The organism is Pseudomonas sp. NPDC087804, assembly GCF_044742965.1.
In the GTDB taxonomy this organism is placed as follows: domain Bacteria; phylum Pseudomonadota; class Gammaproteobacteria; order Pseudomonadales; family Pseudomonadaceae; genus Aquipseudomonas; species Aquipseudomonas rustica.
Genome location: NZ_JBIUVN010000012.1, coordinates 1 through 115,343, shown reverse-complemented (window position 1 = coordinate 115,343; position 115,343 = coordinate 1). Strand labels below are relative to the sequence as shown.

67 protein-coding genes, 5 tRNA genes and 2 pseudogenes (1 of these 74 running past the window's edge) are annotated in these 115,343 nt (G+C 60.0%); 33 read left to right on the top strand and 41 right to left on the bottom strand.

Annotated elements, in window-relative coordinates; all coding sequences use genetic code 11:
• Together ACIOMO_RS16895 and ACIOMO_RS16890 are read left to right on the top strand one after the other, a co-directional pair.
• Positions 1 to 2,120, top strand: the 3' portion of a protein-coding gene (locus ACIOMO_RS16895) for a PAS domain S-box protein (protein WP_401242216.1). Its footprint begins 1,159 nt before the window's first position; 2,120 of the gene's 3,279 nt are visible here — the last part of the coding sequence; the start codon falls outside the window, past its left edge; the stop codon is at positions 2,118 to 2,120.
• Between the two features lie 93 nt (positions 2,121 to 2,213).
• A complete protein-coding gene (locus ACIOMO_RS16890; RefSeq protein ID WP_401242214.1) occupies positions 2,214 to 3,905 on the top strand; it encodes an Hsp70 family protein in 1,692 nt (563 codons plus the stop codon).
• On the opposite strand, the gene ACIOMO_RS16885 is transcribed toward ACIOMO_RS16890, so the two are convergent.
• The 12 genes from ACIOMO_RS16885 to gltX form a co-directional block, all read right to left on the bottom strand.
• Complete coding sequence (locus ACIOMO_RS16885; protein WP_401242211.1) at positions 3,902 to 6,574, bottom strand: DUF805 domain-containing protein; 2,673 nt, start codon at positions 6,572 to 6,574, stop codon at positions 3,902 to 3,904. The genes ACIOMO_RS16890 and ACIOMO_RS16885 overlap by 4 nt on opposite strands.
• Entirely contained in the window at positions 6,571 to 7,266 is a 696-nt protein-coding gene (locus ACIOMO_RS16880; RefSeq protein WP_053118916.1) for a DUF1266 domain-containing protein, read from the bottom strand. The genes ACIOMO_RS16885 and ACIOMO_RS16880 overlap by 4 nt, the downstream gene beginning before the upstream one ends.
• 188 nt (positions 7,267 to 7,454) lie before the next feature.
• Positions 7,455 to 7,901 carry an Hsp20 family protein gene (locus tag ACIOMO_RS16875; RefSeq protein WP_401242208.1) on the bottom strand — a complete coding sequence of 149 codons (447 nt, stop codon included), beginning with the start codon at positions 7,899 to 7,901 and terminating at the stop codon, positions 7,455 to 7,457.
• Positions 7,902 to 8,022: 121 nt separating this feature from the next.
• Positions 8,023 to 8,982 (bottom strand): tRNA-dihydrouridine synthase, encoded by a 960-nt coding sequence (locus ACIOMO_RS16870; RefSeq protein WP_116031011.1) that lies wholly within the window; start codon positions 8,980 to 8,982, stop codon positions 8,023 to 8,025.
• A 164-nt stretch (positions 8,983 to 9,146) separates the two neighbouring features.
• Positions 9,147 to 9,584, bottom strand: coding sequence for a thioesterase family protein (locus ACIOMO_RS16865; RefSeq protein WP_053118910.1), 438 nt, complete (start codon positions 9,582 to 9,584; stop codon positions 9,147 to 9,149).
• Positions 9,585 to 9,629: 45 nt separating this feature from the next.
• The gene (locus tag ACIOMO_RS16860) at positions 9,630 to 10,463 is read right to left on the bottom strand and encodes an alpha/beta fold hydrolase (protein ID WP_212544403.1); all 834 of its coding nucleotides are present in this window, start codon (positions 10,461 to 10,463) and stop codon (positions 9,630 to 9,632) included.
• 30 nt (positions 10,464 to 10,493) lie between these two features.
• A complete protein-coding gene (locus ACIOMO_RS16855; RefSeq protein ID WP_053118906.1) occupies positions 10,494 to 11,033 on the bottom strand; it encodes a TetR/AcrR family transcriptional regulator in 540 nt (179 codons plus the stop codon).
• A gap of 181 nt (positions 11,034 to 11,214) precedes the next feature.
• Positions 11,215 to 11,290 (bottom strand) — tRNA-Glu (locus tag ACIOMO_RS16850).
• Positions 11,291 to 11,369: 79 nt separating this feature from the next.
• Positions 11,370 to 11,445 (bottom strand) — tRNA-Ala (locus tag ACIOMO_RS16845).
• A 52-nt stretch (positions 11,446 to 11,497) separates the two neighbouring features.
• Positions 11,498 to 11,573: transfer RNA gene (locus ACIOMO_RS16840), tRNA-Glu, on the bottom strand.
• 80 nt (positions 11,574 to 11,653) lie between these two features.
• Positions 11,654 to 11,729, bottom strand: a tRNA-Ala gene (locus tag ACIOMO_RS16835).
• A 256-nt stretch (positions 11,730 to 11,985) separates the two neighbouring features.
• Complete coding sequence (gene gltX, locus ACIOMO_RS16830; RefSeq protein WP_401242204.1) at positions 11,986 to 13,467, bottom strand: glutamate--tRNA ligase; 1,482 nt, start codon at positions 13,465 to 13,467, stop codon at positions 11,986 to 11,988.
• A gap of 229 nt (positions 13,468 to 13,696) precedes the next feature.
• On the opposite strand from gltX, the gene ACIOMO_RS16825 reads away from it, so the two are divergent.
• Positions 13,697 to 14,746 carry an HlyD family secretion protein gene (locus ACIOMO_RS16825; protein ID WP_159812937.1) on the top strand — a complete coding sequence of 350 codons (1,050 nt, stop codon included), beginning with the start codon at positions 13,697 to 13,699 and terminating at the stop codon, positions 14,744 to 14,746.
• 49 nt (positions 14,747 to 14,795) lie between these two features.
• Entirely contained in the window at positions 14,796 to 16,286 is a 1,491-nt protein-coding gene (locus ACIOMO_RS16820; protein ID WP_401242243.1) for an MDR family MFS transporter, read from the top strand.
• Between the two features lie 110 nt (positions 16,287 to 16,396).
• On the opposite strand, the gene uvrB is transcribed toward ACIOMO_RS16820, so the two are convergent.
• Complete coding sequence (uvrB, locus tag ACIOMO_RS16815; RefSeq protein ID WP_008083013.1) at positions 16,397 to 18,412, bottom strand: excinuclease ABC subunit UvrB; 2,016 nt, start codon at positions 18,410 to 18,412, stop codon at positions 16,397 to 16,399.
• Between the two features lie 337 nt (positions 18,413 to 18,749).
• Here uvrB and ACIOMO_RS16810 point away from each other — a divergent pair, with 337 nt between their 5' ends.
• Together ACIOMO_RS16810 and ACIOMO_RS16805 are read left to right on the top strand one after the other, a co-directional pair.
• The gene (locus ACIOMO_RS16810; RefSeq protein ID WP_007913409.1) at positions 18,750 to 19,946 is read left to right on the top strand and encodes an amino acid aminotransferase; all 1,197 of its coding nucleotides are present in this window, start codon (positions 18,750 to 18,752) and stop codon (positions 19,944 to 19,946) included.
• A 228-nt stretch (positions 19,947 to 20,174) separates the two neighbouring features.
• A complete protein-coding gene (locus tag ACIOMO_RS16805) occupies positions 20,175 to 20,375 on the top strand; it encodes a hypothetical protein (protein ID WP_159812934.1) in 201 nt (66 codons plus the stop codon).
• Here ACIOMO_RS16805 and ACIOMO_RS16800 read toward each other — a convergent pair.
• Positions 20,372 to 20,602 carry a hypothetical protein gene (locus tag ACIOMO_RS16800; RefSeq protein ID WP_053118896.1) on the bottom strand — a complete coding sequence of 77 codons (231 nt, stop codon included), beginning with the start codon at positions 20,600 to 20,602 and terminating at the stop codon, positions 20,372 to 20,374. The two genes, ACIOMO_RS16805 and ACIOMO_RS16800, sit on opposite strands and share 4 nt — an antisense overlap.
• The gene (locus ACIOMO_RS16795; RefSeq protein ID WP_212544444.1) at positions 20,599 to 20,820 is read right to left on the bottom strand and encodes a hypothetical protein; all 222 of its coding nucleotides are present in this window, start codon (positions 20,818 to 20,820) and stop codon (positions 20,599 to 20,601) included. The genes ACIOMO_RS16800 and ACIOMO_RS16795 overlap by 4 nt, the downstream gene beginning before the upstream one ends.
• 10 nt (positions 20,821 to 20,830) lie before the next feature.
• On the opposite strand from ACIOMO_RS16795, the gene ACIOMO_RS16790 reads away from it, so the two are divergent.
• Positions 20,831 to 20,906, top strand: a tRNA-Asn gene (locus ACIOMO_RS16790).
• A gap of 209 nt (positions 20,907 to 21,115) precedes the next feature.
• On the opposite strand, the gene ACIOMO_RS16785 is transcribed toward ACIOMO_RS16790, so the two are convergent.
• Complete coding sequence (locus tag ACIOMO_RS16785) at positions 21,116 to 22,639, bottom strand: nucleobase:cation symporter-2 family protein (RefSeq protein ID WP_053118894.1); 1,524 nt, start codon at positions 22,637 to 22,639, stop codon at positions 21,116 to 21,118.
• 254 nt (positions 22,640 to 22,893) lie between these two features.
• Between ACIOMO_RS16785 and ACIOMO_RS16780 the strand changes: the two genes are divergently transcribed.
• Positions 22,894 to 23,178: a BrnT family toxin gene (locus ACIOMO_RS16780; RefSeq protein WP_401242198.1), complete on the top strand. Its 285-nt coding sequence runs from the start codon at positions 22,894 to 22,896 to the stop codon at positions 23,176 to 23,178.
• Positions 23,179 to 23,181: 3 nt separating this feature from the next.
• Positions 23,182 to 23,502 (top strand): BrnA antitoxin family protein, encoded by a 321-nt coding sequence (locus tag ACIOMO_RS16775; RefSeq protein ID WP_401242195.1) that lies wholly within the window; start codon positions 23,182 to 23,184, stop codon positions 23,500 to 23,502.
• Here ACIOMO_RS16775 and ACIOMO_RS16770 read toward each other — a convergent pair.
• The 3 genes from ACIOMO_RS16770 to xth form a co-directional block, all read right to left on the bottom strand.
• Entirely contained in the window at positions 23,499 to 24,332 is an 834-nt protein-coding gene (locus tag ACIOMO_RS16770) for an arylamine N-acetyltransferase (protein WP_401242193.1), read from the bottom strand. The genes ACIOMO_RS16775 and ACIOMO_RS16770 overlap by 4 nt on opposite strands.
• Before the next feature lie 188 nt (positions 24,333 to 24,520).
• The gene (locus ACIOMO_RS16765) at positions 24,521 to 26,179 is read right to left on the bottom strand and encodes a hypothetical protein (protein ID WP_401242190.1); all 1,659 of its coding nucleotides are present in this window, start codon (positions 26,177 to 26,179) and stop codon (positions 24,521 to 24,523) included.
• Positions 26,180 to 26,314: 135 nt separating this feature from the next.
• Positions 26,315 to 27,106, bottom strand: a complete 792-nt coding sequence (xth, locus tag ACIOMO_RS16760) for an exodeoxyribonuclease III (protein WP_401242187.1) — start codon at positions 27,104 to 27,106, stop codon at positions 26,315 to 26,317.
• A 129-nt stretch (positions 27,107 to 27,235) separates the two neighbouring features.
• Between xth and ACIOMO_RS16755 the strand changes: the two genes are divergently transcribed.
• Positions 27,236 to 27,817: a GNAT family N-acetyltransferase gene (locus tag ACIOMO_RS16755; protein WP_053118887.1), complete on the top strand. Its 582-nt coding sequence runs from the start codon at positions 27,236 to 27,238 to the stop codon at positions 27,815 to 27,817.
• A 5-nt stretch (positions 27,818 to 27,822) separates the two neighbouring features.
• Here the strand turns inward: ACIOMO_RS16755 and ACIOMO_RS16750 are convergent, their stop codons facing one another.
• From ACIOMO_RS16750 to ACIOMO_RS16735, 4 genes are all read right to left on the bottom strand, one after another.
• Positions 27,823 to 29,265, bottom strand: a complete 1,443-nt coding sequence (locus ACIOMO_RS16750; protein ID WP_159812929.1) for a mechanosensitive ion channel family protein — start codon at positions 29,263 to 29,265, stop codon at positions 27,823 to 27,825.
• A gap of 210 nt (positions 29,266 to 29,475) precedes the next feature.
• Entirely contained in the window at positions 29,476 to 30,102 is a 627-nt protein-coding gene (ycaC, locus tag ACIOMO_RS16745; RefSeq protein WP_053118885.1) for an isochorismate family cysteine hydrolase YcaC, read from the bottom strand.
• 56 nt (positions 30,103 to 30,158) lie between these two features.
• Positions 30,159 to 30,842, bottom strand: a complete 684-nt coding sequence (locus ACIOMO_RS16740) for an isochorismatase family protein (RefSeq protein ID WP_008084027.1) — start codon at positions 30,840 to 30,842, stop codon at positions 30,159 to 30,161.
• Between the two features lie 86 nt (positions 30,843 to 30,928).
• The gene (locus tag ACIOMO_RS16735; protein WP_401242181.1) at positions 30,929 to 31,795 is read right to left on the bottom strand and encodes a pirin family protein; all 867 of its coding nucleotides are present in this window, start codon (positions 31,793 to 31,795) and stop codon (positions 30,929 to 30,931) included.
• Between the two features lie 105 nt (positions 31,796 to 31,900).
• Here ACIOMO_RS16735 and ACIOMO_RS16730 point away from each other — a divergent pair, with 105 nt between their 5' ends.
• Together ACIOMO_RS16730 and dkgB are read left to right on the top strand one after the other, a co-directional pair.
• Positions 31,901 to 32,809, top strand: a complete 909-nt coding sequence (locus ACIOMO_RS16730; RefSeq protein WP_159812926.1) for a LysR substrate-binding domain-containing protein — start codon at positions 31,901 to 31,903, stop codon at positions 32,807 to 32,809.
• A gap of 157 nt (positions 32,810 to 32,966) precedes the next feature.
• Entirely contained in the window at positions 32,967 to 33,770 is an 804-nt protein-coding gene (gene dkgB, locus ACIOMO_RS16725; protein ID WP_401242178.1) for a 2,5-didehydrogluconate reductase DkgB, read from the top strand.
• 4 nt (positions 33,771 to 33,774) lie between these two features.
• On the opposite strand, the pseudogene ACIOMO_RS16720 reads toward dkgB, so the two are convergent.
• The 7 genes and pseudogenes from ACIOMO_RS16720 to ACIOMO_RS16690 form a co-directional block, all read right to left on the bottom strand.
• A pseudogene (locus ACIOMO_RS16720) lies at positions 33,775 to 36,992 on the bottom strand (ATP-binding protein).
• Positions 36,993 to 37,002: 10 nt separating this feature from the next.
• Positions 37,003 to 37,629, bottom strand: coding sequence for a response regulator transcription factor (locus ACIOMO_RS16715; protein ID WP_053118873.1), 627 nt, complete (start codon positions 37,627 to 37,629; stop codon positions 37,003 to 37,005).
• Positions 37,630 to 37,770: 141 nt separating this feature from the next.
• Positions 37,771 to 38,205, bottom strand: a complete 435-nt coding sequence (locus ACIOMO_RS16710; RefSeq protein ID WP_401242175.1) for a chemotaxis protein CheY — start codon at positions 38,203 to 38,205, stop codon at positions 37,771 to 37,773.
• A gap of 148 nt (positions 38,206 to 38,353) precedes the next feature.
• Positions 38,354 to 39,070, bottom strand: a complete 717-nt coding sequence (locus ACIOMO_RS16705; RefSeq protein ID WP_007913384.1) for an MgtC/SapB family protein — start codon at positions 39,068 to 39,070, stop codon at positions 38,354 to 38,356.
• 161 nt (positions 39,071 to 39,231) lie between these two features.
• Positions 39,232 to 41,931: a magnesium-translocating P-type ATPase gene (mgtA, locus tag ACIOMO_RS16700; RefSeq protein ID WP_401242172.1), complete on the bottom strand. Its 2,700-nt coding sequence runs from the start codon at positions 41,929 to 41,931 to the stop codon at positions 39,232 to 39,234.
• 704 nt (positions 41,932 to 42,635) lie between these two features.
• The gene (locus tag ACIOMO_RS16695) at positions 42,636 to 43,970 is read right to left on the bottom strand and encodes a lysine N(6)-hydroxylase/L-ornithine N(5)-oxygenase family protein (RefSeq protein ID WP_401242169.1); all 1,335 of its coding nucleotides are present in this window, start codon (positions 43,968 to 43,970) and stop codon (positions 42,636 to 42,638) included.
• Positions 43,971 to 44,104: 134 nt separating this feature from the next.
• Positions 44,105 to 44,587: a sigma-70 family RNA polymerase sigma factor gene (locus ACIOMO_RS16690; RefSeq protein ID WP_053118866.1), complete on the bottom strand. Its 483-nt coding sequence runs from the start codon at positions 44,585 to 44,587 to the stop codon at positions 44,105 to 44,107.
• Between the two features lie 323 nt (positions 44,588 to 44,910).
• On the opposite strand from ACIOMO_RS16690, the gene ACIOMO_RS16685 reads away from it, so the two are divergent.
• Genes ACIOMO_RS16685 through ACIOMO_RS16675 form a run of 3 tightly spaced genes read left to right on the top strand, consistent with a single transcriptional unit; the run spans position 44,911 to position 49,459 of the window.
• Positions 44,911 to 46,083: an efflux RND transporter periplasmic adaptor subunit gene (locus ACIOMO_RS16685; RefSeq protein WP_401242166.1), complete on the top strand. Its 1,173-nt coding sequence runs from the start codon at positions 44,911 to 44,913 to the stop codon at positions 46,081 to 46,083.
• Positions 46,084 to 48,057 (top strand): MacB family efflux pump subunit, encoded by a 1,974-nt coding sequence (locus tag ACIOMO_RS16680; RefSeq protein WP_401242163.1) that lies wholly within the window; start codon positions 46,084 to 46,086, stop codon positions 48,055 to 48,057.
• 7 nt (positions 48,058 to 48,064) lie between these two features.
• The gene (locus ACIOMO_RS16675) at positions 48,065 to 49,459 is read left to right on the top strand and encodes an efflux transporter outer membrane subunit (RefSeq protein WP_401242160.1); all 1,395 of its coding nucleotides are present in this window, start codon (positions 48,065 to 48,067) and stop codon (positions 49,457 to 49,459) included.
• A 77-nt stretch (positions 49,460 to 49,536) separates the two neighbouring features.
• Here the strand turns inward: ACIOMO_RS16675 and ACIOMO_RS16670 are convergent, their stop codons facing one another.
• Complete coding sequence (locus tag ACIOMO_RS16670; protein WP_401242157.1) at positions 49,537 to 51,147, bottom strand: PvdJ/PvdD/PvdP-like protein; 1,611 nt, start codon at positions 51,145 to 51,147, stop codon at positions 49,537 to 49,539.
• Positions 51,148 to 51,399: 252 nt separating this feature from the next.
• Here ACIOMO_RS16670 and pvdM point away from each other — a divergent pair, with 252 nt between their 5' ends.
• The 5 genes from pvdM (at position 51,400) to ACIOMO_RS16645 (ending at position 59,346) form a co-directional block, all read left to right on the top strand.
• Entirely contained in the window at positions 51,400 to 52,770 is a 1,371-nt protein-coding gene (gene pvdM, locus ACIOMO_RS16665; protein ID WP_212550435.1) for a pyoverdine-tailoring dipeptidase-like protein PvdM, read from the top strand.
• The gene (locus tag ACIOMO_RS16660; RefSeq protein WP_401242153.1) at positions 52,767 to 54,047 is read left to right on the top strand and encodes an aminotransferase class V-fold PLP-dependent enzyme; all 1,281 of its coding nucleotides are present in this window, start codon (positions 52,767 to 52,769) and stop codon (positions 54,045 to 54,047) included. The genes pvdM and ACIOMO_RS16660 overlap by 4 nt, the downstream gene beginning before the upstream one ends.
• Before the next feature lie 35 nt (positions 54,048 to 54,082).
• Positions 54,083 to 54,991 carry a formylglycine-generating enzyme family protein gene (locus ACIOMO_RS16655; RefSeq protein WP_401242150.1) on the top strand — a complete coding sequence of 303 codons (909 nt, stop codon included), beginning with the start codon at positions 54,083 to 54,085 and terminating at the stop codon, positions 54,989 to 54,991.
• A gap of 144 nt (positions 54,992 to 55,135) precedes the next feature.
• On the top strand, positions 55,136 to 56,785 hold the full coding sequence (locus tag ACIOMO_RS16650) for a cyclic peptide export ABC transporter (protein ID WP_401242147.1): 1,650 nt from the start codon (positions 55,136 to 55,138) through the stop codon (positions 56,783 to 56,785).
• Between the two features lie 98 nt (positions 56,786 to 56,883).
• Positions 56,884 to 59,346 (top strand): TonB-dependent siderophore receptor, encoded by a 2,463-nt coding sequence (locus tag ACIOMO_RS16645; protein WP_401242144.1) that lies wholly within the window; start codon positions 56,884 to 56,886, stop codon positions 59,344 to 59,346.
• A 147-nt stretch (positions 59,347 to 59,493) separates the two neighbouring features.
• Here ACIOMO_RS16645 and ACIOMO_RS16640 read toward each other — a convergent pair whose 3' ends face one another.
• From ACIOMO_RS16640 to ACIOMO_RS16620, 5 genes and pseudogenes are all read right to left on the bottom strand, one after another.
• A complete protein-coding gene (locus tag ACIOMO_RS16640) occupies positions 59,494 to 60,456 on the bottom strand; it encodes an alpha/beta hydrolase (protein ID WP_401242141.1) in 963 nt (320 codons plus the stop codon).
• A gap of 84 nt (positions 60,457 to 60,540) precedes the next feature.
• Positions 60,541 to 69,609: an amino acid adenylation domain-containing protein gene (locus tag ACIOMO_RS16635; protein ID WP_401242240.1), complete on the bottom strand. Its 9,069-nt coding sequence runs from the start codon at positions 69,607 to 69,609 to the stop codon at positions 60,541 to 60,543.
• A 12-nt stretch (positions 69,610 to 69,621) separates the two neighbouring features.
• Positions 69,622 to 83,942: pseudogene (locus tag ACIOMO_RS16630) on the bottom strand (non-ribosomal peptide synthase/polyketide synthase); the annotation flags it as partial.
• Positions 83,943 to 83,944: 2 nt separating this feature from the next.
• The gene (locus ACIOMO_RS16625) at positions 83,945 to 96,394 is read right to left on the bottom strand and encodes a non-ribosomal peptide synthase/polyketide synthase (protein WP_401242138.1); all 12,450 of its coding nucleotides are present in this window, start codon (positions 96,392 to 96,394) and stop codon (positions 83,945 to 83,947) included.
• Between the two features lie 219 nt (positions 96,395 to 96,613).
• The gene (locus tag ACIOMO_RS16620) at positions 96,614 to 97,351 is read right to left on the bottom strand and encodes a thioesterase II family protein (protein ID WP_401242136.1); all 738 of its coding nucleotides are present in this window, start codon (positions 97,349 to 97,351) and stop codon (positions 96,614 to 96,616) included.
• Positions 97,352 to 97,480: 129 nt separating this feature from the next.
• Here ACIOMO_RS16620 and ACIOMO_RS16615 point away from each other — a divergent pair, with 129 nt between their 5' ends.
• Positions 97,481 to 98,617, top strand: coding sequence for a cupin-like domain-containing protein (locus ACIOMO_RS16615; protein WP_053118834.1), 1,137 nt, complete (start codon positions 97,481 to 97,483; stop codon positions 98,615 to 98,617).
• A 93-nt stretch (positions 98,618 to 98,710) separates the two neighbouring features.
• On the opposite strand, the gene ACIOMO_RS16610 is transcribed toward ACIOMO_RS16615, so the two are convergent.
• Positions 98,711 to 99,883 (bottom strand): MFS transporter, encoded by a 1,173-nt coding sequence (locus ACIOMO_RS16610; protein WP_401242133.1) that lies wholly within the window; start codon positions 99,881 to 99,883, stop codon positions 98,711 to 98,713.
• Between the two features lie 243 nt (positions 99,884 to 100,126).
• Here ACIOMO_RS16610 and ACIOMO_RS16605 point away from each other — a divergent pair, with 243 nt between their 5' ends.
• From ACIOMO_RS16605 to ACIOMO_RS16580, 6 genes are all read left to right on the top strand, one after another.
• Positions 100,127 to 101,137, top strand: coding sequence for a hypothetical protein (locus ACIOMO_RS16605; RefSeq protein ID WP_401242131.1), 1,011 nt, complete (start codon positions 100,127 to 100,129; stop codon positions 101,135 to 101,137).
• 118 nt (positions 101,138 to 101,255) lie between these two features.
• Complete coding sequence (gene fabG, locus ACIOMO_RS16600) at positions 101,256 to 102,056, top strand: 3-oxoacyl-ACP reductase FabG (RefSeq protein WP_401242129.1); 801 nt, start codon at positions 101,256 to 101,258, stop codon at positions 102,054 to 102,056.
• On the top strand, positions 102,049 to 103,875 hold the full coding sequence (locus ACIOMO_RS16595; RefSeq protein ID WP_401242126.1) for a glycoside hydrolase family 15 protein: 1,827 nt from the start codon (positions 102,049 to 102,051) through the stop codon (positions 103,873 to 103,875). The genes fabG and ACIOMO_RS16595 overlap by 8 nt, the downstream gene beginning before the upstream one ends.
• A gap of 393 nt (positions 103,876 to 104,268) precedes the next feature.
• The gene (locus ACIOMO_RS16590; RefSeq protein ID WP_401242123.1) at positions 104,269 to 104,658 is read left to right on the top strand and encodes a hypothetical protein; all 390 of its coding nucleotides are present in this window, start codon (positions 104,269 to 104,271) and stop codon (positions 104,656 to 104,658) included.
• A 12-nt stretch (positions 104,659 to 104,670) separates the two neighbouring features.
• Positions 104,671 to 105,303 (top strand): BRCT domain-containing protein, encoded by a 633-nt coding sequence (locus ACIOMO_RS16585; RefSeq protein ID WP_401242120.1) that lies wholly within the window; start codon positions 104,671 to 104,673, stop codon positions 105,301 to 105,303.
• A gap of 12 nt (positions 105,304 to 105,315) precedes the next feature.
• Positions 105,316 to 106,215 (top strand): alpha/beta fold hydrolase, encoded by a 900-nt coding sequence (locus tag ACIOMO_RS16580; protein WP_159813766.1) that lies wholly within the window; start codon positions 105,316 to 105,318, stop codon positions 106,213 to 106,215.
• Here ACIOMO_RS16580 and ACIOMO_RS16575 read toward each other — a convergent pair.
• A complete protein-coding gene (locus tag ACIOMO_RS16575) occupies positions 106,184 to 107,167 on the bottom strand; it encodes a GlxA family transcriptional regulator (protein ID WP_401242116.1) in 984 nt (327 codons plus the stop codon). The two genes, ACIOMO_RS16580 and ACIOMO_RS16575, sit on opposite strands and share 32 nt — an antisense overlap.
• A gap of 89 nt (positions 107,168 to 107,256) precedes the next feature.
• Here ACIOMO_RS16575 and inhA point away from each other — a divergent pair, with 89 nt between their 5' ends.
• The 3 genes from inhA (at position 107,257) to ACIOMO_RS16560 (ending at position 110,619) form a co-directional block, all read left to right on the top strand.
• The gene (inhA, locus tag ACIOMO_RS16570) at positions 107,257 to 107,943 is read left to right on the top strand and encodes an isonitrile hydratase (protein ID WP_401242113.1); all 687 of its coding nucleotides are present in this window, start codon (positions 107,257 to 107,259) and stop codon (positions 107,941 to 107,943) included.
• Positions 107,944 to 108,159: 216 nt separating this feature from the next.
• Complete coding sequence (locus ACIOMO_RS16565; protein WP_401242110.1) at positions 108,160 to 108,951, top strand: lysostaphin resistance A-like protein; 792 nt, start codon at positions 108,160 to 108,162, stop codon at positions 108,949 to 108,951.
• A 102-nt stretch (positions 108,952 to 109,053) separates the two neighbouring features.
• Complete coding sequence (locus tag ACIOMO_RS16560) at positions 109,054 to 110,619, top strand: PAS domain-containing methyl-accepting chemotaxis protein (RefSeq protein WP_053118810.1); 1,566 nt, start codon at positions 109,054 to 109,056, stop codon at positions 110,617 to 110,619.
• A gap of 177 nt (positions 110,620 to 110,796) precedes the next feature.
• Here ACIOMO_RS16560 and ACIOMO_RS16555 read toward each other — a convergent pair whose 3' ends face one another.
• Positions 110,797 to 111,153: a DUF6124 family protein gene (locus ACIOMO_RS16555; protein WP_401242107.1), complete on the bottom strand. Its 357-nt coding sequence runs from the start codon at positions 111,151 to 111,153 to the stop codon at positions 110,797 to 110,799.
• A 149-nt stretch (positions 111,154 to 111,302) separates the two neighbouring features.
• Positions 111,303 to 111,668, bottom strand: coding sequence for a DUF6124 family protein (locus ACIOMO_RS16550; protein ID WP_401242104.1), 366 nt, complete (start codon positions 111,666 to 111,668; stop codon positions 111,303 to 111,305).
• Between the two features lie 624 nt (positions 111,669 to 112,292).
• Between ACIOMO_RS16550 and ACIOMO_RS16545 the strand changes: the two genes are divergently transcribed.
• Both ACIOMO_RS16545 and ACIOMO_RS16540 read left to right on the top strand, forming a co-directional pair.
• Positions 112,293 to 112,439, top strand: a complete 147-nt coding sequence (locus ACIOMO_RS16545; protein WP_172680093.1) for a hypothetical protein — start codon at positions 112,293 to 112,295, stop codon at positions 112,437 to 112,439.
• Between the two features lie 6 nt (positions 112,440 to 112,445).
• Entirely contained in the window at positions 112,446 to 112,865 is a 420-nt protein-coding gene (locus ACIOMO_RS16540) for a type II toxin-antitoxin system YafO family toxin (RefSeq protein ID WP_401242101.1), read from the top strand.
• Positions 112,866 to 114,019: 1,154 nt separating this feature from the next.
• Here the strand turns inward: ACIOMO_RS16540 and ACIOMO_RS16535 are convergent.
• Entirely contained in the window at positions 114,020 to 114,700 is a 681-nt protein-coding gene (locus ACIOMO_RS16535; RefSeq protein WP_401242099.1) for an alpha/beta family hydrolase, read from the bottom strand.
• A 95-nt stretch (positions 114,701 to 114,795) separates the two neighbouring features.
• Here ACIOMO_RS16535 and ACIOMO_RS16530 point away from each other — a divergent pair.
• On the top strand, positions 114,796 to 115,343 hold a 548-nt coding region (locus ACIOMO_RS16530; protein ID WP_401242097.1), incomplete at its 3' end, for a cbb3-type cytochrome c oxidase subunit I.

Sequence of the window (115,343 nt, the reverse complement as noted above, 5' to 3'; positions counted from 1 at the left end):
CGCTGCGCATGGCCGGCACGTTGCTGGACATCACCGATCAAGTCGAACGCGAACAGCGCCTGGTCGCCTCAGAAGAAAAATTCGCCACGCTGTTCCAGGTCAGCCCCGACCCGATCTGCGTCACGCGCCAGGACAGCGGCGAATTCATCGAGATCAACAACAGCTTTACCCAGACTTTCGGCTGGAGTGCCGGCGACGTGATTGGCCACACCGCCGAAGAAATCGGCCTGTGGGACGCTTCGGCAAAAAGTCTGCAACGCATTGAGCGGGTGATCCGCGAACAGGGCCTGAGCAACGTCGCGATCATCGTTCAGCACAAGGACGGCCAGTCGCTGACCTGTGTGATTTCCAGCCGGCAGATTAGCGTCGGCGATCAAGCGTGCATCGTCACCACCCTGCGCGACATTACTCAGCAGCAACGCTCGGAAGCCGCACTGAAGGCCAGCGAAGAGAAATTCGCCAAGGCGTTTCACTCAAGCCCCGACGCGATCACCATCACCGAACGTGATTCCGGGCGCTATCTGGAAGTTAACGACGGTTTCTGCCGCCTCACCGGTTATCGCGCTGAAGAGGTCGTCGGTAAAACCGTGTATCAGGTCGGCATCTGGGCCGAGGAGAAACAGCGCTCGGCGCTACTCGCCGAGTTACAAATCAAGGGCCGCGTGCACCATCAGGAAATGCTTGGGCGCAACAAGCGCGGGGAAATGCTCACGGTCGAAGTCTCGGTCGAGCCGATCACCCTCAACGAAACCGCGTGCCTGCTGCTGACCGCCCGCGACGTCAGTCTGCTGAAAAATGCCGAAGCACAAATTCGCCATCTGGCTTATCACGATCCACTGACCAACCTGCCCAACCGCGCCTTGCTGATGGATCGCCTGAGCCAGCAGATCGCCCTGCTCAAGCGCCACAACCTGCGCGGTGCGCTGCTGTTTCTCGACCTCGATCACTTTAAGCACATCAACGATTCCCTCGGCCATCCGGTCGGCGACACGGTGTTGAAGATCATCACCGCTCGGCTTGAGGCCAGCGTACGCATGGAAGACACGGTCGCGCGCCTCGGTGGCGATGAGTTTGTGGTGCTGCTCAGCGGTCTGGAAGGTTCGCGCAACGAAGTCAGTGCGCAAGTGCGCGAGCTGGCCGACACAATTCGCGAATTGCTTTCGGAACCGATGTTCCTCGATGGCCAGCGACTGCAAGTGACGCCGAGCATCGGCGTGGCGCTGATTCCCGATCACGGTTCAACCCCGACCGACCTGCTCAAACGCGCCGACATCGCGCTGTACCGGGCCAAGGATTCCGGGCGCAACACCACGCAGATGTACCACAACACCATGCAGAAAGCCGCCAGCGAGCGGCTGCGCATGGAGACCGATTTGCGTCTGGCGCTGTCGCGCGGTGAATTCAACGTGCACTTCCAGCCGCAGATCGATGCCCGCAACAACCAGATCATCGGCGCCGAAGCGCTGGTGCGCTGGAACCACCCGGAACTCGGCGCGCAATCGCCCACCGAATTCATCAAGGTTCTGGAAGACAGCGGCCTGATTCTCGAAGTCGGCACGTGGATCCTCGACGAAGCCTGCGACGCCTTCAAACAGCTGATCGGACTGAAACTGGTCGACCCGCTCAACTTCAGCCTGTGCGTGAACATCAGCCCGCGCCAGTTCCGCCAGAACGACTTCGTCGAACGCATCGAACACAGCATGATCAGCCACGGCTTGCCCTGCTCGCTGCTGAAACTGGAAATCACCGAAGGCATCGTCATCCAGAACCTGGAAGACACCATCAGCAAAATGCGTCGCCTGAAAAAACTCGGCGTGAGCTTCGCCATGGACGATTTCGGCACAGGGTATTCGTCGCTGACGTACCTCAAGCGCTTGCCGGTGGACACGCTGAAGATCGATCAGTCGTTTATCCGTGATGCGACAACGGATCCGAACGATGCCGAGATCATCCGCGCAATCGTCGCAATGGCGCGCAGCCTGGAACTGGAGGTGATCGCCGAAGGGGTGGAGACGCCGGAGCAGTTGGCGTTTTTGCAGGGATTAGGTTGCCATTTGTATCAGGGTTATCTGCACAGCCGGCCGGTGGCGCTGGATGATTTGAAGGTGTTGCTGGAATAACACGCATGACAGCGCCGGATGCAACTGTCAGGCAATTGCCATGGTTTGCGCCAACCTGTAGGGTCGCGTTTTTGCGCCGTTTCGAGATCTTTCATGCAGGATGCATCCCTCCCCCGCCCGGCTTTGCTGGGCATCGACCTTGGCACCACCAACAGCCTGATCGCTGTTTGGCAGGACGGTCAGGCCCGACTGATCCCCAACGCCCTTGGCGATGTGCTCACGCCCTCGGTGATCAGCCTCGATGAAGACGACACGGTTCTGGTCGGCAAAGCCGCCCGCGCCCGTCTGACCACCCACCCGGAGCGCAGTGCTGCGGCGTTCAAGCGTTTCATGGGCAGCGATAAAAAGGTCGAACTCGGCACCCGCGCTTTCAGTCCGGAAGAGTTGTCGGCGCTGGTGCTCAGCTCACTCAAACAGGACGCCGAAGCGTTTCTCGGCCATCCGGTCACAGAAGCGGTGATTTCGGTGCCGGCGTACTTCAGTGACGAACAACGCAAACGCACGCTGTTTGCCGCTGAACTGGCCGGGCTCGCAGTGACACGCCTGATCAACGAGCCAACTGCCGCGGCCATGGCGTACGGGCTGCATGAGCAGAAGTTCGAGCGCACGTTGATCTTCGATCTGGGCGGCGGCACCTTCGATGTCACCGTGCTGGAATATGCGTTACCACTGATCGAAGTACACGCGTCGACCGGTGACAACTTTCTCGGCGGCGAAGACTTCACCGCCGCGCTGCTGCAGGCCTGCCTGAAACACTGGCAACTGACCCCAACCATGGTCGATGCGCAAAGCATGGCCAGCCTCGGTGATGCGCTGGAGCAGCTCAAATGCAAACTCGGTGAAGGTATTCAACAACTGAGCTGGCGCCATGGCGACAAGGCGTTCGAGTGGTCGCTGGACGAAGCGGCTGCGGTAAAGATCTGGGAACCGCTGCTGGCCCGTTTGCGTGCGCCGATCGAACAGGCGCTGCGCGATGCCCGCCTCAAGCCGCGCGACCTCGACAGCCTGGTGCTGGTCGGCGGTGCCACGCGCATGCCGGCGGTGCAGCAAATGGTTGCCACGCTGTTCGGGCGCCTGCCTTATCGGCATCTTGATCCGGATACCATTGTGGCGCTCGGCGCGGCGACGCAAGCGGCGTGCAAGGCGCGTGACGGTGCAGTAGAAGAGTTGATCCTGACCGATGTCTGCCCCTACACGCTGGGCATTTCGACCATGCGTGGAGAAGGCATCAAAGGCGCGTTTTCGCCCATTATCGAGCGCAACACCATCATCCCGACCTCAAGGGTGGAGCGTTACCACACAACCTCTCCTCGACAGGAAGTGATCCGTATTGCGGTCTATCAGGGCGAACGTCCGTGGGTGCGCGACAACATCTTTATCGATGCTTTCGATGTCACGCTGACGCCCAGGGATGATATCCAGGCGCTGGATGTGCGCTTCAGTTATGACATCAACGGTTTGCTCGAAGTTGACATCACCCTGCCTGAGACGGGCGAACGCCACAGCCACAGCATTGACCGCAGCCCGACCGGACTCGATGCGCAATCGCGGCAAACCAGTCATGAACGCTTGAGTACGCTGAAAATTCACCCCCGCGACACTTTGGCCAACCGAACCCTGCTGGCTCGACTGGAACGGGCGTGGACGCAAAGTCTGGGCGAAGAGCGCCAGCGGATTGCCGGCTGGCTGGACAGTTTCAATACGGTGCTGGGCGGCCAGCGATCGGAAGAAATCGCCAGCCACCGCTCACAACTCAACAAGACACTGGATGAGTTGCGCCTCTAGCCGATGAGTCGCCGCAAGGTCGCCTGCAAACCACCGGACAGGGTGTCTTCACCGCCACTGTCCGGCGGCACGCCATAACGATTGGGCAGCGTCTCTCCGGGAAAACCGAACAGTATCAGCGGCAGGAATGGCAATACCGGCGACAGGATTACCAAAATCAGCAACATCGGAATGCCCCGCCCCATGTCATGCAAACGGCGCAGGATCGCACCTAGCAGAAACGCCAGGCCCAGCAGCAACACGACGATGCCGGACACAGGCGTACCGCTGAGCAACGCCGCCACGGGCGTTACCAGCAACGCGCCAATCACTTGCCAGATAAACGCCCCGCGTCCCAGCCGGGTGCCCAGGCGCCAGAACGCACTGGCGGGAGTTGGACGGGTCTCTGCCTTGGCTAGCAGCAAACGCTCCGACCACGACAGCAATGCGCTGAATGCGAAGCGCAGACCGAGTCCGATTTCCGGGTCATCCTTGGCCCGCTGCATGCGTAACAGGATTTTCTGTCTTGGCACGCCCAGATTGCCAAAACGCACGAGATCCTTCAGCACATCCAGTGCCAGGTAAAAGGCGTCGCTGATACCCTCCTCCGTGAGAGCCTCACGGGGCGGGTGAACAGGCTCACCCTTGATCAGACTGTGACGGAAGCCGTCGAACCAGTCTTGAGGATTGACCACCTCAGTGATACTTCCCAGCAGGTATTTGCGCTGTTGCGCAGTGAGCAACGGATCGTGGTAAAGGACGCCGCCCAAGAGCATGCGCCCGAGCAAATCCTCGTTGAAGCTGGCGATGTCGCTGCGCATGCACTCGAACAGACGGTCATTTCCCAACAGTCGGGTGCTGTCGAGCGCCTCATGCACACTGAACAACTTACGCGCGAGCAGCGAGTGCACCGGATCAACCGCTTGCAGCCAGCCGAGCAGGCCACTGGCACTGCCCTGCTCGCGATTCAGGCGACAGAGCAGCGGCTGCAAACGGGCCAACGGGTGTTCGCGCGCAATGTTCATGGTGTCGACGCAGTGTGCCGATTGCGCGTCCAGCCAACGCGTCGGATCGTCGAGGGTGGCCAGCAGGTAAATCGCCTGACGATGCCATTCCCAGACATCAGAATGGCTATCAATGGCCGGCAGCAGCATGCCGTGCGCGGCCAGTTGCACTTGCAACTTAAGCCCCGCGAGCCGTTCATCACGTTTGTCCAGACTGAACGCTTCGGCAAGCCGCGCCAGCGATAGGGCGTCGTAAGCGCGTAAACGGCGCATCCACAGCAGACTGAGCTCAAGCGGTTCGCCCTTTTCCAGCCCCGGCGGGGGTGTCGATGCCGAGTCGCTAGCCAGAAACGCTTCCAGGGCCTGAGGAATCGGTGCCTGGGTCAACCAGCAGATCTGCTGCCCGGCCTGATACTGCAAGCCCTCCAGCACCAGTTGATCGAGCACATCCGCCGGCACAGGTGCCTCCATGATGCGTTGCAGCAATGGCACATCACCACGGTGCAAAGCCCAGGCATGCTGGTAGAGCGTTTGCAGCGCCCGGTCATCATTGTCAATGATCAGCGTCGCCAACAACGGCAGCTCGTCACCACTGATACGCCATTCGACAAATGCACCGGCAATGTCCTGCAACTCGAGCTGCCTGGCCCGGAACCAACGCCCGAGTGTTTCCGGACGCTGCGATGGACTGCTGTATTCTTGGGTGACATCGCTGAGATCCTCGGACCAGTCACGGAAGTTTTCCAGACGATCAAAAGCCTGAATCAGCAGCGGCAATCGCTGAGGCTGGTGGCGCGCACACAATGCCAGTAACCACGTAGCCGCTTTTGGATGCTGATGTTCGCGCCAGAGCCGCACCCACGCCTGCAGTGCCAACTCTTCCATTCCCAGCGCACTGCGCTGACAGGCCAACAGATACAGCCAGTCAACATCTTCAGGCGCAAGCCGATGCTGCTCGCTGATAATGTCGAGAAAGTCTTTGTTGGCGATATCAGCCTGACTGAACTGTATGGCCAGGCGTTGCAACAACCCGTCATCAACAGGCAGCGGGATGCAGGTGTGCAGGCCGGCGAAATGACGGTAGTCGTCGAGCGATGCTTCGCGGTGCAGGTGATTCAGGGTGCGCACGTACCAGAGTGTTTCCAACTGCGCGACAGCGGGCCAATGGCTCATCAACGAGGTGTCGAACGGATCCGCCGCGCTGATCCGCTGCAAAAACTCGTCGACATGCCGCGCGTTGTCGAAATCCAGATCCAGCATGCGGCTTGCCCAGCCCAGGCGCTGGGCCAACAAACGGGCGCAAACATGGGAAATCGGGCCGGCGTCGAGCAACTCGCGCAGCAATGACCAGCAAACGTCGTCCAGCACCTCCAGCGGCAGACGGTCCAGTTCAAGGTTGAATGCCTGCCAGGCCGCCGGGTGGAAGCGACGTGCTGGATCAAGCAGCAATGCTTCAAAGTCGGCCATCGTCTGATCGGCAGGACTGACCTCATCGGCAACCGGTTGATCCGGCTCGGCGACTTCCTCGCGGGCAAAGCGCAATGCCAGTTCATAGGCCTCACGCAGCGCCTGAATACCTTCCGGATCGGTTTCCGGGTGGTGCTGCGGCAAACGCGCGCGATAGGCGCCGCGAATCACGTCGTTGTCTTTGGTGGGCTCGATACCCAAGCGAATCCAGCAGCTCATGACCAGTCGAACTCCCCTAGCGAATCAGGCCGCTCAGGTAGATGCAGGGGCATATCCCACGGCAATTGCGCGAACAGCGCGCGCGCATCACGATCAAGCTTTCTGATGACCACGGTGGTGCCTATGTAATCGCCTTGCCGGTCATATTCGTGCTCTAGCTCTTCATCCTTGTTGCCTAGGCAATGCCAGAAGGCTTTGCCGAAGACAAAGCCGTTCAGGTAGCTCGTCCAACTGTCGTAGTAGTAGCGCGCGCGTGCTGCCATGCGACCGTGCAGCCAAAGGCTTTCGGTGAGATCGATCCAGCCGTGCAGCACCGCAGAGCGCAGCAGAAAACCCATGCGGCCAAGGTCCCAGGCACGGATGCCACCTGAGCCACACTCGCCAAATGTGCGACTGGCGAATTCGTAGAAAGCTCGCTGGCGGGTGTCGAGTGTTGCGAGCAAGGCCTGCCATTCGGACGGCAGACACCGCTCCCACTGCCGATAGGCTTCGTTCAACTGCGTAGCGTGGCCGTCATCGGCAGTACGCAGCATGTCCAACAGTTGTTCGCGCGTAGTGATGCCCCAACCGCCTTCGACATCGACATGTTTGAGGTCGAAACAATAGGTGGGTGCGGTGTAATCGGCGTCGGGATTGAGGGCGACCAAAGGCGCAGAAAGCGCATATAGCCAGCGCTGTTCCATTTCGTCCATGAACAAAGGCTCCGGGGCCAGCGGGAATTAGGGAGTGCCGGCCTTGTTGGCGCGGATTGTAAAGAGCCGCAACAGCAGCAGCAAACGTTGCGTCGGGTTTCTTTCGCCCACAAAAAAGGCCCCGACGTATCGGGGCCTTCATTCAGCGGCTCATCGTCCGTTCAGACGATTGTGTTGCAGCACATGACTCAGTGCTGCAACGCCGGCTTCTGCCCCCCATTGATCGGGATGCGTTTGGCTTTCGCTTCTTCCGGAATCACGCGCAGCAGGTCGATGCTCAGCAGGCCGTTACTCAGATCCGCTGCCTTGATCTCGATGTGATCGGCGAGGCGGAAGGACAGCTTGAAAGCACGCTGGGCAATGCCCTGATGCAGGAAGGTCACGCCTTCGTTGGCATCACGCTTGCCGCCACTGATGGCCAGCACACCTTTCTCGACTTGCAGTTCCAGGTCTTCTTCCTGGAAACCGGCTGCCGCTACAACGATGCGGTATTGGTCGTCACCGTGTTTTTCCACGTTGTAAGGTGGGTAGCTGCTGCCTGGCTCATTGCGCAGGGCGGTTTCGAACAGGTCGTTGAAACGGTCGAAGCCCACCGAGGAACGGAACAGTGGCGCAAGGGAAAATGCAGTACTCATGGTTCAAATCTCCTGAAAACAATCAGCAAGTTTTTTTGACTCCGCGACCCGAATTCGGCATCGCGTAACCCCTAGATAGGGACCGCTGATTTGTTTTCAAGAGACTATTTGCAGATTTTTTTCAGGCGGCTTCTGCTACCGGCAAACCGAGCAAACGCGAAACGTGATCCGGCTCAGTCTCACGGCGCAGCACGGTAAACAGTTCGGTCGCCTCAGGATAATTGCGCGTCAGCATCGCCAGCCATTGCTTCAAACGGCCCGGCGATTGGCGAGCGGTCATCTGTGCTTTGGCTTGCAACCAGAAGTCCTGAATCAGCGGCATCAGTTCCGCCCAAGTCATCTCGACGACTTCTTCACCGGCACGGGCAGCGGCGATTTGTTTGGCCAGATCCGGGCGCGACACCAGACCGCGACCGAGCATGATGTCTTCGACGCCACTGATTTCGCGGCAACGGCGCCAGTCTTCGACGCTCCAGATATCGCCATTGGCGAACACCGGCACCTTGACCACGTCCTGCACGCGCGGGATCCACTCCCAGTGCGCCGGCGGTTTGTAGCCGTCCATTTTGGTTCGCGCGTGAACCACGATGTGCTCGGCGCCGCCCTCAGCCAATGCGGTGGCGCAGACCAGCGAGCCGTCGGGGCTGTCGAAGCCGAGGCGCATTTTCGCGGTCACCGGAATGTGCGCAGGCACGGCACGACGGACGTGCTCGACGATCTGGTTGAGCAACTCGGGCTCTTTCAGCAGCACGGCGCCACCACGGGATTTGTTCACGGTTTTGGCCGGGCAGCCGAAGTTGAGGTCGATCACTTCGGAGCCGAGTTCGCAGGCCAGCGCAGCGTTTTCCGCCAGGCACACCGGGTCGGAACCGAGCAATTGCACGCGCAGCGGCACGCCGGAAGCGGTGCGGGCGCCGTTGAGCAGCTCGGGGCCGAACTTGTGGAAGTACGCCGGGGTGAGCAACTGGTCGTTGACCCGAATGAATTCGGTCACGCACCAGTCGATGCCGCCAACGCGGGTCAGCACGTCGCGGAGGATGTCGTCGACCAACCCCTCCATGGGCGCCAGAGCAATTTGCATGGGGAAAACACTACTTAAGGAAAAAACGTGCGGCAGTTTACTGGATATCGCGGGAAACCGCAGATCCCTTGTAGGAGCTGCCGAAGGCTGCGATCTTTTGATGTTGTTTTTTATAGGTCAAGATCAAAAGATCGCAGCCTGCGGCAGCTCCTACAGGGATTGTGTCAGGCCGGGGTCAAGATCGCAGGGCCATAGCCTTCGATAAACTCGGCCGGCATGCGTTTGGGCTTGCCGGTGGACAGTTCGATGCAGACAAACGTGGTTTGCGCGCGCAGCAGCGTGGTGTTGTCGCTCGGGCGAATCAGTTGGAAGTGACGGGTCATTTTCAAGCGTTGATCCCAATCGACGATCCACGTCGCCAATTGCAACTCGTCGCCTTCATACGCCGCTGCCAGATAATCGATCTCGTGGCGCACCACGGCCATCGCCCGATCCAGTCGCCGATATTCAACCAGATCCAGCCCCAGACGCTGCGAGTGGCGCCAGGCGCAGCGTTCGAGCCACGTTACGTAGACCGCGTTGTTCGCGTGGCCCAGCCCGTCGATGTCTTCGGCGCCTACTTGCAGATCAATGGTAAACGGCGTTGCCCGATCCCAGCCCATGCCCCACTCCCGGTCAGTTATTCAACCGGGGCAGTGTAACGGAGCTCACGCCGATTGGCGCGCCTGAAGGCTACGGCCGGCGAGCAGTGATAACACCCCATCAATCACGCGCGGGTCGGCGAGCACGCGCTGATGACCGCCGCCCTCAAGGCGCAGCAGACGGCTGTCGAACCAGGATTCGTGGATCAGCTGCGACTCTTTGACCGAGACGAAATTGTCGTCCTCGGCGTGCACGATCAGGCCGGGCATGTCCAGTTGATAGTGGGCAACGTCAAGGGTCGCGGCGCGCATGCCGACGTCCTGCTCGACCTGACGGATGAAGGCCGAACGCGCTCGCGGTGGCATGCCCATGTAGCGAGCGAATCCGCGCAACACACCAAGAATGCGCGCCGGCGCGGCGATGCTGACAAGGGTTTCGGTGCGCAAGCCCAATTGCACGGCGAGCATCGCGCTGGCGCCGCCCATCGAGTGACCGATGACCGCTTGCAGCGGCGGTAGCTCGGCAGCGGCCTCAAGCATGGCGCGGGCGAACAGGACGACGTTGGCTTCACGCCCCGGTGAGCGACCGTGTGCCGGGCCGTCGAGTGCTACGACGGTGTAACCGGCATCGACGAGCGCCGTTATCAGCGCGGCGAACTGGGTGGGCCGCCCTTCCCAGCCGTGCATCAGCAGCACCGCAGGGCCTTGGCCCCAACGCAATGCCGAGAGGCCGAAACGCAAAGTGATGCGCTCAGCACTGGCGAGCATCGGCAATTCCCAATCGCGCAATGGCAGCGCGCGCGGCGTCATGAACGCCAGGCGCATTTTGCTCGCCACTAATTTCGGTGCAAACCAGCCTAAGGTGCCATTAACGCCACGAACCCATTTCAACGTGCTCATCGCTCTCTCCTCAGGCGTGTTGCCTTCAGGTCAACGCACCGCCGACTTGGCAGCGCGCAGCAATCGATCGGATAAATCTCCAGGGCCGAGCGCTCTTGCGAGAGCCAGACCACCCACCATCAAGGCCACATCAGCCAGGGCTTTGTCGGTGTCCTCAGGGCTGGACGCCAACTGCGCAATCATCAATTCCAGGTGTTCGTTCAGCGCGATGCGGAACGATTCCGGCAGACGCCCCAACTCACCGATCGACGCCGGAATCGGGCAGGCCGCTTCGCTGGAATCACGGTGCTTGCGCGACAGGTAGAACGCAGCCACCAGCGCGCGGCGTTCTTCACCGGTCAGTTCGGCGTCCATGTCGGCAATCAGGTCGCGGCGGCGGCCAAGCAGCTGTTTGAACGCTTCAAGCATCATCGCGTCCTTGCTTTCGAAGTGCGCGTAGAAGCCGCCAACCGTCAGGCCGGCTGCGCCCATCACTTCGCCCACGCTAGGGTCTGCCGGGCCGCGCTGAATCAGTGCAGCGCTGGCAGCCTTGAGGATGCGTTCGCGGGTTTGAGCTTTTTTATCGTTCATCGTTGCCTCCGAATATTACGACTAGAATATTATTCGCATAATAATAATCTGCAAGTCAAGAATGTGACCGCTGGTCTGAAGCACAGTTTAGGAAATAGGAGAATTGGCCAAACGCCAGACAAACAAAAGGGCCATTCAATAATTGAATGACCCTTATAAAATCCCGCAGAGCGGGTAATCGTGGCGTCCCCTAGGGGACTCGAACCCCTGTTACCGCCGTGAAAGGGCGGTGTCCTAGGCCACTAGACGAAGGGGACACAAACCTTCTATACAACTGATCAGTGCTGAGTGCTGATCGATTCAAGGCCGGTGTGGCCAGACCTTGAACTGTAAAATTGGTGGAGCTTAGCGGGATCGAACCGCTGACCTCCTGCATGCCATGCAGGCGCTCTCCCAGCTGAGCTAAAGCCCCGATTTATCGCCTCGCGGCGGAGTGACATTTTGCAACATCACTTCTGTAAAACTGGCGTCCCCTAGGGGACTCGAACCCCTGTTACCGCCGTGAAAGGGCGGTGTCCTAGGCCACTAGACGAAGGGGACGCAAACCCTTCTATACAACAGACCAACACTGAGTGTTGATCGCTTCAAGGCCGGTGTGGCCAGACCTCGAAGTGTAAAATTGGTGGAGCTAAACGGGATCGAACCGTTGACCTCCTGCATGCCATGCAGGCGCTCTCCCAGCTGAGCTATAGCCCCTCATCGTTGATGTCATCGCTGAGGACGGGGCGAATCTTAAGGGCGTATCGAAAGCCTGTCAAACTTATTTTTGAAAAATTTCAAAGTTTTTCGTCGGCATAACAATCACTTACCGCCCTCCCCCCGTAAATTCGGGACTCGGGATGTCACACAGACCTGTAGGAGCTGCCGCAGGCTGCGATCTTTTGACTTTATCTTTTGAAAACAAGATCAAGAGATCGCAGCCTTCGGTAGCTCCTACAGGAAGGCAAAGCGTTTAGGCGATAGCGGCCAGGAGCTTTTCCCACTCTTTGTTTTCTTTCTTCGACACACCGCCCAGAAGGTCAATCGCCTGACGCAGACGGAAGCGGGTCAGATCCGGGCCAATGATTTCCATCGCATCGAGCACCGACACCGAGCTCGCCTGACCAGTGATCGCCGCAAACATCAGCGGCATCGCATCACGCAGTTTCAATTCCAGCGATTCAACCACTGCCTGAATCGTTGCGGTGATGTTGTCTTTCTCCCACTGACGCAGGCTTTCCAGCTTCCACAGGATCAACTGCATCAACTGACGAACCTGATCGCCCGAGAGCTTTTTCGATTCGAACAGTTTGGCATCCGGATTGACGCCACCAGCGAAGAAGAATCCGCCCAGCGGTGCAACCTGGCTGAAGGTTTCAACGCGACCCTGCACCAGCGGCGCGATCTTCATCATGTATTCCGGGTTCAACGCCCAGGTCTGCAAGCGGCCGGCGAACTCTTCCACCGGCAGATCACGCAGCCACTGGCCGTTGAGCCACGACAGCTTCTCGATGTCGAAGATCGGCCCGCCCAGCGAGACACGCTTGAGGTCGAAGTTATCGACCATTTCCTGCAGCGAGAACTTCTCGCGCTCGTCCGGCATCGACCAGCCCATGCGACCGAGGTAGTTAAGCATCGCTTCCGGCATGAAGCCCATGCGCTCGTAGAACGTCACCGAGGTCGGGTTCTTGCGCTTGGACAGCTTGCTCTTGTCCGGGTTACGCAGCAGCGGCATGTAGCACAGCTCTGGTTGCTCCCAGCCGAAGTACTCATACAGCAGAATCAGTTTTGGTGCCGATGGCAGCCATTCTTCGCCGCGCAGCACGTGGGTGATGCCCATCAGGTGATCGTCGACCACGTTGGCGAGGAAGTACGTCGGCAGGCCGTCAGTCTTCATCAGCACTTGCATGTCCATGCGATCCCACGGGATCTCGACGTCGCCACGGAGCATGTCCGGCACCACGCAAACGCCTTCGCTCGGCACTTTCATGCGGATCACGTGGGGTTCGCCAGCGGCCAGACGGGCCGCGACTTCTTCTTTCGACAGCAGCAGCGCGCGGCCGTCGTAGCGTGGCGTTTCGCCGCGAGCCATTTGCTCGGCGCGCATCTGATCGAGTTCTTCAGCGGTGCAGAAGCATGGGAACGCATGACCCATGTCGACCAGTTGCTGGCAGTACTTCTGATAGATGTCGCCGCGCTCGCTCTGGCGATACGGGCCGTGCGGGCCGCCAACGTCCGGGCCTTCGCTCCAGTCGATGCCCAACCAGCGCAGGGCGTCGAAGATCTGCTGTTCGGACTCGCGGGTCGAACGCAACTGGTCGGTGTCTTCGATCCGCAGGATGAACTCACCGCCGTGCTGCTTGGCAAAGCAGTAGTTGAACAATGCGATGTAAGCGGTACCTACGTGGGGATCCCCGGTAGGCGATGGCGCGATGCGAGTGCGGACGGTGGTCATGGCATGTCTCGAAAATAATGAAAAGCAAAACAATCAAGCGGCGAATGGTAACAGGCGACACCCGCCCCGCTCCAGCGGGCAGGGCATTTAAGCCAAGTTTGCGTCTGTAAGGCCCGTAAGCCGTGATGAATAGCGGAATATCAGCAGATGGCATTTACCGTTTATCGGCTGTATGCCAAATTTGCCTGCTGATAACTTTCCTTACAATTCCTCGACTACAGTTTGCCCCATGCCTGCCCAACTCAAGCGTCGCCTGTTTATTTTCCTGCTGCTCGTCCTGCTGATTGCCGGGGGCTTCTTCGCCCACTGGTTCTTCAAGGGACGCTTTTATGAAAGCACCGACAACGCCTATGTCCAGGGCGAGATCACTCGTGTCTCGAGCCAATTGGGCGCGCGCATCGATGAAGTGCTGGTGCAGGACAATCAGCACGTGGAAAAAGGCCAGTTGCTGGTACGCCTCGAACCGAATGATTTCCGCCTCGCGGTAGACCGCGCCAATGCCGCCCTCGCCACCCGCGAAGCCGAACGCCTGCAAGCGCAAAGCAAACTGACCCAACAATCGAGCCTGATCGCCGCCAGCGATGCGCAAGTGGCGACCACCCAAGCCACGCTTGGCCGCTCGCAGATGGATTTGTCGCGCGCCGAAACCCTGCGCAAACCCGGTTACGTTTCCGAAGAACGCGTGACCACCCTCTCCGCCGACGCCCACATTGCTCGTTCGCAAGTGGCCAAGGCGCAGGCTGACGCGCAAGGTCAGCGCCAACAGGTCAACGCCCTGAACGCTGAAATCAAACGCCTCGACGCACAGATCGCCAACGCCCACGCCGATATTGCGCAAGCCGAACTCAACCTGACCCGCAGCGAAATCCACGCACCGATCAGCGGCCTCGTCGGTCAACGCGCCGCGCGCAATGGTCAAGTGGTGCAGGCCGGCGCCTATTTGCTGTCGATCGTTCCGGACGAAGACATCTGGGTACAGGCCAACTTCAAGGAAACCCAGATAGGCCACATGCAGCCGGGACAAAAAGCCGAGCTGACCTTCGATGCATATGGCGACACGCCGATCGAAGCGCGGGTCGAGAGCCTGTTCGCCGCATCTGGCGCGCAGTTCAGCCTGTTGCCACCGGACAACGCCACCGGCAACTTCACCAAAGTCGTGCAACGGATTCCGGTGAAACTGACCTTCAAAGCCGATAACCCGCTGCACGGCAAAATCCGTCCGGGCATGTCAGTCACCGCGACTGTGAACATCAAAGACGCCCCTGAAGATGGCCGGTGATTCGCTGATCCGCCCGGTCGGCGAACCGACCCGGCGCGATTGGATCGCGGTGATGAGCGTGATGCTCGGCGCTTTTATGGCCGTGCTCGACATCCAGATCACCAACTCTTCGCTGAAAGACATTCAGGGCGCGCTGTCGGCGACGCTGGAAGAAGGTTCGTGGATTTCCACCTCCTATCTGGTCGCGGAAATCATCATGATTCCGCTGACCGCGTGGCTGGTGCAGTTGCTGTCGGCGCGACGACTGGCGGTTTGGGTGTCGCTGGGCTTTCTGGTTTCATCGCTGCTGTGCTCGATGGCCTGGAGCCTGGAGAGCATGATCGTCTTTCGCGCCATGCAAGGCTTCACCGGCGGCGCACTGATCCCGCTGGCGTTCACCCTGACCCTGATCAAACTCCCCGAACACCACCGCGCCAAAGGCATGGCGATGTTCGCCATGACCGCGACGTTTGCGCCGTCAATCGGCCCAACGCTGGGCGGCTGGCTCACGGAAAATTGGGGCTGGGAATACATCTTCTATATCAACATCCCGCCCGGCCTGATCATGATCGCCGGATTGCTGTATGGGCTGGAAAAGAAAGAAGCGCACTGGGAATTGCTCAAAAGCACCGATTACACCGGCATCCTCACGCTGGGCATCGGCCTCGGCTGCTTGCAGGTTTTTCTCGAGGAAGGCCATCGCAAGGACTGGCTGGAATCGAGCCTGATCGTGACGCTGGGCAGCATTGCGTTGGTGAGTCTGATCACCTTTGTCATCGTGCAGATTTCCAAACCCAATCCGCTGATCAACCTTGGCATTCTGCGTAATCGCAATTTCGGTTTATCGAGTATTTCCAGCCTGGGCATGGGTGTCGGGTTGTACGGCTCAATTTATCTGTTGCCGTTGTACCTGGCGCAGATCCAGAACTACAACGCCCTGCAGATCGGCGAAGTGATCATGTGGATGGGCGTGCCGCAGCTGTTTCTGATTCCGCTGGTGCCGAAGCTGATGAAGATCATTTCGCCAAAATGGCTGTGCACGCTGGGGTTTGGACTGTTTGGTCTGGCGAGTTTTTCATCGGGGGTACTTAACCCGGATTTTGCCGGGCCGCAGTTCAATCAGATTCAGATTGTCCGGGCGCTGGGGCAGCCGTTGATCATGGTGACCATTTCCCTGATCGCCACGGCGTACATCCTGCCGCAGGACGCGGGGTCGGCGTCGAGCCTGTTCAACATCTTGCGTAACCTCGGCGGTGCGATCGGCATTGCCTTGCTGGCGACGCTTTTGGATGCGCGCACCAAGACCTACTTCGATTATTTGCGTGAAGCAGTGGTGCCGACCAATCCGCAGGTGGCCGAGCGGTTGGCGTCGATGACGGATCGGTTTGGCAGTGACACGGCGGCGTTGGGCAAGTTGAGTGAGATCGTCCATCAGCAGGCGGCGATCATGGCTTACAACGATGCGTTTCACTTTGTCGGGATTGCGCTGGGGATCAGTATGTTGGCGATTCTACTGACCAAAAAATTGCCGGAGGGGTTGAAGGCCGGGGAGTCTCATTAAGACCGCGTCGCCTCAATCGCGAGCAGGCTCACTCCTACAGGTCTTGTGAACGCCACAGAACCCTGTAGGAGTGAGCCTGCTCGCGATGAGGCCCGACCAGACAGCACAAATCAAACAGCCAAAAGGCGTTCACGCAGTTTGGCAATCTCATCGCGCATCTGCGCCGCCGCTTCAAACTCCAGATCCCGCGCCAGCTGATACATCTTCTCTTCCAGCGCGCGAATGCGTTTGGTGATCTCGCTCGGCGAGCGCAATTCGGCTTCGTACTTGGCGTTCTCTTCGGCAGCCTTGGCCATGCCTTTGCGCTTCTTGCTGCGCGAGCCCGGCACGGTGGCGCCTTCCATGATGTCGGCGACGTCCTTGAATACGCCTTTCGGGGTGATGCCGTTTTCCAGGTTGAACGCGATCTGCTTGTCGCGACGACGTTCGGTCTCGCCAATCGCGCGCTCCATCGAACCGGTCATGCGGTCGGCATAGAGAATCGCCCGGCCATTGAGGTTCCGCGCCGCGCGGCCAATGGTCTGGATCAACGAACGTTCGGAGCGCAGGAAACCTTCCTTGTCCGCATCAAGAATCGCCACCAGCGACACTTCCGGCATGTCCAGACCTTCACGCAGAAGGTTGATGCCGACCAGCACATCGAACGTACCAAGGCGCAGGTCGCGAATGATTTCGACGCGCTCAACGGTGTCGATATCCGAGTGCAAATAGCGCACGCGCACGCCGTGGTCGGCGAGGTAATCGGTGAGGTCTTCGGCCATGCGTTTGGTCAGCGTAGTGACCAGCACTCGCTCTTCGATCGCTACGCGCTTGGAGATTTCCGACAGCAGATCGTCGACCTGCGTCAGCGCCGGACGCACTTCAATCTGCGGATCGACCAGCCCGGTCGGACGCACCAGCTGCTCGACCACGCGCCCGGCGTGCTCGGCTTCGTAGTTGCCCGGCGTCGCCGAAACGAAAATGGTCTGCGGGCTCACCCCTTCCCACTCATCGAAACGCATCGGCCGGTTATCCAGTGCGGACGGTAGGCGGAAACCATATTCGACTAGGGTTTCCTTACGCGAACGGTCGCCCTTATACATCGCGCCAACCTGCGGCACGCTGACGTGGGATTCGTCGATCACCAGCAAGGCATCCGCCGGCAGATAATCGTAAAGGGTTGGCGGCGCGGCACCGGCCGGACGTCCGGACAGATAGCGCGAGTAGTTTTCGATGCCGTTGCAGTAACCCAGTTCGAGGATCATCTCCAGGTCGAAACGAGTGCGCTGCTCAAGGCGCTGGGCCTCGACCAATTTGTTGTTGCTGCGCAGGTATTCAAGGCGCTCCTGCAATTCGACTTTGATGTGTTCGATGGCGTCGAGCAGGGTTTCCCGTGGCGTCACATAGTGGCTCTTCGGGTAGAACGTGAAGCGCGGCATCTTGCGGATGACTTCGCCGGTCAGCGGATCGAACGCGGAAATGCTTTCGACTTCGTCATCAAACAACTCGATGCGGATCGCTTCCAGATCGGATTCCGCCGGGTAGATGTCGATCACGTCGCCGCGCACACGGAAGGTCGCGCGGGCGAAATCCATGTCGTTGCGGGTGTATTGCAGGTCGGCCAAACGGCGCAGCAATGCGCGCTGATCGAGTTTGTCACCGCGATCGACGTGCAAGACCATTTTCAAATAGGTTTCCGGGCTACCGAGACCGTAGATGCACGACACCGTGGTGACGATGATCGCGTCTTTTCGCTCCAGCAACGCTTTGGTCGCGGACAGGCGCATCTGCTCGATGTGGTCGTTGATCGACGCATCCTTCTCGATGAAGGTGTCGGACGACGGCACATAGGCTTCGGGCTGGTAGTAGTCGTAGTAGGAAACGAAGTATTCAACGGCGTTGTTTGGGAAGAACGCCTTGAACTCGCCGTATAACTGCGCAGCGAGGGTTTTGTTCGGCGCCAGCACCAGCGTCGGGCGCTGAATCTGCGAGATGACATTGGCGATGCTGAAGGTCTTGCCCGAGCCGGTCACACCGAGCAGCGTCTGGTGCGCCAGCCCGGCTTCGATGCCCTCGACCAATTGGCGGATGGCTTCCGGCTGATCTCCGGCGGGCTCAAAGCGAGTGACGAGCTGGAATTCGGACATATACACCTCTGGGATCGCAGCGTTCCGCGCAAAGCGGAGCACCACGGGGACAACCGCAAACGACCGTTGTCGCGCAAGAAAAAACCTGGATTGTGCTCAATGTGGTGGCGATTGCCTCTGCTTTCAAGGCAAACGTCCTACATCCGGTAAAGTCTCTGACACGGCCAATCGACTAACGGTCAAGAAATAATCGCAAAAACTTACCTGAAAAGCCGAATCGCCTGTCGCCATTGCTCGCAGATGGCCTCTATACTAGCTCCCCGTTTGTGCACCGCTCTAGTGCATTCGGCTGGAGCGCCACACGTCCCTCCACTATCCATTCAGAGCCGCCGTAATAATGAGCCTGTTCTCCGCTGTCGAAATGGCACCCCGCGATCCAATCCTGGGCCTCAACGAAGCATTCAACGCCGATACCCGGACCACCAAGGTCAACCTGGGCGTTGGCGTTTACTGCAACGAAGAGGGGCGAATTCCACTTCTGCGCGCCGTTATTGAAGCCGAGACGATTCGCGTCGCTCAACACGCTTCGCGCGGTTACCTGCCGATCGATGGCATCGCCGCCTACGACCAGGCCGTGCAGAAACTGCTGTTCGGCAATGACTCGCCGCTGATCAGCGCCGGTCGCGTCATCACCACTCAGGCCGTCGGCGGTACTGGCGCCCTGAAAATCGGTGCTGACTTCCTCAAGCAACTGCTGCCGAACGCCGTCGTGGCGATCAGCGACCCGAGCTGGGAAAACCACCGCGCGCTGTTCGAAACCGCCGGTTTCCCAGTGCAGAACTACCGTTACTACGACGCTGCCACCCACGACGTTAACCGTGCCGGCATGCTCGAAGACCTCAACGCTCTGCCGAACGGCTCGATCGTTATCCTCCACGCTTGCTGCCACAACCCGACCGGCGTCGACCTGACCCCGGCGGACTGGAACAACGTGCTGGACGTTGTTAAAGCCAAAGGTCACGTGCCGTTCCTCGACATGGCGTACCAGGGTTTTGGCGACGGTATCGACGAAGACGCCGCCGCTGTGCGCCTGTTCGCTGAATCCGGCCTGACTTTCTTCGTCTCGAGCTCGTTCTCCAAGTCGTTCTCGCTGTACGGCGAGCGCGTTGGCGCCCTGTCGATCATCAGCGAATCGAAAGAAGAAAGCGCGCGCGTGCTGTCGCAAGTCAAACGCGTAATCCGCACCAACTACTCCAACCCGCCGACTCACGGTGCAAGCATCGTCGCCGCCGTGTTGAACAGCCCGGAACTGCGTGCACAGTGGGAAGCGGAACTGGCTGAAATGCGTCTGCGCATTCGCGGCATGCGTGAGCAGATGGTTGCCCTGCTGGCCGAGAAAGCCCCGGGCCGCGACTTCAGCTTTGTGGGTCGTCAGCGCGGCATGTTCTCCTACTCGGGCCTGACCACTGAACAAGTGCATCGCCTGCGTAACGAGTTCGGCATTTACGCACTGGATACCGGTCGCATCTGCGTGGCAGCGCTGAATCAGAGCAACATCAAGGCTGTGACGGACGCGATCGTTCAGGTCATCTGATAACGCTGCGTGATGAAAAACGGGAAGCCTTGGGGCTTCCCGTTTTTTATTTGTCCGAAGGAATGCAACATTCCCTCTAAACTGCACACAAATCCAAATTGTAGGAGCAAAGCTTGCTCGCGATAGCGGTGGTTCAGCCAGTGATGATGGCGACTGACCAGACGCCTTCGCGAGCAAGCTCTGCTCCTACAGGTTATGAGTCAACCTGCGAATTCTGTGAGAAACCCAATGAAAAACGACAACCTGCGCGCCGACCGTGACGATCTGGATGATTTCATCCCCCGCGCCTCGGCCAAACGCGAAAAAAGCCTGGTGCTGCAAGTAGCGACCGGGGTGTTTCTTGGCGGTCTGGTGCTGTGGCTGGTGCAACTGGCAGCCACGGCGGCTTACGCCAAACTGATGCTCGGCACCATTACCTTCGGCAGTTAAGCCAATTCGGTGGCGCGCTGACTGGCGGCATCGTCATAAACGACGTACAGCGATTCGGCGATCTGGCTCTTGATCGCCTTGGCGCTTTCCAGACCGAGGACAAAACCTTCAGCCTTGCCGCCAGCGCGATTCAGTTCTTCAGCGGTGCCGGCCTGAGTGATCGCATCGAGGAGTTTTTCGGCGTGAGGGCCGACGCCTTTGGGCAGGCTGATTTGCGCGATGCTCATGCGAACACCTCGCTGTTGCGGGACTGACAGATCATGTGATGCATGGCGCGTACCTTTTCGGCGGATGGCCGGTAGCGCGTGTTACCACTTCCGGGCGGCCATGGTAGACCTCTGGCGAGAATCTGGTAACCGCCAATCGCTGACAAACCACCATTCATCCCGGCAAATCGTTCAATTTCACAATCGGCGCTTGACTTCTCTTTTTGAATCAGTAACATACGCACCAATTCCGCAATAGCTCAGTTGGTAGAGCAAATGACTGTTAATCATTGGGTCCCTGGTTCGAGTCCAGGTTGTGGAGCCAAATAGCAAAGCCCCTGAATCGAAAGATTCAGGGGCTTTTTTGTGGGCGCTCGAAAAGATCAAAAGATCAAAAGATCGCAGCCTTCGGCAGCTCCTACAGGGGATAGGTGTTTTCATGTAGGAGCTGCCGAAGGCTGCGATCTTTTGATCTTCAAACAAAAAGGGCCGATCTGATTAACAGATCGGCCCTTTTCCATTCAGCTACAGCCGTCAGACATGCTCGCTGCTTTTCACCTGCACTTTCGGCGCGCCATGGCCATGGTCGTGATCATCCGGCTCGATCACCGGCACTTCATTGCCGTCGCAGTCATGCAGTTTGCCGTCACTGAAGTAATCGCCTTCGCGCAGCGCATCCAGATCGCGATAACGCAGAGTTCGCTCTTCCGCCGCCGCAAACACCGACTGTTGATCGGAGTTGCCGGTGGTGAAATGGTTGAACGCCAGGTTCAGCAGGATCGCCATGATCGCCGACGAGCTGATGCCCGAGTGGAAAATGGTCGCAAACCAGCTTGGGAACTGATCGTAGAAGTTCGGCGCGGCAATCGGGATCATGCCGAAACCGATCGAGGTGGCGACGATGATCAGGTTGACGTTGTTGCGATAATCAACCTTCGACAGCGTACGAATACCACTCGCTGCCACAGTGCCGAACAGCACGATACCGGCGCCGCCGAGTACCGAAGTCGGCACCGCTGCGATAACCCGACCCATGAACGGCAGCAGGCCAAGGATCACCAGGAATACGCCGCCGGTGGCCACCACATAACGGCTCTTGATCCCGGTCACCGCCACCAGACCAACGTTCTGGGCGAAAGCGCTCTGGGTGAACGAACCGAAGATCGGCGCAAACATACTCGACAGCATGTCCGCACGCAGACCGTTGCCCAGACGCTTGGAGTCGACCTTGGTGCCGATGATTTCACCGACCGCCAGAATGTCCGCCGAGGTTTCCACCAGCGTCACCATGACCACGATGCACATCGACAGAATCGCGGCGAAATGGAAGGTCGGCATGCCAAAGTGGAACGGCGTCGGGAAGCCGAACATCGGCCCGGTGGTGACGTTGGAGAAATCCGCCATACCGAGGAACACCGCCAGTATCGTACCGATCACCATGGCCAACAGGATCGACAGACGCGAGATGGTTGAGCTGCCCACCTTGCTCAGCAGCAACACCAGCACCAGCGTCACCGCCGCCAGACCGATGTTTTGCATGCTGCCGAAGTCCGGCGCGTGGCTGTTGCCGCCCATCGCCCAGCGTGCGGCCACCGGCATCAGCGTCAAGCCGATGGTGGTGATCACGATACCGGTGACCAATGGCGGGAAGAACTTGGTGATGCGCGAGAACACCGGTGTGATCAGCAAGCCGATCAGCGATGCCGCAATGACGGCGCCAAGCACCGATTGGAAGCCGCCCTCCCCGCCACTGCTGACGATCGCGACCATGGTCGCCACGCCGGAGAACGACACGCCCTGTACCAGCGGCAACTGACAGCCAAAAAACGGTAGACCCAGGGTTTGCAGCAGCGTCGCCAGCCCCCCCGCAAACAATGAAGCAGCAATCAACAAACCAATGTCTGCCGGCGACAGGCCGGCCGCCTGGCCGATGATCAGTGGCACCGCAACGATACCGCCGTACATGGTCAGAACATGTTGCAGGCCGTAAGCCATATTCGCGCCGACCCCGAGATTTTCGTCCTCGGGCCGTTGGTGTGAAACATGGGGCGTTTTCATGGTGGGGGGTTCCCTGGTTTTTGTTATGCGCACACTGTATTCAATACTCAGGACAAATGTCCATAGAGTTGTATACAACTTGTCAGTCACAAAATGGATAGGTAGCCATCCAAGCTTCTAGTCCGCGCCTCGCAACGCCCACAAATCCGGCAACACATCCCCACCTGCATCTGCGCCAACGCCCACTAGGCTGAAGTGTTCATGGCGACCGACGGTGCGGTCGCAGTCTTTTTTATACATATAAAGTATGCATAATGCAGTTAATCGATATTCAGTTCGACAAAAGCAAGAACGCAGCCAACAAACTCAAGCACAGGGGCATCAGCCTCGCCGAGACCGAAGCGGTCTTTTACGACGAACGAGCAATAACTGTTGAAGACAACGATCACGACGAACAACGCTGGATCACGATCGGTCTCGACGCCAAGGGACGCTTGCTGGTCGTCGCATACAGTTATCGCGAGCCGAATGTCGTTCGAATCATTTCTGCACGTGTCGCCACACCGAGCGAGCGTTGCGCCTATTTTCTGGAGGCTTGACCGATGAAAGACGAATATGACTTCTCCCAAGGCAAACGCGGCGCTGTGGCGTCCGCCAAGGGCAAAACCCGGATCACCATCATGCTCGACGATGCCGTGATCGACGCCGCGCGCACGGTGGCGGAGAACGAGGGGTTTGGTTATCAGACGGTGATCAACAACACGCTGCGCCATGCCTTGCTCGATGCTGAAAAGCACGACCAGGTCGATCCGCTGCAATTCAGCAAAGGCATCACCGCCGCCGACCTCAAGAGTCTTGAGAAAAAATTGTCGGCAGCGGCCGGGGAAATTCGCCGGGTGCTGGAACCGGATGCCAAGCCTTAGGCTTTGGCCGGTACGATCATTCGTTCAAGAGAATGCCGTGTATGCGGCACGTCCGGCAGGTGAATGTCGAATTCCTGCTCCAGCAGTTCGAACAATGCCGCCACCTCGGTGATTTCGCGCCGCTCGCTGCTCGCGCCCATGCGATGAAGGGCGAAACTGCCGTTGTTCAATGTTTTGCGCCAGCCATCACCGGTACGCGCCGCCATCAGGCGCTGAGTAAACGGAGAGTCGGGATGGGCCGAGACGTACCAGTTGCCGATGGTGAAATCGATGTCTTCCTGGCGTTGCAGGTCGAACAGGTACATCGATCGCCACTCGCCGGCGACGTTGGCTTGCAGCATGTAGCCATCGGCTTGTTTGTCGATGCGATAGGGTTCGTGCGGGGTGATTTGTTCTGCCTCGGTATCGAGAAGCAGCGGCGCGGTCGGCACCATGCCACCGAAGCCGACGTCGGTGATGTAGCGCACGCCGTCGAGGGTGACCAGACTCAAGCGGTGCGTGCGCGCCGTCCAGCTGCCTTCCGGCTGATTCATCACCACGCGGCCGCTGATGGCGCGAGCGTCGAAGCCCAGCTCAAGCAGCAGGGTGAAGAACAGATTATTCAGCTCATAGCAGTAGCCACCGCGACCGCCGAGCAGGATTTTCTCTTCGATGGACGGCAAATCGATCAGCACCGGTGCGCCAGTAATCGTCGCCAGATTCTCGAAAGGAAAGACCCCGGTGTGGCGCCATTGCAGCAGCCGCAAGTTTTCCAGCGTCGGCGCTGGCGGTGCATCAAAACCCAAACGTTGCAGGTACAGCTTCAGGTTCGTCAGGCGTGGCTCGCTCATTGCTCAATCCTTTTGCATGGGGCCGCAGTTCACTGCGTTGATGGTCGCCATGTATACGGGATAGGGCAGCTGTTTCGATAATTGATTTCGCCAATCGAATCAATCGCCGCCCGCACAAACCGATGCGATACGATTGCAGTTGCATGAGGGGGTTGGCCTCCATGCAAGCAATAAGAGGCCCAACCAAATCAGTCATCAAGCGCCAACGCATTCAGCTCATCTTTATAGGGAAGCCGAGGAGAGTATAAATTATGAAAAGCGCGTCCAACAGCACCAGAAAATATTATAAGCTGTGGGTTATTAGTTCCACCCATCAAAATATGAGTCACAGCTATACCTGGATACGGATCAATGTAATAAATCTCCTTAATACCTAGCTGATATGCTTTTTTTGAACACAACTCACAAGGACTAGCCGTTGTAAAAAGCTTACCACCCTCAATAGGTCTTCCACCATACTTAGATATTTGCAAAAAAGCATTCTCTTCTGCATGCAGAGATCTAGTATGCACCTGATTCTTCTCTTTCTTCAGACTATTGTATTCACTCTTAAAGCAATAGGAAATATTTCTTCCCGTACTCGCAATCTTAAGATACTTAGAGTTCTCCCCACTGAATCTCTCGATATAACCAACATCAGTTTTCTCATACTCTGAATAAGCATCTTGATCATAACCGCTAACCAAATCAAATCTGTTACGCAAACTACAAGGCACTTGCCCATACGGTGTATCATTCCACCCTACAGATTGAACTGAAAAATTTAGATCCGTAACGACTGCCCCCACCTGCCTGGAAATACAGCCAGAATTTAATTTTGCGGTATAGGCCATTTGCATGCAGCGTTCTAAAGGTGTGGGTGTTACAAGCCCAGGCCTTGTCATTAACGATACGAAAGTAATCAGTTGATTTGCCAAACTGGAGAAATCCGAGACAGCATTTTCCGAGTCTGGATTACTTATATAGAGCTCCGAGCGCTCTAAACAAGCTTGTATATCTTGTTTTATATACGTTGACTGTTGAGCAAGGCTTCGAGAACTATATTCTTCCCCATCAATTTTACCGACTTGTTCATCAGTATATCCTAATAGCCTCAATCGTCTCTTACGCTGTTCGTCTTCACATGAAACGGCCATAAGATAAAATGATGAGTAACGATCTTGAAAATATGTCGCCTCAAAAGGATTTCGAATAGCATCGATAACAATGAAAGTTTTCTTCCCTTTGCCTCTCGCAGCACGTATTAATTTTATGATTACATTTATTTTGTCCGCTAAGGAGTAAAAGCTGCCGCTTTTACGCTCTTCGGAAGTAGGGCTTCCTGAATTTCTTAAATTATTCCCGACCTGCTGAAACAGCTTGACATATCCTGACCCACCAATAATTCGCTTAAGCTTTTCATTTTGCCCAGGTAGAAATTCTGCGTAGTAACGGCGCAAACTTCTTACATCTTCCTCGACCACAGGTTCATTTTTTATTTCTTGTAAAACATCTATAATTTCCCGCTTAACCTGTTCACTTATACCATCAACTCCACCCAAAAAAACAGATGACTCAGCAATATCCAACTCCGACAACATAAGCGTCAGAACCGAACTTGCTTGAATAGTAACAAATGGTTCCCAAGTCTTTTCGAAATTCTTAAGAACGATTTTCTGTTTTCTTTGAGGATTTGAATCAGGATTATTACCGGAATAAAGTGAGTGCTTTATTTCTGCTTGAGGTTTAGAAAGTATTTTAGCAACAGTCGAGCACCCACTTCCGGTGCGACCGGTTAGCCCAATAATAATGAAGTCATCATCATCGCCATAAATTTTTGAAATCGCGTCTTTAAAATAACTGGCCATTCGCTCCGCTCCGTCGTATTTTTTGTACTTCCATTTTTCAAAACTACGACATCCGCAACCAAAAAGCCACTATAGGTTTCAGACTATTACTGACAAGCTATCCTGATAAATATTCTCAAGTAAGAATCTCTACTACTAGCGCTTGCGTGAACCGATGCGAATCCACGTTGGCGCATGGTCACTGGCGTGCGGTTCATTGCGCACCCACGCGTCTACGCCGGCCTCGTGCAGATACGGACTTAATGCCGGGTTGAGCAGCAGATGATCGATGCGTAAACCGGAGTTGGTTTGCCAGTGTTGGCGGAAGTAATCCCAGAAAGTGTAGAGGCGATCCTCGGGATACAAATGCCGCAGCGAATCCGTCCAGCCTTGATCGAGCAAACGCTGATAACACTCGCGGCTCTCGGGTTGCAGCAAAGCGTCCTTAAGCCATGAGCGGGTGTTGTAGATGTCCATGTCGGTGGGCACGACGTTGTAATCACCGGCCAACACCACCGGGTGATCGCTGCTTTGCAGGTCTTTCGCATAGCTGATCAACCGTTCGAACCACGCCAGTTTGTAATCGAATTTCGGCCCCGGCTGCGGATTGCCGTTAGGCAGGTACAGGCAACCGACCAGCACGCCGTGCACCGCAGCCTCCAGATAACGGCTGTGCTTGTCGTCGGGATCGCCCGGTAAACCGCGACGGCTCTCCAGCGGCTGCGCATCACGGGCAAGAATCGCTACACCATTCCACGCCGCCTGACCTTGCCAGATCGCGCCGTAACCGGCGGCTTCCAGTTCGGCGGCGGGGAATGCCGAATCGACCGATTTGAGTTCTTGCAAGCAGGCGATGTCCGGTTGCTCGCGTTTGAGCCAATCGAGCAGATTCGGCAAACGCGCGCGTAAACCGTTGACGTTGTAGGTGGCGATCCGCAGGTTTTTCATCGGCTGAGGCTCCTGCCCGTGGACTGTGAAAATTGTGACCGCGTGAACATCGCAGCGGTTGCATCGGATCCGTCCGCTGCGGCGTAATAGGCGCTCGCCCTTCGCCCGCTCTGCCGAGACCTGAATCCCATGCCAACCACGCTGCAAGGTCAGCGCATCCTTCTGCGCCCGCTTGAGTATTCCGACGCCGCCGCCCTGCTCCATGCGGCTGCCGACGGCGAATTGTGGAACCTCACCGTGACCGTTGTGCCGTCGGCCAGCACCGTCGACAGCTATCTGAAAAAGGCCCTCGACGGCCGCAAGGCCGGCACGGTGATGCCGTTTGTCATCGTCTTGAAGGACACCGGCGAGGTGATCGGCTCAACACGCTTCTGGAAGATCGATCCGCTCAATCGCAAGCTGGAAATCGGCAGCAGCTGGATCTCGGCGAGCTGGCAGAAATCCTTCGTCAACACCGAAGCCAAATACCTGATGCTGCGCCACGCCTTCGAAGTGCTCGATTGCGTGCGTGTGCAGTTCACCACCGACGAGAACAATCAGAAATCACGCCAGGCGATTCTGCGTCTCGGCGCGCAGCAGGAAGGTATCGTCCGTCATGAACGGATCATGCCGGACGGGCGCAAACGCAACTCGGTGCGTTTCAGCATCATCGACGACGAATGGCCGCAAGTGCGCGCGCACCTGGAACAGAAACTCGCCGCCTACGCGTAAAACATTCAGGCGCGACTGCGCAGCCATTGCAGGAAGCCTTTTTTCGCCACCACCACCGGCGCCTCCTCGGTCAGCGATTGCGCCTTGTGCAGGCGGTAATCGAGCAAGGTTTTCATCGCATCGCTGATGTCGTGACGAGCATCGAGGCACGGCTTCAGGTAAGTCTTTTCGATGCGATAAAGGGCGCAGAAGGTTTTCGCGGCAAACTTGGCCGGCACCGAGGAATCGGACAGGATGCCCGCCTCGCCGATCACTTCGCCCGGGCCCATGCGCCCTGACTCGAACGGCGTGCCGTGGCGGGTCAGCGTCACTGTGACCACGCCCGACTCGATGATGAACAAGTGATCGCTGACCTCCCCCGCCTCCAGGATCGTCTCGCCAGTGCGGAAATTTTGCAGGGTCATGTTCTGGCTGAAGGTTTCCTTCTCTTCCTGGCGCAACGTCGAGAAGATCGGCGAACTGTCGAGCAATGCCCGTGGCCGCGACAGGTTGCTCGGCGCGCTGCTTTCATCGCTCGACAGCAGATTGACCCCGGACGCCTGCAAGTGCCGGTACGCCAGATCAAACAGCTGATTGCGCACCACGCGTTTCTCGCCCATCGACGCGACGAAACCGCTGATCTCGTATTCCGCGCCGCTGCTGCCGGAGCTTTTCAGCGCGACACTCGGCGCCGGGTTGTCGAGTAACTGCCGACAGCCCTGCATCGCCCGCTCCAGCGATTCGATCACTGAACTGGGCCGCGCATGCGGACTGACCTGCACGCTGACCGCGACGCCGAACATATTGCTCGGCCGACTGAAGTTGATGATCTTCGCCTTGGCCGCCAGCGAGTTGGGAATCACCGCCATGCTGCCCTGACTGGTTTGCAGGCGCGTGGCACGCCAATCGATATCGGTGACCCGGCCTTCGGTGCCGTCGATGGAAATCCAGTCATCCAGTTGATAAGGCTTGGTGGTATTGAGGACGATCCCGGAAAACACATCGCTGAGCGTGCTCTGCAAGGCCAGACCGACGATGATCGCCAAGGCGCCGGAGGTTGCCAGCACGCCTTTGACCGGCAGATCCAGCACGTAGGCCAGCGCCGCGATAATCGCGATAAGGAAAATCACCGCACCGAGTAAATCCTGCAACAAGCGCCCGGTGTGGCCGACCCGTTGCATCATCACCGCGCCGATCAACACCGTCAGGGTGCGCGCGCCAAACAGCCACCAGCCGATCTGCAACCCGGTCGCCGCCAGGTGCAACGGCACGTTGTCGGCCCACGGCGCGGGCTCCATCGGGTTGAGGCCTTCGTTGAACAGCAAGATGCTGAACAGGGTAAAAATCAGCACGCGCACCAGCAGTTTCCACTCGCTGCCACGGGAACTGATCAGGCGCCACAGACCGAGATCAAGGAGGATCAGGACCAACGCGCAAAACAACGGGTGTTCGGTCAGCAGAGACAGCATCAAACAACTCCGACGGGGGCCAATCGCGAGAAGATCGCACAGATTGGGGAGAGTGTAGGAGTAATTGATTTCACAGCATGAACACACCCGCAAAAAACCCACAAAACCCCTGTAGGAGCTGCCGCAGGCTGCGATCTTTTGATCTTCAAAAACAAAGTCAAAAGATCGCAGCCTGCGGCAGCTCCTACAGGGGTTTGCGGGTGGCCTGGGTTATTTGTCGTTAGACAGGCTGTTATAGCTGGTGAACAGGTTGCGGTAATCCGGGATGTGGTTGGAGAACAGCGTGCCCAGCCCTTCAACGTCGTTGCGCCAGTCGCGGTGCAACTCGCAGGCCAGACCGAACCAGGTCATCAACTGCGCGCCCGCCGTGGACATACGATTCCACGCCGATTCGCGGGTCAATTCGTTGAACGTGCCCGAGGCATCGGTGACCACGAACACATCAAAACCTTCCTCTATCGCCGACAGTGCCGGGAATGCCACGCAGACCTCGGTCACCACGCCAGCAATGATCAGTTGCTTCTTGCCCGTCGCCTTGATCGCCTTGACGAAATCTTCGTTGTCCCAAGCGTTGATCTGGCCTGGACGAGCGATGTACGGCGCATCCGGAAACAGCGCTTTCAGCTCAGGCACCAGCGGGCCGTTGGGGCCGGTTTCGAAACTGGTGGTGAGGATTGTCGGCAGTTTGAAGTACTTGGCCAGATCGGCCAGCGCCAGCACGTTGTTCTTGAATTTGTCCGGATCGATATCGCGCACCAGCGACAGCAGCCCGGCCTGGTGATCGACCAGCAGCACCGCAGCGTTGTTCTTGTCCAGACGTTTGTATTGAGTGGTCATTGCAGTAATCCTCGCGTGTTGTCGAGGCCGACGGGGGTCGGCCTCGGGAGACTCGATCAGCGTTGGGAATCCAGCACTTCGTGTTCGTTCGCGACTTGCTGAGCCTTGAGGTAGCTCTCGATCAGCAATTGATAATGCGGCATGGCCTGGGCGTAGACGGCCGCCCACTGCTCGGCATCGGGACGGTTCCACGAGCCTTGCAGCTCGGAAAGCGTAGCCATGATGTCGATCGGCACCACCCCGGCCTGGGCCAAACGGGCAACTGTCAGATCAGTGGCGAGTTTGGAGTGATTACCGGACGCATCGACCACGGCAAAAACCTTGTAGCCTTCGTGCACGGCAGCGATCGACGGGAACGCCAGGCAGACGCTGGTTAGCGTGCCGGCGATCACCAACGTTTTCTTGCCAGTGGCTTTGACTGCCGCGTGAAACTCCGGGTTATCCCACGCGTTGATTTCGCCCTTGCGCGCCACGTATTGCGCATGCGGCGCGGCTTCGTGAATTTCCGGAATCAACGGCCCGTTCGGCCCTTGCGGCACGGAGGCGGTGGTGATCACCGGCATCTTCAGCAGGGTCGCCGCTTTCGCCAGCGCTACGGCGTTGGCGCGCAGTTGCGGCACGTCCATGTCTTTGACGATCTGGAACAGACCGCTCTGGTGGTCGATCAGCAGCATGGCTGCATCGCTGGCATCGATGGTCGGTTTCTGGCCGTCGAAGTTCGCGGCATTGACAGTGTTCATGTGCGTGTCCTCTTTTCTTTAGGCAACAGCCATCCCTGGCCTTCGAACCGGCCTACGCGTCCTGTGTAGAGCGGAGTGGTTGTGCGTTAAGCGTGCATCTGGCCGAAGCGGCCGGACTGGAAGTCGGCGAAGGCCTGGTGGATTTCCTGCTCGGTGTTCATCACGAACGGGCCGTGGCCGACGATCGGTTCGTCAATCGGTTCGCCGCTGAGCAACAACACCACCGCATCCTGGCTGGCTTCGAGGGTCAGCTGCTTGCCATCGCGTTCGAACAGCGCCAACTGCCCTTCGCGCACCGATTCCACACCGTTGACCTGCACCGAGCCTTTCAATACCACCAGCGCGGTGTTACGGCCTTCGTGCAGATCCAGCGTCAGCAACTTGCCGGCGTTCAGACGCAGATCCCACACGTCGATCGGCGTGAACGTACGCGACGGGCCGGTGTGGCCATCGAACTCGCCGGCGATCAGGCGCAGGCTGCCGGCGTTGTCCTTGAGCGCGATGCTCGGGATGTCGCGGTCGAGAATGGTCTGATAGCCCGGCGCGGCCATTTTGTCCTTGGCCGGCAGGTTGACCCACAGCTGCACCATTTCCAGTTTGCCGCCGGTTTTGGCGAAGTTATCCGAGTGAAACTCCTCGTGGAGGATCCCGGACGCCGCCGTCATCCATTGCACATCGCCCGGGCCGATGACGCCGCCACTGCCGGTCGAATCGCGGTGCTGCACTTCACCGTCATAAACGATAGTCACAGTTTCGAAACCACGGTGCGGATGCTGACCAACGCCACGACGATCGGTCGTCGGCGTGAAATCGGCGGGGCCGGCGTGATCGAGCAGCAGGAACGGGCTGATGTGTTTGCCCAGGTTGTCGTAGGAAAACAGCGTGCGAACCGGGAAACCATCGCCGACCCAATGGCCGCGTGGGCTGGTGTAGATACCGATGATGTTTTTCATGGTTGTCTCCAATTGGGGTGAGTGATGCGATGGATTAAGCTTAAATCCATGACCATTAATGCACTAGACTGCAAAAATCAGCCTTAGCGTTCTATCTGGAGAACGATGGTGGAAGACCTCAACACCCTTTACTACTTCACCCAAGTGGTCGAACACCACGGATTCGCCGCCGCCGGCCGTGCGCTGGACATGCCCAAATCGAAGCTCAGTCGGCGCATTGCCGAGCTGGAAGAACGCCTCGGTGTACGCCTGCTGCACCGCACCAGCCGCCATTGTTCGCTGACTGAAATCGGCCAGGCCTATTACCAGCGTTGTCTGGCCATGCGCATCGAAGCCGAAAGCGCCGCCGAACTGATCGAACGCAACCGCTCCGAGCCGCAAGGGCTGGTGCGCCTGAGTTGCCCGACGGCGCTGCTCAACTCGTGGGTCGGGCCGATGCTCACGCGCTACATGCTCAAGTATCCGCTGGTTGAGTTGTTCATCGAGAGCACCAATCGTCGCGTCGACCTGATTCACGAAGGTTTCGATATCGCTTTGCGCGTGCGCTTTCCGCCGCTGGAAAACACCGACATGGTGATGAAGGTGCTGGGCAACAGCATGCAGTCGGTGGTCGGTAGCCCGCAGTTTGTCGAACGCCTGTCATCACCGCCCTCGCCCGCTGACCTCAACGGTTTGCCGAGCCTGCATTGGGGCGCGGCGCAGCGTGAGTATCAGTGGGAATTGCTCGGGCCGAATGACAACACGGCGCTGATCCGGCACACGCCGCGCATGGTTACTGATGATTTGATCGCATTACGTCAGGCAGTGATTGCCGGGGTCGGCGTGGCGCATTTGCCGAGTGTGGTGGTGCGCGAGGACATTGCCGCCGGGCGCGTGGTGGAGTTGATTCCGGGGTGGGCACCGAAGTGTGGGGTGGTGCATGCGATCTTTCCGTCGCGGCGGGGGTTGTTGCCGTCGGTGCGCACGTTGATTGATTTTCTCGGCGAGGAATTTGCGCGCAGCGACATTGCTTGAATCGGCTGCTCGCGAAGAGGCCAGCCCAGACACTGAAAATCCAAATATCTGATTCATGACTTCTGCTCAACACTGCTTTGCCCCAGCAGCGGTTTTTCTCAAGGATGCACACGCGGATACTCGACCCCATTCCCACTGCAATCCCTTGGAGTCTTTCATGTCTGTTCCCGCTTTCGGCCTCGGTACCTTTCGCCTGCAAGGCCAGGTGGTCATTGACTCGGTGAGCACCGCCCTCGAACTCGGTTACCGCGTCATCGACACCGCGCAAATTTATGAAAACGAAGCGGACGTCGGCCAGGCCATCGCCGCCAGCGGTATCCCCCGCGAAGATCTGTTCATCATCAGCAAAATCTGGATCGCCAACTTCGCCAAAGATCGCCTGATCGACAGCCTCAAAGAGAGCCTGCAAAAACTGCAGACCGACAACCTCGACTTGACGCTGATCCACTGGCCATCGCCGGAAGACCAAGTGCCCGTCGAAGAATTCATGGGCGCTCTGCTGGAAGCCAAACGTCTGGGCCTGACCCGGCAGATCGGCGTATCCAACTTCACCATCGACCTGATGAAGCAAGCGATCAAAGCCGTCGGCGCCGACAATATCGCCACCAATCAGATCGAACTGCACCCGTACCTGCAAAACCGCGCGGTGGCTGAGTTCGCCAAAAGCCAGGGCATTCACATCACCTCGTACATGACCCTCGCTTACGGTGAAGTCTTGAAGGATCCGGTGATCGAGCAGATCGCTGCACGCCTGCAAGCCACTCCGGCACAAGTCACGCTGGCATGGGCCATGCAATCGGGTTACGCAGTGATTCCGTCGTCGACCAAACGCGCCAACCTGCACAGCAACCTCGGCGCCACCGCCCTCAAGCTGAGCGATGCCGACATGGCGCAGATCGCTAAGCTGGAGCGCGGCCACCGCCTGACCAGCCCAAAAGGCATCGCGCCCATCTGGGATTGATCGCTCAGGCCTGAAGCCGTTGCGCGAGACCTTGCATGGCCTCGCGCAATGCACCGGCGCTAACGCCTAACGTTGCGCTTTCAGCATCGCGGCAGGCGTGTTCGAGGTCGGTACACGCCGACACCACGCGCGCGGCGCCGACCATTTGTGCACCGCCCTTGATGTGATGGGCCAGATCGCGCAGGCCGCCACGGTCAGGGGTTTGCAACAGATCGTCGAGGCGCAGCAAATCGGCGTGCAGGCTGTTCAGTACTTCTTTGCGCAGGTGATCGATGAGGGCGCGGTTATTCCCCGCCAACTGCTCCAGCGCGCTGAGGTCGAACTCAGCCAGCGGCAAATTATCTGATCGCTCGATACCTCGCTCAATGTGACTGGCGCCGCCCAACGCCACACTCAGATCGTGCAAACGAATTGGCTTGAACAGGCAATCGTCCATGCCCGCTGCGAGGCAACGAGCTCTTTCCTCGACCAGCGCATTGGCCGTAAAACCAATAATCAAACGTCGACCGACACCTGCGAGCGCTTCGTCCTGACGAATCGCGCGCGCCAGTTCATAACCGCTGCGCCGGGGCATGTTGCAGTCGGTGATCAGCACGTCAAAAGATTGCTCGCGCCACAGTTTCAAGCCCTGCTCGCCGTCTTCAGTGTCGACCGTCCGGTGCCCCAACTCACTGAGTTGCCAACACAGCAACAAGCGGTTCACCGGGTGATCGTCCACCACCAGAATGCTCAGCGATTGCACGGGTTCGGAGGCGATTGGCGTGGGCGCATGGTTTTGTTCGAGCGCTTCCAGCAACGCCACTTCAAGGCGAACGGTGACTCGCGTGCCGACGCCGGTTTTGCTCTCGAGTTGCAACTCGCCGCCCATCATTTCGCACAGGCTGCGACTGATGACCAAGCCCAACCCCGAACCACTGCGCGCCGCATGCGGGTCATTGCCGGCCTGCACAAATGGACTGAACAAACGCTGCCTGTCTTCAGGGCTGATGCCAATGCCGCTGTCTTCGATAATCACGCAGACCGCCAGTTGTCCGGCCTCCAAAGCATTCACGCGCAGTTGCAAACTCACTTCGCCGGTCTCGGTGAACTTGATCGCATTGCTCAGCAGATTCGATAGCACCTGCTTGAACCGCGTCGGATCAATCAGCACATCAACGTCGCTGCCAGCCTCTAGATCAAGGTGCCAGAGCAAGCGTTTCTGTCGCGCCAAACCTTCGAAAACCCTGCACACCGAACTGACCAGTTCACGCAGATTCGCGCGTTCGGGCGCCAGCGATAAATGCCCCGATTCAATCCGCGCAATATCAAGAATGTCGCCAATCAGCGCCAGCAATTGCTGCCCGGCACTGGATGCGACCTGAATCGCCAAGCGATCGGTCACGCCCTCCTCCGCACGTTTCAAGGCCAATTCAAGCATGCCGATCAAGGCGTTCATCGGCGTGCGGATTTCATGGCTCATGGTCGCCAGAAACGTGGTTTTCGCACGATTGGCATCGTCGGCCACGTCCTTGGCCTCCTGCAATTGCTGCAACCATTGCTGACGTTGACGAATTTGCCGGCGCTGAAAACCGATCCACGCCAGCGCCAATAGCAGCAACACCGCAGCGCCGATAAAACCGCGCAAAATCTCCCCGCGATGACGCAGCCAATAGCTGTCATCGACCACCATGTCATGGCTCCAGCGGCCGACCAGTTCATCGATTTCCTGCGGTGCGATGCTCAGCAATGCCTTGTTCAGGATTGAATGCAACTCCGCCGCCTGTGGCACGGTGGCCAAGGCGATTCTGGCGGGTTGATCACCGACGGTGGTGACAATTCGCATGCGTTCACGGTAGTGACGGGCAATCAGATAGCGCGCCACCAGCAACGAACTCAGAGTCGCGTCCGCCTGGCCCTTGCCGATCATTTCCATGCCCGCCGCCGGGCTGGGCACCTCGACCAACTTCACCTGCGGTGCATGCTCGAGCAAATACCCACGCAACGGATGCCCGCGATAAATCGCCAGGCGTTTGCCGGCCAGATCATCGAGGCTGCGCGGACTGTCCACGCCTGCTGCCGTGACCAGCACGAACGGATTGCTCAGATACGCTCGGGTAAAGCGCAATTCGGCTTCACGCTCACTGCTCGGCGTCACCACTGGCAGCACATCGAGCTCGCCAACCTTCAATTGCTCGATCTGGCGATCCAGCGAGCGACCGCGCACCACCTCGAACGTCAGGCCGCTGCGCTGACTGATCAGACTCAACAACGGCGCCGCAAGCCCGCTGAGGCGACCCTTGGAATCAAAAAACGACAGCGGCGCAAAATCATCGATAACGCCGACCCGCACACGCGGATGCTGGTCGAGCCAGCGCTGTTCTTTGGCACTCAGGCGTACTTGCGACTGCTCGGCCATTTCCGCGCGTCCGGCGCTCCAGCGTTGTTCGATAATCTGGCGCTGGAGCAGAGGAATGGCGGCCAGCGCCTTGTCGATGATCCGCTTCAATCGCGCATCCGTGCGGCGCATTGCGAAGCCGAACGGGTTGGCATCCAGCCCGGACGGCCCGGCCAGTTGCACGTCGTTGCGGTAATTGGTGTTGATCAGGTAGTTGGCACTGATGAAGTCGCCGAGGTAGGCATCGTCTCTGCGAAGGCCACGGCGCCGAGTGCGTCCATGGCTGAGTGGTAACGTTGAATATGCGTCTGTGGATAAAAGCCCTGCACGGTCGCCAGTGGTAAATAGTCTTCGGCCATGGCCAGGCGTTTGCCGACAAGATCGGCCAGCGGCGCTTCTCCGAGCCGGGTCACCAGCATCGGCTGATCTTCGGCGTATGCGCGAGACAGCACCAGTTCAGGGTCAGCCAGTTCAAAATTGTTCGAGGTGCCGAGTACGTCCAGCTCGCCCCGTTTGAGCGCGGTAATGGCCGCTTCCCGATTGGCGTAACGCAGCACTTCGACACGCATATTCAGCAGTTGCGCGAGTAGATCAGCGTAATCGGCGCTGAGCCCTTCCAGTTGATGGTGGTTGCGGGTCAATTCGAACGGCGGGTAATCCGGCCCGGAAATGCCCATGCGCAACACCGGGTGCTGGCGCAGCCATTGCCGGTCGGTGCCGTCGAGCCGTACTTGAACATTCTCCAGCCGGGTTCGCGTGAGGATCTCCAACGTCGTTGGCGCCGTTTCGGCCAACGCGGTCAGCGCCCACACCGCCAATGCAATCACAACCCAGCGGCCGATGCGCATGTGCGGCCTCTCAGATCAAGTGATTGCGCTTAGCGAAATCACGCAAATGAACGCCGGAGGAGACGCCCAGTTTTGTCATCAATCGGGTTTTGTAGGTGCTGACAGTCTTGTGGCTCAGGTGCATGTCTTCGGCGATGGTCTTGTTGGGCGCTCCTCGCGCCAGTTGCACGAATATGCTCAGCTCCCGATCGGAAAGTTGATCGATCATCTGCTTCTCGGTGTAGTGCAGAGCGTTCGATGCGTTTGCCTGATCAGGCAGTGCCGTGAAATAGGTGTACCCCGACATCAGCGCCTGAATCGCCTTGTGCAACTGCGCCAACTGATTCGTCTTGGGCACAAACGCCATGGCCCCGGCGCGCAGGCAACGCTCCTGATAGAACAACGGCTCATGGGACGTGAATACCAGAATCCGGCATTCCAGATCGTTGGCCTTGATCCGCGCCAGCACATCCAGCCCACCGAGCATCGGCAAATTCAGGTCAAGCACCACCAATTGAGGTTCGTGCTCACGAATCAGTGGCAGCACCTCATTCCCGCTGGATGCCTCGTGGATCTTTTTGAAACCTTCCGCTTGCAGCACGATTCTGACGGCGGCGCACACCACCGGATGATCATCGACGATCAGCGCTGACTTCATGAACACTCCCGATGGCAAGACATGACATTTGCGCCACACGACCGCATGAGCGGACAGAGTGGCAACGCAAAGACTGTTGCACGGGAACGGCGGTGAATCTACCTGTCAGGTTTGACAGTTGCGGCCATTGAATATTTGTGTCTAAGCCTGACGTTTCAACGCTGGAACACGCATCAAGTCAGTGCAGGCTCCAGGTTTTGGCGCATCGGCCAGCGCCGCCAACTGCTCGATCATTCGCGCATTCGGCAGCACGCAATGGCTGATCTGCACATTATCCTGCGCAAAACCCGGGATCGCCCGTGATGGCGCAGTAGGTTCGTTGTAGATCAAGGCGTGGCGAACATGCGGGTTATCGAGGAAAAACCCCAGAAGATCCAGTGAGCCAGCGGCCATCTCTGCGTTTATCACCACGATGTCGAAGGGTTCGCAGCCGTAATCGACCAGGGTCAGCAGGTCGACCAGGCTCTGCACCGGTGCCACGCGGTAGTAGCCGAGGCCATTGAATGCACGCTCGATTTTCATGCGGTGAAAATGTTGCGGATCGGCGATCAGAATGCGCAGGGCTTTGTTGTTCATCGTAAACCTCACGGGTTAGACGGCTTCAAATGAATGCAAGCCTACGGAGGCCAAACGGAAGATTCTGTAGGACGCGTCCTAAAAAGACTGGCGGTAATTCCTTGATTCACGCGCTCGGCCACGCCAGGCCGGTGCCAATAAAGTGCCGCTATTCGGTGGTGCTCGGACTCCAGAATGCCTGCACCACCAAAGCTGACGTCGAGATCCGCGCGACCAGTGCATCCAGCTCATCGCCGTCCACCGACGTTGTCGCCAACGTTGCTTCGATTTCAATTTCATCGGCACCAAAGGCATGCACGTCGACATCACTGGCCGGGTAGTTGCTGCGTTCCAGTTCCGCTTCGAGCAACGCGAACACCGCCGTTTGCTGCGAACGCCGGGCGATAACGTAGACGATGTTGGTGACTTCCGCCGACACCACGTCCAGCGGTTGGCGGTTGATGTTGTTGACGATCGGCCGCAGCAAGGTATTCGCGGCCAGGATAAACAGCGTGCCGAGCACGGCTTCGGCGAGCAGGTCGGCGCCGGCGCAGGCGCCCACTGCCGCAGACGTCCACAGGGTGGCGGCGGTGTTGAGGCCGCGCACGTTGCCCTCTTCACGCATGATCACCCCGGCGCCGAGAAAACCGATGCCGGAGACCACGTAAGCGACCACACGCACCGCGCCTTCAGCGCCGGCGAGACGGTTGGCCATGTCGACGAAAATCGCTGCGCCGACGGCGACCAGCACGTTGGTACGCAGGCCGGCGGTGCGTTGCCGGTATTGCCGTTCGAAACCGATCAGGCCACCGAGGATGAACGCGGCGCTGAGGCTGACGAGGGTGTCGAGCAGTGAATCGAGGTTGAGGTTGTTGATGGCTTGCATCGTCATCTCCCTGAAAAAAACACAACCCCACTGGGGGGCCTGCTTAGAACGAGTCCCCTGTAGGAGCTGCCGAAGGCTGCGATCTTTTGATGTTGCCTTTTGAAACAAGATCAAAAGATCGCAGCCTTCGGCAGCTCCTACAGGGGGGAGCAGTGTTGCTGTTATTGCCAGCCGAAGCGGCGGATGTAGAAGCCTTTCACCGCCTGGGTCAGCGCCATGTACGCCAGCAGGATCACCGGCAGGAACACGAAGTACAGCGACGGCAGCGCCTGCAATTTGAAGTAGTGCGCCAGCGGCCCCATCGGCAGGAAGATCCCCACCGCCATGATGATTCCGGTCATCACCAGCAGCGGCGTGGCGGCACGGCTTTGCAGGAACGGAATCTTCGGCGTGCGGATCATGTGCACGATCAGCGTCTGGGTCAGCAGCCCGACCACGAACCAGCCGGACTGGAACAGGGTCTGGTGATCCGGGGTGTTGGCATCGAAGACGTACCACATCAAGGCGAACGTGGTGATGTCAAAGATCGAACTGATCGGGCCGAAAAACAGCATGAAGCGCCCTACGTCGCCCGGCTGCCAGCGTTGTGGTTTTTTCAGCATTTCCTCGTCGACGTTATCGAACGGAATGGCGATCTGCGAAATGTCGTAGAGCAGGTTCTGCACCAACAGGTGCATCGGCAGCATTGGCAGGAACGGAATAAACGCACTGGCGACCAGCACCGAGAACACGTTGCCGAAGTTGGAGCTGGCGGTCATCTTGATGTACTTGAGCATGTTGGCGAAGGTGCGCCGCCCTTCGAGCACGCCCTCCTCCAGCACCATCAGGCTCTTTTCCAGGAGGATGATGTCGGCCGCTTCCTTGGCGATGTCCACCGCGCTGTCCACAGAAATACCGATGTCGGCGGTGCGCAGGGCTGGCGCGTCGTTGATGCCGTCGCCCATGAACCCGACCACGTGACCATTGCCTTTAAGGATGCGCACGATGCGCTCCTTGTGCGACGGCGTCAGTTTGGCGAAGACATTGGTGGTCTCTACCGCCACCGCCAGTTCGGCATCGCTCATGCGCTCGACGTCGTTGCCCAGCAGCAGGCCTTGTTGCGCGAGGCCGACTTCACGGCAGATCTTCGCGGTCACCAGTTCGTTGTCGCCGGTCAGCACTTTCACTGCCACGCCATGTTCGGCCAAGGCTTTCAGCGCGGGCGCAGTGCTTTCCTTCGGTGGATCGAGGAACGCCACGTAACCAATCAGCGTCAGTTCCTGTTCATCGGCCAGGCTGTAAATCTCGCGACCTTCAGGCATCGAGCGTGCGGCCACGGCCACCACGCGCAAGCCTTCAGCGTTGAATGCTGCGGTGACCTGACGAATCTTGGTCAGCAATTCATCGCTCAAGGCTTCATCGACGTCGCCGTGACGCACGCGGCTGCACACCGCCAGCACTTCTTCCACCGCGCCTTTGCAGATCAACTGATGCGGTTGGCCACGCCCTTCGACCACCACCGACATGCGCCGACGATTGAAGTCGAACGGGATCTCATCGACCTTGCGAAACGCCGTGCCGACTTTCAGTTCACGGTGGATTTCCACGTGCTCCAGCACCGCGACATCCAGCAGGTTTTTCAGGCCGGTCTGGTAGTAGCTGTTGAGGTAGGCCATTTCCAGCACGTCATCGGAATCGGCGCCCCAGACATCAACATTACGCGCGAGGAAGATCTTGTCCTGCGTCAGCGTACCGGTCTTGTCGGTGCACAGCACGTCCATCGCGCCGAAGTTCTGGATCGCATCGAGGCGTTTGACGATGACTTTTTTGCGCGACAGAAACACCGCGCCTTTGGCCAGCGTCGAGGTAACGATCATCGGCAGCATTTCCGGAGTCAGGCCGACAGCAATCGACAGCGCGAACAGCAGTGCTTCCGTCCAGTCACCCTTGGTGAAACCGTTGATGAACAGCACCAGCGGCGCCATCACGAACATGAAACGGATCAACAGCCAGCTGACTTTGTTGACGCCCTGCTGGAACGAAGTGACCGCGCGATCGGTTGCGCCAACCCGCTGGGCCAGCGCACCGAAATAGGTGCTGTTGCCGGTGGTCAGGATCACCGCCACTGCTGTGCCGGACACCACGTTGGTGCCCATGAACAGGATGTTGTCCAGCTCCAGCGGGTTGCGTGTGTCGCGATCAGCCTGGCGTGGAAACTTCTCCACCGGCATCGATTCGCCGGTCATTGCAGCTTGGCTGACGAACAGATCCTTGGCGCTGAGCACGCGGCAATCGGCAGGAATCATGTCGCCGGCCGAGAGCACGATCAGATCGCCCGGCACCAGTTGTTTGATCGGCAACTCGCTGCGTGGCGCGTCGCGGCGCATCACGGTGGCGGTGTTGCTGACCATGGCTTTCAGCGCATCGGCGGCCTGGTTGGATTTGCTTTCCTGCCAGAAGCGCAGCAGCGTCGACAGCACCACCATGGAGAAAATCACCACGGCGGCCTTGAGGTCTTCGGTCAGCCACGAGATCACCGCCAACAGGGTCAACAGCAGGTTGAACGGGTTTTTGTAGCAGTGCCACAGGTGAGTCCACCACGGCAGCGGCTGCTCGTGTTCGACTTCGTTGAGGCCATATTGCGCACGCAGCGCATCGACTTCGAAATCGGTGAGGCCATCGGAATGCGTGCCCAATGACGACAGCAGCACACCGCTGTCGCAATGCGCGGCATCGACCAGAGTGTTGGCCAGAGTGGGTGGGACTTCACGGCTGACCGTGGTGTCGTTGATCGATTCCAGCAACGCCAGGCGACGGAAGTGCCGGGCGATGTGGCGAGTGCGCAGGAAGCCTGCGAAAAATTCCTTGAGCGTAAGTTTCATGGCTGTTGCCCCTGTGGTCAGCCGGGAAACCGTCAAGCAGGTACGGCCGCGCCTCGTCCGCCGGAAAAACCGGCACGGCAAGGCTTGGCGCGCCGGTCAGAAAAGACAGGCGTGTCGATAGGGCTGCGATCACGACAATAAAGTCGAAACCACGCTCTGTTCAGCGTCGATGAGAAGGACGTCTAGCCATGGCCCAGGACGGGTCATGCACGGGATGCCGCTGCTCGCTTTTACGGCGAGACAACGACAGAGAAAGTCTGCGCGTTATCTTGCCGAGAATCTGCCGGTTACCGAGACCGGCCGACAACTGTCACTCGAACAAGTACCCACTGTGGGTCTCCGCTATTGATGAAAACGCGCGAAGCTTACGCGCCGATGTCTGGAGAGTAAACCCGCAAAAGGCAGTGCGTTGGGGAATGTGGGGGATGTTCAGGAAGGGTTCAGGATGATCGTTCCCACGCTCTGCGTGGGAATGCAGCCCGGGACGCTCCGCGTCCCTGTCGAAGGCCGAACGCGGAGCGTCCGTTGAGGCATTCCCACGCAGAGCGTGGGAAAGATCTTGAATTTTCGGTGCTTCTGCTGGCCTCTTCGCGAGCAAGCCCGCTCCCACATTGGATCTTCATCTGACACAAAATCTGTGTTCACTGAAAATCCCCTGTGGGAGCGGGCTTGCTCGCGAAGGCGGTATGTGAGGCGCTAAAAAATCAGCTGGCAGTTGCCAACAACAGATCCGCCACAGACCGATGCCCACGATTCTTGCCATGCTCAAACAGCGAGCCAGCAATCTCGTCCGCACGAATCGGCAGCACCGACAGCAGCGTGTCGCTCAAACCATGGCTGGCCTGGCAGAAGCCCTGCATGTAGATGCCGGCCTTGCAGCGCTCGTCGGTGATGAGTTTGTAATTACGGTCGACCTCGAAATCACCGAGGTACTCTTCCAGCGGCGCCAGCAGTTTGCGGTGCATCTGCCGCTCGTAACCGGTGGCCAATACAACCGCGTCGTAGTTGCGCACGGTGACTTCGCCGGTGGCGTTGTTGCGCACGGCCAGTTCGATACCGTTTTCAGTCGCAGTAGCGCTCTCGACTGTGGTCAGCGTACGGAACGCGTGACGGGCAATCCCGGAGACCTTCTGGCGATAGAAGATGCCGTAGATGCGCTCGATCAGGTCGATGTCGACCACCGAGTAGTTGGTGTTGTGGTACTCGTTGACCAAACGCTCACGCTCGGCGCTGTTCTGCTGGAACACCAGATCGGTGAACTCCGGCGAAAACACTTCGTTGACGAACGGGCTGTCGTCCGCAGGCTTGAGTGCCGAGCCGCGCAGGATCATGTCGACCTGCACCGATGGGAACGAATCATTCAGATCAATAAACGCCTCCGCCGCGCTCTGCCCGCCGCCGATGATTGCGATGCTCATCGGCTGATTGTTCACGCACGGCTGCTTGGCCATTTGCGACAGGTATTGCGAATGGTGGAACACACGGCTGTCGCCCTTCAGCGCTTTGAACGCCTCGGGAATACGCGGCGTGCCACCGGCGCTGACCACCACCGAACGGGTGGTGCGCACATGTTGCTGGCCGTCGCTGCCACGGGAAATCACGCGCAGCGCTTCAACCTGATGGTTGTGCAGCACCGGCTCGATGGTCAGCACTTCTTCGCCGTAACGGCTCTGCTCGGTGAACTTGCCGGCGACCCAGCGCAGGTAGTCGTTGTACTCCATGCGGCACGGGTAAAACGTGCCGAGGTTGATGAAGTCGACCAGACGGCCGTGATCCTTCAGGTAGTTGACGAACGAGTACGGGCTGGTTGGATTGCGCAGGGTCACCAGATCCTTGAGGAAGGAAATCTGCAACTCGCTTTGCGTCGACAGGGTGTTGCCGTGCCAGCTGTAATTGGCCTGCTTGTCGAGGAACAGCACATCCAGCTCGCCATGGATCGGGCCGCGCTCTTGCAGAGCGATGGCCAGCGCCAGGTTCGAAGGGCCGAAACCGATGCCGATCAGGTCGTGAACGATGGGCGATGCAATTGCCTGAGTCATTTCCAGTGTCCTCTGGAGGAACCCCTCAACAAGGGGCATGGAGAGCCTAAGTGACCTGACCGGCCTTGAGCAGGACAGCAGGTCGTCTGTTGAGTAGGAACGAGGACAGTGAAATAAAATTTAACGAAGTCGGCTCAATGGGCATCCCATTGTTTGATCCGCACGCGGCAATGTTTCATCGCATTGACGATGTGTTTTTCCACCAGCGCCTTGGAAATACCCAGCTGTTCGGCGATTTCCGGGTGCGACAGGCCTTCGATCTTGCGCAGCAGAAAACTGTCGCGACACAGCGGCGGCAGTTCTGCCAACGCCCGCTGGAGCATTTCCAGACGCTGGCCGTGATCGAGGGTGCTGTGGGGCGACGGGGTGAAATAGCGCTCTTCGTTGTCGAGCACATCCAGTGATTCGACCTGGCGCAAGGCATTGCGCCGATGGTCGTCGATGACCAGATTCAGCGCCGTGCGATAAAGAAATGCACGCGGTTGCTCGATCGGGGTATCGCTGGAACGTTCCAGCACCCGCAGATAGGCGTCATGCACCACATCTTCGGCAATCTGACGATTGCCGAGCTTGGCGTTGAGGAAACACACCAGCTCGCGATAGTAGTTTTCCAACATGACTCCCGGCCGCAAACGTGCGGTTTCTGTCCTTGAGCACACCGATTGACGACGGCGTGAAACGCAGTAGCAAGATAGTGGCAACTTGAGGTGCGTAATTTATAGTAATTCTCATATAGATTTAAAGTGGTGTTTGCCGTTGCCCGATAAATAGTGCTGCGCTATAGCTGTTACTTCGTGTGTCAGCGCTTAAATTCCGCCGCTCTTTCCTCGTTTACAGGACAGCTCCCCGTGTCTGTCGCGCCCCGCGACAGCGTTCAGCGCTGCCCCCTCTGTGCGCGGCGGCCGGATGACGGGCCGAATTCCACTGGCCGGAACCCTGCATGAAACGTCCCCGCCCCGCCCGACGCGCCCTGCTCGTAGTCCTTTGTCTGATCCCCGTCGTCGGCTATGCCGCGTGGCAAATGCTGCCGCCGGGCCGGGATAAATTCGCCACCGTGCAAGTGTCGCGCGGCGATATAGAAAGCAGCGTCACCGCCCTCGGCACCCTGCAACCGCGACGCTATGTGGATGTCGGTGCGCAGGCTTCCGGGCAGATTCAGAAGATCCACGTCGAAGTCGGTGACGTGGTCAAAGAGGGCCAGTTGCTGGTGGAAATCGACCCGTCGACGCAAAAGGCCAAACTCGACGCCGGGCGCTTCTCGGTGGAGAACCTCAAGGCGCAATTGCAGGAACAGCGCGCGCAGCATGAGCTGGCGCAGCAGAAATATCAGCGTCAGCAAAACCTCGCTGCCGGCGGCGCGACCCGCGAAGAAGACGTGCAGACCGCCCGCGCCGAACTGAAAGCCACGCAAGCGCGCATCGACATGTTCCAGGCGCAGATCCGCCAGGCCGAAGCGAGCTTGCGCAGCGATCAGGCCGAACTCGGCTACACGCGCATTTACGCGCCAATGGCCGGCACCGTGGTCGCTCTCGATGCGCGCGAAGGCCAGACCCTCAACGCCCAGCAACAGACACCGCTGATTCTGCGCATCGCCAAACTGTCGCCGATGACCGTGTGGGCCGAGGTTTCCGAGGCGGATATCGGTCACGTCAAACCGGGAATGAGCGCTTACTTCACCACGCTCAGCGGCGGTAATCGGCGCTGGAGCAGCACCGTGCGGCAGATCCTGCCGGTACCGCCCAAACCGCTGGATCAAACCAGCCAGGGCGGCGGCAGCCCGACCAGCACCAGCAAAAGCGGCAGCGCCCGCGTGGTGCTCTACACCGTTCTGCTTGATGTCGATAACGCCGACAACGCGCTGATGGCGGAAATGACCACGCAGGTGTTCTTCGTCGCCAATCAAGCCAAAGACGTGCTCACCGCGCCAGTCGCCGCCCTGCAAGGCAGCGTCAAAGCTGACCGGCAGACCGCGCAAGTGGTCGCTGCCAACGGCAACATCGAATCGCGCGAAGTGCGCACCGGCATCAGTGATCGGCTCAAGGTGCAGATTCTCGACGGCCTCAGCGAAGGCGATCATCTGCTGATCGGCCCGGCCACTGGCAGCGGGGGTTGAATGCAAACGCCCCTGATCGACCTGCAGGACATTCGCAAATCCTACGGTGGCGGCGACGCGCCTGAAGTACATGTGCTGCGCGGCATCGACCTGTCGATCCACGCTGGCGAATTCGTCGCGATTGTCGGCGCGTCCGGCTCCGGCAAATCGACGCTGATGAACATCCTTGGCTGCCTCGATCGACCGACCTGTGGCGAATACCGTTTCGCCGGGGAAAACGTCGCCGGGCTCGACAGCGATGAACTGGCCTGGCTGCGCCGCGAAGCCTTCGGTTTCGTGTTTCAGGGTTATCACCTGATTCCATCCGGCTCGGCCCAGGAAAACGTCGAGATGCCGGCGATCTATGCCGGCACTCCGGCCGCCGAACGGCATGCCCGCGCCGCCGCCCTGCTCGACCGTCTCGGCCTCGCCGAACGCACCGGCAACCGTCCGCATCAGTTGTCCGGCGGTCAGCAGCAACGGGTGTCGATTGCCCGCGCCTTGATGAACGGCGGCCACATCATTCTCGCCGACGAACCGACCGGCGCCCTCGACAGCCACAGCGGCAAAGAAGTCATGGCGCTGCTCGACGAACTGGCCAGTCAGGGCCATGTGGTGATTCTCATCACCCACGACCGCGAAGTGGCGGCGCGGGCCAAACGCATCATCGAAATCAGCGACGGCCTGATCATCAGCGACAGCGCCAAAGACAATCCCGACGCCCAGACCAGCGCCAACCCCGGCGCCTTGCAAGCGGTCGACTTGCGCAAGCGTCTGAGCGAAGGTGCCGAAGCCACTGGCGCCTGGAAGGGCGAACTGGTCGACGCCCTGCACGCAGCGTGGCGAGTGATGTGGATCAACCGCTTCCGCACCGCGCTGACGTTGCTCGGCATCATCATCGGCGTGGCTTCAGTGGTGGTAATGCTCGCCGTCGGTGAAGGCAGCAAGCGTCAGGTCATGGCGCAAATGGGCGCGTTCGGTTCGAACATTCTGTACCTGAGCGGCTCGGCGCCGAACCCGCGCACGCCACCGGGAATCATCACTCTCGACGATGTCCGCGCACTGGCAAGCCTGCCGCAAGTGCAACGCATCATGCCGGTGATCGGCACCGAGGCTGGCGTGCGTTACGGCAATGCTGACCACTTGAGTTACGTCGGCGGCAACGACACCAACTTCCCGGCGATCTTCAATTGGCCGGTGGTGGAAGGCAGTTACTTCACCGAGCAGGACGAGCGAAACGCCTCGGCCGTCGCAGTGATCGGCCATAAGGTGCGCAACAAATTACTCAAGGACGTGGCCAACCCGATCGGCCAATACATCCTTATCGAAAACGTGCCGTTTCAGGTGGTCGGCGTGCTCGCGGAAAAAGGCGCCAGCTCCGGTGATTCCGACAGTGACGACCGCATCGCCGTACCCTATTCGGCGGCCAGCGTGCGCCTGTTCGGCACCCACGATCCGGAATACGTGGCCATCGCCGCCACCGATGCGCGCAAGGTCAAAGAGGCCGAACACGCCATCGAACAGCTGATGCTGCGCTTGCACAACGGCAAAAAGGATTTCGAACTGACCAACAACGCCGCGATGATTCAGGCCGAAGCGCGCACGCAAAACACCCTGTCGCTGATGCTCGGTTCGATTGCCGCGATCTCGCTGCTGGTCGGCGGTATCGGTGTGATGAACATCATGCTGATGACCGTCCGCGAACGTACCCGCGAGATTGGTATTCGCATGGCCACCGGCGCGCGCCAACGCGACATCCTCCGCCAGTTCCTCACCGAAGCGGTGATGCTTTCGGTGGTCGGCGGCATCGCCGGGATCGCCCTCGCGCTGATCGTTGGCGGCGTGTTGATCCTCAGCGAAGTCGCCGTGGCGTTCTCGTTGCTCGCGGTGCTCGGCGCCTTCGGTTGCGCCCTTGTGACCGGTGTTGTCTTCGGCTTCATGCCGGCCCGCAAAGCTGCCCGGCTCGACCCGGTCACGGCCCTTACCAGTGAATGATCGATCTATGAAACCGCGCCTCAGTTTGTTGACCGTGTGCCTGCTCCTCAGCGCCTGCGGCAGTCCCGTTCAGCGCCCGGACAGCGGCGTGCAAGCCCCCGCTGCGTGGCAATCGCCACACAGCGCCAGCGTCGCCCGCAACAACCCGCAATGGTGGACACAGTTTGGCAGCCCGGAGCTGGATCGTCTGATCGAACAGGCTCGCGTCGGTAGTTTTGACCTTGCCGCTGCGGTGGCGCGAGTTCAGCAGGCGCAGGCCAGCACGGTGATTGCTGGCGGCTCGTTGCTGCCGGAGGTCAAGGCCGGGCTGAATGCCAATCGGCAGAAACTGTTGCGCGGCAAGGGTTATAGCCAGCTGGATGCCGACAGCAGCAATAAGGCCGTGGACTATTTCGATGCCAATTTGAGCGCAACGTATGAGATCGATTTCTGGGGCGGTAAACAGGCGTCTCGCGACAGTGCGCAATTTGCGTTGCAGGCCAGCGAATTTGATCGCGCGACCGTTGAGCTGACGTTGCTCAGCGGCGTTGCCAATACTTATGCGCAAACCTTGTCGTTGCGTGAGCAGAGCCGCATTGCCGGACTGAATCTGGCTAACGCGCAAAGCGTGCTGAAACTGGTGCAGACGAGGTTTGATTCCGGCTCGGCGACAGCGCTGGAACTGGCGCAGCAGAAAAGCCTGGTCGCCGCCCAGCAACGGCAACTGCCGCTGGTACAACAACAGGCGCAGGATGCGTTGATCAGCCTCGCCGCCCTGCTCGGCCAACCGGTGCAGCAACTCGCGGCCAATCAGGAATCATTCGATCGTCTGCAATGGCCGGGGATTGCCAGCGGTGTGCCGAGCGATTTGCTCACCCATCGCCCGGACATTGCTCGCGCCGAAGCACAATTGGCGGCCGCCGAGGCTGATGTCAAAGTCGCTCGCGCCGCGATGTTGCCCACTGTCACATTGACGGCGCAGCTCGGCTCGGGCGCTGACAAGTTTGATGACTTGATCCGCAGTCCTTTCTACAACCTGACTGCGGGGCTGGTCGCGCCGATCTTCAATAACGGCCGCCTCAGCGCTGAGCGCGACAAGGCCACGGCGCGTCAGGATGAGCTGCTGCAAACCTACCGCGGCGCGATCATCAACGGCTTCGCCGACGTCGAAAAAGCCCTCAACAGCATTCGCGGGCTGGACGAACAACGCCAATGGCAGAGCGAAGAACTGAGTCAAGCACAGACCGCTTTCAACATCGCCCAAAGCCGTTATCAGGCCGGGGCCGAGGACTTGCTGACCGTACTGGAAACTCAGCGCACGCTGTATGCAGCGCAGGATCTGAACGTGCAACTGCGCCTGTCGCGGGTGCAGGCGAGTATCGCGCTGTACAAGGCGCTTGGGGGTGGGTGGCGGGTTTTCTGAAGATCAAAAGATCGCAGCCTTCGGCAGCTCCTACAAGGGATCAGTGTAGGAGCTGCCGAAGGCTGCGATCTTTTGCTTTAAGCCTTGGCTTTCAGATTGCGCGCATACCACGGCCGTTGCGGCACGCGGCGGAACAGGTTGGCGAGTTTCTTTTCGTCTTCGCCGAAGGTGATGCGCAGGGCCAGTTTCATGGTTTCCGGATCCATCTCCACTGATCGGCCCACCTGCAAACCCGGTGTGGTGCTGCAACCGTGCGTATCCGGCCCCAGCCATGGATCAGCGATTTCCACCCAGCGACCTGGCGCGAACCACTTCACGCCGTTGACCTCAAGGCGCGTGACCTGGCCCGGATGGAAGCGCTCGTGCGCGCGATACCAATCCTCGATGCGATCATCGATCCAGCCATGAAAATGCCAGAACACCGGGTTCACATGGGATGAAAACGGGTCGCCGAGGAAATCGTTTTCGGCGGCGAACCAGCGGGCGGCGAAGTCATCGAGATCACGCGCCAGCGGCACCGGCTGACCGTTGGAAGGGTCACGCGGCACCGACGCCCAACGCATGTGCAGCCAGTCGTGCAGGCCCAGCTCTACTTCTGAACCAAACTGGCCCAAAGTGAGCTTCGACAAATATTGCGGATCACGGTACTGCGATTCCCAGACTTCAAAATTGCTCTGATAGGTCTCGGCGGTTTTCAGGTCGCTGACCCACTGGGTGTATTCGTCATCTTCGGCCGCCAGCCAGGTCGGCGGCAGGGCCGTGCCGTCGTGGTTGTCGAAGTAGCGCGCGAAGCCCTGGCGATCACGGATCAGCTCCGGTTGCGGCAATGGGAAGAACTGCCACGACGGCAAATCCATCATCGAGCGCGCCGTGCCGAGCATGTGCCGGTGCATGAAAAAGAAATCGATGCCGGAGCCGTTGCGATCCTTGTGCGTACCACGCGCATCCCGCTCCTGGTCACGCGGCCCGGGCTGCCAGCCGAGGCCGCGCAGGGCATTGCGTTTATCCTCGGGCAGCGTGTGCCATTTGTCGCGGGTGGCGTGCCAGACCTGATGGAACAGGCGATGTTCCGGCGACACCAGCCATGCCAGCAACGGCGCATTCAACGGCGTGCGCTGGCGGGCTTCAGGGAACAGGCATTTGACCGCGATAAAGCGATTGTCCTGCGCGGGCAAGGCCAACGGGCGATCGAGGCGCTGCACCGTGCCACTGAGGGTGCCGCTGCCGGCATTGCCGAAGTCAGCCCAGACTTCATCGAGGATCATGTTCAGTTCGTAATCGACGCGACCGTCCGTGCCGAGCAACCGCCAACTGAGTTTCGAGGCCTCTGCCCCGGCCAGATCGCCAAGAATTCGGTAACGAGGTATTTCGTCACTGCGCAAACGCTCGGCAGTGTCGAGGAAGCCATTGACGCCCCGGCCCTTCTGGCCGATGTCGAGAAACACTTCCAGCCCTTCAGCCGGCAAGCCATCGAGGCCGGCGTCAGTGCCGGTAAACCGAATGTTCCAGACCCCGCGCAAGGCATTGGACAGGCGCTGCCCGGCCACGTCGGCGACATCGAACGACGCCTCACCGGGGGTGATCGTCGGATCCGGCTTCGTCCATTCACGGTGCCCGAAATAAGCCGCCGGTACGGCAGCGCCGGTCAACGCCAGCCCTGCCATGAACCATCGTCGAGAAATCCTCATTGCCCTACCTGTGTCAGCCCTGAAGCAGGCTTTATCCAAGCTAGAACGTTTGCTGCGCGGGTAAATTTATGTGGGTTTGAAAAGATCGCAGCCTTCGGCAGCTCCTACATGCAATGTATATCCCTGTAGGAGCTGCCGAAGGCTGCGATCTTTTAACCCGGCGACCTAAATTCCACGGCCATCCACTCGTTCTTCCCAGATAGCAAAGGCCTCTGCGCCTGCACCTCGACGGCGAACCTGACTGAGATGGCAATGACAAAACCACGTTCGAAAAAGGCTCTTTTCATCGGCCTGCCGCTGGCTCTGGCGGTCAGCGCCGGCGCTGCTTTTGCGGTGTGGGACATTTGGTTCAAGGACAATCCCGGCTACCCGCACAAAGTCATGCAGCAGGCCGAAGCGCTGCACGAGCACATGCTCTCGTTCGACAGCCACATCACCGTCACCCAGGATTTCGGCACCACCGGCAACGAGGTCGACAAGGACGGCAGCGGCCAGTTCGACCTGGTCAAAGCCAACCGTGGTCGCCTGTCCGGTGCAGCGCTGACGATTTTCGGCTGGCCGGAAATCTGGAACGGCGCCAACGCCCCGCACAAACCCACCGCCGGTTTCGTCGACGAGGCGCGCAATCAACAAGAGATCCGCTACAAGATCATTTCCGGCATGGTGCGCGACTTCCCCAATCAGGTCGGGATCGCCTACACCCCCGCCGATTTCCGCCGCCTGCATGGCGAAGGCAAGTTTGCGATTTTCATCAGCATGCTCAACGCCTACCCCCTCGGCCACGACCTCAACTTGCTGGATTTGTGGACGGCGCGCGGCATGCGCATGTTCGGCTTCAGCTACATCGGCAACAACGACTGGGCTGACTCGTCGCGGCCGTTGCCGTTCTTCAACGATTCACCCGACGCCCTCGATGGCCTCTCGGATCTGGGCAAGCAAGCGGTCAAACGCCTCAACGATCTGGGCGTGATCATCGACGTCTCGCAGATGTCGACCAAGGCCCTTGAACAAGTCGCGCAACTGAGCCGCACACCGTTGGTGGCGTCGCACTCCGCACCACGGGCGATGGTGGATATTCCGCGCAACCTCAGCGACAAGGAAATGCAGCTGATCAAGAACAGTGGCGGCGTGGTGCAGATCGTCGGCTTCTCGCAGTACCTGCGCCCGCTGACCCAAGGCACTCAGGACAAGCTCAACGAACTGCGCAAACGCTACGACCTGCCACCGCTGCCGAACCTGGCCATGGCGCTGATGCCGGGCGACCCGATCATCGCCGCGTGGTCGGAGCAGAAATTTGGCGAGTACGCCGGCCAGCTCTACGCGATTCTCGAAGAGGAACCGAAAGCCAGCCTCAAAGACTTGGGCGACGCCATCGATTACACCGTGCGCAAGATCGGCATCGATCACGTCGGCATCAGCTCGGACTTCAACGAAGGCGGCGGCGTCAAAGGCTGGGAGAACGTTGGCGAGATCCGCAACGTCACCGCCGAATTGCTCTCGCGCGGCTACTCCGAAGCCGACATCGCCAAGCTCTGGGGCGGCAACTTTTTGCGCGTCTGGGATCAGGTCGAGAAATCCGCCAAACCGGCAGTGGCCGCTGCTCAGGACACCGTCAAGCCATGAGCAATCGTCGTGACTTTTTGAAGCAGGCCGGAATCCTCGCGGCGGCGCTGCCACTCGGCGCGAGCCTGCCGAGCGTTGCTGCCGCCACGCCGATCGCACCGTTGCCGCGCGATAAATGGGCGCAGTTGCAGCAGCTGTTCAATCAAGATCCCGAGTACCTGCACTTCTCCAATTTCCTCATCACCAGCCACCCGAAACCGGTGCGCGACGCCATTGAAATGCACCGCGCCCCACTCGATAAAAACCCGGGGCTGGCGATGGACTGGGACGTCGGCGTGATCGAAAAACGCGAACACGATGTGCGCGTCTGGGCCGGCCAATACCTGCAAGCCGATGCCAAGCAGATCGCCCTGACCGGCAGCACCACCGAAGGCCTGACCATGATTTACGGCGGCGTGCACGTGCGCGCCGATCAGGAAATCCTCACCACCGAACACGAGCACTACGCCACCCACACGATTCTGGAACTGCGCAGTGAGCGTGAAGGCACCAAGGTGCGCAAGATTCGCTTGTTCGACGATCCGCAAACGATCAGCGAGAAACAACTGCTGGCCAACATCGACCGCAGCATCCGGCCCGAGACCCGCGTGCTGGGCATGTGCTGGGTGCATTCGGGCAGCGGCGTGAAGCTACCGCTCGGCGCGATCGGCGCGCTGGTCGACAAACACAACCGTGGGCGCAGCGATGCCGACCGGATCATTTACGTGGTCGACGGTGTGCACGGTTTTGGCGTTGAAGACCTGAGTTTCCCGGCGATGAATTGCGACTTCTTTATCGCCGGCACACACAAATGGATGTTCGGCCCACGCGGCACCGGCATCGTCTGCAGCCGCACGCCGGAAGTGAAATACGTCACGCCGATCATCCCGACCTTCTCCGAGGCCGAGCACTTTTCCACGACGATGACGCCGGGCGGTTATCACGCCTTCGAACACCGCTGGGCGCTGACCGAGGCGTTCAAGTTGCATCTGCAATTGGGCAAAGCCGAGGTGCAGGCGCGCATTCATGAGCTCAACAGCTACCTGAAAAAACGTCTGCTGCAACGCCCACAGATCGAACTGGTGACGCCGTTGAGTCCGGAGTTTTCTGCCGGTTTCACTTTCTTCCGGGTCAAGGGCAAGGACAGCGACAAGATCGCCGTGCACCTGATGGCCAACCGTGTGGTTGCCGATGCCGTCGAGCGTGACGTCGGCCCGGTGATCCGCACCGCACCGGGGCTGCTCAACAACGAAGCGCAGATCGACCGCCTGCTGAGCATCCTCGACCAGGCCCTGTGAGCCTGCCCTTTTTTTCCTTTTTAGCGAGACGCGAAATGAACACTGAGTTACCTCGTTTTTCTCTGAAAGCCCTGCCCGCTCTGGTGCTCGCCGCCCTCGCCGCCGGCCTCATGCCGAGCGCCGCTCAGGCCGCCACGCCACCTGCGCCGGGCAAAGTGTTCAAGGACTGCAAGGACTGCCCGGAAATGGTCGTGCTGCCCACCGGCACCTTCACCATGGGCACCCCGGATGACGAAGTCGGCCGCGAGCCCGATGAAAGCCCGATGCACCCGGTGACGTTCGCCAAACCCTTGGCCATCAGCCGTTTTCAGGTGCTCAAGGGCGAATGGTTCGCCTACCTGAAGGACACCGGTTACCAGATGCCGGACGGCGACGACCGCCCGGGCCGCGCGTGCAAAGCGGGGATTCCGGACTATCAGGGCAGCGACCCGCGCAAGCAATACACCGACCGCCACCCCGCCGTGTGCATGGACTTCGCCGAGGCCAATGCCTACGTCGCGTGGCTGTCGAAAAAGACCGGCAAACAATACCGACTGGTCAGCGAATCCCTGCGCGAATACGCCGCCCGTGGCGGCACCAGCGGGCCGTTCCCCTTCCCGTTCGATGAAGGCAAGGAATACAGCATCGCCAAACACGCCAACACCTATGGCGCCGCCGACGGCTACAACTTCACCGCCCCGGCCGGCAGCTTCGCGCCGAATGCGTTTGGCGTGTACGACATGCACGGCAACGTCTACGAATGGACGGCCGATTGCTACAACGAAAACTACGTCGGCGCACCGAGCGACGGCAGTGCCTGGCTGAACGGCAAGTGCGAATTCAAGCGCATTCGCGGCAACGACTGGGGCGAGGCGCCGGTGTTCTCCCGCTCCGGCAACCGCAACGCGCTGGTGCCGGGTGATCGCGGCGACTGGATCGGCTTCCGGGTCGTCCGCGATCTGTAACCGCAGCGCCCCTTAAATTAACCACCCCTCCAGTCGTTTTACAGGTGGGCGCGATCCATTGCGACGCGCCCCCGCCCTCTACGCACCCAGGCGAAGCCCGCGACCGATGCCGGCCTTCGCCGTTCTTTCAAGCAGGGAACCTCCATGAGCAAACCAACACGCGGGGTGATCAATGAATTGTTCACCCTGCTCAAACCCTTTCGTCTGATTGTTGCCGGCTCGATCCTGCTGGGCATGGTCGGTGGCCTGAGCGTCACGGTGCTGCTGGCGACAATCAATAATGTGCTGCATGCCGAGGGCGGCCTGACCAACACCGTGGTCGCCGCGTTCGCCGGGTTGTGCCTGCTGGCACTGGTCAGTTCGATTTTCTCCGACATTGGCACCAATTACGTCGGCCAGAAAATCATCGCGAAACTGCGCAAAGAGTTGGGTGAAAAGGTGCTCTCAGCGCCGATCGAACAGATCGAGCGCTATCGCAGCCATCGGCTGATTCCAGTGCTGACCCATGACGTCGACACCATCAGCGATTTCGCCTTTGCCTTCGCGCCGCTGGCCATTTCCCTCACCGTGACGCTCGGCTGCATGGGCTACCTGGCAATGCTGTCGTGGCCGATGTTTCTGATGATGGTGGTGGCGATCATCATCGGCACCATCGTCCAGTACATCGCTCGCGGCCACGGCATCAAAGGCTTCATGGAGGCCCGCGATTCCGAAGACGAATTGCAAAAGCACTACAACGCCATCGCTGAAGGCGCCAAGGAACTGCGCATCCACCGCCCACGTCGTCATCGCATGTTCGTCTCGGGTATCGAGCACACCGCCGACAAAATCTGCGACACGCAGATTCGCTCGGTGAATATTTTCGTGGTCGCAAAAACCTTCGGTTCGATGCTGTTCTTTGTCGTGATCGGTTTGGCGCTGGCCCTGCAATCACTTTGGCCGAGCACGGACAAAGCGGTGATGAGCGGCTTCGTGCTGGTGCTGCTGTACATGAAAGGGCCGCTGGAGCATTTGATTGGCACGCTGCCGATTGTCAGCCGCGCACAGATCGCCTTCCGCCGCATCGCCGAGTTGTCGGAACAGTTCTCCTCGCCAGAGCCGCACCTGTTGCTCAGCGATCAGGGCAATCGTAAAACCGCGGTGCACAGCCTCGAACTGACCGACGTCGCCTACAGCTTCCCGGCGGTCGAAGGTGCCACGCCGTTCAAACTCGGCCCGGTCAACCTGAAGATCGATCAGGGCGACATCGTATTCATTGTCGGTGAAAACGGTTGCGGCAAGACCACCCTGATCAAGTTGCTGCTGGGACTTTATGCGCCGCAGCAGGGTGAAATCCGCCTCAACGAGCAAGTGGTCACCGCCCTCACCCGCGACGACTACCGCCAGCTGTTCACGACGATTTTCGCCGACTACTACCTGTTCGACGACGTGGTACAGGGCGACACGCACATCCCCGAAGACGCCAACCAATACCTGCAACGCCTGGAGATCGCGCACAAGGTCAGCGTGCGTGACGGCTCGTTCACCACCACCGACCTGTCGACCGGTCAGCGCAAACGTCTGGCATTGGTCAATGCCTGGCTGGAAGAGCGTCCAGTGCTGGTCTTTGACGAGTGGGCGGCGGATCAGGATCCGACCTTCCGGCGCATTTTCTACACCGAGCTGCTGCCCGACCTGAAGCGTCTGGGCAAAACCATCATCGTCATTTCCCACGATGATCGTTACTTCGATGTCGCCGACCAATTGGTGCGAATGGAAGCGGGAAAAGTCATCACGGAACTGCAAACGGCGTAAATAGCCACGATTCTCATTCTGGTTTTCTGAGGCTCGTGCGTCTAATTAAGAATCGATAACAACTACAACCCAATTAAAACCTGCAAGAGTGAAACACAATGCCAGCAATTCCGGGGATTCCACGTTTTACCAAGGCGCTGATCATGCGTCGCATGTTGCAACCTGGCTTCAGCGCTACCGCCTTCAGCATGGCCCTCGCCTTGCCGTTCAGCGCCCACGTTCAGGCTGAAGAAGTGAATTTCAATATCCCTGCGCAATCGCTGGCAAGCGCACTGCAGGCATTGGGCACGCAATCGAACATGCAAGTGCTGTACAGCGCTGATGACGTCCAGGGCCTGCGCAGCCAACCGGTCAGCGGCCGGTTGTCGCCGTCGCAAGCGCTGTCGAAGATGCTGGTGGGGACCGGCGTCATATTCACCGTGCAGGACAACACCGTCACCGTGCGCGGCAGATCGAGCGGTAACTCGCTGGAGCTGGGCGCCACCAACATCAATGGCCGAGCGGTTGAATCCGCCTATGGCCCGGTCGACGGCTATGTCGCGACTCGCAGCGCCACCGGTACCAAGACCGACACGCCGATCCTGGAAATCCCGCAGACCATCAACGTCATCACTGCCGAGCAAGTGCAGACCCAGGGCGCACGCAACCTGACCCAGGCCCTGCGCTACACGCCGGGCCTTAACGTCGGTGGTTTCACCGACCGCAACGCCATCGCCGACGAAATCACCAGCCGTGGTTTTGCACCGACGCCGCTGTACCTCGACGGCGCCTACCTGCCGTACGCCGGCAGCCTCGGCGGCGCACCGCAGATCGATCCGTACACCCTTGAGCGCATCGAAGTGCTCAAAGGCCCATCCTCGGTGCTGTACGGCCAAAACCAGCCGGGCGGCATCATCAACATGGTGTCCAAGCGTCCGACCACCGAGCAGCGCAGCCAGGTCAAACTGGGTGCCGGCAGCTACGATCGGGTTAACGGCGCATTCGACACCAGCGGCCCGATCGACGATCAGAAAGAGTTCACCTACCGCGTCGTTGGCGTTGGCAAAAAAGGCGGCCAACAGGTCGATCACACGCACAGCGAGCGTATGTTGCTGGCGCCAAGCCTGACCTGGACGCCAAACGACGACACCTCGCTGACCCTGCTCGCGCAGATCCAGCGTGACGACGGTCTGGAAGACTATCAGGCGCTGCCGATGATCGGCTCGCTCAAGCGCGGCCCGAACGGCGAGCGCATCGACCGCGAATTCTTCTCCGGCGACTCGAAATACAACGACTACAAACGCGATCAGTACGTCTTCGGCTACGACTTCACGCACAACCTCACCGAAGATTTGAAATACCGCTCCACCGCGCGTTACACCGACGTGCGCGATGACTACAAAGGTTTCTACCTGCGCAGCTTCGTCACCGATGACGCCGGCGTGACCGATTACACCCAGGCCAACCGGGTCAAGCTGAACTGGAAACAGCACAACACTGCATACACCGTGGATAACAATCTGGAATACAAATTCAACACCGGCGCGCTGGAACACACCACGCTGATGGGCGTGGATTATCGCCACTTCAACCGTAAGTACGACGGCTACAACGCCTACAACGTGTTGCCGATCAACCTTTACGGCGCGAACAACAACTACGACACCAGCAGCGTCACGCCGCAACTGGACACCAAGTGGGACAACACCATTCGCCAGACCGGTGTGTACCTGCAAGACCAGATCAAACTGGACAAGTGGATCCTCACCATCGGTGGCCGCCAGGACTGGGCCGAAGTGGAAAACAAGGATCTGCTGGCACGCACCGTCGAAGAAAAGCGTGACCACAAATTCACCAGCCGTGTCGGCTTGACCTACGTCACCGACTTCGGCCTCGCGCCGTACGTCAGCTACTCGGAATCGTTCCTGCCGACCCTCGGCACTGCAGCGCCTGAGCGCGGTGGCAAAGGCTTTGAGCCGACCGAAGGCGAGCAATACGAAATCGGTGTGAAATACCAGCCGTTCGACCAGACCCTGATCACCGCTTCGGTGTTCCAGATCAAACAGAAGAACGTGCTGACCGGCGACACCGAGTACCCGCAATACCAGGCGCAGTCGGGTGAAGTGCGCTCGCGTGGTGTCGAACTGGAAGTCAAATCGACCTTCGACAACATCGACGTGATGGCGGCCGCCAGCTACCTCGACTCGTTCTACACCAAAGACACCTGGGGCAACGAAGACAACCGCAGCGAAGCACAGTCGCCTGTTTCGGCGCTGGTGTGGGCCAACTATCACTTCACCCAGGCTTCGCTCAACGGCCTGACCTTCGGCGTCGGCGCCCGCTACACCGGTCGCAAGCCGGGTGATGCGGCCAACTCGTTCGACGTGCCGTCCTACGTTGTCTACGACACCACCGTCAGCTACGACATGGGCAAACTCTCGCCAAGCCTGCGCGGCGTGCAGACCAGCGTGAACGTGCAGAACATCTTCGACCGTGAGTACATCTCGGACTGCAACTACTCGTTCGGTTGCTACTACGGCCAGGAGCGCGTGGCATCGGTTGAAGTGTCTTACGACTGGTAAGCCACCCCACCGACAAAAAAACCGGGCGATTGCCCGGTTTTTTTATGCCCTGAAACCGCTTTTTTGTAGGAGCTGCCGAAGGCTGCGATCTGTTGATCTTAAAGAGCAAAAGATCGCAGCCTTCGGCAGCTCCTACAGGGGATGTGTTTAGTGTGACAGGGCTGTGCGCAGGCTTTGGGTGAGTTGGGTGTAGACGTTATCGATGTCCGGCACCACGCTCTGCAGACGCAGGAAGTCGTGAATCAAACCTGTGTATTCGATCAGCTCCACGCTTACGCCGTGCTCTTGCAGACGCCGGGCATAAGCGCGGCCTTCGTCGAGCAATGGATCGTGGCCAGCCAAGGCGATGACGGCCGGGGCCATGCCTTGGTAATCCGTCGCCAGCAGCGGTGAGAAGCGCCAGTCGAGACGATCCGCCGCGTCGTTGGCGTAGTGCCGGTAGAACCACTCCAGCGTCTCGCTTTCCAGCAGATAACCTTCGCCAAACAGCTCGGTCGAGGGGCTGCTGGTGGAGGCGTCCGTTACCGGATAGCAGAGCAATTGCAGGCAAGGTTTGATTGCCAGCGAAGCCGGATCGAGCGCCGCTTGCAGGGCCAACACTGTCGCCAGTGTCGCGCCAACACTGTCGCCACCGAACGCCACGCGGTTGATATCCAGACCTTCAGCCACAGCGTGCTGCGCCAGCCACGCCAAGGCATCAGCACCATCATTAAGCGGCGTTGGAAATTTGTGTTCCGGCGCCACGCGATAACCCACCGACAACACCGCGCACGGCGTACGCGCGCAAAACTCGCGACACACGCCGTCATGGGATTGCAGGCTGCCGACCACATAACCACCACCGTGGAAATACACCAGCACCGGCAGCGCCTCGGCCTGCGCATTGGCGGGCCGATATAAACGCAGCTCCAGACTGGCGCCATCACGCGCGGTGTACGGCACCGTCACGACACTGACATCCGCCGGCGCGCCCCAGCGCAACTGCACCGTGGTGCGCTCGAAGGCTTCCCGGGCCTGAGCCGGCGTCGACAAATGAAACGGGCCGGGGCCATCGGCCTGGCTTTCTTCGGCCAAGTCGAGGAAGGCATTGAGTTCCGGATGCAGGGACATCGCAGGTTTCCTTATGAAAAAGCCACAGACAAAAGAGGAGCCGCAAGGGCTCCTCTGTGTATAACGATGGATCAGGGCTAATACTTAGGCCGCTTGTGCGACACAGTGCTCGATCAGCGCCTCCAGTTCCGCCTGATACTCGCGCATCAGTTGCTCGACAGTCTCGGCGCGGTAACGGCGAGTGCTATAGATGCAGCGCAAGGCCAGGCACCCGTCGTACACCTGACCGACCACTTCCAGCCAGTTGCCCAGCGCAGCATGCGGGCTGTAGCAACTGCCGTAGCTTTCTGCCGCCGGCACCAGCATGGCTTTGTCGTCAAAGCTTTGGTCAAACTGCCCCAAATAGTTGAAGGTCACGCGCGCCTGCGGTGCCTGACTCAAGGTCTCGGCCATCGCCCCGCCGCTCATGTGACGCAGCACGCCGTAGCCCAGACCTTTATTTGGCACCGCCGCCAATTGCCGCTGCACGGCGCGCACCGAGGTACCGATGTCGGCGTTTTCGCCGGGTATCAGGCGCACCGGGAACATGCTGGTGAACCAGCCCAGACTGCGGCTCAAGTCGATGTCCTTGACCAGATCTTCACGCCCGTGGCCTTCAAGCTGAATCAGCACCGAAGACTGCTCACTCCAGCGGCACAGCACCCGGCTCAACGCCGCCAGCAGCACATCGTTGATCTGCGTCTGATACACCGCCGGCACTTGCTTGAGCAGTTGCTGGGTGTGCTGTTCCGACAAGCCCAAATGCGCCACCGACTGGTATTGCACCTGATTCTTGCCGCGCGGGTTATCGCACGGCAACTCGCTGCCGGGCTGGTCGATCTGCGCCAGCCACCAGGCCTTTTCCTCGGGCGGATAATCCGCCGCGTAGGCTTGCAAGCCTTCGGCCCAGGCGCGATAGCTGCTGGTGCGAATCGGCAGGTTCGGTGAGCCACCGGCGCTGTACGCCTCGTAAGCCACCTGTAAATCCTGCAACAGCAAACGCCATGACACCGTGTCGATGACCAAGTGATGAATGACCATCAGCACACGACTTTCGCCATCAGGCAACGTCACGTGCGCCGTGCGCCACACCGGCCCATTGTGCAGATCGAGGCTGCGTTGCACCTGCTCGGCATACAGTTCCAGTTCGGCTTCATCGGCCACTTCGTGCTGCCACAGCAACGCTTCGTTGGCCCATTGCGCCTGCATCTCCGCCAGCGGTTGGTAATGCTGATAATGACGCGCGCCGACATCGCTGAAGCGCAGACGCAGGGCGTCGTGTTGCTGCATCATTGCGCGCAGGGCCATTTCCAGCGCCGGCAAATTCAGTGCCTGCCGCGCACCCAACATCAACGCCTGGTTGTAGTGATGCGGCTCGCTCATGCGTTGATCGAACAGCCATTGCTGGATCGGAATCAGGTTGAACTGCCCTTCCGCCGCCACCTGCGTCACGTCTTCAACCACGCTCGCCACTGCGCTTGAACGCTGTTCGAAAATCGCTTCGATGGTCTGTCCACGCATCAGGTCGCGCAATTTCAGATCCATCTTCAGCTCCGCGTGGTTGCGCACCCGCGACACCACTTGCAGGCTGAGGATCGAGTCGCCACCCAGTTCGAAGAAATTGTCGGTAATGCCCACCCGCTCGACTTGCAACACATCGGCCCAGACCTCGGCCAGCAATTGCTCGTCACGGGTGCGCCCGGCCACATACTCCGCGCCTTTGAACTCGGGTTCCGGCAAGGCCTGGCGATCGAGTTTGCCGTTCGGCGTGACGGGCAGCGCGGCGAGGCAGATCACCTGCGCCGGCACCATGTAGTCCGGCAGTTGCGCACGCAATTCGGACTTGAGTCGATCACCGATGGCCACACCCTGCGGCGTCACCACATAACCGATCAGTTGTTTACCCGAGGCACTGTCGCGGGCGATCACCAAGGCATCGCTGACGTCGGCGAGCTGACGCAGACTGGCTTCGATTTCGCCGAGTTCGATACGGAACCCGCGCACCTTGATCTGATGGTCGATGCGCCCGACGTAATCGAGCACACCGTCGGCACGCTGGCGCACCAGATCGCCGCTGCGGTACAGACGATCGCCCGGCGGCCCGAACGGGTCCGGCACGAAACGCTCGGCGCTCAGATCCGGACGCTGGTAGTAGCCACGGGCGATACCCTGGCCGCCGATGTACAGCTCGCCGGCGATGCCCGGCGGCAGCGGGTTGAGATCTTCGTCGAGCACGTACAACGCACGTTCGCCGACAGCACGACCGATCGGCGCGTACGCCGCTTCACAGCGCTCGCTGACCGGCACCTTCCACAGCATCGGCGTGACCACGGTTTCGGTCGGGCCATAACCGTTGGTGAAGAATTGCGGACGCAACGCGGCTTTCACTTGCTCAAAGGTTTGATCCGGCACCGCGTCGCCGCCGAAACAATATACGCGTACCGACGGCGGCGCCAATTGGCTGTGCGCGGCGTATTCGGCCAGTTGTTTAAGGTAGGCCGGCGGGAAACAGGCAATCGTGATCGCGTGCTGATGCAAGGCCTCGAAGGTCTGCTCCGGTGTCCACAAACTGGCGTCGCGAATCACCAGCGTGCCGCCGCTGAACAGCGTGCTCAGCCAGCGCTCGTGGGCACCGTCGAAGGCAAACGACATGAAATGCAGCTCACGGGTGCGCTCGTCCATGTCGTACAGCTCGGCAATGGCCTGGCAGTGCATGCTCATCGGCCCGTGCGCCACTGCGACGCCTTTCGGCCTTCCGGTCGAACCGGAGGTGTAAATCAGATACGCCAGATTGCCCGCGAGCAAGCCGCTGACCGGAGGTGTGTCGCGGTAAGCGCTGTCGTCGAATTCATCGATAGCCAGACGCGCCAGCCCCTCGACCACCGGCAAGCGATCTTGCACCTGCGTGTGGGTGAGCAGCAGCGCCATCGCCGAATCTTCGATCATGAACGCCAGACGCTCCGGCGGATAATCGATGTCCAGCGGCACATACGCCGAAGCGCTTTTCATCACCGCCAGCAATGCCACGACCATTTCCACCGAACGCTCCAGCGCCACCCCGATAACCACTTCCGGCCCGGCACCCAGTTCGATCAGTCGATGGGCGAGACGGTTGGCGCGACGCTCCAGCTCAGCGTAACTCAGCGTAGCGTCACCGCAGACCAGTGCCGTGGCCTCAGGCCGCGACTGCGCATGACGAGCAATCAATTCGGGCAGCAACTGCGCCTGATAACTCGCCTCAGGCGCTGCGCTCCATTGTTCAAACGCTTGCCATTGTTGCGCGGACAAACGCTGCAAGTTGCCCAGGCACACGCTTGGCGCGGCGATCATCGCTTCAAGGGTGTCTTCCAGCGTGCGACGGATCTGCTCCACCGCCTCAAGGCTGAAGGCGTTACGCAGGAACAGATACTCGATGGACAACTGCTCGCCGAGATTGACTGCCAGGTCCATCGGGAAATTGGTCACGTCATGATTGCGTGACTCACCGAAGCTCAGACCGCTGTCCTGCTGCTCGCTAAGACGCTCGTCGATCGGGTAGTTTTCGAAGACGATGATGCTGTCGAACAAGCCCTGCCCGCCCAGCCCCGACCAGCGCTGAATGTCCGCCAACGGTGCATGGGAAAACTCGCGAATATCGGTGTTGTATGCCTGCAGTTGCTGCAGCCACTGATCCAGCGGCTGTTCCGGCCGCAAGGTCTGGATCACCGGCAAGGTGTTGATGAACAGGCCAAGAATATTGTCGGCGTTGGCCAAACCGGCCGGGCGACCGGAAACGGTCGCGCCAAATACCACGGTGTTCTGCCCGGTAAAGCGTTGCAGCAACAGCAACCACGCCCCCTGAATCAACGTGTTCGGGGTGATTTGCAAGGCACGACAAGCCTGCTGCAAACGCGCGGTTTGCGCCGCGTCCCACCGTGAATAAATCGCCTCGTGCCCCGGCAGTTCCTCGACATGTCGCGGGAACATCGCCTGATTCAGCGACGTCGCCTGCTCCAGCGGTTCGAGGCGACTGCGCCAGAAACTTTCCAGCGAACCCTGATCCTGACGTTGCAGCCACTCGATGAATTCACGATAGCGACCATTACGGCCCTGCACCTGGCCGTGGCTGTAGAACTGCATGACTTCGCCGAACAACCGCGAACTGCTCCAGCCATCCATCAGGATGTGATGGCAGGTCCAGATCATCTGGTAGCGATCGTCTTCCAGACGCAGTAGCAAGACGCGCTGCAATGGCGCCTGACTGAGGTCGAAACCGGCCAGATAATCGGCGGTCGCTCGTTCGGTGACGGCGGCTTCATTGATGTCTCGCACGCGCCAGTCTTCCACCGTCAGTTGCAACTCCACCTGACGATGGACGATCTGCACCGGGGTATTCGAGCCTTCCGGGAAGTGGAAACTGGTGCGCAAAATGTCTTCGCGGCCGATCACGTATTGCCACGCCTGTGCAAAGCGTTCGGTGTCCAGACCGTGCACCGGCAGGCTGATCTGGTTGATGTACAAACCGGAACTGTCGTCGGCCAAGGTGTGGAACAACATGCCGTCCTGCATCGGCGACAGTGGGTAAATATCCTCCACCTGCGCCACGGGCACCGGCAGACGATCCAGCTGCGGCTGGGTCAGACGCGCCAGCGGGAAGTCGGACGGCGTCAGGCCCAAGTGCTCCTGGGTGCAGCAATGCTCAATCAATTGCTCCAGCGCTACCGCGTAGGCATCGGCCAGTTGCTGAATCACCGCTTCGTCGAAGACATCGCGGCTGAACGTCCAGTCCAGCGACAACTGTCCGTTGAACACCCGGCCATCAATGGTCAGCCAGTTGCTCAAGGCGACGTCGTCGCCGTGCCCGGCCCCGCTGCCCTCTTCGCTCGGCACAAACAGTGCCTGCTCATCGAAGCTCTGGTCGAACTGGCCGAGGTAGTTGAAGGTGATCCGCGCTTGCGGCAATTGCGCCAAACGTTGCTGGACAGCGTCCGTACCGAGGTAGCGCAACACGCCATAGCCCAGACCTTTTTCCGGCACCGCGCGCAGTTGTTCCTTGATGCGTTTGATCGCTTCGGCTGGCTGTTTCGCCGGGGTCAGCAACACCGGGAACAGGCTGGTAAACCAGCCCACCGTGCGGCTCAGGTCGACGCCATCGAACAGCTCTTCGCGACCATGCCCCTCAAGCTGCACCAGACACGCCGGCTGCGCCGTCCACTGGCAAATCACTTGCGCCAGGGCGCTGAGCAACAGGTCATTGACCTGCGTGCGATACGCCGACGGCGCCTGCTTGAGCAGACGGTGGGTCTGCTCGGCATCCAGACGCGTATTGACCGAACGGCCATGCACCGACGCCTGACTGCCCTCAGGACGAATACGCGGCAACTCCGGCAAGGCCTGATCGAGTTGACGGCTCCAGTAGTCGAGTTCCTTGTTCAGCGTTTCGCTGTGCGCGTAAGCCTGCAACTGCTCGGCCCAGGTTTTCAACGCCGTGGATTTTGCCGGCAACGTCACCGGTTGATTGGCACTGAGTTGACGATAAGCATTCTGCAAATCTTCCAGCAGCACGCGCCACGACACACCGTCCATCACCAGGTGATGGATCGCCAGGTGCAGACGTTCGCTGCCGTCCTGCACGGCAATCAATGTGCAGCGCAACAACGGGCCGTTTTGCAGATCGAGACTGCGTTGGGCCTGATCGGCGATGGCGACGATTTCGTCAGCGCCCTCGGCTGAGCGTTGCCAGATTTCCGACACCTGCTCGGTCGGCGCCTGATGGCTGGCCTGCCAGGCGCCATTGCTCGCCTGCACAAAGCGCAGACGCAAAGCGTCGTGATGCGCCACTACATTTGCGAGGGCTTGCTGCAAGTGCGCGACGTTCAGCGCCTCGCGCGGCGTTAGCATCACCGACTGGTTCCAGTGCTCGCGGTGCGGAATATCACTGGCGAAGAACCACTGCTGCATCGGCACCAGCGGACTGTCGCCGGTGACCGGGCCTTGGTCGATCACCGCATCCTCAGTCGCCGTGGCCACGCGCGCCAGCGCTTGAATGTTCTGATGCAAAAACAGGTCTTTCGGCGTCAGGCCTATGCCCTGCTGTCGGGCGCGGCTGACCACTTGAATCGAGTTGATCGAGTCGCCACCGAGGGCGAAGAAATTGTCTGCCGTACCGACTTGAGCCACGCCGAGCACCGCTTGCCAGATCTGCGCCAGCGCTGTTTCGATCGCATTGATCGGCGCGACGAAAGCTTGCTGGGCTTCAGCCACGTCAGGTGCCGGCAGTGCCTTGCGGTCGAGCTTGCCATTGGGGCTCAGCGGCATGCTTTGCAGCAGGGTCAAGTGCGCAGGCACCATGTGTTCCGGCAGGGTCTGGCGTAAATGCGCCTGCAAGGTTTCGCGCATTGACGGCCAGTCCGTCGCGTCAAATTCCGTGGCGACGACATAACCACTGAGGACTTTGCCGCTGCGGCTGTCCTGCGCGACGACCACCGCTTCACGCACGGAGTCATGTTCCAGCAGGCGCGCTTCGATTTCGCCCAGCTCGATACGGAAACCACGGATTTTCACCTGATGGTCGATGCGACCGATGTAATCGATCACACCGTTCGGGCGATAGCGCGCCAGATCGCCGGTGCGATACAGGCGCTCGCCGGCCACGAACGGACTGGCAACGAAGCGTTCGGCGGTCAATTCCGGGCGACGGTGGTAGCCGCGCGCCAGGCCTTGGCCGCTGAGGTACAGCTCGCCGTTGACGCCGCTCGGCACCGGATTGAGTTCGGCGTCGAGAATGTAGGTCATCAGGTTGGCAATCGGTTCGCCGATCGGCACCGCATCGCGACCTTCATCGCGGCAGGTCCAATGGGTCACGTCGATGGCCGCTTCGGTCGGGCCGTAGAGGTTATACAAACCGGCATTCGGTAACTTGGCGAAAACCTGTTGCTGCGCATCGACCGGCAGCGCTTCACCGCTGCAAACGATGCGGGTCAGGCTGGTGCAGCGGCTGACATTGGCATCGAGGACAAACGCTTGCAGCATCGACGGCACGAAATGCAGGGTAGTGATCGCTTCGCGCTCGATCAGGCTGACCAGTTTCGCCGGATCACGATGGTCGCCCGGTGCCGCGACGACCAGACGTACGCCGGTCATCAACGGCCAGAAAAACTCCCACACCGACACGTCAAAACTGAACGGCGTCTTTTGCAGCACACTGTCGCCAGCGCGCAGCTCATAGGCCTGTTGCATCCAGCATAAACGGTTAGTCAGCGCGCCGTGGCTGTTGCCGGCGCCTTTGGGCTTGCCGGTAGAGCCGGAGGTGTAAATCACGTACGCCAGATTGTGCGCGGTCAGCGCCGGCGTCGGATTGCTTGATGCGGCGTCGCCCAGCCACGCGTCATCGGCGTCGAGCAACAGCGTCTGCAGGCGATCGGGAATCGGCAAGGTGTCGAGCAGCGCCTGCTGCGTCAGCAGCCACTGAATGCCGCTGTCATCGATCATGTACGCCAGACGTTCGGTCGGGTACTCCGGATCCAGCGGCACGTAAGCGCCACCAGCCTTGAGAATGGCTAACAAGCCGATCACCATTTCCAGACTGCGATGCGCCGAAATACCCACCAGCACATCCGGGCCGATGCCCCGTGCGATCAAGGCATGGGCCAAACGGTTGGCCCGTTCGTTGAGCTCACGGTAAGTCAGCGACTGCCCTTCGAACACTAGCGCCAGCGCGTGCGGATCACGCTCGACCTGCGCTTCGATCAGATGATGCACCGGCTGCTGGTTCGGGTAGTCGGCAAATGTGTGGTTCCAGTCCTCGACGATCACTCGGCGCTGGGCCGCGTCGAGCAGCGGCAGTTCGCCAATGCGTCGGGTCGGCTGCGCGACGATAGCGCGCAGCAGGTTGAGGAAATGTTCGCCGAGACGAGCGATGGTCGAAGGTTCGAACAGATCGCTGGCATACGACAGCGCCGCACTGATGCCTTCATCGAACTCGAAGGTGTCCAGCGTCAGGTCGAACTGCGCGGTGCCAGCGTCCCAGGTCAGTTCTTCAAGGCTCAGGCCTGGCAACGTCGAAACGGCGCGACGCGCATCGCTGGCATGGTTGAACATCACCTGGAACAACGGTGTATGACTCAGGTTACGAGCGGGTGCGAGCAATTCCACCAACTGCTCGAATGGCAGATCCTGATGCGCCTGCGCACCCAATGCGCGCTGCTTGACCTGATCAAGCAACTGGTCGAAACGCAGGTTGCCGTCGATGTCAGCCTTGAGCACCTGAGTGTTGACGAAGAAGCCCAGCAGGCGCTCGGTCTCGACCCGGTTACGGTTAGCGATCGGTACGCCGACGCGAATATCGTTTTGCCCGGTGTAGCGATGCAACAGGGTCTGGAAGCTCGCCAACAACAGCATGAACAGCGTGGTGTTGCGCTCTTTTGCCAGACGCTTGAGGCCTTCAGCCAGCGCCGGTTCCAGGCTGATCGGCAGACGCGCACCGCGATAGCTTTGCTGCGCCGGACGCGGATGATCGGTGGCCAATTCAAGAATCGGCTGTTCGCCGCCCAACTGTTCTGTCCAGTAATCCAGTTGCCGTTGCTGCTCCCCCGCCTCAAGCCATTGCCGCTGCCAGTGGCCATAATCGGCGTACTGGATCGGCAACGGCGTCAGCGCAGCCGGTCGACCCTGACTGAAACCGGCGTACAACTGCATCAGATCATCGACCATGATTTGCATCGACCAGGCATCAGAAACAATGTGGTGTTGGGTCAGGATCAGCACATGGTCGTCAACTGCCAATTGCAGGAGTTTGACCCGCAGCAGCGGCCCATGCTGCAAATCGAACAGTTGCCGGGTTTCGGCTTCGATCAACCCGCGCAGGCCTTGCGCGTCGAGCGCGGCATCGACCGCTGCAAGCGCAATGGTCACGGCAGCAGCATCTTCGATCACTTGCACCGGACGTTCGTTGTCCAGCACGAAGCGAGTGCGCAAACTTTCGTGACGCTCGACCAGCGCATCGAAGCTCTGTTGCAACGCCGCTGGATCCAGTGCGCCGCGCAAGCGCAGCGCCGCCGGGATGTGATAAGCGCTACTGGTCGGATCCAGTTGCCAGAGGAACCACTGCCGCTGTTGCGCGAAAGACAAGGCCAGCGGCTGTTCTCGCGGAACGCGGCTGATCACCGATTCCTGCTCGGTCGACGCCGAGTCCATCGCTTGGACAAACCCTTGCAGACTGTTGTGGGCGAACAGCAGGCGCAGCGGCACTTGAATCTCGAGTTGCTGGCGGATGCGTGACACCACTTGCGTGGCCAGCAACGAATGACCGCCCAATTCGAAGAAGTTGTCGCTCAGGCCAACACGCTCGACTTTGAGGATCTCGGCCCAGATCGCCGCTACCGCCTGTTGCACCGGCGTCTCCGGTGCCACATAGGTTTTGCGCCATTGACTGGCATCGGGTTTGGGAAACTGTTTGCGATCGAGCTTGCCGTTCGGCGTCCGCGGGAACCGCGCCAGCAGCACCATGTGCGCCGGCACCATGTAATCCGGCAGATTGATCTTGAGGCGCGCATTGAGGCTGTCGCGCAAACGGCTTTGTGCGTCGGCATCCAGCGTGCTCAGATCAGCGCTTGGCACAACGTAGGCCACCAGCGCCTGACCACCCGGAGCATCCTGGGCCAGCACGGTGGCTTCGCGCACGGCGTCCTGTTCGAGCAGACGCGCTTCGATCTCGCCCAATTCAATGCGGAAGCCACGGATTTTCACTTGATGATCGATGCGGCCGAGGTATTCGATGATGCCGTCGGCACGCTGCCGTGCGAGGTCGCCTGTGCGGTACAGACGCTCGCCCATCGCGGCATAAGGGTGCGGCACAAACCGTTCGGCCGTCAGCGCCGGACGCTGGAAGTAACCGCGCGCCAGGCCTTCACCGCCGATCAGCAACTCGCCGGCCACGCCATAAGGCACCGGCAGCAAATCGGCACCGACGATGTACAGCGTGGTGTTGTCGATCGGCCCGCCCAGCCACGGTTGCGCATCTTGCGCGCGCAGCGGATGCAACGCCGACCAGATCGTGGTTTCGGTCGGCCCGTAGAGGTTCCACACTTCACCGCCGAGGGCGAGCATGCGCACCGCCAGTTCCTGAGGCAGTGCTTCGCCACCGCACAGGCACTTGCAACCGCGCAGTTGCGCGGCGTTTTCGTTGTCGAGCAGCATGCGCCAGGTCGACGGCGTTGCTTGCACCACGTTGACCTGCTCGGCAGCAATCAGCGCCAGCACCGCGTACGGATCCTGCGCGACTTCCTGCCCGGTCAGGACAATGCAGGCGCCAACCATCAGTGGCACATAGATTTCCAGGCCAAAAATATCGAAGGAGAACGTGGTCAACGACAGCGCGCGATCCTGCGCCACCATGCCCGGCGCCTTGGCCATGCTGGCGACGAAATTGGTCAACGCAGCGTGGCGAACCATCACCCCTTTCGGCTGGCCGGTCGAGCCGGAGGTATAGATCGCGTAGGCCAGATGTTCGCCGTGCAGACGTGTCGGCAGATCCTCGCCGGCAAAGCCGTCGAGCCAATCGCCCTGTTGATCCAGCACCAGCGTGGTGAGCGAGTCCGGCACGGGCAAGTGGCTGAGCAGCGAGCTCTGCGTCAACAGCAAATCGATGCCGCTGTCGTCGATCATGTACGCCAGACGATCCTGCGGGAACACCGGATCCAGCGGCAGGTAGGCGCCGCCCGCCTTGAGGATCGCCAGCAGGCCTACCAGCATGTGCGGACTGCGCTCGACCGAAATACCGACCAGCACATCCGGCGCCACACCAAGGGTCTGCAGCTTGCGCGCCAACTGGTTGGCCCGGGCATTGAGCTGCGCGTAGCTCAAGCGCTGGCCATCAATCACCAACGCCGGAGCATCGGGGGTGCGCGCCGCTTGCGCTTCAAACAGCTGATGAACGAAGCCTTTTTCAGGTGCCGGCGCGACGCTGCGGTTACCGTCGTTGAGCTGTGCTTGATACTCGGCGGCGCTCAGCAGCGGCAGTTCGCCGATGGACTGGCCAGGGTTGGTGACAATCCCGCGCAACAGGTTCTGCCAATGCCCGGCCATGCGCGCAACGGTGTCGGCGCCAAACAGGTCGGTGGCGTAGATCAGCGCCGCCGACAGGCCGTCGCTGTGCTCGACAGTTTCCAGGGTCAGATCAAACTGCGCGCTGTGGCTATCCCAACGCAAACCCTCGACTTTCAAACCGCCCACCGGCGCTGCAGTCGACAGGCCTTGGGTCTGGTGATTGAACATCACCTGGAACAGCGGACTGTGACTGAGGTTGCGCTCGGGTTGCAGCGCTTCGACCAATTGCTCGAACGGCAGATCCTGATGCGCCTGCGCGCCCAGCGCAGTCTGCTTGACCTGCTGCAGCAATGCGCTGAACGCGTCCTGACTGTCGACCTCGCTCTTGAGCACTTGGGTGTTGACGAAAAATCCGATCAGGCGCTCGGTTTCCACCCGATTACGGTTGGCCGTCGGCACACCGACGCGGATGTCGTTCTGACCGCTGTAGCGATGCAGCAAAGCCTGGAACGAGGCCAGCAGGATCATGAACAGACTGACCCCTTCGCGCTGCGCCATCTGCTTGAGGCCGCTGACCAACGCCGCGTCGATGTCCAGTTCCAGACGGGCACCGCGATAACTCATGACCGCCGGGCGGGCAAAATCGCTCGGCAATTCGAGCACCGGTTGCTGACCGCCGAGGCGCGCGATCCAATATTCGAGTTGACGCTCACGCTCGCCCGCCTCCATCCAGTGGCGCTGCCAGATCGCATAGTCGGCGTACTGGATCGGCAACTCGGGCAACACCGGCGCCTGCCCTTGAATGAACGCGGCGTAGCTTTTGACCAGTTCCTCGACCATCACCTGCATCGACCAGCCATCGGAGACGATGTGGTGCAAGGTCACGATCAGCACATGATCGTCGGGTGCCAGTTGCAGCAGACGTGTGCGCAGCAATGGCCCTTGTTGCAGGTCGAACAGTTGGCGGGTTTCTTCTTCGATCAAGTGGCGCAGTTGCGTGTCGTCCGGCCTCTGCGCCAGCACTTGCGCTTGCAGCTGCACTGGCGAAACCGCGTGGACTTGCTGCACAGCGTGCTCGCCGTTGAGCACGAAGGTGGTGCGCAGACTGTCGTGGCGCGCCACCAGCGCATGGAAACTTTTCTCCAGTGCAGCCACGTCCAGCGGCCCGCGCAAACGCAGGGCCGTGGGCATGTGGTACGCCGCGCTTTCGGGATCCAGCTGCCACAGGAACCATTGGCGTTCCTGGGCGAAAGACAACGACAAGGTGTCGAACTCGGCACTGACAGGCGGAATCGGCAGGTTCGCCGGGGAAACGTCCTCTTCGAGCATTTTCTGCAAGTACAGGCGACGTTTTTCCAGCGGCAGCGTTATGAAGCGCCTGGCAATACGTTGTGCGACAGCGGTGTCCATCAAACCTCCTCAAATTCATCAAGCAGCGCTTCAAGCTTGCTCAATTTCGACGTGCTCATTTGCTCGCCGGACTGCTCGAGTTGCGCGACAAACGCACCCAGCACCGGGAATTGGAATATCAGTTGGGGCGTCAGCTTCAGGCCCAGTTCGAGTTGCAGGCGCGAGACCACATTGACCACCAGCAGTGAGTGCCCGCCGAGTTCAAAGAAGTCGTCAGCCAGCCCGACCTGGTCGATTTTCAGTACGTCCTGCCAGATCACCGCGACCTTGCATTCCAGCTCGCTCTGCGGCGCCAGATAAACCGACTGATGCGCGCGAGTGTCCGGTGCTGGCAAGGCCTTGCGATCGAGTTTGCCGTTAGGCGTCAGCGGCAATTGGTCAAGGAAGATCAGGTGGGGCGGCACCATGAAATCCGGTACCTGCCGGGCCAATTGCGCTTTGAGTTGTTCGGCCAGAGGCGCCGCGTCGAGGCTGTTGTCGTGGCTGACCAGATACGCGACCAGGTTCGGCCCGCTCAGTTCTTCCCGCGCCAGCACTACCGCATCACGCACTTCAGGCAGCGCTTGCAAGCGCGCTTCGATTTCACCGAGTTCGATGCGCAGACCGCGAATCTTCACTTGATGGTCGATACGACCGATGTATTCGATCACGCCGTCTTCGGCATAACGCGCCAGGTCGCCGGTGCGGTACAGACGACCGCCAAAACCGGCGAACGGATCAGGAATAAAGCGTTCGGCAGTCAGTGCACCGCGCTGGTGATAACCACGGGCCAGAGAATCACCGGCGATGTACAACTCACCCGTCGCACCGATGGCGCAAGGTTGCAGCGCCGCGTCCAGCACGTAGGTGCGCACGTTGTTGATCGGGCGCCCGATCGGCATGATTCGCGCGTCGTCTGCGACCGTGCGCGGCACCGTGTGGCTGCTGGTGTCGATGGTCGCTTCGGTCGGGCCGTAGAGATTGCGCAACTCACCGTCGAACAGCGCCATCACTTCACGTGAAAGGTGCGCACTGAGCGCCTCGCCACCGCACAGCAACAGCCGCAACGAGGTCAGTTGTTCACGGCTCGCCAGCGGCAACAGCGCCTGCAACAGCGACGGCGCCATTTGCAGCACGCTGATGCGCAGTCGCGCGACGTCGGCCCACAGCGTGGTCAGGTCGAGATTGAATTGCGCCGAGGCCAGCACCAGTTGCGCGCCGTTCATCAGCGGCAGCCAGAATTCCCAGACCGACGCATCGAAGCTGATCGCGGTTTTTTGCAGGACGCGATCCGCAGGCGTCAGTTGCAGGCATTCCTGCATCCACTGCATGTGGTTGCTCAGGCCGCCATGGCGCAGCGTCACGCCCTTCGGCTGGCCGGTGGAGCCGGAGGTGTAGATCACGTAGGCGAGGTTGTGCTCATCGATCAGCACCTGCGGATCGCGCTCGCTGTAAGCATCCAGCCAATGCGCCGGCTGATCGAGCAACAGCGTGGTCACTGCGACATCGGCAAAACGTGGTTGCAGGCTGGTTTCAGTCAGCAGCAGGACAATGCCGCTGTCCTCGATCATGTAGGTCAGACGATCCTGCGGATACGCCGGATCCAGCGGCACATAGGCGCCGCCAGCCTTGAGAATCGCCAGCAAGCCGACCACCATTTGCACGCCACGCGACATCGCCAGACCGACCAATACGTCGGGGCCGACGCCGCGCGCGATCAAGGCATGGGCCAAACGGTTGGCCTGGGCATTGAGTTGCGCATAGGTCAGCGTGGTCTGCTCGGTCACCAGCGCCACGGCATCCGGCGTCAAGCGCGCCTGCGCTTCGATGCATTGCTGCACCTGATGGTGCTCGGCCGTTGCGACAGTCGTGGCGTTCCAGTCGCGCAACAACAGCGTGCGCGTGACATCGCCCAGCAAGTCGATCTCGCCAAGGCTGCGGCCGGCCGGCGTGCTCACCATCTGCGCGAGCACGTGTGCCACCTGCTCAGCCAGGCGCTCGACGGTGTGTGTAGGGAAAGCAGCGTGGGCATAAGTAAAGTGCAGACTCAGGGTGTCATTGTGATTAACGGCCAGGGTCAACGGGAAATTAGTCTGTTCCTGATTGTCCACGGTGCCGAAGCTCAGCCCTGACGGTGCCTGCGCTTGCAGCGCGTCCGACAACGGGTAGTTTTCGAACACCAGCAAGGTGTCGAACAAGCCCTCACCGCCCTGCCCGGCCCAGCGCTGGATCTCGAACAGCGGCGTGTGCTCGTGCTCGCGCAGGGCGACGTTTTGCGCCTGCACCTGTTGCAACAAGGCCGACACCGATTGCTCCGGCCGAGGGCTGGCGATGACCGGCAAGGTATTGATGAACAGGCCGATCTGCTGCTCGATGCCTTTGAGCTCGGTCGGCCGTCCGGACACGGTCGCACCGAAAGCCACGGTGGCATGCCCGGTGTAGTGCTGCAGCAGCATCAGCCAGGCGGCCTGGATGACGGTATTGAGGGTGACTTTCTGCGTACGCGCAAATTCGCTCAGGGCTTGGGTCTGCGCCTTGTCCAACCAGTGGTAGTGACTGGCGTGGTTGCTGGCGAACGCCGCTTTGTCAACACCGAAACGGGTTTCGGCGAGACGGGTCGGCGCCTCGAACGAATGCAGTTGCTCCAGCCAGAACGCTTCACTGACCTTGGTATCGCGCCCTTGCAGCCAACTGATGTAGTCGCGGTAGCGCCCGGCCTGACGCGGCAAGGTCTGGCCGTCATAACGCTGCAGCACTTCGCCGAGCAACTGCGAATTGCTCCAGCCATCCATCAGGATGTGGTGATGGGTGTAAATCAGGTGATAACGCTGCGCGCCGGTCTGCACCAGCACCAGACGCAACAACGGTGCGCAGGCCAGATCAAAGCCCTGCGCCAGCTCTGCCGAAGCCAGTTCAGCGAGTGCTGACGTGACATCGGCGCGAGCGCTCCAGTCCAGCGACGTGAATGGCACGCGCACCTGTTTGTGCACCACTTGCAGGGGGCGCTCGCTGCCCTGCCAGATAAAACTGCTGCGCAGAATATCGTGGGCATCGACGGCGGCCTGCCAGGCATTTTCGAAACGTCGTGGATCGAGGCCTTCGATGTCCAGGCACATCTGGTTGATGTAATGCCCGCTACCGTTTTCATAGAGGCTGTGGAACAACATGCCCTGCTGCATCGGCGCCAACGGATAGATGTCATCCACCGCACGCGCCGCCAGTGCCAGACCATCAAGCTGCGCCTGAGTGAAGTCGGCCAACGGGAAGTCCGACGGCGTCATGCCCTGATTGCTCGGTTCGCAGCAATGCGCGATCAGCAGCGCCAGTTCAGCGGCGTAGTCATCGGCCAACTGCTGGATCAGCGCCGGATCGAACTGCTGACGACTGAACGTCCAGCCCAGATTCAACGCACCGTCGAACACCTGACCATTGAGGGTCAGCCAGTTGCCGAGCGTGGTCAGCGGGCTCTGCTCGTCGCCGGCGCCTTCGCTGGCGGGGCTGAACAACGCGCCCTGCGCTTCATCGAAACTGCCGTCGAACTGGCCCAGGTAGTTAAAGGTGATGCGCGGTTGCGGCAGCGCCTGCAACGCCGCACGAGTGGCGTCGTCACCGAGAAAACGCAGCGCACCGAAACCGACGCCTTTATCGGGAATCGCGCGCAAGCCCTGCTTGATCGACTTGATCGAATCGGCGAGGTCAGCCGCCGGGGTCAGTTTCACCGGGAACATACTGGTGAACCAACCGACGGTGCGGGTCAGGTCGATGTTGGCGAACAACTCTTCGCGGCCATGGCCTTCCAACTCGATCAAGGTGCTGGCGTGCCCGCTCCAGCGGCAAATCACCCGCGCCAGCGCGGTCAGCAACAGGTCGTTGACCTGCGTGCGATACGCCGCCGGGGCTTCTTGCAGCAGTTGTCGGGTCAGTTGCTTGTCCAGTCGCGTATCGACGGTGACAGCCTGACTATTGAGCGCGCTGGCCTTTGGATCGAGGCACGGCAAGTCGCCCTGCACGTCGCTCAACTGCGCCTGCCAGTAGGCCAATTGTTCCTGCAGTTCGGCACTGCGGGCGTGAGCCTGCAACTGTTCGGCGAAGGCTTTAACCGAACTGGTCTTGGCCGGCAGTTGCACGGCCTGCCCGGCGTGCAGTTGGTTGTAAGCGGTTTGCAGATCGTCGAACAGAATCCGCCACGACACGCCGTCCACCGCCAGGTGATGGATCACCAACAATAGCCGTTGAGTACCATCGGCGAGGTTCGCCAACACCCCGCGCAGCAACGGCCCGGCTTGCAGATCCAGACTGCGCTGGGCCTGATTGGCCAGGGTTTCCAGCGCCGCTGCATCGGCGACTTCGCGCACCCACAGCAGGTTTTCCGACGCCGCTTGACGGTACTCGGCGCGCCAGCCTTCAGCGCTTTCGCTGAACGACAGACGCAAGGCATCGTGATGCTGCACCAGGGCCTGCAAGGCTTGTTCGACAAGTTCGGCTTGCAACGCGCTGGCCGGTTTCAGCAGTACCGACTGGTTGTAGTGGTGACGCTCGGGAATCGCCTCGGCGAAGAACGCTTGCTGGATCGGCAACAGCAGCGCGGCGCCCTGAACCGGGGCCTGATCGATTGCTTGCTGGTCAGTGCCGGTCTGCGCCACTGAAGCCAGCGCCTGTACGGTCTGATGCTGGAACAGATCTTTCGGCGAGAAACGAATGCCCGCCGCGCGTGCACGACTGACCACCTGAATGGAGATGATCGAGTCGCCGCCGAGTTCGAAGAAGTTATCGCTGAGGCCAACACGCTCAAGTTTCAGTACGTCCTGCCAGATCGCGGCAATCTGTTGTTCCAGCTCGCTTTGCGGCGCCACGTAATCCAGTTGCACCTGACTGGCGTCCGCTTGCGGCAGCGCTTTGCGGTCGAGCTTACCGTTGGCGGTCAGCGGCCATTGCTCAAGGAACAACAGGTGCGTCGGCACCATGTAATCCGGCAGATCGGCCTTGAGTTGTGCCTTCAGTTGCTCGCGCAAATCGGCTTCGTTATCGACGTTGTGCGCGGCAATCACGTAGCCGACCAGTTGCTGACCGCTCGGCCCGTCCTGCGCCAACACCACCGCTTCGCGCACGGCATCGAGGGCATTCAGGCGTGCTTCGATTTCGCCGAGCTCGATACGGAAACCACGGATTTTCACCTGATGGTCGATACGCCCGACGTACTCGATCACGCCGTCGCTGCGGTATTGCGCGAGGTCGCCGGTGCGGTACAGGCGCGCCCCGCTCTCGCCGAATGGATCGGGGATAAAGCGCAGTGCAGTGAGGTCGCCACGGTTCAGATAACCACGTGCCAGACCGGCGCGGCCGACGTACAGCTCACCGATGCAACCCTTGGCGACCGGATTCAGTTCGCCGTCGAGCACGTACCACGACAGGTCGGCGATTGGTTCGCCGATCGGGCTGTTAGCGTCCTGCTCAAGATCCGCCACCGACAATGGACGATACGTCACGTGCACGGTGGTTTCGGTGATGCCGTACATGTTGATCAGTTGCGGGGCAGCATCGCCGAAGCGCTCGAACCACGGACGCAGGGATTTCACGTCCAGCGCTTCGCCGCCAAACACCACGTAACGCAAGGCATTCGCCCGAGCATCAGCGCAAGCCACGTGCATCAATTGCTTGAACGCCGACGGCGTCTGGTTGAGCACGGTGATCCCGGCGTCGCACAGCAGCGCATGGAAGTCCTGCGGCGAACGGCTGACGTCGTAGGGCACCACAAGTAGTTCGCCGCCGTGCAGCAACGCACCGAAAATCTCCCACACCGAGAAGTCGAACGCGTAGGAATGGAACAGGCTCCAGACGTCCGTCGGGGCGAAACCGAACCACGGCTCGGTGGCTTCGAACAGACGCAAAATATTCTGGTGCGGCAGCAACGTGCCTTTGGGTTTGCCGGTCGAACCGGAGGTGTAAATCACGTAAGCGAGGTTCGACGACGCCATCGTCACCTGTGGATCGGTGTCGGCGAACGCGCTGACATCGCTGTCCAGCAGCAAGGTCTTCACGCCGCCCGGCACCGGCAGTTGACCGGCCAGCGCAGCCTGGCTCAGCAGCAGTTGAATGCCGCTGTCCTCGATCATGTAAGCCAGACGATCCTGCGGATAAGTCGGGTCGAGCGGCACATACGCGCCACCAGCCTTGAGGATCGCCAGCAGGCCGACGATCATTTCCAGACCTCGCTCGGCAGCCAGACCGACCAGCACGTCCGGGCCGACACCGAGGGCGATCAACTGATGAGCACGGCGGTTGGCCTGACGGTTGAGTTCGCCGTAGCTCAGGGTCTGCTCGTTGAAACGCACGGCGACCGCGTCAGGCCGCAGACGTGCCTGCTCGGCAATCAGTTGGTGCGCGCAGGCTTCGCTCGGGAAGCTGCGTGGATTCGGGTTCCACTCGGCGATGTTCTGTTGCTGTTCGCTGGCGTCCAGCAACGCCAGTTCGCCGATGCGTTGCTGCGGGTCGGCGACGATGCCGTGCAGCAGATTCAGCCAATGCCCGGCCATGCGCTGCACCGTGGCGGCGTCGAACAGGTCGGTGGCGTAGGTCAGCGCGGCGCTGAGTTGGCCGTCTGCCTCAAGAGTGTCGAGGGTCAGGTCGAACTGCGCGGTCTGGCTGTGCCAATCCTGCGCGTCGATGACCAGCCCCGGCAACGCCGGCAGGGCCTGACGCCCGGCACTCTGATGGTTGTACAACACCTGAAACAGCGGGCTGTGACTCAGGTTGCGTTCCGGACGCAGCGCCTCGACCAATTGTTCGAACGGCAGATCCTGATGCGCCTCGGCACCGATGGCGGCGTGTTTGACCTGCGCCAGCAGAGCACTGAAACGCTGCTGCGGATCGACCTCGGCCTTGAGTACTTGAGTGTTGACGAAGAAGCCGATCAGGCCTTCGGTCTCGACCCGGTTGCGGTTGGCAATCGGCACGCCAACGCGAATGTCCGACTGATTGCTGTAGCGATGCAAAAGGCTCTGGAACGAGGCTAGCAATAGCATGAACAGCGTGCTGCCCTCGCGCTGGGCCAGTTGCCGCAGTTGCTGGCTGAGCAGCGGCGGCAGGTCGATGGCCAGACGTGCGCCGGCAAAACTCTGCCGCGCCGGACGCGGACGATCAGTCGGCAGTTCCAGCAAAGGCTGCTCACCGCCGAGTACGCCAGTCCAGTAATCGAGCTGGCGCTCACGCTCGCCGGCCGCCATCAATTGGCGCTGCCAGACCGCATAATCGGCGTACTGAATCGGCAGCGCGGCCAACTCGACCGAGTGCCCCTGGCTATACGCGGCGTAGCGCTGAATCAATTCCTGCACCAGCAGTTGCATCGACCAGCCATCGGAAACGATGTGATGCTGGGTCAACACCAGCACATGTTCTTCGCGCGCCACTTGCACCAAACCGACGCGCAGCAGCGGGCCGTTTTGCAGGTCGAACGGCTGGCTGATCTGACGCTGCACATAGGCCTGAGTCTGCTCGGCAGCATTGTCCGAGGTGCAGTCAAGAATCTCCGGCAGCAGGATCGGCGCCTGTTCGGCATGAATCACCTGGAACGCTTGTTCATCGACCTGCACGAAGGTCGTGCGCAGGCTTTCGTGGCGCTGGATCAGCTCGGCAAAACTGCGTTGCAGCGCGTTCAGATCCAGCGCGCCGTGAATACGCAGCGCCGCCGGAATGTGATACGCCGCGCTCGCTGGCTCCATTTGCCAGAGGAACCATTGACGTTGCTGAGCGAACGACAATGGCAGTTGTACTTGATCACGTGGCGCCCGAGGGATGCTCGCAGGCTTGGCCACTTGAGTTTGTTCCAGCGCGGCGACGCAGGCTTTGAGGCTGGCGTTTTCGAACAACTGGCGCAGTTGCAGGTTGAGGCCGAGGGTCTGGCGAATGCGCGAAACCATTTGCGTGGCCAACAGCGAGTGGCCGCCGAGTTCGAAGAAGTTGTCGGTCAGGCCGACACGCTCAAGTTTCAGCACGTCCTGCCAGATCGCCGCGATCTGTTGCTCCAGCTCGCTTTGCGGCGCCACGTAATCCTGCTGAACTTGACTGGCGTCCGCTGGCGGCAGCGCTTTGCGGTCGAGCTTGCCGTTGGCGGTGAGCGGCCATTGCTCAAGGAACAGAAGGTGCGTCGGCACCATGTAATCCGGCAGATCGGCCTTGAGTTGTGCCTTCAGTTGCTCGCGTAAATCGGCTTCGTTGTCGACGCTGTGCGCGGCAATCACGTAGCCGACCAGTTGCTGTCCGCTCGGCCCGTCCTGCGCCAACACCACCGCTTCGCGCACGGCATCGAGGGCATTCAGGCGTGCTTCGATTTCGCCGAGCTCGATGCGGAAACCGCGGATTTTCACCTGATGGTCGATACGTCCGACGTACTCGATCACGCCGTCGCTGCGGTATTGCGCAAGGTCGCCGGTGCGGTACAGACGCGCCCCGCTCTCGCCGAATGGATCGGGGATAAAGCGCAGTGCGGTGAGGTCACCACGGTTCAGATAACCGCGCGCCAGACCGGCACGGCCGACGTACAGCTCACCGATGCAACCCTTGGCCACCGGGTTCAGTTCGCCGTCGAGCACGTACCACGACAAGTCAGGGATTGGTTCGCCAATCGGGCTGTTGGCGTCCTGCTCAAGATCCGCCACCGACAATGGACGATACGTCACGTGCACAGTGGTTTCGGTGATGCCGTACATGTTGATCAGTTGCGGGGCAGCATCGCCGAAGCGCTCGAACCACGGACGCAGGGATTTCACGTCCAGCGCTTCGCCGCCAAACACCACGTAACGCAAGGCATTCGCCCGAGCATCAGCGCAAGCCACGTGCATCAATTGCTTGAACGCCGACGGCGTCTGGTTGAGCACGGTGACCCCGGCGTCGCACAGCAGCGCATGGAAGTCCTGCGGCGAACGGCTGACATCGTACGGCACCACAAGTAGTTCGCCGCCGTGCAGCAACGCACCGAAAATCTCCCACACCGAGAAGTCGAATGCATAGGAATGGAACAGGCTCCAGACGTCTGTCGGGCCGAAACCGAACCACGGCTCGGTGGCTTCGAACAAACGCAAAATATTCTGGTGCGGCAGCAACGTGCCTTTGGGTTTACCGGTCGAACCGGAGGTGTAAATCACATAGGCAAGGTTCGACGACGCCATCATCACTTGCGGATCGGTGTCGGCGAACGCGCTGACATCGCTGTCCAGCAGCAACGTTTGCACGCCTTCTGGAACTGGCAATTGACCGGCCAGCGCAGCCTGGCTCAGCAGCAGTTGAATGCCGCTGTCCTCGATCATGTAAGCCAGACGATCCTGCGGATAAGTCGGGTCGAGCGTCACGTACGCGCCGCCAGCCTTGAGGATCGCCAGCAGGCCGACGATCATTTCCACACCACGCTCGGCAGCCAGACCGACCAGCACGTCCGGGCCGACACCGAGGGCGATCAACTGATGAGCACGGCGGTTGGCCTGACGATTGAGTTCGCCGTAGCTCAGGGTCTGCTCGTTGAAACGCACGGCGACCGCGTCAGGCCGCAGACGCGCCTGTTGTGCAATCAAGTGGTGCGCGCAGGCTTCAGTCGGGAAGCTCCGTGGATTCGGATTCCATTGGGCAATGTTCTGTTGCTGTTCGCTGGCGTCCAGCAACGGCAGTTCGCCGATACGTTGCTGCGGGTCTGCGACGATGCCGTGCAGCAGGTTCAGCCAATGCCCGGCCATGCGCTGCACGGTGGCAGCATCGAACAGGTCGGTGGCGTAACTCAGGGTGGCTGCCAGTGCGCCGTCAGCCTCATGTGTATCGAGGGTCAAATCAAACTGGGCGGTGTGCGAACTCCAGTCGAGGCTTTCGACTTGCAGCCCCGGCAGTTGCAACGCCTGCGCCGCCGCGCCGCCCTGATGGTTGAACATCACCTGGAACAGCGGGTTGTGGCTCGACTGTCGATCTGGTGCGAGGGCATGCACCAGTTGCTCGAACGGCAGATCCTGATGCGCTTGCGCGCCCAACGACGCCTGTTTGACCTGGGCCAGCAATGCCTTGAAGGGCATGCTGCCCTGCACCTGAGCGTCCAGCACCTGGGTGTTGACGAAGAAGCCGATCAGGCCTTCGGTTTCGACCCGATTACGGTTGGCCACCGGCACGCCGACGCGGATATCCGCCAGACCGCTGTAGCGATGCAGCAAGGCCTGGAACGACGCCAGCAAGACCATGAACAACGTCATGCCTTCACGCTGGGCCAACTGTTTCAGACGTTCGCTCAGCTCGCTGCCAATGCTCAGATCCAGACGCGCGCCGCGATGACTTTGCACCGCCGGACGCGGACGATCCGTCGGCAATGGCAGAACTTCGCCGCCATCGCCCAGACGTTCGGTCCAGTACGCCAGTTGCCGCTCCAGCTCACCGGCCTCCATCCACTTGCGCTGCCAGATCGCGTAATCGGCGTATTGGATCGGCAAAGCCGCGAGGTTGGCTGGCTGGCCACTGCTGTGCGCGGCGTAGAGTTTGACCAGATCATCGACCATGATCTGCGCCGAAGCACCATCGCAAATAATGTGATGTTGGGTCAGCACCAGCACATGATCATCCGGCGCGATTTGCAGCAGCTTGACCCGCAGCAACGGGCCTTGTTGCAGGTCGAACAGCGTGGCGATTTCAGCGTCGATCAACGCCTTGAGGCCTGCATCGTCGGGCGGCGTGTCCAGCACCTGCGGAGTCAGCGGCAGACTAAGTCGCGGCTGGACTACCTGAATCGGGCCGTCCGCGCCATCGACAAACACCGTACGCAGCACTTCATGGCGTTCGAGCAAGGCATCGAAACTGCGCTGCAATGCCGACAGATCAAGAGCACCGCGCAAACGCAACGCCGTCGGCACGTGGTAAGCGGCGCTGTGCGGGTCGAGTTGCCAGAGGAACCACTGACGCTCCTGCGCGAACGACAAGCCAATCGTTTCAAACTCATCGCGCACCGGGGGAATTCCCAACGCCGCAAAGCTCATGTTCTTGCTCTGCATTTTTTGCAGAAACGCTTGCCGTTGGGCGAGCGGCAAACGGATGAATCGCTGAACCAGAGACAGGTTATCGAGCTGAGTCATTTTCAAAGGGTCTCCAGGTCTGCCAGGAAATCATGCATCTCACTCAGGTCTTCGCTGGAGTGAGGTGTCAGGTGAACAGCCAGTTGTTCGGCGTACTCGCGCAGCGATGCGGTGCGGAACAGCAGGTCCAGCGGCACCGCCGCCCCTTGCTCCAGTTGCAGGCGCGCGGTGGCCTGAGTCGCCAACAGTGAATGTCCACCCAGTTCAAAGAAGTTGTCGTCGCGCCCTACCCGGTCGAGTTTGAGCACGTCTTGCCAGATGGCGGCCACGCTGTGTTCCAGCGCCCCATCCGGCGCCACGTAGGTGCGCAGCAATTGGTTGGCGTCCGGCAGCGGCAACGCCTTGCGGTCGAGCTTGCCGTTGGGGGTCAGCGGGAAACGTTCCAGCAGCATCCAGTGCGCCGGCATCATGTAGTCGGGCAGTAACGGTGCCAGTGCCGATTTCAACGCGTCGCGCAGGGCTGCGAGCTCGGCGTCCTCTGGCTTCGCCGCAATCAGGTAGGCCACCAGTTGCAAGCCACCCGGCCCTTCCTGTGCCACCACCGCAGCTTCGCGAATCGACGGCTGGGCCAACAGGCAGGCTTCGATTTCACCCAGCTCGATGCGGAAGCCCCGAATTTTCACCTGATGGTCAACGCGCCCGAGGTACTCGATCACCCCGTCAGCGCGATAACGCGCCAGGTCACCGGTGCGGTACAGCCGCGCACCGGTGCCGAACGGATCGGGCAGGAAGCGCTCGGCGGTCAGCGCCGGCCGCTCGTGATAACCCCGCGCAAGACCATCGCCACCGATCAGCAATTCACCGATCACACCGGCCGGGTTTGGCGCAAAGTGTTCGCCGAGAATGTGCAGCGTGGTGTTGGCAATCGGCCCACCAAGGTAAGGCTGGCGCTGCTCGGCCGTCAGTTGATAAGCCGCTGACCAGATCGTCGTTTCCGTCGGCCCGTAAAGGTTCCAGACTTGGCCGGCGACCTTCAGCAGACGTGCGGCCAGATCCTCGGCCAGCGCTTCACCGCCACACAGGCATTTACGCCCCGCGAGCCGCGCAGCCTGTGGATGATCAAGCAACATCCGCCAGGTCGACGGCGTCGCCTGAACCACGCTGACCTGCTGTTGATCGATGATCTGCAGCAGCGCCTGCGGGTCGTGCGCACTCTGCTTGTCCACCAGCACCACGCAAGCCCCGCTGAACAGCGCGCCGTACAACTCGAGCCCGAAAATATCGAAGGAGAACGTGGTCAGCGACAGCACGCGGTCAGTCGCCACAAGCCCCGGCTCACGGGCCATGCTCGCGACAAAATTGACCAGTGCCGCGTGGCGCACCATCACGCCCTTCGGCTTGCCGGTCGACCCCGAGGTGTAGATCGCATAGCTGAGGTTATCGCCGTCGACCGCCACCTGCGGATTAGCCGCCTGTGCAGCGCTGATCGGTTCTTCGAGGGAGCCCGGCACCAGCGTCTGCACACCGGCCGGAATTGGCAGCACTTGCAGCAACGACGCTTGAGTCAGCAACAACTGCAAACCGCTGTCTTCGATCATGTGCGCCAAACGCTCGCTCGGGTATTGCGGATCCAGCGGCACGTAAGCGCCACCGGCCTTGAGGATCGCCAGCAAGCCGACAATCATCTCCACGCCGCGCTCCAAAGCGATGCCGACCAGACGATCCGGGCCAACCCCTTGGGCAATCAGGCGATGGGCCAGACGGTTGGCCTGCGCATTCAGCTCGGCGTAAGTCAGACATTGCTCACCGAACACCAGCGCTGTCGCGTCAGGCGTCTGGCTGGCGCGCGTTTCGATCAATCGGTGGATGCAGCGCGACTCGGGCCAAGGCGCTGCGCTGGCATTCCACGTCAACAGTTGCTGATTGGTTTCGGCGGCGTCGAGCAGATTCAATTCACCCAGTGCACGCTCGCTGCCGTCGATCATTTGCAGCATCAAGCGTTGCAGGTGCAGGCCCATCTGCTCGACCGAAGCAGGAGCAAACTGTGCGCACTGATAGCTGAATTGCACCGCCAGCTCGGCAGCGAGATTGACCGACAGCGTCAGCGGATAGTTGGTTTGCTCCAGGTTATCCACGGCACCGAAACGCAGGCCTTGCGGCGAGCTCTGTTCCAGCGCCTCGGAAATCGGGTAGTTCTCGAACACCAGAATAGTGTCGAACAGCGCCTCACCGCCCAATCCCGCCCAGCGCTGAATGTCGAACAACGCAGTGTGTTCGAACTCACGCAATGCAAGGTTCTGCGCCTGCACGCCGTGCAACCAGTCGCCGAGACGCTGCTCCGGACGCGGGCTGGCGATGACCGGCAAGGTGTTGATGAACAGCCCGATCTGCTGTTCTACACCGAGCAGATCCGCCGGACGCCCCGACACCGTCGCGCCGAACGCCACGCAGGATTTGCCGCAGTAACGTTGCAACAGCAGCAGCCAGGCCGCTTGCACCAGCGTGTTGACCGTCACTTTTGCATCGCGGGCAAAGTCGCTCAAACGCTGAGTCTGTTCCGAATCCAGCTGCACCCGATGCTGCGCATAAGCGTGAGGCTCGACGTTTTGCGTCGGCGCCGCAAACACCTGCGCCAGACGCACCGGCTCATCCAGTTCACGCAATTGCTCGAGCCAGAAGGCTTGCGCGGCACCGGCGTCCTGACGCTGCAACCAACCAATGTAATCGCGATAACGCCCACTCGGCCGCGCCACCGTTTCACCGCTGTAATGCTGTAACACTTCACCGAGCAACTGCGCGCTGCTCCAGCCGTCCATCAGGATGTGATGGTTGGTGTAAATCAAGTGATGACGATCGGCAGCAATGCGCACCAAGACCAGGCGCATCAACGGCGCAGCGCTCAAATCCAGGCCTTGTGCGCGCTCGTCATCGGCAAGGGTTTGCAGTGCCGCGTCCAGATCAGTCTGAGCGCTCCAGTCGAGCACGCGGAATGGCACCTCCAGATGGCGCTGCACAACTTGAACGGGTTGATCCAGATCGCCCTGCCAGAAGAACCCGGTGCGCAGAATGTCGTGCGCATCGACCACCGCTTGCCACGCCGCGCGGAAACGCTGCGGATCAACGCCGTCGACGTCCAGACGCATCTGGTTGATGTAATCGCCACCGCCCTGTTCGAGCAAGGTGTGGAACAGCATGCCCTGCTGCATCGGCGACAGCGGGTAGATGTCATCGACGGACTGCGCTTGTTGCACCAACACGTCGAGTTGCGCCTGCGTCAGCGTCGCCAGCGGGAAGTCCGAAGGGGTCACGCCACGGTTGGCGCTGTCGCAGCAATGCGCGATCAGTGCGGTGAGCTCTTGCAGGTAATCGTCGGCCAGACGCTGGATCGTCGCCGGGTTGAACATCTCGCTGCTGAACGTCCAGCTCAGATCCAGCTCACCGCCGAAGACTTTGCCGTCCAGCGCCAACGGGCTGCCCAGCGGGCCGGCCATGTTGACTTCTTCGCCGCCGGATTCGCTGGTCGGCACGAACAAGGCGTCGTCGCCGGCATCGAAGCTGCCGTCGAACTGGCCGAGGTAGTTGAAGGTCAGGCGCGGTTTCGGCAAGGCTTGCAGCGCTTGCTGTGCAGCGGCGTCGCCAAGGTGCGCGAGGGCACCGAAACCGATGCCTTTGTTGGGGATCGCGCGCAGTTGCTCCTTGATCTGCTTCAGCGAAGCGCCGAGGTCGGCGACCGGCGCCAATCGCGCCGGGAACACGCTGGTGAACCAGCCAACGGTGCGGGTCAGATCGACGTTGTCGAACAGGTCTTCGCGACCATGCCCTTCCAGTTGCACCAGCACACTGTCGTCACCCGTCCAGCGCACCATCACTCGCGCCAGCGCGGTCAGCAGCAGGTCGTTGACTTGCGTGCGGTAGGCCGCCGGGGCTTCCTGCAACAGCTGACGGGTCAGGGTTTTGTTCAGTTGCGTGCGGATCGATTGCGCCTGATTGTGTTGCTGACCGGCGTGCGGGTTGTCGCAAGGCAACTCAGTCGAGGCGCCTTGCAGTTGTTGCTGCCAGAAACCCAGTTCGGCCTGCAGCGGCGCACTCGCGGCGTAGTCTTGCAGCGCCTCGGCCCAGGCTTTGACCGCACTGGTTTTGGCCGGCAGTTGCACAGTCGCACCCGCCAGAATCTGCCGATAAGCGCTCTGCAGATCTTCGAACAGAATCCGCCACGACACGCCGTCGACCACCAAGTGGTGAACCACCAATAACAAGCGTTGAGTGCCATCGGCGAGGTTTGCCAGCACCGCGCGGATCAGCGAACCGTCACTCAGTTGCAGGCTGCGCTGAGCCTGATTGCCCAGCGCTTCGAGCGCCGCGACATCGGCGACCTCGACTTGCCACAGCACGGTTTCGCCCGCTTGCGTCGCGACATCGCGGTACTGCGCCGACCAGCCTTGCGCCTGTTCGGCAAAGTCCAGACGCAGACTGTCGTGATGCGCGACCAGTGCGTCCAGTGCTTGTTCGAGCACTTGCGCGTCGAGTGCCTGGGTCGGTTTGAGCATCACCGATTGGTTCCAGTGATGACGATCAGGAATCGGCTGGGCGAAGAACCATTGATGAATCGGCAGCAGCGCCGTTGCACCGGTCACCGGTTGTTGATCGATCAGTTGCAGCGGCTCGCCGGTTTGCACCACGGCGGCCAGCGCCTGAATGGTCTGATGCTGGAACAGATCCTTCGGGGTAAAGCGCAAACCGGCCTGACGGGCACGGCTGACCACTTGAATCGAGATGATCGAATCGCCGCCCAGCTCGAAGAAGTTATCGCTGAGGCCGACGCGTTCCAGCTTCAACACGTCCTGCCAGATCGTCGCCAGTTGCTGCTCCAGCGCGCTTTGCGGCGCGACATAGACTTGCTGCAATTGGCTGACATCCGGCTTCGGCAGGTTCTTGCGATCGAGTTTGCCGTTCGGGGTCAGCGGCATGCGCTCCAGACGCAAAACGTAGGCTGGAACCATGTGCGCCGGCAGCGTTGCTTTGAGCTGCTCACGCAGTTGCTCGGCAAAATCTTCGCGCGGCGAATCGCTGACCACGTAGGCGACCAGGCGTTTGCTGCCGGCGCTTTCCTGCGCCACAACCACCGCTTCGCGCACGCCATCAAGGGCTTGCAGACTGGCTTCGATCTCGCCGAGTTCGATGCGGAAACCACGGATTTTCACCTGATTGTCGATACGTTCCAGGTAGTCGAACGTGCCGTCAGCGCGCTGGCGCACCAGGTCGCCGGTGCGATACAGCACGCCGCCGTTGCGGCTGAACGGGTCAGCGACAAAACGCTCGGCGGTCATCGCCGGGCGGTTCAGGTAACCCCGCGCCACACCGCTGCCGCCCAGATACAACTCACCGGCCATGCCTTGCGGCAACAGATTCAGATCGGCGTCCAGCACATAGGCGCTGCGATCACCGATGCGGCTGCCGATTGGCGCGTACGCGGCGCCACACGGCTCGTCGCGAGCGGCCTTCCAGATCAGCGGCGTGACCACGGTTTCGGTCGGGCCGTAACCGTTGATGATGTACTCGGGATTCAGCGCCCGCTTGACCCGTTCGAAACTGGCATTCGGCACCGCATCGCCACCGAAGCAGTAGATACGCACCTTGGGCGGATTGCCGACGCGTTCGGCGTGCTCGGCCAGTTGTTGCAAGTACACCGGCGGGAACGCGACCACGGTCACGCCGTGCTCGATCATCGCGTTGTAGGTCTGCTCCGGCGTCCACAAGCTGTCGTCGCGAATCAGCAACGAGCCGCCATGGGTCAGGCTGGTCAGCCAGCGCTCGTGGGCGCCGTCGAAGGCGAACGACATGAAATGGAATTCGCAATCGCTGTCGCGCATTTCGTAGCGCTCACCGATGGCCAGACAGTGCATGGCCAGCGGGCCGTGGCTGACGCTGACGCCTTTCGGGTTGCCGGTGGAACCCGAGGTGTAAATCACATACGCAAGGTTGTGCGGATCCAGCGCCACGATCGGTGCCTGCGCCGGGTGCGCGCTGAGGTCGAGGTGATCGAGTTCCAGCACGGTCAGGGTGTCAGCGATCGGCAATTGCGCCGCCACCCGCGAATCGGTCAGCAACAGCGCCAGACCGGAATCCTCCATCAGATACGCCAGCCGCTCGCGCGGGTAACTGGTGTCCAGCGGCACATAGGCACCACCGGCCTTGAGCACCGCCAGCAGCGCGACAATCAAACCTTCGCTGCGCGGCAGCGCGACACCGACACGCACCTCGGCGCCAACGCCACGCGCCACCAGTTCATGGGCGAGACGGTTGGCGCGAGCATCGATGTCGCCGTAGCTGAAGTGTTGGCCGTCGAAAATCACTGCGGTGCGATCCGGCTGTTGCGCCGCCAATCGGGCGTAGCGTTGATGCACAGCGAGATCGACCGGGTACGCCTGCGGTTGGTTTTCGAGGATCTGCCGGGTGTGTTCCTCAGCCGCTGCCAAGGCGATTTCACCGAGACGACGCTCGGCGGATTCGGCGAATTGCTCAAGCAGATGCAGCAGTTGCGCGCTGAGACGCTCGACAGTCGCGACACTGAAATGCGCCTGATCAAAACTCATGTGCAACGCGAGGGTTTCACCCAGCGTCACGCCCAACGTCAGCGGGTAGTGCGTCTGATCCTGGTTGGCCACTTCGCCGAACACCACGCCTTGCGCGGTGCCGTGTTGCAGCGCCTCGGAAATCGGGAAGTTTTCGAACACCAGCAGCGTGTCGAACAACGACTCGCCGCCCTGCCCGGCCCAACGCTGAATGTTCGCCAGCGGCGTGTGTTCGAACTCGCGCAGGCTGAGGTTCTGCGCCTGCACCGCCGCCAGCCATGCGGCTACGCTTTGATCCGGACGCGAACCGGCGATCACCGGCAAGGTGTTGATGAACAAACCGACTTGCTGCTCGATGCCAACCAGTTCCGCCGGACGTCCGGCAACTGTAGTGCCGAACGCCACGCAAGCGCTGCCGGTGTAACGCTGCAACAGCAGCAACCACGCGGCTTGCACCAAGGTGTTGGCGGTGACTTTCTGCTGCCGGGCAAACTCGTTCAGGCGTTGCGTACGCGCTGCGTCGAGTGAGTAATGCTTGAGCGCATGCCCGCGCTCGGCACGCACCTCACCGCCGCCCGCCGCCGCTTGCGCCAGCACGGTTGGCTCATGGAAGTCGGCCAGTTGTGCCAGCCAGAACGCTTCGCTGACGGCGCCGTCCTGACGTTGCAGCCACTGGATGTAATCGGCGTAACGGCTCAGCGGACGCGGCGGTTGCTGGCCGGCATAACGCTGCAGCACTTCGCCGAGCATCTGCGCGCTGCTCCAGCCGTCCATGAGGATGTGGTGGTTGGTGAAGATCAAGTGATGACGCTGATCGGCGATTTGAATCAGCGTTACGCGCAGCAGGCCGGCCGCGGTCAAATCGAAGCCCTGCGCCAGATCGGCAGCCGTGAAATCCTTCAGTGCCTGCGCGATGTCAGGGCGTGCGCGCCAGTCGAGCAAGGTGTACGGCAACTCGAGGCGGCGATGGATGATCTGCAGTTGCTCCTGCAATTCACCCTGCCAGATAAAACCGCTGCGCAGGATGTCGTGGGCGTCCATGGTCGCTTGCCACGCCGCACGAAAACGCTCGGGGTCGAGGCCGTCGACATCGACGCAGAGCTGGTTGATGTAAGTGCCGGTGCCCTGTTCGTACAAGGTGTGGAACAGCATGCCCTGCTGCATCGGCGACAGTGGATAGATGTCTTCGATGCCGGCGGCTGGCACTGCGATCGCATCCAGTTGCGCCTGAGCGATGTGCGCCAGCGGGAAATCCGACGGCGTGATGCCCATGCTTTCCGGCAGGCAGCAATGGCTGATCAACGCTTGCAGTTCAGCAGTGTATTCGTCGGCCAGACGGGCGATGGTCGCCTCGTTGAACTGCTCGCGGCTGAACGTCCAGCGCAGGTCGAGTTCACCGTCGTACACCTGGCCTTCGATGCCCAGCCAGTTGTCCAGCGGCGCATCGAGACTTTGCTCCAGCCCGGCGCGCTCACCGGCCGGACTGAACAGTGCGCCCTCCTCGGCATCGAAACTGCCGTCGAACTGGCCGAGGTAGTTGAAGGTGATGCGCGGCAGCGGCAGCGTTTTGAGCGAGGCTTGCGCCGCGTCGTCGCCGAGGTAACGCAGCACGCCAAAACCGATGCCCTTGTTGGGGATCGCGCGCAGTTGTTCCTTGATCTGCTTGATCGCGTCCGCCAGCGAATCCGCTGGGGTCAGGCGCACCGGGAACAGGCTGGTGAACCAGCCGACGGTGCGGGTCAGGTCGACGTCGTCGAACAGGTCTTCGCGACCGTGACCTTCCAGTTGAATCAGCGTGTCGGCGTGACCGCTCCAGCGGCAGATCACCCGCGCCAGCGCCGTCAGCAACAGGTCGTTGACCTGCGTGCGATAAGCCGCCGGCGCCTGTTGCAGCAGTTGCTGGGTGAAAGTTTTGTCGAGGCGACTGTGCAGCACCTGAGCGTGGCGACTTTGCAAGCTGCCCTGCGGGTTGTCGCACGGCAGATCCAGCGCCGCGCCGTCGAGTTGTTGCTGCCAGAAACGCAGCTCGCCCTGCACCGCGTCAGTCGCGGCATAGGCTTGCAGATGCTCGCCCCAAGCCTTGTACGAACTGGTTTTGGCCGGCAGTTTGATGCTCGTGCCTTGCACTGCTTGCTGATAAGCCTGTTGCAAATCTTCGAGCAAAATCCGCCACGAAACACCGTCCACCGCCAAGTGATGCACGGCCAGCAATAGACGCTGACTGCCATCGGCGACGGTCGCCAGTACCGCGCGCAACAGCGGGCCGTTTTGCAGGTTCAGGCTTTGCTGGGCCTTGGCGTACAGCCCGTGCAGATCATCAGCGTCGACACGGTCAGCCGTCCACAACAGCTCAGGATCCGTCGCGACCGGCGCCACTTCTGCACGCCAACCCTCAGCGCTTTCGACGAAGCGCAACCGCAAAGCATCGTGCTGCACCAGTAAGGCATTCAGCGCTTGCAACAGCGCCTCGGCATTCAGAAGTTGATGACTGCGCAGCAGCACTGCCTGGTTCCAGTGGTGACGCTGAGGAATGTCGTCGGCGAAGAACGTCTGCTGGATCGGCAGCAGCGGCAACTCACCGCTGACCGGGCCTTGATCGATGCTTACAGCGACGTTGCCTTGCTGGGCGACGCTGGCCAGACCTTGCACGGTCTGATGCTGGAACAGGTCGCGCGGGCTGAAATGAATCCCGGCCTGAAGCGAACGACTGACCACTTGAATCGAGATGATCGAGTCACCGCCCAGCTCGAAGAAGTTGTCGGTCAGACCGACCTGTTCGAGCTTGAGCACGTCCTGCCAGATGGCTGCGATTTTCTGTTCCAGCTCACTGCGCGGCGCGACAAACGCTTGCTGCATCTGGTTGGCGTCCGGCGCCGGCAGTGCTTTACGATCGAGTTTGCCGTTGGGGCTCAGCGGCAATGCACCGAGGAACAACAGCTGCGTCGGCACCATGTAATCCGGCAGGCTGTCTTTTAGCTGCGCCTTGATCGTTTCGCGCGCGGCGCCTTGGGCCTCAGTTGAAGCGGCAACCACAGCGGTGTCTTTCGGCACCACGTACGCTACCAGTTGCAGGCTGCTGCCACCCTGCACTGCCAGCACCACGGCTTCTTTGACGGCATCGAGTTCTAACAGGCGCGCTTCGACTTCGCCCAGTTCGATACGGAAGCCACGGATTTTTACTTGATGGTCAACGCGGCCAACGTATTCGATCTGGCCATTGGCGTTGAAACGCGCAAGGTCGCCGGTGCGGTAAAGACGTGCGCCGTTAGTGGAAAACGGATCGGGGATAAAACGTTCAGCGGTCAAATCCGCGCGCTGGAAGTAACCCCGCGCCAGCAACTCACCGCCAATCAGCAGTTCACCAACCACGCCAATCGGCGTCGGCTGAGCGTCGGCATCCAGCAGATAGGCATGACGTCCCGGCAATGGCTGACCTATCGGCATGGTCAGCGGCAACGGCTGACGACCGAACACGTAATCGCTGCAATCCAGCGTGGTCGCCGTGACCGTCGCTTCGGTCGGGCCGTAGGTGTTGAGCAACTTGACGTGCTCCAGCCCTGCCAGGCGCCAGGCCTGCACACCTTCCGGCGGCATTGCTTCACCACCGCTGTGAACCTGACGCAGCGCGGCGTAATCACGCGGGCCGGCGGCGGCGAATTCCTTGGCAATCATGTTCCAGTAAGCGGTGGTCAAGTCCATGACCGTGATGCCGTGCGCGACGATATTTCGATACAGGGTTTCGCTGTCCCAGACTTCGTTGCCGCGCAGCACCACCGAGGCGCCGCAGGTCAGCGGGCCAAACAGTTGCTCGCCGAAGGCATCGAAATTGAACGTGGCGAATTGCAGCGCGCAATCGGCGGCGCTCAAGGCGTAGTAATGCTGCGAAGCGAAGGCGTGTTTGCTCAGTGCACCGTGGCTGATGCCGACGCCTTTAGGGCGGCCGGTGGAGCCCGACGTGAACATCACATAGGCGAGGTTATCCGCCCACACCGCGCGTTGCGGATTGCTGTCGTCGGTAAATTCCCACGCTTCGGCTTGATCGAGGCACAGGCTGCGCACGTTGTGCGGCACCGGCAGACGTTCGAGTAAATGGCTTTGCGTCAGCAGCAAACGACTGCCGCTGTCTTCGATCATGCACAGCAAGCGGTCGCGCGGGTATTGCGGATCCAGCGGCACATACGCGCCGCCAGCCTTGAGCACGGCGAGAATGGCGACAATCAGCTCCAGCCCGCGATCAAGCGCAACACCGACCAGCACTTCCGTGCCGACGCCCTGCGCCAGCAATGTGCGAGCCAGACGATTGGCGCGGGCGTTGAGCTGCGCATAAGTGAGTTGTTTACCCCCGAAAATCAGCGCGATGGCATCAGGTGTTTGCGCGGCCTGCGCTTCGAACAGCTCATGCACCGGGCGCTCGCTCGGCCAGGTCGTGTCGTGACGCCCCCAGTCCTGAGTCAGTTGCTCAAGCTCCTGCGCTTGCAGCAAACCGATCTCGCCAACCCGCTGTTGTGGATCGCTGACGATGCTGTGCAGCAGATGCGTCCAGTGCCGCGCCATGCGTTCGATGGTTGCGCCGTCGAACAGGTCGCTGGCGTAGGTGAACGCAGCGTGCAACTGGCCGCCCTTTTCGTAGGTGTCCAGGCTCAGGTCGAACTGGGTGCTGCGACTTTCCCATTCGATCACGCCGAGTTCCAGACCGCTGCCGACCTTGAGGGTGGTGACGTCAGCGACTTCCGGCTGGTGGTTGTACATCACCTGGAACAGCGGGTTGTAACTCAGGCTGCGTTCCAGTTTCAGTGCCTCGACCAGCCGTTCGAACGGCAGATCCTGATGCGCCTGAGCACCGAGCGCGGTTTCCTTGAGCGCGCTGAGCAGATCCGCGAATGGTGTCTGGCCATCCAGTTGCACGCGCAGAACCTGAGTGTTGACGAAGAATCCGATCAGGCCTTCGATCTCGCGGCGATTGCGATTGGCGATGGGCACACCGACGCGCAGGTCGGTCTGCCCGGTGTAACGGTGCAGCAGAATATTGAAGGTGCCGAGCAACAGCATGAACAGCGTGACGCCATGCTGCCGGGCGACGCCGCGCAATTGCTCGACCAGCGCCGCCTCCACTACGTGCTCGTGGCGACGGCCGCGATTGCTCGGCAGAACCGGACGCGGACGGTCGAGCGGCAGCTCCAGCACCGGATGCTCGTCGCCCATTTGCGCCAGCCAGTAATCGAGTTGACGCTGCTGCTCTCCCGCCTCCAGCCAACGCCGCTGCCACAGCGCGTAATCGCTGTACTGCACCGGCATCGGCGCCAGCTCGGCCACGTGCCCCTGATCGTGGGCATCGTAAAAGCGACAGAATTCGTCGATCAACACGTTCATCGACCAGCCGTCGGAAACGATGTGGTGCAGGGTCAGCAGAAGCACGTGTTCCTGCTCGGCCAGATGCAACAGACGCACGCGCAGCAGTGGGCCGTTGGCGAGATCGAACGGCAGCAGCGATTGCTCTTCGGCTGCTGCAGCTACGCGTAATTCACGTTCGGCAGCGGGTAAATCGCTGAGGTCGACGCGCTGGATCTCCAGCGGTTTTTGCAGCGGCACTTGCAGCAGGCTGTCATCGGGCTGCTGCTGGAACACCGTGCGCAAGGTTTCATGGCGCTCGATCAGGCTGGCGAACGCTTGCTCCAGCGCCGGCTGATTAAGTCGCCCGCTCAGGCGCACCGCCGCCGGCAGGTTGTACGCGCTGCTCTGCGGATCCAGATGCCAGAGAAACCACATGCGTTGCTGGGCATAAGACAGCGCCTGCCGATCCTCGGCCTCGACCCCGGCCGGAATCGGAAACCGCGAAAAATCCACCCCTTCCCTCTGCAAGGCAGCGAGGAACATCTGGCGCTTTTCCAGGGGCAACCCGATAAACCGGCGAGCGAGTTTCAGGGAGTCTTCTGCATTCATTTCTTGGCATCCGGATCAGTAGGCAGGCAGCACAAAGGCACGTCGTCCCTATAAAACGAATGCAGACCGGAAAAATTAGCGATTGAGAACAACTATCAGGCGGGAGGTACAGCGGGATTTCAGACCGCTCCTGTAGGAGCTGCGGCACGCTGCGATCTTTTGATCTTGATCTTTAAAATCAAAAGATCGCAGCGTGCCGCAGCTCCTACAGGAATGGGGTCAGGCTGTAGCGGCGATGGCGTGGCGGCGATAGTGTATGTCGAGCTGGTCTTTGATCATTTTGAGCACTTTGGCTTCGTGCTCATGGATGAAAAAGTGCCCGCCGGCGAGCATGTCTACGGAGAAACTGCCCGAGGTTTCCTTGCTCCAGCCGATCAGTTGCTCGGTGGTGGCGCGGTCAGCCTTGCCGCCGAGCACATGCACCGGGCAGTTGAGCAGCGGGCGTTGCTGCGGCTCGAATTTGCCGCACAGCAGGAAGTCGGCGCGCAGGATCGGCAGGGTCAGGCTCATCAACTCGTCATTGGCCAGCACTTCTTCACTGGTGCCATTGAGCGTGCGCAGTTGCTCGATCAGTTCGGCGTCGGTCTTGGCGATGGCAAATCCGCGATCGTAGTCGGCGCGCTGAGTCGGCGCCGCCGTGCCGGACGCGAACAACGCCACCGGCTCAGGGCAACCCAGGGCACGCAGCGCATGGGCCATTTCGCAGGCCAGCAACGCACCGAGGCTATGACCGAACAACGCATAAGGTGTCTTCAATGTTGGCTGTAACTCCCTGGCCAATTGCATCGCCAAGGCGCGCATGTCGGTCTGCAGCGGCTCGTCAAAGCGCGCACCACGCCCCGGCAGCTCCACCGGTTTGAGCTGCAGCCATTGCGGCAACTTCGGTCGCCAGCGGCTATAGACCATCGCACTGGCACCGGAATACGGCAGGCACAGCAAAGTCAGCTGGGTCACCACTCTTCCCTCAAAAAAATTCGTCTGTAGAGAGAAACGGTTCAGTGCCCGGGCAAATTAGTCGACGCCGGCTAAATCGCCCACACAGGTGCTCGTTAACCGTTCAGATAAAACCAATAACGAGGATTCACCGTGGATCTGCAGAGCATCCTGAGCAAACTGTTCGCCAATGCCGGCGCCGTCGGTATTGAAGGTGTTTTCCAATTCGTTTTTAGCCCGCAGTTGGCTTATTGGTCTGAGGTCAAGGCCAGCAGCCGCACCGAGGCCGGGCGCCATGCGAGCCCGGACGTGACCATTGAAGTCGCGGAACAGGATTTCCTCGGGATCATGGCCGGCATGGCCAACGTCGAGGAACTGTTCGCCAGCGGTCGCCTGAAGATTGGCGGCAACATGGGGCTGGCGACGATGCTGCCGCAGATCATCGACCATGCTCGAAACGGTGGCGGTGCGGTCGCTGAAAAAGTCGACATGAACAAGCGCTACCCGACACCGCCGCGCTTCAGCGAAAAGCTCACCGCCAGCCTGCCGACCCAGGTCAACGTCGAACGGCGTGCCCGCGAGGAGCTATCGGTGACTGAGTTCAAAAGCCGTTATTTGCCCCACGGTATTCCCGTGGTGATCAGCAACGCATTGCACGACTGGCCGCTGTTCAAACTCAGCCGCGAAGAATCGCTGGTGCATTTCGCCGAGCTGCAAGGCATCACCCGCCATGGCGATTACGTGAAGAAAACCTTCTCCACCGAACGGGATTTTCGTTCGACGTCGATGGCCGATTTCATCGCTTCGCTGGACAGTCCGGCGGTCAAAGGTACGGACGGTGAGCCGCCCGCCTACATGGGCAACAACATCTTGCCGGCGGCGTTGATGCAGCAGATCAAGTACCCGGCCTACTTCGATACGTCGCTGTTTATTCCGCCGCGAATCTGGATCGGGCCCAAGGGCACACTGACGCCGCTGCACCGCGACGACACCGATAATTTGTTCGCGCAGGTCTGGGGGCAGAAGACCTTCACCCTCGCCGCGCCGCATCACCGAGAAGCCCTGGGCACGTGGTCGACAGCACCGGAGGGTGGACTGGATGGCTGCGATTTCAACCCGGATGCGCCGGACTATCAGCGCTTCCCCAAGGCGCGCGACGTGACGTTTTTGCGGGTGACGCTGGAGGCTGGGGATTTGCTGTTTTTGCCGGAGGGCTGGTTCCATCAGGTGGAATCGGTGTCGACGTCGTTGTCGGTGAATTTCTGGGTGAATTCGGGGCGGGGGTGGTAACCCAACTCGATCCCTTTTGTAGGAGCTGTCGAGTAAAACGAGGCTGCGATCTTTTGACTTTAAAGATCAAAAGATCGCAGCGTGCCGCAGCTCCTACTTGAGATGGCGGTAACTTTGCACGGCTGAGCCAAGCACCACTGCGCCCGCGACAATCGCCAGCCAGAAACCGCTGCGCGCGCCAAACGCATCGACCAGTGCGCCAGAACCCGCCGCACCAATCGCCACGCCGATACTCAAACCGGTCACCAGCCACGTCAGGCCTTCGGTCAACTTGGCCGGCGGCACGATGCGCTCAACCAGGGCCATCGCCACAATCAATGTCGGCGCGAAAAACAAACCAGCAACAAACACCGCCATGGCCAGCCCGGCGATATTGCTCGCCAACAACAGTGGCAATGTCGTCACCGCCGTCGCCACGCCGCCGTACAAAAACAAGCGTGGCAGCGGCAGTTTCGAGCGCATCGCACCAAACGCGATGCCGGCCATGCACGAGCCAATCGCGTAAACCGACAAGACAATGCTCGCCGCCGCCGGCTGCCCCTGCTGCTGGGCAAACGCGACGCTGACCACATCGACCACGCCGACGATGATGCCCATGGCGATCATCAGCGCCAGCAACAATTGAATGTCGGTCGAGCGAATGATCGAACCCTGATGCTGCAACTCACGCGGATGCACCGCCGGTTCAGTGCTGCGCTGGGCGACGAACGCCGTGACACCAATCGCCAGCGCCAACAACGCGGCCAAAGGCCCGGCCTCGGGGAAGACCGCGACGCACAGACCAACTGAAAGCGGCGGACCGACGATAAAACACACCTCATCCAGCACCGACTCCAGCGCGTACGCCGTCTGCAATTGCGGCTGACCGCGATAGATTTCGGTCCAGCGCGCCCGCACCATCGCCGACATGCTCGGCATGCAACCGGCCAGCGCGGCAAACACAAACAGCGTCCAGACCGGCGCCTGCAACCGCGTGCACAGCAACAACAACAAAAGAGCCCCGCCACCGATCAACGCCGACACTGGCAGAATCCGCCGCTGACCAAAACGGTCGACCAGCCGCGACACCTGCGGCGCGCAAAACGCCGTGGCCAAGGCAAACGTCGCCGCCACGCCACCGGCCAGCGCATAACCACCCTTCAACTGCGAAAGCATGGTGATCACGCCGATGCCCGTCATGGAAATCGGCATGCGCGCGATCATCCCGGCCAAGACAAAATTTCGTGCGCCGGGGGCGTTGAACAATTCGCGGTAGGGGTTTGCCATGGACTGCAGCCTCATCAAGGGCCGCCAAGTTGCCATAGGGCCGGGTGGCGTGGAAGCAGGGAATTGTTGGTGGAATGTGAAGGCTTTGCAGCTCATCCCGAGCGCCGTTGGCACCTCGACCATTCGTCGCAAAATCGTGCGCACCTGTCAGGTCTGACAGGTGCGCTTCTCGGGCAAAAAGCGCTTTTATAAACGCTGCTCAATGACAACGACTGATCGCTTTCACCGCCGAAGGAGTTCGCCATGAATCAGTCCACGAACACAGCTCTATCGCGCGCCGCCGTACCGCCCTTTGTTGTCCGCACACTTGTTTGCCCGCCCCCGACACGCATTGATGAAGCGCTGGGCCGGGACGTCAACAAGCGTCTGATGGCATGGATAAAGCGCATAGGTATCTTTGCCGGCAAACAGGAAAAAATTTGCGCGAGCGACTTTGGGCGCTACGCAATGTTGTGTCATGCAGACACCGATGATCCCGACAGATTGCTACTGGCAGCGCAATGTTTCGCGGCGTTGTTCGCGGTGGACGATCATTATTGCGACGATCAATCGTTGGGTGGCTGCCCCGAAAAAGTCGCCGAGAAGTTGTCATTTGCCGTCACCGGAATAGACCCGGTCTACTTGCCTCCCCCCTACAAAAAAGAACTCCTGCAACAGCAAAGGAACGATCCCGTGTTGAGAGGATTGCTCGCGTACATGAAGCGGGTCGCCCATTTCTCCACACCCTCGCAGGTCGCCCGCGTGCGACAAATCACCATCGCCATGTTCGTCGCCATGGCGGCCGAGGGGCCGTGGCGTCTCTACGGCACAAAGCCAACCATCGCCGAGTATCTGGCCAGCCGGCAGGTCAACAGCTTCTGGCCTTGTCAGGTGCTGATCGATCCCATCGGCGGCTATGAGGTGCCGGCCAATGTCTACGCCAAACCAGAGATGCAACGCGTTTGCGCACTGGCGTCCCTCGCCACCACGCTGCTCAACGACTTGTATTCCGCTTACAAAGAGCACCTCAACGAAACGGGCGATTTCAAACTGCCCTACTTGCTGGCGGCCAAACATGACTGCTCGCTGCAGGAAGCCATCGACAAAACTGCGGATATTCATGATGCGGTCATGCGCGAATACGTGGCGCTGGAACAACGGCTACTGAAAGGAGCCGACCCTTTAGTGCGGCGTTACCTGACAGGTTTGACCACGTGGATTGCGGGCAACCAGGAATGGCATAAACACAGCGCGCGGTATCGTATTCAGGCGTGAGGAAGGTCAAAAGTCCTGTAGGAGCTGCGGCACGCTGCGATCTTTTGATCTCGCCTCTGAACTCTCAACGCCCCAGACCAGTCAGCTAAATAGGCCCTCACTCAAGGCGCGCCATCGCATGCACATCTCCCTCACCGGACAAGTAGCCCTGATCACCGGCGCCAGTTCCGGCATCGGCCACGCTGCCGCCAAAGCCCTCGCCGCTGCCGGTGCTGCGGTGGTCATTAATTACAACCGTCAATCAGAGCCCGCTGAAGCACTGGCCCGGCAGATCATCGCCGACGGCGGTCAGGCGCTGGCCATCGGTGCCGATGTCTCGAAGGAAGCCGACGTCGAACGACTGTTCAGCGAGACCCTCGATGCCTTCGGCTCGCTGGACATTTTGATCGCCAATTCCGGGATGCAGAAAGACGCGCCGGCGGTGGATATGTCGCTGGACGACTGGAACGCGGTGATCAGCGTCAACCTCACCGGGCAGTTCCTCTGCGCCCGCGCCGCGCTGCGGATTTTCAATCGTCAGGGCGTCCGCGAAGGCGTCTCCCGCGCCGCCGGCAAGATCATCCACATGAGTTCGGTGCACCAACGCATTCCTTGGGCCGGCCACGTCAATTACGCGGCGTCCAAGGGTGGCGTCGATCAGTTGATGCAAACCCTCGCGCAGGAAGTCAGCCATCAACGCATTCGCATCAACGGCATCGCGCCGGGGGCGATTCGCACGCCGATCAATGCGGCGGCAACGACCGGCGATGCTGAACAAGAGCTGCTTAAACTGATTCCTTACGGCCGTATCGGTGATGTCGAAGATGTCGCCAACGCGGTGGTTTTCCTCGCGTCCGACGCCTCCGATTACATCGTTGGCACCACCCTGTTTATCGACGGCGGCATGAGCCTCTATCTGGAGTTTCGCGGCAATGGCTGAGCATCACCTGGAACGACAAAGCCCCATCGACGCCCACGGCATCATCGGCGACATGCGCAGTGCGGCGCTGGTCAACGATCGCGGCAGCGTGGATTTTTTCTGCTGGCCGGAGTTCGACAGTCCATCGATTTTCTGTTCTTTGCTGGACACGCCCGAGGCAGGGATCTTCCAGATCTCGCCGGACTTGCCCGATGCGCGTCGCGAACAGATTTACCTGCCCGACACCAATGTTTTGCAAACCCGCTGGCTGAGCGAACGTGCGGTGGTGGAAGTCACCGATCTGCTGCCGGTGGGCGACAGCGAGGATGATTTGCCGGTGCTTATCCGTCGGGTTCGTGTGGTCAGCGGCGAGGCGACTTTTCACGTGCGCTGTGCGGTGCGCCACGATTACGCGCGGGCCGACACGCGTGCGCGGATGGATGAGCAAACGGTGATTTTCAGCGCTGAAGGTCAGCCGTCACTGCGCCTGGCTTCGGATCAAGCGCTGCAGATAGACGCCAATGCAGCGGTCGCTTCCTTCACCTTGAAGCAAGATCAAACCGCCGCATTCCTGCTCGGTGGCGAAGACGATCCACGCTTCGAGGAAGGCGCCGCGCAATTGTGCATGGAGCGCACGCTGAAGTTCTGGCGCGACTGGCTTGGCCAGTCGATCTATCGCGGGCGCTGGCGAGAAATAGTCAACCGCTCGGCCCTCGCGCTCAAGCTGCTGACCTCGCGCAAACACGGCGCCATCCTCGCTGCTGCGACCTTCGGCCTGCCGGAAACACCGGGCGGCGAGCGCAATTGGGACTACCGCTACACGTGGATCCGCGATGCTTCGTTTACGGTCTACGCGTTCATGCGTCTGGGCTTTGTCGGCGAAGCCAACGCCTACATGGGCTGGCTGCGCGGACGGGTCAGCGATTGCCACGGGCAACCGATGAAACTCAACATTTTGTATGCCATCGACGGTCAGCAGGAGTTGCCGGAAACCGAACTGGATCATCTGTCCGGGCACGGCGGCGCAAAACCGGTGCGTATCGGCAATGGCGCTTACGATCAGATCCAGCTCGACATCTTTGGCGAGCTGATGGACGCGGTGTATCTGGTTAACAAGTACGGTGACGCGATTTCCCACGAAGGCTGGAAGCATGTGCGCGAAGTGGTCGATCAGGTCTGCGAAACCTGGCAGACCACCGATGTCGGCATCTGGGAAATGCGCGGCGAACAGCACCATTTTCTGCATTCACGATTGATGTGCTGGGTGGCGCTGGATCGGGCAATTCGTCTCGCCTCGAAACGCTCGCTGCCGGCACCGTTCGCGCAATGGGATCAGACCCGGCAGGCGATTTACGCCGACATCTGGGACAACTTCTGGGACGAAGAGCGCGGTCATTTTGTCCAATACAAGGGCGGCACCGCGCTCGACGGCTCGATGCTGTTGATGCCGCTGGTGCGTTTCGTCAGTGCCAAGGATCCGCGCTGGTTGTCGACCCTTGAAGCGATTGAAAAACATCTGGTGCGCGACGGCATGGTTTATCGCTATCGCAACGATGACGCCAATATTGATGGACTGTCCGGCACCGAAGGCGCGTTCGCCGCATGCTCATTCTGGTACGTCGAATGCCTCGCCCGCGCCGGGCAGGTGGAAAAGGCGCATCTGGAATTTGAACAATTGCTGAGATACGCCAATCCGTTGGGGCTGTACGCCGAAGAGTTCGACAGCCATGGGCGGCATCTGGGCAACACGCCGCAAGCGCTGACGCATCTGGCGTTGATCAGTGCGGCAAGTTTTCTGGATCGCAAATTGAATGGGGAAAAGAGTGAGTGGCAGCCGTGATGTTCGACGGGGGCTGTAGGAAATACCCCACGAGCACCCGAATTTTTAGGCCATTCACCTACATTTAATCAGGCAGTCCCAATCCCCTGTGGCGAGGGTATTTATCCCCGATGGGCTGCAAAGCAGCCCCAAAAACCTCCAACTCCTTCCCCCAGAAGTACCGAGTCGTCTGACTTTGGGGCTGCTGCGCAGCCCATCGGGGATAAATCCCCTCGCCACAAATTCGCATGGCTATGGACTACAGGAGCTCAACATCCGCCGCGTCATCCCTCCCCCACACACCGCACTCACACCCTGAAATACCCTGTTGCCAGCCGTTACATCCCCCCCTACCATCAAACCCAACGGGCACAGCGGAGCTGTCCAACAAAACCCGAATTTCAAGGAACCGGAATGACCCAACACGTCCAGCGCCCCATCACCTCGCCGCTGCGCAGCGGCCTGACCCGCACCCAACTCTGGGAAGACGCCGACAAAGGCCTGATCAAATGCTGGGAAATCGGCCGCCAGCGCGCCACCCGCTTCCCCGACCTCGCCGACAAATGCCTCGCCAACGAACTGCCGGTACTCGGCTGGAAAGGAGGCGTCAGCCGCAGCCTGAAAAAACTCGAAAAATTCGGCTCACTGAAATACCTCGCACAGTGGCAAGGCTTGCGTGGGGAGGATCTGGATATTGATCTGGGTGAGGAACGCGCACTGACGTGCTCGCGGACGAAAATGGTGGTGACGTTTACGCCGGATCGGACGAAGTATTTCAATCAGGTGGCGGAAACTGAGGCTTAAAGAGAAGCATCGATGGTCGATTTACATCAGGAATTTCAAAACAGCCGTTTCTTTCACGAAGCGCGGATCGACAGACGTTCGGCGGATGCGCTTGCAGGTATTGCAGCAGGGCTTGCCGCCGACGGCAAGATTAACCAGCAGGAAGCCGAGTTTCTAAAAACCTGGATCGAAACGCACTGGGTGCACCTGGAAGATCCGGTAGTCAATATTCTCTACAGGCGTCTTGAAGGCATGCTTAGCGATGGCGTGCTGGATGCCGACGAGTCTGTGGAATTGCTGGAGATACTTCACCAATTCGCCGGTCTGCCAGTGGGCGCAGCACCAACCTTCAGCATGCCCAACAACCTGCCGCTCGATAATCCAGCCCCGTCGCTGGACTGTGCCGATCGCGTTTTTCTGTTTACCGGTGTTATGGCTTACGGGCCGCGCAAAGCGTGTGAATCGTTGATCGTAGAACGCGGCGGACTGATTGGTGCAGGTGTCAGCAAGAAAATCCACTATCTGGTGATCGGCAGCATCGGCAATGAACAGTGGCTGCACAGCAGCTATGGTACGAAGATCAAAAAAGCCGTTGAGCTAAGAGACAGCGGCGTGCCGATCGCCATCATCAGTGAAGATCATTGGCAGAAGGTGCTGTTCGGATAACAGGAGCCCGGTATGAGTGGAAAAGCGATTCTGTTCTGCAAAACCGCCAGCCTGACCATTGCCTATGAGGTGCATGGCCCGGAAACCGGTGTACCGGTGATCCTGCTTCACGGCTTCCCCTATTCCCCTCGCGCTTACGACGAGATCGCGCCGCTCCTCGCCGCTCAGGGTTACCGAGTCATCGTTCCGTACCTGCGCGGTTACGGGCCGACTCGCTTCAACGATGCAAAAACACTGCGCTCAGGCCAGCAAGCCGCACTCGCTCAGGATTTGCTGGATTTGATGGATGCACTCTCCATCGAACAAGCCACGCTCTGCGGTTATGACTGGGGTGGTCGCGCGGCATGCATCGTCGCGGCGTTATTTCCGGAACGGGTGCGCGGCCTGGTGACCGGTGATGGCTACAACCTGCAGGACATCCCGAACTCGATTCGACCGCTGGATCCCGAGACCGAACATCGGCTCTGGTATCAGTATTACTTCCACACGCCACGTGGCGTTGAGGGCCTGAAGCAAAATCGTCGGGAGTTTTGTGAATTGCTCTGGAAGCTGTGGTCACCGACCTGGTCGCGCAGCGCCGAGCGTTATCCCCTAAGTGCGCCAACCTTCGACAACCCTGATTTCGTTGACGTGGTGATCCACTCCTATCGCCATCGCTTTATGTATGTCGCGGGAGATTCGGCGCTTGAGTCGATGGAAGATTTGCTGACTCGACAACCGGCCATTAGCGTGCCGAGCATTTCTTTGTGCGGTGCCGACGACGGTGTCGGCCCTGCACCACAAGAGGATGAAGACGCGGAGCATTTCACTGGTTTTTATGAGCGGCGCGTGTTGTCCGGTGTCGGGCATAACATTCCCGAAGAAGCCCCCGAACAAACCCTCAAGGCATTACTGGATCTGTTGCAGCACTGACTGAAAACCGCTCGCGATAGGCCTGCGGCGTCACGCCGATGGCGCGCAGGAAACTGCGGCGCAATGTCTCTTCACTGCCAAACCCGCAATTGGCGGCGATGCGTTTGACCGGTAATCCAGTGTCGCCGAGCAATCGCCGAGCGGTTTCAACGCGGATCAATTCGATCGCCCGCGCCGGGGTCTGGCCGGTGTCGGCGCGGTAGTGGCGGACGAAGCTACGTTCGCTCATCCCGGCTTGTTCGGCGAGGGTCGGGATGCCGAGGTCGCAGGTGAGGTTTTCCGCGATCCAGGCGTGCAGTTCATCAAAACGATTGCCCTGATTTTGCAGCGACAAGGTCACGCTGAATTGCGACTGACCGCCGGGGCGTTTGAGGAACACCACCAGATGCCGGGCGACGTCCAGCGCGATGTCGCTGCCGAGATCTTCTTCGACCATCGCCAGTGCCAGGTCGATGCCGGCGGTGACACCGGCGGACGTCCAAACGGGGCCGTCGTTGATGAAGATCGGATTGGCCTCGACTTGCAGTTTCGGATGTTGCTGGGCCAATTGTTCACAACGAGTCCAGTGCGTAACCACGCGGCGACCATCAAGCCAGCCACTGGCCGCCAGCAGAAACGCGCCGGTACATACCGAGGCAACCCGCCGGCATTTCGCCGCATGCTCGCGCACCCAATCTACCAGCGGCACGTCTTCGGCCGCAGGATAAATGCCCCAACCGCCGGCGATGATCAACGTGTCACTCGCCTCTTGCGGCAACGGTCCGGCCAATACCGCCAGCCCCGCCGACGACATCACCGCCCCGCCGCCGCTGGCGATCACCGTTGGCGCATAGGGGATCGGCAAGCCGCGCTGGCGGGCGATGTCGTTGGCCGAGGCGAACACTTGCAGCGGCCCGGTGACGTCGAGGATCTGCATGTTGGCAAACGCAAGTACGTGGATGGTTTTGGGCATTTGGCGTAATTCGTGGGGTTATTGGCGTATGCGCCAGAACCTACGCGCCTACAGTGAAGCCGTCCACCCCTTTTCATGGAGCAAGAATGATGACGCTGCAGATCGGTTTTCTGTTGTTTCCGCAGGTTCAGCAACTCGACCTGACCGGGCCTTATGACGTGCTCGCCTCGCTGCCGGACGTGCAGGTGCATCTGATCTGGAAGGATCTGATGCCAGTCACCGCCAGCACCGGTTTGCTCCTCAAACCGACCACGACATTTGAAGATTGCCCGGATCTGGATGTGATTTGTGTGCCGGGGGGTGGCGGTGTCGGCGTGTTGATGGAGGATGAAGCGACGCTGGAGTTCATCAAGCGTCAGGCTGCTCAGGCGAAATACGTCACGTCGGTGTGCACCGGTTCGCTGGTGCTGGGGGCGGCGGGATTGTTGAAGGGTAAACGCGCGACCACGCACTGGGCGTATCACGATCTGCTGCCGACGCTGGGGGCGCTTGCGGTGAAGGATCGCGTGGTGCGTGACGGCAACCTGTTTACCGGTGGCGGGATTACGGCGGGGATTGATTTTGCCTTGGTGCTGGCTGAAGAGTTGGTGGGTGCGGATACCGCGCAACTGGTGCAGTTGCAGCTGGAATATGCGCCGGCGCCGCCGTTTGACTCGGGCAGCCCGGAGACGGCGCCGAGGGCTGTCGTCGATGAGGCCCGCCTGCGCGCAGCGCCTTCGTTGAAGTTACGCACGGAAATTACCGAACGTGCGGCGGCGAAACTCAACTTGCGTTAATTCCTGATGGAATACAAATCCCCTGTGGGAGCGGGCTTGCTCGCGAAAGCGGTGTGTCAGATCACAAAGATGTCGACTGATACTCAGCATTCGCGAGCAAGCCCGCTCCCACAGTTCTGATGTGTGTATGGCCAACATGTTCTCGCAGCCTTCACTTGTCCCCACGCCCTCGCCCGTGTAGAAAGCCCTTCCACAAAATGTGCACAGGGACTTTCGATGAAGGCTTTGCCATGGCTCTATCTGGCCCTTCTCAGCCTCGGCTACGGTTTGGCGTTGAGCCACGGCCAACTCGGCTGGCTGGCGTTGATCTCGCTTGGGCTACTGATGTTCGCGGGCTTTGCCGTGCGCCAGCAACAGGTGCCGGTCGGGCGGTTTCTCGGTCACGGTCTGTTCATCGTGCTGGCGTTAGCGTTGGCGCTGCACTGGTTGCCGGGCTTCTCCAGCGCTCGGGTTATCGATCCGCAACGTTTCACCGATGATGCCGTGCCATTCGCGATGTACCTCAATCTCGACAAACCGCTGATTGGCTTCTGGCTATTGCTGGTCTGCCCGTGGATTGTCGCGCGACGCTCGTTGCGACTGACGGTCTACGCCACCGTCGTCGCCCTGACCTTGAGCGTGATCCTCGCCCTCGGCGGCGCGGTATTGCTCGGTGTGATCGCGTGGGCGCCGAAGTGGCCCGATCAGGCCTGGCTATGGGTGCTGAACAATCTGCTGCTGGTGACGCTGGTCGAGGAAGCGCTGTTTCGCGGCTATATACAGGGCGGTCTCAGCCGTCGTTTGAAAAACCTGCCTTACGGCGAAAACCTCGCCCTACTGCTCGCCTCACTGATTTTCGGCCTGGTGCATCTGGGTGCCGGTTGGCAGTGGGTGTTGCTCGCGAGTCTGGCCGGTGTCGGTTATGGCCTGGCCTACCGTTTCGGCGGACTGGGCGCGGCGATCGCTACGCATTTCGGCCTGAATCTGCTGCACTTCGCGCTGTTCACCTATCCGATGCTCGCCGGTTGAAGCAATGGCCGTTTTGCGACGCCATTCTTGAATCTGAAAAATAATTTCAATAAAACGCCGCGACCGCCGACAACCTTTCAAAGCCTTGCGGATTGAAAAACCATGCGTAATAACCAGCCCATTACACAACGCGAACGGACGTTCCCGGCTCAGCAGCGGTTGATTTCCACAACCGACGCCAAGGGCGTGATCACCTACTGCAACGACGCGTTCGTTGAAATCAGCGGGTTTTCGCGTGAAGAACTGATCCGTGCGCCGCACAACCTGGTCCGTCACCCCGACGTCCCGGCCGCGGTGTTTTCGCATATGTGGGGCACACTGAAACAAGGCTTGCCATGGATGGGCATTGTCAAGAATCGCTGCAAGACCGGTGACCATTACTGGGTTAACGCCTACGTAACACCGGTGTTCGACGGCAATCAGGTGGTCGGTTACGAGTCGGTGCGGATCAAACCCACCGCCGAACAGATCCGCCGCGCCGAAGCACTCTATCAACGCATCAACCAAGGCAAGTCGGCGATCCCGTCCAGCGATAAATGGCTACCGGTGCTGCAAGACTGGTTGCCGTTCATTCTGGTCAGCCAACTGAGCTTCGTGATCGGCGCGACCCTCAACTCGCACTGGGGCTTCGCCCTCGCCGCCGGTTTGTCGGTGCCGCTGGGCCTGATGGGTCTGCAATGGCAGCAGCGTGGGCTCAAGCGCCTGCTGCGTCTGGCCGAGCAGACCACCTCCGACCCGCTGATCGCACAGATGTACACCGACAGCCGTGGCGCGCAGGCGCGTCTGGAAATGTCGATCCTCAGCCAGGAAGCACGCCTGAAAACCTGCCTGACCCGCTTGCAGGACACCGCCGAACACCTGACCGATCAGGCCAAACAGTCTGACGTCCTCGCGCACAACAGCTCCAGCGGTCTGGAACGTCAACGCGTGGAAACCGAACAGGTCGCCACCGCCGTCAACCAGATGGCCGCGACCACGCAAGAAGTCGCCAGCCACGTGCAGCGCACGGCTGACGCGACGCAGGAAGCCAATCGCCTGACCGGTCGCGGTCGTGACATCGCCGGGGAAACCCGCGAAGCCATTCAGCGCTTGTCGGTAGTTGTCGGCGAAACCGGCCTGACCGTCACCCAACTGGCCAAGGACAGCGACGAAATCGGCGGCGTGGTTGATGTGATCAAAGGCATCGCCGATCAGACCAACCTGCTGGCGCTCAACGCCGCGATTGAAGCCGCACGTGCTGGTGAGATGGGCCGTGGTTTTGCCGTGGTGGCTGACGAAGTTCGCCAGTTGGCGCAACGTACCAGCGAATCGACCGGGCAGATTCACGCCCTGATCGCCAAGTTGCAGCAGACCGCGTCCAGCGCCGTGCAAACCATGGAAGCCGGGCATCGCCAGGCCGAAGAAGGTGTGGCGCGGGTACTGGAGGCGGATCAGGCGTTGGTCGGGATCAGTGAAGCGGTGGCCAACATCACCGACATGACCACGCAGATTGCAGCGGCGACGGAAGAGCAAAGTGCGGTGGCGGAAGAGATCAGCCGCAACATCAGCAACATTTCGGAACTGGCGGATCAGACGTCGGAGCAGGCGCACAACTCGGCGTTGCTGAGTGAAGAGCTGACGAAGACGGCGAATACGCAGTACTCGTTGGTGGAGCGGTTTAACCGCTAAAAGCAAAAGATCGCAGCCTTCGGCAGCTCCTACATCGATCCCCGTAGGAGCTGCCGAAGGCTGCGATCTTTTGATCTTCAAAGCCCGTACGGCGAAAGCTTTCCGGGCTTTATGTTGCCTAAGTGAAATCAATGAAACTGGCAGGCCTGCTCGCGATCAGGCCTGAACTGTTGGTGCCTATTCCTTGGGCACCACGTTATCCAGTGCCTGATTGACCGCCAACTCCCCCAGCATCACAACCTGCGCAATGCCCAACAGCGTATTGCGGCTGGGGCCTTCCAACATCCCGGCGAAGTCACCGAGCATGACCGTGGCCGAGGCCAATGACTCACAGGCATTCGCCAATAAGGATTCAGTGTCGGTTTGCGGATTGACCATGAACATGCTGCTGGGACTATAAGGCGTGGCCATGATCTGCGCGGGTGCGAGGTAATGGTCGAGGGCGCGTTCGGCGGCGGCGTGGAGCTTCTTTGAAGCGAATGATTCGTACGGTGAAGCCGGATCTGTGACCAGCGGTTTTGTGGTTTCGGACATAAGCTGAAACTCCTCGAAGCACTGCGAAAAAATGGCACCGTGTAGGCGCTGCCGCAGGCCGCGATCTTGTGATCGGCTTTTGATTGTTAAAAAGCAGATCAAAAGATCGCAGCCTGCGGCAGCTCCTACAAGGGATCGTGGCGGGATCGCTAGTGCGGCAAGCGACGGCCATCCAGGACTCGATTGACCATGAGCTCACTGAGCATGATCACCTGATGCAGCATCAACAGGGCTCGGCGTTGTGTGTTGTCGACGACATCGCCGATTTCACGCGCCATGTCACTGGCGGCTGCTAGCGATTCGCAGGCTTCGACGAGTAATGTTTCTTCGTCCACGGCGGGGTCGATGAGGAAGATCTTGCTGGTCTTGCGGGAAGGAACTGAGAGTTTCAATGAACCGGGGTTGAGATAGAAGTTGATGGCGCGGTCGGTCGCTTCTTTTATCTTTTGTGGTTCGAGGGTTGGGTCGTACGGGATTGGTTCGACGCCCGGGGGGTTTGGCGTGGCTTTGAACATAGATGAAACTCCAATTCGAAAAATGAGAGCCATCACCCTCGCTACCAAACGGCGGGTGGCGGCCATGCGCGGGTTGGTAGACCGGTCGAATTGGGAAACCCGGCGCTCACGAATGAGCCCCACGCATGCCCACCATACAAAGCGACGCTCAAAAAAGAGACCGCATTGGAGGTGTCGCAACATCCACAACTCAAAACGGGCTACCAAACCCGATCACTGTTTTTCAGTGACAGGGAAACGATATAACCCGGCCTATAGTCGTGTATGCCGGCGGATTCTGGCGTACACGTAGGTAACGGCGCAAGGCGTTGTAGGGCTTGTGGCGTAACGGTTTGTGTAATTTAAACATCTGTCAGCAATCATGTTTAACAACGCGAAATGCCGAAAAATGTTCATCCCGTTTTCTGAAACGATTAGACAAAATCGCTCAACCTGAAAATGCATCCCGCGCCATCGCAGCCATCAAATGACGATATTTCAGTGCCTACACATCTGCGCTCCATGTCCTACAACTCGATCAGAATCCGCCGACTTGCCCATCTCTGAGCAGGGTTCTACTGTTTGCCGCTCAAAATTAATTCACATAAGCTGGTCAGCATGAATACACATCCTTCGGAGGCTCCGATGGCCACCACCCGAAAAACCGACAAACCCAACAAAAAAGATGTCCGTGATGAACTGACATTCCTTGATGTTCGGCAAGCCGCGCGAGATGGGCAGAAAGTGTTCGATAAATTTGTGATCACTGGCAGGCTACCTTTTACAAAGTAGGCCTGGATGCCAGCCATCAAAATTTCCACACTTTTTGAACAAATCAATAACTGGAAAAACTTCGCGGCACACTTCTACAACTACAAAATCTGCGACGAATTACCCGCCATTTTCGGGAGAGACGAACGACTCGACCTGTGCGATATGCACCATATTCACCTTGCAAGTAGCCAGACACTTCAGACTCAATGGGCAACAATCAATCGTCAGTACTACCGCACAGCATTGGTGGGTGATCCTGATAACGATTTCTGGCTGATCTATGCCTACGACCCCTTTCGGGATGAGTACCTGCTACTCACAATCACTGGCCCTGACGCCCATAACCGGAGCGAGTGGGGATCTTTTTTGCGCACCATACATTGCGAAATCGTTGAGCCCTGGGTTGTTGGCAGAATCCGCTTTCCGGACATCGATGAGCGATGAACTGCAGGTTGGGGCGTGAGATGGAATAAAACCGTTCTCTACTAAAAGAAGGGTGGCGGCTGTGCGCAGGTTAGTAGACCGGAGGAATTAGCAAGACCGGCGCGCTCGAAAGCGCCCTGAGCACAGCCACCATTGAGTGCAGTCTGATACGCCAGACCTAATGGGACTTATGCACCTACTAAAACCATGCGGGCTACTAAACCCGACCACTGATGGGCAGTGGCAGGGAAACGATATAGCCCGAGTCATGGTCGTGTATGCCGGCGGATTCTGGCGTACGCGTAGGTAACGGCGCAAGGCGTTGTAGGGCTTGTGGCGTAACGTTTTGTGTAATGTAAACGCACTCACAGGATTCCGTTTAAAGACAGAAAGAGACGGAGATTGCTCTAGTAGTTTGATGTGGTTTGCCCGAACGCTTTCGCGAGCAAGCCCGCTCCCACAGTGGGATTTGTTACACGGGTTAGGGATGGGTTGGCTGGTAGGTCGCTATCGCTGGCAAGCCAGCCCACACGGATTGAGTACATCTGATAGAGATTCGGCGGGTCGCCATCGCCAGCAGGCTGGCTCCTACAGTGGGATCCGGTGCGTTCAGCAAGAGACAGGTCGGCTATCAGGCCGCCTTCGCGAGCAAGCTCAGCTCCTACAAAATCAAAATCAAAAGATCGCAGCCTTCGGCAGCTCCTACATGGAATTCGCGGCGCAGCCGCCCCACTCAACAGGATGAGCGCAAGCTCGGCTGCAGATTTTGATCTTGATCCACAAGCGACATCGGAAGGCTGAGTGGAGGGATTCATCCGGGGGTGGGAGCGCAGCGACCGTTTGGCGCAGCCAAACACATCGAGAGGAGGTGCAGCGCAGCAAACCGGAGGCGATGCGCCCGGATGGATCCCGCAGCGAAGGAACCCCGAGCCCCAGCGAGCGGGCCGGACGTAGGAGCAAGCGTTTTTTGCTTACTTTTTTAGGCGCTTGTAAAAAAGTGAGTCGCCGTAAGGGAGAAACCGTAAGTGGCCGTTACCGCAGCAACGGATATGTACTCAAAAAATACGTCGCAGCTGAAATCGATCCCCCTCACCCCAGCCCTCCCGAAACGTCGGACCGCCCCCAAGGGGGCGAAGGGGAAAGGGAGCCGATCTTTATCCGGTTCGGAATCTCGATTAACCCTTGAGAAACTCGGCCACCTTCTGCGCGGCACTGGCCAAATGCTGTTCATGGGTAAAACCTGAAGCCTTGAGCGGTTTCAAATCATGATCCCCGGCCACCAGCCAAAACACCTTGATACTCGGCGATAACGCATACGCCTCCACGGCTTCACGATTGCCAAGCGCATCCCGCTCCCCCTGCACAATCAACGTCCGCGTCCGCAAAGAAGCCAAATGCTCAACCCGAGGCTTCTCCGGCTTCCCCACCGCATAAAACGGATACCCCAGACACACCAACGCATCCACGCCCAATTCGTCAGCCAAAAGACTCGCCATCCGCCCCCCCATCGACTTCCCGCCAATCGTCAAAACCCCAGTGACATGACGTCGCACTACAGCAAACACCTCACGCCACCACTCCAACAGCTTCGGCGCCGGATTGGGCGGACGTTTACCACCGTCAACGCGCCGCTGCGCCATATACGGAAACTCAAACCGCAACACGTTAATCCCAAGAGCAGCAAGGCGCCCAGCCATGTCGTTCATCCAGTCGCTGTCCATCGGCGCACCAGCACCGTGAGCCAGGATCAACGTCGCCGCAGCTTCCCCATGAGCAGCATCCCAAAGCCACCCATGATCACGCACGCACTGCGCCCATTGATCCCCGTCAATACTGGCCTTGTGCTGTTTGTCCATGCTTGCCTCGCTTTTAGTCTGCCTATAACTCCAGACGAAGGATTCGCCGCGTCTTTTGCGCGGGCTCACTTCGGCTGAACCGTGGATGGGGAACCATGAACACTTCTATCAGTACCGCCTACAACTACAAGGTGGTCCGCCAATTCGCCATTATGACGGTGGTGTGGGGCATCGTCGGCATGGGGCTCGGGGTTTTTCTCGCGGCCCAATTGGTCTGGCCCGAACTCAACTTCAATTTGCCTTGGACCAGTTTTGGCCGCCTGCGCCCGCTGCACACTAACGCGGTGATCTTCGCGTTCGGCGGCTGCGCGCTGTTCGCCAGTTCGTTTTACTCGGTGCAACGCACCTGCCAGACCCAATTGTTTGCGCCAAAAATCGCCGCGTTCTGCTTCTGGGGCTGGCAATTGGTGATCCTGCTGGCGGCCATCAGCCTGCCACTGGGTTACACCAGCTCCAAGGAATACGCCGAGCTGGAATGGCCGATCGACATTCTGATCACCATTGTCTGGGTCGCCTACGCCATCGTGTTCTTCGGCACGATCATGCAGCGCAAAACCAAACACATCTACGTGGGCAACTGGTTCTTCGGCGCGTTCATCATCACCGTGGCGATTCTGCACATCGTCAACAACCTTGAGTTGCC

Excerpts from the sequence above, each read along its gene's own strand:
- ACIOMO_RS16890 (WP_401242214.1), top strand. The coding sequence starts at position 2,214 with ATGCAGGATGCATCCCTCCCCCGCCCGGCTTTGCTGGGCATCGACCTT.
- ACIOMO_RS16885 (WP_401242211.1), bottom strand. The coding sequence starts at position 6,574 with ATGAGCTGCTGGATTCGCTTGGGTATCGAGCCCACCAAAGACAACGAC.
- ACIOMO_RS16880 (WP_053118916.1), bottom strand. The coding sequence starts at position 7,266 with ATGGACGAAATGGAACAGCGCTGGCTATATGCGCTTTCTGCGCCTTTG.
- ACIOMO_RS16875 (WP_401242208.1), bottom strand. The coding sequence starts at position 7,901 with ATGAGTACTGCATTTTCCCTTGCGCCACTGTTCCGTTCCTCGGTGGGC.
- ACIOMO_RS16870 (WP_116031011.1), bottom strand. The coding sequence starts at position 8,982 with ATGCAAATTGCTCTGGCGCCCATGGAGGGGTTGGTCGACGACATCCTC.
- ACIOMO_RS16865 (WP_053118910.1), bottom strand. The coding sequence starts at position 9,584 with ATGGGCTGGGATCGGGCAACGCCGTTTACCATTGATCTGCAAGTAGGC.
- ACIOMO_RS16860 (WP_212544403.1), bottom strand. The coding sequence starts at position 10,463 with ATGAGCACGTTGAAATGGGTTCGTGGCGTTAATGGCACCTTAGGCTGG.
- ACIOMO_RS16855 (WP_053118906.1), bottom strand. The coding sequence starts at position 11,033 with ATGAACGATAAAAAAGCTCAAACCCGCGAACGCATCCTCAAGGCTGCC.
- gltX (WP_401242204.1), bottom strand. The coding sequence starts at position 13,467 with ATGACCACCGTCCGCACTCGCATCGCGCCATCGCCTACCGGGGATCCC.
- ACIOMO_RS16825 (WP_159812937.1), top strand. The coding sequence starts at position 13,697 with ATGCCTGCCCAACTCAAGCGTCGCCTGTTTATTTTCCTGCTGCTCGTC.
- uvrB (WP_008083013.1), bottom strand. The coding sequence starts at position 18,412 with ATGTCCGAATTCCAGCTCGTCACTCGCTTTGAGCCCGCCGGAGATCAG.
- ACIOMO_RS16810 (WP_007913409.1), top strand. The coding sequence starts at position 18,750 with ATGAGCCTGTTCTCCGCTGTCGAAATGGCACCCCGCGATCCAATCCTG.
- ACIOMO_RS16805 (WP_159812934.1), top strand. The coding sequence starts at position 20,175 with ATGAAAAACGACAACCTGCGCGCCGACCGTGACGATCTGGATGATTTC.
- ACIOMO_RS16800 (WP_053118896.1), bottom strand. The coding sequence starts at position 20,602 with ATGAGCATCGCGCAAATCAGCCTGCCCAAAGGCGTCGGCCCTCACGCC.
- ACIOMO_RS16795 (WP_212544444.1), bottom strand. The coding sequence starts at position 20,820 with ATGTTACTGATTCAAAAAGAGAAGTCAAGCGCCGATTGTGAAATTGAA.
- ACIOMO_RS16785 (WP_053118894.1), bottom strand. The coding sequence starts at position 22,639 with ATGAAAACGCCCCATGTTTCACACCAACGGCCCGAGGACGAAAATCTC.
- ACIOMO_RS16780 (WP_401242198.1), top strand. The coding sequence starts at position 22,894 with ATGCAGTTAATCGATATTCAGTTCGACAAAAGCAAGAACGCAGCCAAC.
- ACIOMO_RS16775 (WP_401242195.1), top strand. The coding sequence starts at position 23,182 with ATGAAAGACGAATATGACTTCTCCCAAGGCAAACGCGGCGCTGTGGCG.
- ACIOMO_RS16770 (WP_401242193.1), bottom strand. The coding sequence starts at position 24,332 with ATGAGCGAGCCACGCCTGACGAACCTGAAGCTGTACCTGCAACGTTTG.
- ACIOMO_RS16765 (WP_401242190.1), bottom strand. The coding sequence starts at position 26,179 with ATGGCCAGTTATTTTAAAGACGCGATTTCAAAAATTTATGGCGATGAT.
- xth (WP_401242187.1), bottom strand. The coding sequence starts at position 27,106 with ATGAAAAACCTGCGGATCGCCACCTACAACGTCAACGGTTTACGCGCG.
- ACIOMO_RS16755 (WP_053118887.1), top strand. The coding sequence starts at position 27,236 with ATGCCAACCACGCTGCAAGGTCAGCGCATCCTTCTGCGCCCGCTTGAG.
- ACIOMO_RS16750 (WP_159812929.1), bottom strand. The coding sequence starts at position 29,265 with ATGCTGTCTCTGCTGACCGAACACCCGTTGTTTTGCGCGTTGGTCCTG.
- ycaC (WP_053118885.1), bottom strand. The coding sequence starts at position 30,102 with ATGACCACTCAATACAAACGTCTGGACAAGAACAACGCTGCGGTGCTG.
- ACIOMO_RS16740 (WP_008084027.1), bottom strand. The coding sequence starts at position 30,842 with ATGAACACTGTCAATGCCGCGAACTTCGACGGCCAGAAACCGACCATC.
- ACIOMO_RS16735 (WP_401242181.1), bottom strand. The coding sequence starts at position 31,795 with ATGAAAAACATCATCGGTATCTACACCAGCCCACGCGGCCATTGGGTC.
- ACIOMO_RS16730 (WP_159812926.1), top strand. The coding sequence starts at position 31,901 with ATGGTGGAAGACCTCAACACCCTTTACTACTTCACCCAAGTGGTCGAA.
- dkgB (WP_401242178.1), top strand. The coding sequence starts at position 32,967 with ATGTCTGTTCCCGCTTTCGGCCTCGGTACCTTTCGCCTGCAAGGCCAG.
- ACIOMO_RS16715 (WP_053118873.1), bottom strand. The coding sequence starts at position 37,629 with ATGAAGTCAGCGCTGATCGTCGATGATCATCCGGTGGTGTGCGCCGCC.
- ACIOMO_RS16710 (WP_401242175.1), bottom strand. The coding sequence starts at position 38,205 with ATGAACAACAAAGCCCTGCGCATTCTGATCGCCGATCCGCAACATTTT.
- ACIOMO_RS16705 (WP_007913384.1), bottom strand. The coding sequence starts at position 39,070 with ATGCAAGCCATCAACAACCTCAACCTCGATTCACTGCTCGACACCCTC.
- mgtA (WP_401242172.1), bottom strand. The coding sequence starts at position 41,931 with ATGAAACTTACGCTCAAGGAATTTTTCGCAGGCTTCCTGCGCACTCGC.
- ACIOMO_RS16695 (WP_401242169.1), bottom strand. The coding sequence starts at position 43,970 with ATGACTCAGGCAATTGCATCGCCCATCGTTCACGACCTGATCGGCATC.
- ACIOMO_RS16690 (WP_053118866.1), bottom strand. The coding sequence starts at position 44,587 with ATGTTGGAAAACTACTATCGCGAGCTGGTGTGTTTCCTCAACGCCAAG.
- ACIOMO_RS16685 (WP_401242166.1), top strand. The coding sequence starts at position 44,911 with ATGAAACGTCCCCGCCCCGCCCGACGCGCCCTGCTCGTAGTCCTTTGT.
- ACIOMO_RS16680 (WP_401242163.1), top strand. The coding sequence starts at position 46,084 with ATGCAAACGCCCCTGATCGACCTGCAGGACATTCGCAAATCCTACGGT.
- ACIOMO_RS16675 (WP_401242160.1), top strand. The coding sequence starts at position 48,065 with ATGAAACCGCGCCTCAGTTTGTTGACCGTGTGCCTGCTCCTCAGCGCC.
- ACIOMO_RS16670 (WP_401242157.1), bottom strand. The coding sequence starts at position 51,147 with ATGAGGATTTCTCGACGATGGTTCATGGCAGGGCTGGCGTTGACCGGC.
- pvdM (WP_212550435.1), top strand. The coding sequence starts at position 51,400 with ATGACAAAACCACGTTCGAAAAAGGCTCTTTTCATCGGCCTGCCGCTG.
- ACIOMO_RS16660 (WP_401242153.1), top strand. The coding sequence starts at position 52,767 with ATGAGCAATCGTCGTGACTTTTTGAAGCAGGCCGGAATCCTCGCGGCG.
- ACIOMO_RS16655 (WP_401242150.1), top strand. The coding sequence starts at position 54,083 with ATGAACACTGAGTTACCTCGTTTTTCTCTGAAAGCCCTGCCCGCTCTG.
- ACIOMO_RS16650 (WP_401242147.1), top strand. The coding sequence starts at position 55,136 with ATGAGCAAACCAACACGCGGGGTGATCAATGAATTGTTCACCCTGCTC.
- ACIOMO_RS16645 (WP_401242144.1), top strand. The coding sequence starts at position 56,884 with ATGCCAGCAATTCCGGGGATTCCACGTTTTACCAAGGCGCTGATCATG.
- ACIOMO_RS16640 (WP_401242141.1), bottom strand. The coding sequence starts at position 60,456 with ATGTCCCTGCATCCGGAACTCAATGCCTTCCTCGACTTGGCCGAAGAA.
- ACIOMO_RS16635 (WP_401242240.1), bottom strand. The coding sequence starts at position 69,609 with ATGGACTCGGCGTCGACCGAGCAGGAATCGGTGATCAGCCGCGTTCCG.
- ACIOMO_RS16625 (WP_401242138.1), bottom strand. The coding sequence starts at position 96,394 with ATGAATGCAGAAGACTCCCTGAAACTCGCTCGCCGGTTTATCGGGTTG.
- ACIOMO_RS16610 (WP_401242133.1), bottom strand. The coding sequence starts at position 99,883 with ATGGCAAACCCCTACCGCGAATTGTTCAACGCCCCCGGCGCACGAAAT.
- ACIOMO_RS16605 (WP_401242131.1), top strand. The coding sequence starts at position 100,127 with ATGAATCAGTCCACGAACACAGCTCTATCGCGCGCCGCCGTACCGCCC.
- fabG (WP_401242129.1), top strand. The coding sequence starts at position 101,256 with ATGCACATCTCCCTCACCGGACAAGTAGCCCTGATCACCGGCGCCAGT.
- ACIOMO_RS16595 (WP_401242126.1), top strand. The coding sequence starts at position 102,049 with ATGGCTGAGCATCACCTGGAACGACAAAGCCCCATCGACGCCCACGGC.
- ACIOMO_RS16590 (WP_401242123.1), top strand. The coding sequence starts at position 104,269 with ATGACCCAACACGTCCAGCGCCCCATCACCTCGCCGCTGCGCAGCGGC.
- ACIOMO_RS16585 (WP_401242120.1), top strand. The coding sequence starts at position 104,671 with ATGGTCGATTTACATCAGGAATTTCAAAACAGCCGTTTCTTTCACGAA.
- ACIOMO_RS16580 (WP_159813766.1), top strand. The coding sequence starts at position 105,316 with ATGAGTGGAAAAGCGATTCTGTTCTGCAAAACCGCCAGCCTGACCATT.
- ACIOMO_RS16575 (WP_401242116.1), bottom strand. The coding sequence starts at position 107,167 with ATGCCCAAAACCATCCACGTACTTGCGTTTGCCAACATGCAGATCCTC.
- inhA (WP_401242113.1), top strand. The coding sequence starts at position 107,257 with ATGACGCTGCAGATCGGTTTTCTGTTGTTTCCGCAGGTTCAGCAACTC.
- ACIOMO_RS16565 (WP_401242110.1), top strand. The coding sequence starts at position 108,160 with ATGAAGGCTTTGCCATGGCTCTATCTGGCCCTTCTCAGCCTCGGCTAC.
- ACIOMO_RS16560 (WP_053118810.1), top strand. The coding sequence starts at position 109,054 with ATGCGTAATAACCAGCCCATTACACAACGCGAACGGACGTTCCCGGCT.
- ACIOMO_RS16555 (WP_401242107.1), bottom strand. The coding sequence starts at position 111,153 with ATGTCCGAAACCACAAAACCGCTGGTCACAGATCCGGCTTCACCGTAC.
- ACIOMO_RS16550 (WP_401242104.1), bottom strand. The coding sequence starts at position 111,668 with ATGTTCAAAGCCACGCCAAACCCCCCGGGCGTCGAACCAATCCCGTAC.
- ACIOMO_RS16545 (WP_172680093.1), top strand. The coding sequence starts at position 112,293 with ATGGCCACCACCCGAAAAACCGACAAACCCAACAAAAAAGATGTCCGT.
- ACIOMO_RS16540 (WP_401242101.1), top strand. The coding sequence starts at position 112,446 with ATGCCAGCCATCAAAATTTCCACACTTTTTGAACAAATCAATAACTGG.
- ACIOMO_RS16535 (WP_401242099.1), bottom strand. The coding sequence starts at position 114,700 with ATGGACAAACAGCACAAGGCCAGTATTGACGGGGATCAATGGGCGCAG.